The organism is Staphylococcus sp. GDH8C109P (assembly GCF_017893405.1).
GTDB lineage: Bacteria > Bacillota > Bacilli > Staphylococcales > Staphylococcaceae > Staphylococcus > Staphylococcus cohnii.
Genome location: NZ_JAESMX010000013.1, coordinates 173,015 through 288,357, shown reverse-complemented (window position 1 = coordinate 288,357; position 115,343 = coordinate 173,015). Strand labels below are relative to the sequence as shown.

Sequence of the window (115,343 nt, the reverse complement as noted above, 5' to 3'; positions counted from 1 at the left end):
AAACATCGCAATCAGAGGTTTTAAAAATAGCTAATGATTTGTCAAAACTTATAAAAATGGATACTGATAAAATTACAGATCGAGATAAACAAGACTTTTGGATTTTAAAACATCCTAATAAAGCTGATGAATTAATGAAAAAAGAGCAATCATTATTAGATGATGGAAGTATTACTCAAGAACAATATGATGAAACATTACATAAAAAAATTGGAAAGAAGCAATTTGATTCATTTTCTGATAAAGATTTACAAGTTTTAGCAATATTTAGAGAAATGATGTCTGGTTCTGCATTAGATCCTCAAATGATTAAAAACGAAGATGTTACAGATGAAGAATATGCTGCAGTGTCACAAAAACTTTCTGATTTACCAGGTGTGAATACTACGATGGATTGGGATCGAAAGTATCCATATGATGATACATTACGCGGTATTTTTGGTGACGTCTCTACAACACAAGAAGGTATTCCAAAAGAATTAACAGAACAATATTTATCAAAAGGATATTCAAGAAATGATCGTGTAGGAAAATCTTATTTAGAATATCAATACGATAATATTCTCAAGGGCAAAAAGAAAGAAATGAAATACACAACAGATAAATCAGGAGAAGTCATTGATTCACAAGTAATTCATGAAGGATCACGTGGAGACGATCTTGTGTTAAGTATTGATATTGATTTACAAAAGAAAACAGAAGCGTATTTGGAAAAACAAATAAGTAAATTACGTAGTGAAGGTGCTAAAGATATGGACAATGCTTTAGTAGTTGTCCAAAATCCTAATAATGGTGATGTTTTAGCAATGGCAGGTAAACAAATTGATAAAAATGGTGATTTAACCGATTATGATATCGGAACGTTCACGTCACAATACGCAGTTGGGTCGTCTGTTAAAGGCGGAACATTATTAGCAGGTTACCAAAATGGTGCCATTAATGTTGGTGAGAAAATGGTTGATGAACCATTAAAATTTGCAGGTGGACTCTCTAAACGTTCATACTTCAACCAAGATGGTAAAGTAACGATTGATGATAAAGAAGCTTTAATGCATTCATCAAACGTATACATGTTTAAAACAGCATTAAAAATTGCTGGTTCACCATACACACCAAATATGACATTGCCTACTGATATTTCAGAAGCAGGTCAAAAATTACGAAAAGGGCTAAATCAAGTTGGTTTAGGTGTTAAAACAGGTATCGATTTACCAAATGAAACTGGCGGTCAAATAGAACCATTAACAGATAATCCAGGAAATTATTTAGATTTAGCAATTGGACAATATGATACTTATTCACCATTGCAGTTATCACAATATGCTTCTACAATCGCAAATGATGGTTATAGAATTCAACCACATATTGGTTTAGAAATTAGAAAAGCAACAAATAAAGATTCATTAGGTCCAGTTAAACAGAAAGTAAAAGGCGATGTATTAAATAAAGTTAACAATACATCAGACCAAGTTAAGCAAGTACAAGAAGGTTTTAAAATGGCATTTAATGAAAAAGAAGGTACAGGCTATCAAAGTTTCAATGATACTGTTGTCCCTTCAGCTGGTAAAACTGGTACAGCAGAAGTATTCCAGGATGGTGAGCCAAAAGTAAATTCAACATATGTAGGTTATGCTCCAATAGAAAATCCAAAATTAGCATTTTCAATTGTATATACTAATCAACCTGTTCCAGAACCTTGGCTTAATGGTGGTGACTTAGGTCGCGATATAATTAATTATTCTTTTAAGGAAAAGGATAAAAAGTAAACCATAAACAACCTATTTTTATGTTTAAAACCTATGGGTATGGTCTATCTTGAAAAATAATACTTTTCAATTTTATAACTAAATGGTATGATAAATAAGTCGTATTTTGAAAAGGTAAGGAGGAATTAGCATGCGCGTAAACGTAACACTAGCTTGCACAGAATGTGGAGAAAGAAACTATATTACAACAAAAAATAAACGTACTAATCCTGAACGTATCGAAATGAAAAAACACTGTGCTCGTGATAACAAACATACTTTGCACCGTGAAACAAAATAATAAAAATTTTAACCAGATTCTAAAATTTGAATCTGGTTATTTTTTTTCAAAAATATATTGAAATAGCAGTATGATGACATAACATATTTTTATCGTTATAATAAAAGAGGATATAAAATGGGAAGGTGTCATATATGAGTAAACGTTCATTAAGAAAAGATATAATAAAAATAATGAAACAATTTTCCGAACAAGATCAAAAATTATCTGCTGACCAATACTTAACACAACAATTATTGAATTCATCTGAATATAAGTCGGCAAAACGTATTGGTATTGTGCTGTCAATGGCACATGAAGTCGATACTTATCCAATCATTTCAAAAATGCTAAATGATGATAAAAGTGTATATGTACCAGAAACTGATTATAAAACTAAAGCAATGTCATTTAAAGGTTTAGATGATCTATCGAATCTTGCACTTGACGATAAAGGTATTAATTATGTTACAAGTAATACTGAAATAACGAATGATTTAGACCTGTTAATAGTACCTGGTGTAGTATTCAATAACAAAGGTTATAGAATCGGTTATGGTGGGGGCTATTTTGATAAATTTTTATCACAGCATCAACAGCCAACGATAAGCTTAATTTATGACTTCCAAATAAATGATTTTGAAATAGAAGCACATGATCAACCCGTGCAAAAATTAATTATAGCGACTACGCATTAATGGAGGAAAAAATGATAACTGAAAAGCACTTTTGGAAGTCAATTTATACTTGGGTAAAATATTTAAACTATCAAGTTGTACATCGTAATCAAGATGATTCTGAAATTTGGCTTGCAAATAAAAGAAAGCAATCTGTTGCAATATTTAAATTTGGTGCTAATTCTACACAAGAAGTTAGATTTGATAAAAGTAGAATTCAAGACCATGAAGAAGATATTATTACATTTTTAGGTTTCAAACCGAAAAATTATAATTTATATATTTACACTGATAAAACATTTACAAATGAAAATTTAGACGAGCTAAAAACAGTAAAATTCAAAGTGAAAATTATTCGACAAGTTGAACATATGGATAAAATAATGCCCAATTTTTTAGTGAAATTTATGTTTAACCGCAGTACGAAGCATACAAAAGGATTTTATAAGCAAAGAGCATTAAATAATAATCCTATTGAAAAACATATGCTTAAATTTGCACCAGTTACATATTCATTAATTGTAATTAATATTATTATCTGGCTTTTGATGGTGCTATTTTTAAATCATTTTTCTGATTTGAAACTTTTAGATATTGGAGGTCTTGTACATTTTAACGTCGTTCATGGAGAATGGTACAGACTCATATCATCTATATTTTTACATTATAATTTTGAACATATATTAATGAATATGTTAAGTCTATTTATTTTTGGAAAAATAGTGGAAGCTATTGTTGGGCATTGGCGATTTTTAATTATTTATTTTGTTTCTGGCTTATTTGGTAATTTTGCTTCGTTATCTTTTAATACGGATACTGTTTCCGTTGGTGCAAGCGGTGCTATTTTTGGTTTAATTGGAGCCATTTTTGCTTTTATGTATATAGGTAAACAATTTAAGCAAAAGTTAATTGGACAATTATTGATTGTCCTAGTCATCTTAATTGGTGCTTCATTATTAATGCAAAATGTAAATATAGTAGCACATGTGGGTGGTTTTATTGGTGGTTTACTAATAACGCTCATAGGATATTATTTTAAAATTAACCAAAATAAATTCTGGATTTTTCTAATTTTAATGATTGTTTTATTTATTGCAGCTCAAATTCGCATCTTTACGATTCAAGAAGATAATATTTATAATACAATCATTGAAAAGGAAATGAAGCAAGGTAATTATAAAAGTGCTAAAGATATGGTACAACACACGGTAAATAAAAGTTATGCCGACGATGAAACATACTATCTAAAAGGATTAATTAATGCGACAACGGATTCAAAATCAGAGGGAATGGCAACATGGGAAAGAGGTTTAAGAAATTTTCCGGATTCTGCATTATTAAATTACCACCTAGCGGTAGCAAATAGATCTATTGATAACAAAGATAAAGCAAAAAAACATATTAAAGCCGCTTTAAAAATAGACCCAACTAATCATGATTATATTAATTTAAACAAAGAATTGAGCGATGACAGTGATTCATGAGATTAATACATTCTATGATGTGCAACAGCTTTTAAAAAAATTTGGCTTTATCATTTACTTTAAGGATAAGGAAGATACTTATAATATGATGGAACAAGAGCTACATTCATTGTATGATTACAATTTAATTACCAAAGACGATTATATTAAATCCAAATTAGTGATTAATCAACGGAAAAATGAACGCTAATTTAAAGAATCATATTAAAGTAAGTGGTTTTTATAATATGAATACATACCATATTGGCAGTTTAAACAGTAACAATCAACAGCAACATTTTTTGTTATTGATTATATAATATATCTTTATATTCGTTATCATTGCATTTGTGAAATGAAACATATTAATATAGATATATATGTTTTATACAGAAAAAATATATTTTAAGGAAAAAGACAACTATTTTAACATGTAAAACGTTAAAATCGACCGTTGATGAAATCAAGATTTAAATTAGCATTCCTTAAAAAATAAGAGAAGGATGAATAAAATACATGAAAAAAATTATCTTAGCAGCAGATATTGGTGGTACAACTTGTAAGCTAGGTATATTCGACCAACAATTAGAACAAATTGAAAAATGGTCTATAAAAACTGATACGTCAGATGTTACAGGTTATGCACTTTTGAAAAATGTTTATGAATCTTTCGTTGAACATGTCGATAATTCTGAATTTGTTTTTTCAGATGTGTTAGGTGTTGGTATTGGTGTACCAGGACCAGTGAATTTTGAAACAGGTGAAGTTAATGGTGCAGTTAATTTATATTGGAAAGAAACTGTTAATGTCAGAGAAATTTTCAAACAATTTGTAGAATGTCCTGTTTATGTTGATAATGATGCTAATGTTGCAGCATTAGGTGAAAAACACAAAGGTGCAGGACATGGTGCAGACGATGTAGTTGCGATCACATTAGGTACTGGTCTAGGCGGCGGTATTATTTCTAACGGAGAAATAGTGCACGGTCATAATGGTTCTGGTGCTGAAATTGGTCATTTTAGAGTTGATCATGATCAACGCTTTAAATGTAATTGTGGTAAATCAGGTTGTATTGAAACCGTTGCTTCCGCGACAGGTGTTGTTAATTTAGTGAATTTTTATTACCCTAAATTAACGTTTAAATCCTCGATACTTCAATTAATTAAAGATAATCAAGTTACCGCAAAAGCAGTATTTGATGCGGCAAAAGCTGGAGATCAATTCTGTATCTTTATTACCGAGCGTGTAGCTAATTATATTGCATATTTGTGCAGTATTATCAGCGTAACAAGTAACCCTAAATATATTGTTTTAGGCGGAGGAATGTCTACAGCTGGTTTAATTTTAATTGAAAATATAAAAACAGAGTATCATAATCTAACTTTTACACCAGCACAACAAGGAACAGAAATTGTTCAAGCTAAATTAGGTAATGATGCGGGCATCACTGGTGCAGCTGGCTTAATTTATACTTATATAATTGAAAAGGAAGGTGTGAAATAATGGCTATAGTAGATGTAGTAGTTATACCTGTGGGTACAGAAGGGCCAAGTGTTAGTAAATATATTGCTGAGATACAAACGAAATTAAAAGAATTCAAAGCACAAGGTAAAATTGACTATCAATTAACACCAATGAATACCTTAATTGAAGGAGATTTAAAAGATTTATTTGAAGTCGTCCAAGCCATTCATGAATTACCTTTTGATAAAGGTATTGATAGAGTTTGTACGAATATTAGAATTGACGATAGAAGAGATAAATCTCGAAAAATGAATGATAAACTAAAATCAGTTCAAAATCATTTAGATAATGGAGGTCGCTAACAATGCAAATTTCTAGTTTAGCATTGGGCTTAGTAAAGACGAATACTTATTTTATTGAAAATGATAAGCATGTCATTATAGTTGATCCAGCGGCTGATTATGAATTAATTATTAAAAAATTAAACCAAATTAATAAACCTGTCATTGCAGTATTGTTAACACACGCTCATTTCGACCATATTGGCGCTTTAGATCAAATAATTGATAAATATAATGTGCCTGTTTATATGCATTACAGTGAGTTTGATTTTTTAACTAATACCGAAAAAAATGGTTCACAGAAATTTAAGGAATATGGATTAGCACCTGTCACAAGTCACGTATCACCACAAAAGATTGATGAAGGTTCTATGGAAATTGAAGGCTTTAAATTCAAAGTACTTCATACGCCTGGTCATTCGCCTGGTAGTTTATCTTTTATATTTGACGATTTTGCAGTAGTTGGTGATACTTTATTTAAACAAGGCATAGGAAGAACTGATTTATATAAAGGTGATTATGAAACATTAGTTGACTCGATATTAGATAAATTATTCAAGCTAGATGATGACTTACCTTTATTCCCAGGGCATGGGCCATATACAACGATAGAAGATGAACAACTTAATCCATACTTGCATGGTTAATTTAATTTCAGAAAGTAATATTAACACCTCCTACGTGTATTATTGTAGGAGGTGTTTTTTTGAAGTTACTCTTTAAAAATATTATTGATAAAGCCATTAATGAAAATGTATCAGATGTACATTTTATCCCTGACCAAAATAAAGTACACATTAAATTTAGAAAAAAAGAATATTTAAATACTATTGAAACAATAGAAGTTCATATTTATAGAAAATTGCTCACATATATGAAATATCAAGCTGGCTTAGATGTCTCAACACATAGCACTGCGCAAAGTGGAAGATATGCTTACAAACTCAAACAATTATACTATTTAAGAGTTTCAACTTTACCTTTATCTCTTGGATTTGAAAGTTGTGTAGTGAGAATTATACCTCAATACTTTCAAAATTCTGCAAAAGCACTTAGTATTAATCAATTATTTAAACTAGTTCATAAAAAACAAGGGTTAATACTATTTAGTGGTCCGACGGGATCAGGAAAAAGTACATTAATGTATCAGCTCATAGTACACGCAAAGGAGCATTTAAATGTTAATATCATTACCGTAGAAGATCCTGTAGAACGTTTAGTTGAGGGAATTACACAAGTATCTATCAACGAAAAAGCAGGTATTAATTACGCTAATTCTTTTAAGGCTATTTTGAGGTGTGATCCTGATATAATACTCATTGGTGAAATTAGGGATGCAATGATTGCTAAACAAGTAATTCATGCAAGTTTAAGTGGGCATTTAGTACTTTCAACGATACATTCAAATAATTGTAAAGGTGCATTGAGTAGATTATTGGAAATGGGCATTACTATTCAAGAACTGCGACAGACGGTATTAAGTATTATTAATCAGAGATTAGTAATCACTTCAAAGGACGAACGTTCGCTTATTTATGAACAATTAAACCGAGAAGATATAGCCTTTTATTTTGAAAATCAACTTACACTCCCGAACACATTCAAAAATTTATCTTACAAGTTACAAGAAATGGCAAAAGAAGGAGAAATTTGTGAAGAAACACTCAATAGATATCTTTAACACAGCTCGGTTTATGCTTATCAGCGAAAAAAATCAAATTGACTTACTTCAAAGATTACATGATTTACTCCAACATGGTTTCACATTATCGGAATCATTTAAATTTTTATTACAACATATAAAAATAAAATCACCCAAATTAATTTCTCTGATTAATACACGGCTAGATCAAGGTGCACAATGTTATGAAATATTATTACTTCTAAAATATCCTAAAATTATTGTCATGCTAATATATTTTTCAGAGTTATTTAGTGAACTCACATTATCATTGCCACATGCACAAGACTATTTGATTCGAAATTACAAAGCAAAGCAACAACTACTTAGAACACTGCAATACCCTTTACTATTAATTACAATTTTTATCGGAATGTTAATAATTTTAAATCATACTATTATACCTGAATTTCAAGCACTTTATAATAGCTTTGATGTTGAAATATCAAAAACACAATTAATCTTATCCTCTATATTAATATATCTACCTAAAGCACTACTTATTACTACATTAAACTCCTTAATTTTTTCTTATTTATTTTATAAAATCACAAAAAAATTGTCGATTAACTTGAAGTACAGAATTATATTAAAAATCCCCATTTTACGTACTTTTTTTAAATTTTATAAAACTTACAGACTTTCTACAGAATTTGCATTGTTTTACAAAAACGGCGTGACCTTACAATCAATCGTTGATATATATTCTAAGCAAAAAAACGACACATATTTAATCTATCTTGCTAGAAAATTAGCAACAGGTACACAAAGCGGACATAAATTAAGTGAGATTTTAAAAAAGATTTCTTGTTTTGAAGAAGGGTTGATTAATTTTATTGAGGAGGGCGAAAAGACAGGAAAACTAGACATAGAATTAAAATTATATAGCGAAATCATATTTACAAAAATTGAACGGTATTTACAATTAATTATTAAATTTATACAACCAACTATATTTATCATGCTAGGGATACTGATCATTTCCTTATATTTAGTCATAATGTTACCTATGTTCGATCTAATGCAAACGATTAAATAATAACATTCGGAGGTTTTTAATGAACAAAATAAAACGGACTTTTAATAAACGTGCATTTACTTTAATTGAAATGCTCCTTGTATTATTAATTATAAGCTTATTATTGATTTTGATTATACCCAATATTGCAAAACAATCTTCACATATTCAAAGTACTGGTTGTGAAGCACAAATGAAAATGATTGAAAGCCAAGTTGAAGCATTTACTCTAAAACATAATAAGAAACCACAATCTATAGATGAACTAATTGCGGATGGCTATATCAAAGAAAATCAAAAAAAATGTAAATCAGGATCAACTATTACAATTAACAACGGTGAAGTAATTGCAAACTAGTAAAGCATTTACATATATTGAAATGCTATTTGTTATGGGTATCATTAGTATCTTACTATTTATTCAAGTAAACCATATATCTATAAATGATAAGAATATTAATAAAAACAATAACTTTATGAACACTTTAATCATTCAACTAAATTATTTGAAATCTAAAGCGATAAAGGATGATAAATCCATAACACTCATATTTAACGACTATTCGAATAAAATCAAAGTTAGAGAACAGTCAACTGAAAATAAAGATATAAACTTTCCACTAAATACTTATATACATCCTAAAAGTAATATAAATTATTTAACATTCAACAGTAAAGGTAATACAAATAAATTTGGCAGTATTTATATATCAGTAGATAACGAACTTTTTAAATTAATATTTCATATTGAAAAAGGAAGATTAAGATATGAGAAACAGAAGCATTAACGGTAGTATACTTATGGATGCATATATCGCTTTTATTTGTATGCTTTTAATATGCAGTGTTTTTTTGCCTATGGTTTTACAATTAAATCATACTTTCAGCGATAAAATAGACAATTTAAGCATGAAAAGAATCATATTATTAACGTTAAAACATAATGATCGTGAAAGTTTACTAAAAGGCATTGATATTGAAGGATACAAAATTAAATTAACCAATTCAAATTTATGTATAAGAAAAAAGGATCAAGTTAATGAAAAATGTTTTTACAAATAAATATTCAAGTTTTACTTACATTGAAGTATTATTTGCACTATTTATTACTTTATTGATATTTACAATGTTACCCTTATTATACAAATCAATCGCTCCTATAAAACATCAGTCTAATTTTGAATCATCCATTGATATAGAATTTTTTTCTAGAGACTTAACTGAAGCACTATTGCAAAGAAAATCAAAGGCACTAGAAATTGATAAAAACGGACAAATATTAAAATTCGACACAAGAGAAAGTATTATAAGATATGAGTTCAAAAACAATAAGATTATCAAAACAATAAATAATACGGGAAACATCACATTATTAAACAATGTAACAAATGCACAATTCATATTATTAAAAAATAAACACATAAAATTAAAATTGAAAATGCATTATGCAGGAGGTACTTTTGAAAAAGCAATTCAATTCTAACATAAAGGGGTATATATACCCTTTTGTGATGGTTATTTATATGCTATATTTATCATTAATAGCAATATATTCTTCTCAATTTAATATTCGGCTAAAAACGCTTGATAATATTGAGTCTTATTATGATAAACAAATTAAATTACAATTACAAAAGGAAGATATTTTTGAAAAATAAAATTAAAACACCGCTTATTTTAATAGGTTTTATGGGTACAGGTAAAACAACATTGGGAAAATATATTGCACAACACAATCAATTAACTTTTGTAGATTTAGATGAATTTATAGTACAACAAGAAAAGAAAACAATACCAGAAATTTTTGAACAATTAGGTGAAAAAGGTTTTCGTAACTTGGAGTTTAAGCACTTAAAAAAATGTGTGAACCAATTTGATGTTATTGCTACAGGAGGAGGCATTATCGAGGGTAATGACGCTTTTAACTTATTAGTAGAGCAAAAACATGTTGTATGGTTAGATTGTGATATAGAAATTCTATACGATAGAATTAAAAATGATAGCAACAGACCTAATGCAAATAATAAACCACTTTTCAAACTAAAAAGCTTGTATTCAACTAGAGTTTCAAGATATAATGAAATCGCATTCATCAAAGTGAATAGTAATAAGTCGCTTCCAGTTACATATAAAAAAATATTGGAGACGATGAAAGCGAATGACCAGTATTAGAGAGAATGGTTAATAATTGATTTTAACCATCGCCGAAGGTGCAAGTTTAACGAAACTCTCAGGCAAAAGGATAATACTGAGACGCATTCCTGGATTTTTTTGACAGGGTAGGCTTAGTCTACTCTGTCTTTTTTAATACAATAATAGGGGGTTTAGCAATGGTAAATGAATTAAAACACACGCCACTTTATCAAAACTTCGTGGATCTTGGTGCAAAAATTGTTGAATTTGGTGGTTGGGCTATGCCAGTTCAATTTTCAAGTATTAAAGATGAGCACAATGCTGTAAGAACAAATATGGGCTTATTTGACGTAAATCATATGGGAGAAATTTTAATAAAAGGTTCTGAAGCAGATCAATTAGTGCAATACTTACTTTCAAATGATACTGAAAATTTAGACACAAAGAAGGCACAATATACAGCATTGTGTAATGAACAAGGCGGTATTATCGATGATTTAATCACCTATAAACTTAGTGAAAAAGAATATTTACTAGTTGTAAATGCTGGAAATACTGATAAAGACTTTGATTGGATGAAAAAACAAGCAGAAAATTTCGATGCTGAAGTTTTAAATGCTTCAACAGAATACGGTCAATTAGCAATACAAGGTCCAAAAGCACGTAATTTTGTTCAAGAACATGTGAATCAAGATGTATCAGAAATGGCTCCATTTGAATTCCTACAGGATGTTGAATTCTTTGGTAAAAATGTAATATTATCACAATCTGGTTATACAGGTGAAGATGGCTTTGAAATTTATTGTAAATCAGATGATACACCATATCTATGGGAATCAATATTAGAATATGATGTAGAACCATGTGGTCTTGGTGCTAGAGACACATTGAGATTAGAGGCTGGTTTACCACTTCATGGACAAGATTTAAGTGAATCAATCACACCATATGAAGGTGGAATTGCATTTGCTGCTAAACCATTAATCGACGCTGATTTTATAGGTAAAAACGTGTTAAAAGATCAAAAAGAAAATGGTTCTAAGAGAAGAACAGTTGGAATTGAAATGATTGATAAAGGAATTCCAAGAACTGGTTACACTGTTTATGATATCGATGGAAATGAAATTGGTGAAGTTACTTCAGGTACACAATCTCCATTAAGTGGTAAATCTATTGGTTTAGCCATAATTGATAGAGATGCTTTTGAAATGGGCAAGGAAGTTATAGTACAAATAAGAAAAAGACAAGCAAAAGCTAAAATTGTTAAGAAAAATCAAATTAATAAATAATTTAAAGGGGTGTTACTGTGAGTCATCGTTATATTCCATTAACAGATCAAGATAAAAATGAAATGCTTGAGACAATTGGTGCTGAATCGATCAGTGAATTATTTGGAGATGTTCCCAAAGACATTTTATTAAACAGAGAATTAGCTATTCCCGATGCTGAATCTGAAACTACATTAACTAAAAGACTTAATAAAATTGCTAGTAAAAATATCACTAAAGAAACACATACTACATTTTTAGGTGCAGGTGTTTATGATCACTATGCTCCAGCGGTTGTAGATGCAATGATCTCACGTTCTGAATTTTATACTGCTTATACACCTTATCAACCAGAAATTTCACAAGGTGAGTTACAAGCTATCTTTGAATTTCAAACATTAATCTGTGAATTAACAGATATGGATATTGCCAACTCATCCATGTATGATGGTATGACAAGTTTTGCAGAAGCTTGTATTCTAGCATTTAATCAAACGCGTAAAAATAAAATTGTCGTTTCAAAAGGTATGCATTATCAAGCACTACAAGTGCTACACACATATGTAAAAACACGCGAAGAATTTGAAGTTGTTGAAGTTGATTTAGATGGTACAATTACAGATTTAGAAAAACTTGAAAATGCAATTGATGATGATACTGCTGCAGTTGCAGTTCAATACCCAAATTTTTATGGTTCAATAGAGGATTTAGAAAAAATCCAATCATTTATCGAAGATAAAAAAGCGTTATTCATTGTTTATACAAATCCAATCGCACTAGGCTTATTGACACCTCCAGGTAGTTTTGGTGCAGATATTGTAGTGGGAGATACCCAACCATTTGGTATTCCAACACAGTTTGGTGGCCCTCATTGTGGTTTCTTTGCTACTACTAAGAAACTCATGAGAAAAACGCCTGGTAGACTAGTCGGACAAACTGAAGACCAAGATGGAAACCGCGGTTTTGTGTTAACACTTCAAGCACGTGAACAACATATTAGACGTGATAAAGCAACATCAAATATATGTTCAAATCAAGCATTAAACGCATTGGCTTCATCAATTTGTATGTCTGCTTTAGGAAAACAAGGTATCTATGATATTGCGGTTCAAAATTTTGAAAATGCAAACTATGCTAAAGAACAATTTAAACAACAAGGCTTTGAAGTTAGTAATGGTACATCTTTTAATGAATTTGTTGTTAAATTTGATAAACCTGTTAAAGATGTAAACGATGCTTTAATTCAAGAAGACATCATAGGTGGATTTGATTTAAGCGAGATCGTAGAAAACTTTGACAATCACATGTTAATTGCAGTAACAGAATTACGAACGAAAGATGAAATTGATACATTTGTTAAGAAAGCAGGTGAAATAAATGGCAGTAAGTAAATCTAGTCCATTAATTTTCGAACGTTCTAAAGAAGGTCGCTATGCATATTCCTTACCAAAAAAAGAAATTGATAATGGTGCAGTTAATAAACTATTAGATGACAAATTTATTAGAAAAAATAAAGCTGAATTTCCTGAAGTAGCTGAACTAGATTTAGTGCGTCATTATACAGAGTTATCAAATAAAAACTTTGGTGTGGATTCAGGATTTTATCCGTTAGGGTCATGTACTATGAAATATAATCCAAAGGTAAATGAGAAAATAGCCAGAATTCCTGGATTTGCTGAATCACATCCACTACAAGATGAATCGCAAGTACAAGGGTCATTAGAGATTATTCATAGCTTACAAGAAGAACTTAAAGAAATAACTGGTATGGACGAAGTTACATTACAACCAGCTGCTGGTGCTCACGGAGAGTGGACAGCACTTATGATTTTCAAAGCTTTTCATGAAAAAAATGGCGAAGGACATCGTAACGAAGTCATCGTTCCTGACTCTGCTCATGGTACAAACCCAGCTTCAGCGGCATTCGCTGGATTTAAAGCTGTTACAGTGAAATCTAATGAACGAGGAGAAGTTGATATAGAAGATTTAAAACGACTCGTCAATGAAAACACTGCTGCAATTATGCTCACAAATCCAAATACATTAGGTATTTTCGAAAAAAACATCATGGACATTCGAAACATCGTACACGAAGCTGGTGGGTTATTGTACTATGATGGTGCTAATTTAAATGCAATTATGGACAAAGTTAGACCTGGAGATATGGGCTTTGATGCTGTTCATTTAAATTTACACAAAACATTTACTGGGCCACATGGTGGTGGTGGACCTGGTTCAGGGCCAGTTGGTGTTAAAAAAGAACTTGCAAGTTTCTTACCAAAACCAATGGTCGTTAAAGAAAATGATGTGTATAAATATGATAATGATATCGAACATTCAATCGGTCGTGTTAAACCATTTTATGGTAACTTCGGTATTTATTTACGCGCCTACACATACATTAGAACTATGGGTAATAAGGGGCTTGAAGAAGTTTCAGAAGCAGCAGTATTAAATGCAAACTATATTAAAGCAAGATTAAAGGAACATTTTGAAATCCCTTATGAACAATATTGTAAACATGAATTTGTTTTAAGTGGTTCAAAACAAAAAGAATATGGTGTAAGAACATTAGATATGGCTAAACGTTTACTTGACTTTGGCGTTCATCCACCTACTATTTATTTCCCATTAAATGTAGAAGAGGGTATGATGATTGAACCAACTGAAACAGAATCTAAAGAGACATTAGATTATTTCTGTGACACAATGATTGAAATAGCAAAAGAAGCTAAAGAAAACCCTGACAAAGTTTTAGAAGCACCTCATACAACGATTATTGATCGTTTAGATGAAACAAAAGCTGCTCGTCAACCAATATTAAAATTTGAGAATTTAAGATCAGAAAAATAATTTTAATAGAACAAGTCAAATAACTTTTGCCTTTAGTAAACGAAAAAGAGTATGAGACAATAAACTCAATCAAAAACAGAGGAGGCTGGGACATAAATCCCCATCCTCAAAATAAGAGGGCAAATCCTTAAAATTGGATTTGCCCTCTTTATATTTAAAATCTTCCGATTTTGACCGTGCATGCTTGTCTAGGGTATGTCACGAGCCTGTAGTCTCTTACTCATACTATCCCCCTGGGCGTCAGCACGTTACAAAATCAGCACAATATGTTTTATCATATGACGTGTTTCAAAATCCAAAAGATACTAGAACGTTAATTCCATTTTTAACTATGAAAAAAGTGCTTTCGGTAGTCTTCTAGTATAAATTGTGGCTTATGCAGGTTATGGTAGTGAACAGAACCATATGTCAGTCATAGATGATTTAAATAAAACACCACTCATCACATACGGTATGTTTCTTAAAGATAATACGAAAAAATATAAAAGTGACATCTTCAACACTCAGAATAGACCATACTATGAAATCAATGATAAATTCTTTTGTCCAAATCATAAGCTCTTAGAATTCAGAAGGTATGCGTATTACATTGATCGTTATGGTTTTAAACGCGACTTCAAATTATACGAATGTGATGATTGTTTAAAATGTCTACTTAAAAATTGATGTAGAACCAGTTTTTGGATTCATGAAGGCTATTTTGGGTTTCAATCGAATGTCAGTTCAGGGATAGACAAAGTCAAAAAAGAATTAGGATTTGTCCTAATGGCATTGAATGTAAGAAAAATATTAGCTCAACGAGCTACACTATTTGATAAAAATAAAGAAAACGACAATTTCTACATTATTTCAATAGAAATTATCGTTTTCTGTTTAGTCGGAGACATTTATGTCCCGAACTCAATCTTTAAATGTTTATTTAACCATTTACTTTTTTGATTTGATTTTACCAGTCCATTTTTTATATCCACCCTTAAGCATGAATATATCTTTATATCCATTCTTTTTTAATATTCTAGCGGCACGATAACTGGCAATACCATTCGCATCACAAAGATAGATTGGTTGATCCGTTCTCAATCCCTGATATCTTTGTTTAAACATTGTGATTGGAATGTTACGAGCACCATTAATATGTCCATAATCATAGTCTACTTTTTCTCTAACATCAATCACTTGAGCTTTTCGCAAACCATTATGGAATTCATTTTGGTTTAATTCTGTTACCGCTTTTTTGTTCAAATATCTATTGAACAACATATAAGCGACGATTATTATTAAAATTGCTAAAGCTATAAACCAAAAATTACTCATCTTGCATCCTCCCTAATTAACCGATATTATATATTATAAGACTGTTAGCACAAATTATCAAAATATTTTTATCATGGTAATTACATAATACTGACATTTTTGTACAATTATTGAAAACGATAACACACATTGGATGTTATCACAATTTAATTTTAATGAATGGAGTTTTGATTGTGACTGAAACATGGCATTTTATCAACACAGGTAGTAATGATCCATTTTACAATATGGCAATGGATGAAGCGTTATTAAATTTTGTTTCCAGAGGTGAGATTGACCCAGTAATAAGATTTTACACATGGGATCCAGCTACACTTTCAGTTGGTTACTTTCAAAGATTGACTAAAGAAATTGATATAGACAAGGTGACAGATAAAGGTTACGGCCTTGTTAGAAGACAAACAGGTGGCAGAGGCGTCTTACATGACAAAGAATTAACTTATAGTGTTATTGTACCAGAATCCCATCCAAATATGCCCAAAACGGTTACAGAAGCATATAGGGTCATTTCTGAGGGTTTACTTGAAGGATTCAAAACATTAGGTTTTAATGCTTCTTTTGCAATTCCACGAACTAAAGAAGAAAGGTCTAAATTAAAACAACCAAGAAGTGCAGTTTGTTTCGATGCTTCGAGTTGGTATGAATTAGTTGTAGAAGGACGGAAAATTGCAGGAAGTGCTCAAATGAGACAAAAAGGTGTTATCCTGCAACATGGTTCATTGTTACAAGATATAGATATCGATGACTTGTTTGATATGTTTATATTTAAGAATGACCGATTGAAAGAAAAAATGAAACAAGCTTTTGTTGATAAAGCTGTAGCAATCAATGATATTTCTGATCGCTACATCACTATAGATGAAATGGAAAAGGCATTCGAAAATGGATTCAAAAAAGGATTGAATATCAATTTAAAACCTTTAGAATTAACCCCTCAACAAAATGAAGAAGTTGAAGCGTTAATTGAAAAGTACCAATCATCAGAATGGACTTATCGAAAATAATTATATTCTTTATAAAAAAGCATTTACCCACACAATTAATTTCAAATATTGTAGGGTAAATGCTTTGATTTTTAGATAATGTTAAACTTTTAAAGTTTAACATTATCTTTTTTTATTTCTTTTTCTATACTTTCTTTGGGCACGCTTATATTTTCTTTGATCTTCTGTTAAAAAGAAAAAATAGTAAATTAAATAAATAATACCTGCAAAAATAGCTAAACTGATGGCCATTTTTACAAAACTAAATAAAAATGCATCTAAGTTAAGTATTAAACCAACTAATGCAATTGCGATTACGATATAGAATATTGCTTGTTTCAAAATAAACACTCCTATTTATATGTCCCATTACTCATTACTTATACTCACTTTTGATAAAGTAGTTTGACCTTTATTAAGTTTCTTCTTATCTTTTTCGTTATAACCATCCCTTATATCACTCATAGCTGAATCTAATGATTTGTTTAATTTAGTAATACTTTTATGTTTCTTTTTATCCTCATCATTCATTTTATCTTTATCAATTTTATTTTTATATGTAGAAAAAGCGGCATCAATTTTATTAGTAATATCTGTTAATTTGTTTTGAGTTTTTTCACTTTGTTTATTTTTTGAAACCTCGTCTTCAATATTATTATAATCATCAATTGCTTTTGCGACATCTTGATAATATTCAGAAGACGCTTTAATATGATTCAGCTTATTTTTATTACTTTTTGCATTCTTAATATTATTTTTATCCTTTTCTAATGCAGTAATATTTGTTTTTTCTTTTTTTATTTCTAGTTTTAAATCTTGAATATTACTTTTTAATTTATGATTTTCATCACGTAGTTTTGTTGTTTTCTCTTCTAATGGCCCTAAATTTTGGCTCCCACACCCAGCGAGTATACACGAAGCGCTTAAAATAGCGAATAATTTTTTCTTCATAACTCTCTCCTAATTCAAAAACTATAAATTTGTACATTAATTATGCTATCATTTTAATGTATATATTGGAAATGTACAAATTTATTGAATAGGGTGATTACTGTTGAATAGAATAGATAAATTAAAAACTGCTTTAAAAACAAAACATTTAGAAGCAATTATCGTTTTATCTGATTATAATAGACGTTACTTATCTGGATTCACTGGAACTAGTGGCGCACTAATTATTACAGAAGAAGAAAAATTATTACTTACTGATTTCAGATACATAGAACAAGCAACTACTCAGGCTGCTGATTTTAAGGTAATTAAGCAACAGGGGCAATTGATAGAATCTATTAAATCAACACTTGAAGAATTAAATGTGCAAAATGTTGGTTTTGAAGGTAATTTAGTGAGCTATGATACTTATTTACAGTTAAGTAAATCTTATATTAGTTTAATAAGTATTTCTGGATTAATTGAAAAAATTAGAGAAGTCAAAGATGATCAAGAAATAGCAAATATTCAAAAGGCTGCTCAAATTGTTGATGACGCTTATGAGTATATTTTAACAGTTGCTAAAGCAGGAATGACAGAACTTGAGCTGAAAGCAAAATTAGAAAGCAAAATGCTCGAATTAGGTTCAGAAGGACCATCTTTTAATACGATTGTTGCTTCTGGGGTCAGAGGGGCGCTCCCACATGGTGTAGCAAGTGATAAAGTAATTAATCAAGGAGAATTAATAACCTTAGATTATGGTGCTTATTACAACGGATATGCCTCAGATATTACTCGTACTTTTGCTATAGGTGAACCGGATGCTCAGTTAAAAGAAATATATCAAATTGTATTACAAGCAAATTTAAAAGGAATTGAAGCTGCTAAAAAAGGAATGACCGGAAAAGAACTTGATGCAATTGCAAGAGATTATATCACTGAAAATGGATATGGTGAGGCATTTGGTCATTCGCTTGGCCATGGCATTGGGTTAGACGTACACGAAGGTCCAAATTTATCTAAAAAATCTGAATCTCCATTAGAGTTAAATAATTGTGTTACAATTGAACCCGGTATATATTTAGATGGAATTGGTGGCGTGCGTATTGAAGATGATATATTAATTACAGAAAATGGTTGCGAACGCTTTACTAAATCGTCTAAAGACCTTATTATTTTATAGAAGACCTTATATTAAGGAGGAAACTGAATGATTTCGGTTAATGATTTTAAAACAGGTTTAACAATTTCTGTAGATAATGGAATTTGGAAAGTTTTAGATTTCCAACACGTAAAACCAGGAAAAGGTGCTGCGTTTGTACGTTCTAAATTACGTAACTTAAGAACAGGTGCTATCCAAGAGAAAACATTTAGAGGCGGAGAAAAAGTTGAAACTGCTATGATTGAAAATCGTCGTATGCAATATTTATACGCTGATGGTGATACGCATGTTTTCATGGATAATCAAACATTTGATCAAATTGAATTACCTGCTGATTATTTAGAACATGAATTAAATTTCTTAAAAGCAAATATGGAAGTTCAAATTCAAAGTTATGAAAATGAAACTTTAGGTGTTGAATTACCAAAAAATGTTGAACTTACAGTTACAGAAACAGAACCAGGTATTAAAGGTGATACTGCTACCGGTGCTACAAAGTCTGCGACGGTTGAAACAGGTTATACATTAAATGTGCCACTATTTGTTAATGAAGGAGATACTTTAGTAATTAACACTAGTGATGGTAGTTACGTATCAAGAGCTTAATTCATCAACTTCACACATAATATGATTACAGTATCTTGCAAATTACTTAAAAGCCTTTCCAATTATTTAAATGGAAGGGCTTTTGTTATTTAAGAATAAATGGAAAATAACCTTGACAAAATTTATAGTTAACCATTGATTAAATATAGTAATGAATGAGTTATAATAGAAAATATGTATATGCTTGAATTGAACATTTCACTAAAGTAAAATAAACTAGGTAATGAAAACAATCTGAAGGAGTCAGTATTTATGAATTTTAAAGAAATTAAAGAATTAATTGAAATTCTTGATCAATCCAGCTTGACTGAAATTAATATAGAAGATAAAGGAAATATAGTTAATTTAAAAAAAGAGAAAGAAACTGAGATTATCACACCTCAAGTTTCACAACAACCGATGCAACAAATTGCACCACAACAATCGGCTGTATCAAATCAACTTGATGCTCAAAATTCTGAAGAGACAAGTTCTTCTCAAGAAAATGATAACTTAAAAACGATAAATGCACCGATGGTTGGTACGTTTTATAAATCACCTTCACCAGAAGAAAACCCATATGTTCAAGTAGGAGATTCAGTTTCAAACGAATCTACTGTATGTATTTTGGAAGCCATGAAATTATTTAATGAAATACAAGCGGAAGTCACAGGGGAAATTACTGAAATATTAGTAGAAGACGGTCAAATGGTAGAGTATGGCCAACCGTTATTTAAGGTGAAATAATGAATAAAATTTTAATAGCAAATAGAGGGGAAATTGCTGTAAGAATTATACGTGCATGTCACGATTTAGGATTACAAACTGTAGCAATATATTCTGAGGGAGACAAGGATGCATTACATACTCAAATTGCTGATGAAGCATATTGTGTCGGTCCCACTCAATCTAAAGATTCTTACCTAAATATCCCTAATATTTTATCCATTGCGACTTCTACAGGATGTGATGGCGTTCACCCTGGATATGGTTTTTTAGCAGAAAATGGTGATTTTGCTGAACTTTGTGAAACTTGTCAACTTAAATTTATCGGTCCAAGTTATGAATCAATTCAAAAAATGGGTATTAAAGACGTAGCTAAAGAAGAAATGAAACGTGCTGAAGTACCTGTAGTTCCTGGAAGTGAAGGATTAGTTAAAGACATTAAAGAAGCTAAAAAAATTGCAAAAGATATAGGTTTTCCTGTTATTATCAAAGCTACTGCAGGTGGTGGTGGTAAAGGTATACGTGTCGCACGTGATGAAAAAGAACTAGAAACTGGCTTCAAAATGACGCAACAAGAAGCAGAAACTGCTTTTGGTAATAGTGGCTTGTATCTTGAAAAATTTATTGAAAACTTTAGACATATTGAAATACAAGTGATGGGAGATAGTTATGGTAACGTCATCCATTTAGGAGAAAGAGATTGTACAATACAAAGACGTATGCAAAAACTTGTGGAAGAAGCACCATCTCCAATCTTAACTGATGCTAAAAGACAAGAAATGGGTAATGCAGCAGTAAGAGCAGCAAAAGCTGTAAATTATGAAAATGCTGGTACTATTGAGTTCATTTATGATTTAAACACTAATGAATTTTATTTCATGGAAATGAATACGCGTATTCAGGTAGAGCATCCCGTTACAGAAATGGTAACTGGGATTGATTTAGTAAAACTGCAACTTAAAGTTGCAATGGGTGAAAAGTTACCATTTACACAAAAAGATATTGAAATCAAAGGACACGCAATCGAATTTAGAATTAACGCCGAAAATCCGTATAAAAGCTTTATGCCTTCACCAGGAAAGATCACACAATATCTAGCACCAGGTGGTTTTGGAGTAAGAATCGAATCCGCATGTTATACTAATTATACAATCCCTCCATATTATGATTCTATGGTTGCAAAATTAATTGTTCATGAACCATCAAGAGATGAGGCAATTATGACTGGATTGAGAGCGTTAGGTGAATATTTAGTATTAGGAATTGACACTACAATTCCGTTCCATATTCGACTTTTAAATAACGATATATTTAGAAATGGTAAATTTAATACTAACTTTTTAGAAACATATAATATAATGGATGAATAATCTAAATAGGAGGTTTGTGAAATGGTCAAAGTAGCAGAATCATCACATTCCAATTTAGGAAAAATAGAAATAGCACCTGAGGTTTTGACTGTTATAGCAAGTATAGCAACCTCAGAAATAAAAGGCTTAGAAGGACACTTTAAAGATATTAAAGACTTAAGTGTTGAAAAAGTTACAAAAAAGCAATTAGCACGAGGCATTAAAGTAGATACAAAAGATGATGGGATTCATATAGATGTTTATTGTTCATTTTCATACGGCATAAATATCTCAGAAACTGCAAGAAAAATACAAAATGCCATTTATAACTCATTATCTACGATGACAACCATCATACCAAGTCAAATTAATGTTCACATTACACATATCGTATCTACAAATTAAATATAGCACTATGACTTTAATGTAGTCATAAAACAGGAGTTCCATAATCAAGTGATTAACAAAAATTCTATTTTATATTAGTCATAAAGCGTACAATGCTAAAAGGAGTTTATAATGAGTCGAAAAGAATCAAGAACACAAGCCTTTCAAACACTATTTCAATTAGAAATGAAAAATAGTGATTTAACGATTGATGAAGCAATTAGTTTTATTAAAGATGATAATCCAGATTTAGAATTTGATTTTATTAATTGGCTAGTTACTGGCGTAAAAGATCATGAATCTGTGTTAGATAACAAAATTGCGCCACATTTAAAAGATTGGACGATCGACAGGTTGTTAAAATCTGACCGTATCATATTAAGAATGTCAACGTTCGAGTTGTTAAATAGCGAAACGCCACAAAAAGTAATCATCAATGAAGCAGTTGAATTAGCAAAACAATTTAGTGACGATGATCATTATAAGTTTATCAATGGTGTATTAAGTAATATTGAATAAAAGAGTGATATAATATGTCAGATTATTTAAGTGTGTCAGCTTTAACTAAATATATTAAATATAAATTTGATCAGGATCCACACCTACAAAATGTATTGCTCAAAGGCGAGCTTTCTAACTTTAAAAAACATAGTAGTGGTCATCTTTATTTTAATGTTAAAGATAAAAATAGTGTAATCAGTGCAATGATGTTTAAAGGAAATGCTACAAAAATTGACTTCGAACCTAAAGAAGGTGACGAAGTGCTTTTAGAAGCACGTGTTTCTGTATATGAAAGACGTGGCAATTATCAAGTTTATGTTAATAAAATGCATATAGATGGCATTGGTAATTTATATCAAAAATTAGAACAATTAAAAAAGAAATTAACTAAAGATGGATATTTTGATCAAAACCACAAAAAAATGATTCCTAAGTTTCCTGAAAAAATTGCTGTATTGACAGCAGGTACTGGTGCAGCAATCAGGGACATCCATACAACTATCAATAGTCGATATCCTTTAGTTGAACAAATTCAAATTAACACTTTAGTACAAGGTGAGCAGGCTAAGCACGATATCATTGAAAAAATAAAACAAGCTGATAATTTAAATGTTGATACAATAATAATTGGTCGTGGTGGTGGTTCTATAGAAGATTTATGGAACTTCAATGAAGAAGATGTTGTAAAAGCGATTTATACATGTCAAACACCAATTATATCAGCAGTAGGTCACGAAACAGACTTTACACTTAGTGATTTCGTAGCAGATGCACGTGCAGCTACACCTACACAAGCAGCAGTGATGGCTACACCTGATCAATATGAATTAAGACAATATATTCAGCAACAAAAATTTTCTCTAACTAGGTTTATGAAACAACAAATTCAACATCGAAAACAGTATCTACAACATGTTGCTTCATACTATAAATTTAAAACGCCAACTTTGTTATATGATCAACAGATACAAAAACGTGATGATTTAGAGAAACAACTTAATTTAGCAATAAACTTTAAAGTCAATCAACAGGTACAAAAACTGCAATTAATAAAACAGAATTTCAACTTAAAACATTTCAAACAAAGCATTCAGAGAGAACAAACAACGATCAATCAACAACAAACGAATCTTGTAAAATTAATGAACCACCGCATTGTAAAACAAAGAAATAATTTAACTAATAAAATAGAGAATTTGAATAATCTTAGTCCAACCAATACAATGTTACGTGGTTATACGATTGTGAACAAAGAGGATAGGATAGTAACAAGCACGAGTGATTTAACTGAAAATGATAATATTGTATTAACAATGAAAGACGGTTCTGTTGATGCACAAGTTATGAAAGTAAGGTGTAAAGATGACGAATAAATCACAAAGTTTTGAAGAAATGATGAAAGAATTAGAAAATATAGTTCAAAAATTAGATAATGAAAATGTTTCTTTAGAAGAATCTTTAAACTTATATCAACGAGGTATGACATTATCAGCAAATTGTGATGAAACATTGAAAAATGCTGAAAAAAAAGTGAATGAACTGATGTCTGAAGAAAATGTTGAAGTCGATGAAGAAACTGAAAAGGACGAAAATCATGATGAATCATAAAGTTGACAATTTAACTGATGAAATAAATAAATTATTGCAAAATTCAATTCCGAATTCATTACTAAATACAGATTTAGAAAATAGCATGAGATATTCGTTAGAAGCAGGTGGTAAACGAATTAGGCCTGTTTTGCTTTTATTAACACTTGATATGCTAGCAAAGGATTACAAACTTGGCTATTCTTCAGCACTTGGATTAGAAATGGTACATACGTATTCTCTTATTCATGATGATTTACCTGCAATGGATAATGATGACTATCGAAGAGGCAAATTGACAAATCATAAAGTATATGGCGAATGGAGAGCAATACTTGCTGGTGATGCATTGCTCACTAAAGCTTTTGATATTATTATTAATGATGACAATCTGAAAGATGCTGTTAAAGTAAAACTTATCAAGCGCTTGTCATTTGCAAGTGGACATTTAGGTATGGTAGGCGGTCAAACGCTAGATATGCAAAGCGAAGGTGAAGGGTCTGCAGTAGACCTGAATACTTTAGAACATATACATCATGCTAAAACAGGGGCGTTATTAAAATTTGCTGTAATGGCTGCAGTAGATATTGCTGAACCCGAAACCAATGTCGCCAATTTATTAGAATCATATAGTGAACATTTAGGATTAATGTTCCAAATTAAAGATGATTTATTAGATATTTACGGTGATGAAGCAAAACTAGGAAAAGCTACAGGTAGTGATATCGAAAATGATAAAAGTACTTACGTTTCATTGTTAGGACAAAATGGTGCAGAAGAGAAGTTAAAGTCACATACTGAATCTGCATATGCTTGTTTAGCTCGTTTACCTGAGCGATATGACACAAGTAATCTAAAATTTATAATTGAATTATTTAATAATAGAGAATCTTAAAAAACTTACTAACTGCTTTTGATCCTTGTATATTATTTCAAACATTAAGTCATGCTACTGATTGTAGCATGACTTTTTATATATATGAATTTATAATTTTATAAATAAATATTCATTTGCTACTAAAATTGTAACTGTATTAGCCTTATAAAATAGAAGTATGTGCAATATTAAACAATCTACGAAAATAGGCAAGCAGTATATATAACAGTGAATAAAAGTATTTCAATCTAAATTAACTTTAGTAGTAGTATCATCATCCATGTGTTAAAATTATTGTATAAATATTCGTTTATAGAGGTGCTATACATGGCAAAAAAATCAGTAAGACATATTAAGATAAGAGAAATTATATCTAATGAAAAAATTGAAACACAAGATGAATTGGTAAAGCGGTTAAATGAATATGAGTTAAATGTAACTCAAGCAACTGTTTCTCGTGACATTAAAGAATTACAATTAATCAAGGTACCTACACCTTCTGGTCAATATGTTTATAGTTTACCTAATGACAGAAAGTATCATCCATTAGAAAAACTTGGTCGTTATTTAATGGATTCATTTGTAAATATTGATGGCACAGGTAATCTTTTAGTACTTAAAACATTACCTGGTAACGCTCAATCAATTGGAGCAATCCTAGACCAAATAGACTGGGATGAAGTGCTAGGCACAATTTGTGGTGATGATACTTGTTTAATTATATGTAGAGATGAATCTGCAAGCGAAAAAATTAAAACGCGTATCTTTAATTTACTATAAGTATAAGGAAGTGATTATGAATGCTACAAACCTTATCGATTAAACAATTCGCAATTATAGATGAATTAGAAGTGAATTTTGGTGATGGTTTAACTGTATTAAGTGGTGAAACTGGCGCTGGCAAATCAATCATTATAGACGCAATTGGGCAACTCATTGGCATGCGTGCATCATCAAACTATGTTAGACATGGTGAGAAAAAAGCAGTGATTGAAGGTATCTTTGATATTGATAATAGTAAAGAAGCCATTTCAATACTTCATGATCTATCAATCGATATAGATGAAGACTTTTTATTAGTAAAAAGAGAAATATTCAGCTCTGGTAAGAGTATTTGTAGAGTTAATAATCAAACAGTTACTTTACAAGATTTGAGAAAAATAATGCAAGAATTATTAGATATACATGGCCAACATGAAACACAAACATTATTAAAACAGAAATATCATTTACATTTATTAGATAGTTATGCAGAAAATACATATCAAACGTTACTTGAATCGTATGTTGATACTTTTGATAAATATAAAGCTAAGAAAAAAGAATTAACCGATTTAGAGTCAGCTGATCAAACATTATTACAACGGTTAGACTTGTTGAAATTTCAATATGATGAATTACAAGAAGCGAATCTTATTGACAACGAAGTTCCACAACTTGAAACTGACATCAAACGAATTCAAAATTCCGAAAGTCTTAGTTTAGCGTTAAACAATGCACATATTACATTAACGGATGAGCATGCCATTACAGACCGTTTATATGAATTGAGTCATCAATTACAATTAATCAGTGAAATTTTGCCAGAAAAATACGATGAACTAAAAGAAGATGTCGACCAGTTTTATTACACACTTGAGGACGCTAAACATCAATTATACGATGATTTAACGAATACAGAATTTGATGAACAATATTTAAATGAATTAGAATCTAGGATGAATTTATTAAATAGTTTAAAGCGTAAATATGGTAAAGATATCAATGAACTTATTATGTATCAAGATAAAATGGCTGACGAAATTAATAAGATTGAAAATTATGAAGAAAGTACAGCTCAATTACGTCAAGAAATAGATGATTTATATAAAAATGTTATGGAATTAGGGGAAAAGTTATCACAAGAAAGAAGAATTGTCGCTCAATCTTTGCGTAATCATATTGTAGATGAAATCCAAAATCTTCAGATGAACGATGCTAATTTAGAAATTTCATTTAAACCATTAGACACACCTAACCGAGAAGGTATAGAATTTGTAGAATTTTTAATCAGTCCAAATAAAGGGGAACCTTTAAAAAGCTTAAATAAAATAGCATCTGGAGGAGAATTGTCCAGAATTATGTTAGCGCTAAAAACCATCTTTGTAAAAACTAGAGGTCAAACAGCCATTTTATTTGATGAAGTAGATTCTGGTGTATCTGGTAAGGCTGCTCAAAAGATGGCAGAAAAAATGAAAGGACTGGCGGAACACATCCAAGTGATATGCATATCACATCTACCACAAGTTGCATCAATGAGTGATCATCATTTATTTATTAGTAAAAATACAGATGATGAAAGAACAACCACACAAGTTAAGGAATTATCAGGAGAAGAACGTATCGATGAAGTAGCGAGAATGATTTCAGGTGCTACTGTGACAAAATTAACCAGACAAAATGCTAAGGAAATGATAGAACAGAATCACAATTTATAATAAAAATTTAAATTCATTATTGTTATTTTTAGTGCTAGCTGAATTTGATAAATAATCAGTGAAGGAAGTTGATTTTATGCGATTCCAACAATTAGTTGAACCATGTGAAACAATGACTGGAAATGTAGCGGTTTTATATGCAAATGATGAGAAAATGATAGCAGTATTAGTTAAAGCATTAAAATTAACTAACATAGATATTTATATTTATGATACCCAAGACACTACGGAAATCATACGTTCTTTTGATTTAGAACCCCAAATCTTAAATAGGATTCATGTGCTAACATTTTCAAGTGATTACCAATTACTAAAACAATGTTCAGAAGATTTATCACAAGGAAAAATTACTGTTTTAATGAAAGGAAAAATGAAAGCCACATCAATGATTTCTTTTGTTTTAAGCAATAAAAATTTTATTGATCAATATGGCTTTTTAAATCATGTTGCGTGCTTTAGTATTCCTAATTATCACAAAACCTTAATGATTAGTGATGTTGCATATAATGTAGCTCCGACAATTGAAGAAAAAAAACAAATCATTAAAAATTTAACTACCTTCAGCAAAGCGCTAGGCTATAATGAGTTTAATATAGGTTTATTATCTTCAGTAGAACAAGCATCTATAAAGATATTGTCATCTATAGATGCTGAAAAATTAAAAAATATTTTCAATCGAACATCTGATACAGATGCGAAAATAGATGGACCCATTCTTTTTGATCATGCAATCAGTAAAAAAAGAGCAATTGAAAAAAATAATACATCCAGTATTGCTGGTAATGTTGATGCACTTCTAGTTTCCAATATAGATATTGGGAGTGCATTGTTAAAATCTTTAACTTATTTTGGAAATGCTTCAGTTTCTAGTTTGCTACTCGGAGCAAAATTTCCTATTGTCTTCACATCGAGGACGGAAAGTAAACAAAATAAATTAAATTCTTTATTACTTGCTTTGAAATCACAAAATAAATTTAACTTCTAATTATATTTGAATTTTTACACTATTATTTGGGTTATTAATTTTATAATATTGAATTTTGATGTAAGATAGTAAAGGATATAAATTAATAGAAAATTATTTCTTTTGCGCTTGTATTTCAGTAAAGTATGAAGAATACGATTTTTCTATAAAAGACTTATTGTAATCATAGTAATCATCAATATTTCATTATCTAGACAATTCATTTAAAGTATAGAATTAAATCATTTGAAAAATAAAGGATTTTAGAAATTTTAAAAACACGCATTGAAATCACTTTTAAAACTCAAAGGTGATTTTATTCGCATGTTTAAAATAATTAATATCAAACAATTTAGTTTAATAAAAAATAAAATTTGTTATGAATTTGATTTTTATATTGAATATTGATTTTCAATTACTTTGACGAACTTTTTGTTTAAATATGATTATTGACATAATACTAAGATTACAGTTAGGAGTAAAAATATGGCAGACGAAAAATATGATTTAGTAATTTTAGGTGGAGGTACTGCTGGGTATGTGTCAGCAATTAGGGCATCTCAATTAGGAAAAAAAGTTGCACTTGTAGAAAAGTCGCTTTTAGGTGGCACATGTTTACATAAAGGATGCATACCAACAAAATCACTTTTGAAATCAGCTGATGTATTAAGAACAGTAGCAAATTCGAGTGGATTTGGAGTAGATGTAGACGCATTTAAATTAAATTTTTCACGTATTCAAGCACGTAAAAACGAAGTTGTTCAACAAATGTTCAAAGGAGTTGAACAACTTATGAATCATAATAAAATTGACGTATTTAATGGGGTTGGACGAATATTAGGTCCATCTATTTTCTCACCTCAAAGCGGTACTATTTCAGTAGAATACGAAAATGGTGAATCAGAATTAATTCCAAATAATAATGTATTAATCTGTACCGGTTCAACTCCAATGCCTTTACCCTTTTTACCATTTGATGGGAACACCGTGCTATCCAGTGACGATATATTAAAACTAGATAAATTACCCCAATCACTAGCTATCATTGGTGGAGGTGTCATAGGTTTAGAATTCGCATCTTTAATGACAGATTTTGGGGTTGAAGTAGCTGTCATAGAAGCAGGTAAACGTATCTTACCGACTGAAAGTAATTCCATCGCAAATACATTAAAAAATGATTTAACACAACGTGGTGTGAAATTTTATGAAAATACACAACTATCAAAAGAACAAGTTTCAATTGAAGACTCTGGTATCAATATTTTATTGAATGATGAAACGACTCATTTTGAAAAATGCTTAGTCGCAATTGGTAGAAAGCCCAATACAGATGATATTGGCTTAAATAATACAAAAATACAATTATCAGATGCCAACCATATAATCATAAATGAATATCAACAAACAGAAGATAAACACATTTATGCTGCAGGAGATTGTATCGGTAAATTACAACTCGCACATGTAGGATCCAAAGAAGGCATAACAGCAATTGAACATATGTATGATGCTTCACCAATATCAGTTGACTATGATAAAATACCAAAATGTGTTTATACGCAACCTGAAGTTGCAAGTATTGGCCAAAATTTAGAACAAGCAAAATCTAAAAAGCTTAATGCAAAAGCCTTTAAAGTTCCGTTTAAAGCGATCGGCAAAGCTGTTATAGAAAATGTTACAAATCAAAATGGCTTTTGCGAAATCATAATCGATCAGGATCATGATACTGTACTTGGACTTAATATGATTGGTCCACATGTAACAGAATTAATTAATGAAGTATCATTAATGCAATTTATGAATGGCTCCACTCTAGAACTTGGATTAACTACACATGCTCATCCATCGCTATCTGAAGTGTTAATGGAGTTAGGCCTAAAAGTTGAAAACAGAGCGATTCATGTTTAAATAAGGAGGAAATAAGATGTTTGATTATAAATCAGTTGGACTCGAAGCGTCTGACTTACAAACCATGTATAAATGGATGGACTTAGGTCGTAAAATAGATGAGCGTATGTGGCTTTTAAACCGTGCTGGGAAAATCCCATTTGTCATAAGCTGCCAGGGGCAAGAGGCGACACAAATAGGTATGGCATATGCAATGCATGAGGGAGACATATCTTCACCTTATTATAGAGATTTAGCGTTTGTAACTTATATGGGCATGACTGCTTTAGACTCGATGCTAGCTGCATTCGGTAAACGTGATGATATAAATTCCGGCGGGAAACAAATGCCTTCTCATTTTGGAAAAAGAGAAAAAGGTATATTATCGCAAAGTTCGCCTGTTGGAACACAAATATTACACGCTGTAGGTGCTGCATTAGCATTAAAGATGGATAATAAGCCTAATATTGCTATGGCGACTGTGGGAGAAGGTAGTTCAAACCAAGGTGATTTTCATGAAGGTCTCAATTTTGCTGGCGTTCACAATCTTCCATTTATTTGCGTGATTGAAAACAACAAATATGCAATTTCAGTACCCGACACGCTACAATATGGTGCAGAAAAATTATCTGATCGCGCCATTGGTTATGGTATACATGGCGAGCATGTCGATGGTAATGACCCAATAGCAATGTATAAAGTAATGAAAGAAGCACGAGAACGCGCATTAAATGGTGAGGGATCGACATTAATCGAAGCAATGTGTACAAGAATGACTGCACACTCATCAGATGATGATGACAAGTATCGTACACAAGAAGAACGTGATGAGTTAAAATCATTAGATTGCAATCTAAAATTCAAATCTTTTCTATTAGAAGAAGGGATCATTGATGAACAATGGTTGGATGAAATAGAAAAAGAACATAAAGAGATTGTAAATCAAGCAACAAAAGAAGCTGAAAAAGCACCTTATCCATCACCAGAAGAGACTTACACATATGTCTACGAAGAAGGGAGCTTAAATAATGGCTAAATTATCTTATTTAGAAGCAATTCATCAAGGCTTAGACCAAGCAATGGAAAAAGACAATGACGTTTTTGTATTGGGTGAAGATGTTGGTAAAAAAGGTGGCGTGTTTGGTGTCACGTTAGGTTTACAGCAAAAATATGGAGAAGCAAGAGTATTAGATACACCACTTGCAGAATCGAATATTGTAGGTACTAGTATTGGTGCTGCTATGTTAGGTAAACGACCAGTTGCAGAAATTCAATTTGCTGAATATATTTTACCTGCCACGAATCAAATTATGAGTGAAGCAGCAAAAATGAGATACCGCTCTAATAATGATTGGCATTGTCCTATTACTATTCGTTCTCCATTTGGTGGAGGCATACATGGCGCACTTTATCATTCACAAAGTGTTGAATCCATTTTTGCTTCTACGCCGGGGCTTACAATAGTTATTCCTTCCACACCATATGATGCTAAAGGGCTATTACTTTCATCAATAGAATCCAATGATCCTGTATTGTACTTTGAACATAAAAAAGCATATCGCTTACTTAAAGACGAAGTCCCTGAATCGTATTACACTGTACCAATTGGTAAGGCAGATGTTAAGCGTGAAGGTGATGATATAACTGTATTTACTTATGGTCTTTGTGTCAATTACTGTATTCAAGCGGCTGATATGCTTGCTGAAGATGGTATAAATGTTGAAGTAGTTGATTTACGCACAGTCTATCCTCTAGATAAAGAAACAATTATTGAGAGAGCTAAATTAACAGGTAAGGTTTTATTGGTCACTGAAGATAACCTAGAAGGTAGTATCATATCTGAAGTAGCTGCAATTATTGCTGAAAATTGTCTGTTTGATTTAGATGCACCGATAATGAGACTTGCTGGACCAGATGTTCCTTCAATGCCATTTGCACCAACACTCGAAGATGAGTTTATGATTAATCCAGATAAGATAAAAATTAAAATGCGTGAACTCGCAGAATTTTAAGGAGGCACAATGATGGAAATAAAAATGCCTAAACTTGGTGAAAGTGTGCATGAGGGCACAATAGAACAATGGCTCGTTTCAGTAGGCGATAAAGTAGAAGAGTATGATCCACTTTGTGAGGTTATTACGGATAAAGTAACAGCAGAAGTGCCTTCATCATACGCTGGTACAATCCGCGAAATTATTGTGGAGGAAGGTACAACAGTAGCAGTAGGCGAAGTGATTTGTTATTTAGATACTGCGGAAGAACTATCTAATGAAAATACCAATAATACTACAAATAAACAAGATGAATTTACATCAGAAGCAACACAAACCATGGTTGATTCCTCTGATGAAAAAGATAGCACGATTGAGGCGTCAGATAATCTTCCGAAAAATAACGGACGCTTTTCACCTGTAGTCTTTAAACTTGCGTCTGAACATCAAATCGACCTTTCACATGTCAAAGGGACTGGCTTTGAAGGTAGAGTAACCAAAAAAGATATAGAGAAAGTAATTAAAGAAGGTACTAATAAACTAGGCTCAGAAATCATCGCTCCTAAAGACTCTCCTAAAGTCAATAAGCAAGTTCAATATAACGAACCATCTCCTGGCTCTGCGATACCAGTAAATGGTGTCCGCAAGCAAATTGCTGAAAATATGGTGAACAGTGTTAATGAAATCCCACATGCTTGGATGATGGTAGAGGCAGATGCTACAAACTTAGTTAAAACAAGAAATTATCATAAAAATAGTTTCAAAGAAAATGAAGGTTATAACCTTACTTATTTTGCGTTCTTTGTAAAGGCGGTTGCAGAAGGATTAAAAGCATATCCTTTACTTAATAGTAGTTGGCAAAATTCCGAAATAGTTATGCATAAAGATGTTAATATTTCAATTGCAGTAGCTGATGAAGAAAAATTATATGTTCCTGTAATCAAAAATGCAGATGAAAAATCTTTAAAAGGCATTGCTAGGGAAATAAATGATTTGGCACAAAAAGCACGTAATAAAAAATTAAGATCTGAAGATATGCAAGGTGGTACATTTACAGTCAACAATACTGGTACATTCGGCTCAGTATCATCTATGGGTATTATCAATCACCCAGAAGCCGCTATATTGCAAATTGAATCCATCATCAAAAAGCCCGTTGTTATTGATGATATGATAGCTATTAGACACATGGTTAATCTATGTATTTCTATTGATCATCGCATATTAGATGGTTTGCAAGCAGGTAGATTTATGAATTTCGTTAAGACAAGAATTGAGCAATACTCTATAGAAAACACAAGTATTTACTAGTTTTTATTGTATAAACGAGCGCTAATTTATATGAAAATGGTAAGTTAGAAATCAAAATTGATTTCTAACTTATTTTTTTAATGATCATTGTTCAAACATTAGACGATTAGCAAACTTGCTTTCTCATTAAACACACTTGTTGAACTATTGTCTATATATTAGTAAAATGAAATTAATAAATTGATAACGAAAGGTGATTTGAGTATGGATTTAAATTTTGATTTATATATGAATGACGTAGTAAGCCAAGCAAGAAATGAAATCGAGGAAGCGGGTTATGAACAATTAACAACAGCCGATGAAGTTGATAAAGTGTTAAGTCAAGAAGGTACATCACTTGTTATGGTTAATTCAGTTTGTGGTTGTGCTGGTGGGATTGCTAGACCAGCAGCTACGCATGCCTTACATTATGATAAATTACCAGACAGACTAGTGACAGTATTTGCTGGACAAGACAAAGAAGCTACACAACAAGCAAGAGATTATTTTAAAGGATACGCACCATCAAGTCCATCATTTGCATTAATAAAAAATGGTGAAATCACACAAATGATAGAACGTCATCAAATCGAAGGCCATGATGTAATGGACGTTATTAATCAATTACAAAATTTATTTGATACTTATTGTGATGAAAGATAGAGGTTGACACCGATGATGCGATTAAATCCATATCGAATCGGATTTAGAACAATTAAAACTGCTGTAGGTATGGCACTAGGAATTATCATTGCTAAATTAATGGGATTAGATAATTTTGCTTCTAGTGCCATTTTAGTAGTGCTTTGTATTAAACATACCAAAGTGCATTCACTTCAAGCGATAATATCTAGATTTGTATCTTGTATATTAATCCTTATAATAGGGTCAATAGCTTTCAGTTACTTCGGTCAAAATGCTATTATTTTAGGTCTAATCGTCTTATTTTTTATACCGCTCACTGTTGTATTTAAAGTACAGGAAGGCGTAGTTACAAGTTGTGTCATTTTGTTGCATGTATTTAATGCTGAAGTGATTAACATGCATTTGTTTATCAATGAAATTTTATTATTAATTGTGGGCCTTGGTATTGCATTTATAATGAATTTAATCATGCCTAGCCTAGACTTTAAACTTAAACAATATAAAGAAGAAATAGAAAATCAATTTACAACAATTTTTGAAACGTTTAGTAATACTTGTAAAGAACCTAATGCTTCATTAAGTATTTCATTCAACCAATTACAACTTACGATTCAAAAGGCAAAATCAATTGCATTTAGGGATGTTAAAAATCATTTTGTACGTAATGAAAATTCTTACTATCATTATTTTGATATGCGAGAAGAGCAGTTAGAACTACTTGAAAGAATGTCTAAAATGATACAAAACATTGAAACGAAAGATACGCTGTTAACTAAAATCAGCAGTTTATTTTTGGAAGTGGCTCATAACGTAAATAGTAATGACTATACAGTGTTACGATTGCATTCTCTCTATGAAATTAAAATAGAGTTAGAACAATTAGAGTTACCAAATACACATGCTTCATTTAGAACTAGAGCAAGTATTAAACAATTACTCAATGAATTAGAAGAATATTTAGAAGTTAAATCACAATTTGGATCCTTAAAATTACATAAAGATACAAAATCAACAATTTTTTCATAGAAAGCATAAATAATGATCACCTTGGCCTAGGTAAGAGAATGACATCTATTTTCTTTATACCTAGGCCATAATTTTTGTTGATTGTAAATTTCTTTTGTTCTTGATTCCGAAACCTTTTGATTGACTAGGGTTTTGAAATATTTCCAGTTATAATTTCTCATTATTTTTCATAGTATTTTAATGTGAAAATACTTATAAATGCGACGTATTTTTCCGAGACGCTTGAGGTGATAAGGGCAAGCTGAAGATTAAAGGCTAATGTCGTCGCCTAAGAAAGCGAGCCAACATACGAAGCATTGAATAAAAAAGAAGCACTCAGATGAATTGAATTAAATCACCTAAGTGCCATTTTTAACGGATTTATATCCTAATCCGATAAACAAAAATTTTTAAAAGTTAAGTTTTTGATTTTAATTCGTTAAAGGAACTATACTTGTTAAGATTAATGCAAGTACTACTGCTACCAACATAACTACAATTATAAATCTAAGCACTTTATTGTTATTCAATCTTTATTCCTCCATAATATATCCAATGCATTTTATTAATCATTATTGTATTTTGAAGCATCCACAATAATGTTAAATACCTTTATTTTAACAATGTATATTATAACATAACAAATCTAACACGTATAAACATATTTGTTTTACTAAACTTTAAACTTATGTAAACTAAAATAGATTGTGATTATAGAAAAGGGGATAAATATGATAAATGAAAAACGTCTATTAGAGACATTTTTAACACTCGTTCAAATTGATTCAGAAAGTGGAAATGAACAAACTATACAAAACCATTTGAAAAAATTAATGGAGCAACAAAATATAGATATCAGCGAAGACAAAGCGCGTATTCAAAATGAAACATTAGGTGCTAATAATTTAATATGCACATTAAAGGCTACTCCAAATTATGAGCATCTTGAAAAAATATATTTTACAAGTCACATGGATACAGTTGTACCAGGTCAAAAAATTGTACCAACTGTAAAAGAAGATGGATACATATACTCAGATGGAACTACAATTTTAGGCGCAGATGATAAAGCAGGTTTAGCAGCTATTATAGAATTTATCCGTGTTATTAACGAACAAAATTTGCCTCATGGTCAAATACAATTTATTTTAACAGTGGGAGAAGAAATAGGTTTAGAGGGGGCGAAAGCTTTAGATAAAACTTTAATAGATGCAAATTATGGCTTTGCGATTGATGCAAGTGTTCCAGTCGGTACAACAGTAGTAGGTGCGCCAACTCAAATGAAACTGAATGCCACAATATTTGGAAAAACAGCACACGCCAGTACGCCTAATCATGGAATTAGTGCAATAAATGTAGCTGCAAAAGCAATAAGTGAGATGAACTTAGGTCGAATAGATGAATATACTACAGCTAATATTGGTCGCTTTGAAGGTGGATCAGCTACCAATATTGTGGCTGAAAAAGTAACGTTAAATGCAGAAGCACGTTCGCATTCAGATGAAAGTATTATCAAACAAGTGAATCATATGAAATCTGTATTTGAAACAACTGCCAAAAAGTATCATTGTCATGCAGAAGTAGAAATCATCAAAAGTTATCCAGGTTTTAAAATTTCTGATGATGCAACGGTTACTTCTATAGCTAAATCTAGCGCTTTATCTTTAGGTTTAGAGGCAAATACCGTCATTTCTGGTGGCGGATCTGATGGCAATATAATCAATCAACTTGGTATACCTACAGTCATTTTAGGTGTCGGTTATGAAAACATTCACACTACTGAGGAAAGAATTTCAATTAAATCTTTAAATCAGTTAGCGAATCAACTTTTAAGTATCAACGATGTGCTTATTAAACAATCTATAAACTGATTAAGTGAATCTAAAGTTACCTTTGTGATACAATGTACTAGAAAACTTTAATAAGAGAGGTTAGTTAAATGACACAACAAATAGGTGTAGTAGGTTTAGCCGTAATGGGTAAAAACCTTGCTTGGAATATTGAATCACGCGGATACAGCGTATCAGTTTTTAACCGTTCTTCAGAAAAAACAGATGAAATGGTAAAAGAATCTGAAGGAAAAAACATACATCCAACATATTCAATGGAAGAATTTGTAAATTCCTTAGAAAAACCCCGTAAAATTTTATTAATGGTAAAGGCTGGTACAGCAACAGACGCAACAATTGATACGCTATTACCATTATTAGATGATGATGATATTTTAATTGATGGTGGTAATACAAATTATCAAGATACAATCAGACGAAACAAAGCTTTAGCTGAAAGTGGTGTTAACTTTATTGGTATGGGTGTATCTGGTGGTGAAGTTGGTGCATTGACTGGACCTTCACTTATGCCTGGTGGACAAGAAGCAGCTTTTAATAAAGTGAGTCATATATTAGAAGCTATATCAGCAAAAGCAAAAGACGGTGCACCATGTGTAGCTTATATTGGTCCAAACGGTGCCGGTCATTACGTTAAAATGGTTCATAATGGTATAGAATATGCTGACATGCAATTAATTGCAGAAAGTTATGCAATGATGAAAGACTTACTAGGTATGTCACATAAAGATATTGCTCAAACATTTAAAGATTGGAATGCTGGTGAATTATCAAGTTATTTAATAGAAATTACTGGTGATATTTTCAATAAATTAGATGATGAAACAAATGGTCCATTAGTTGAACAAATATTAGACACAGCTGGCCAAAAAGGTACTGGTAAATGGACATCTATAAATGCTTTAGAACTAGGAATACCTTTAACAATTATCACTGAGTCTGTATTTGCTCGTTTTATTTCTTCAATCAAAGAAGAACGTGTAAATGCTTCAAAACAATTAAATGGTCCTAATGCCAAATTTGAAGGTGATAAGGAAGCATTCCTTGAAAAAATCCGTAAAGCACTTTACATGAGTAAAATTTGTTCTTATGCACAAGGTTTTGCTCAAATGAGAAAAGCTAGTGATGACAACGCTTGGAACCTTCAACTTGGTGAACTTGCTATGATATGGCGTGAAGGTTGCATTATCCGTGCTCAATTTTTACAAAAAATTAAAGAAGCATATGATAATGATAGCGAACTACAAAACTTACTGTTAGACCCTTATTTCAAAGATATCGTTACGAATTATCAAGAAGCTTTACGTGATGTTGTTGCAACAGGCGTACAAAATGGCGTTCCGACACCAGGTTTTTCTGCAAGTATTAACTACTATGATAGTTATCGTTCAGAAAATTTACCAGCTAACTTAATCCAAGCACAACGTGATTACTTTGGTGCACATACTTATGAACGTAAAGATCGTTCAGGTATTTTCCATACACAATGGATTGAAGAATAATTTAGATATTTTATAATAATCAGTTTTTGAATAACTATCTCAAAAGACAAAAAATGCCAGAGACATACACAATTCAAGCTTTTAAAATATATATTTTTATAAACGTAAATAAATAATAACTTCAATTAATAGAGTGAAATTAAAACACTTTCGTTGAATTCATAATAAAAAATGAATTTATACGGAAGTGTTTTTTTCGTTTTAAAAATAATAAATATATTCATTTGTAAGCGATTGCGCTAAAATTTTGACTTTTATACGTACATTAATTAATCTATTAATATATATGATTAAGTCTATTATATTTAATATTGTATTAAGCTATGACAGTTTAAACATTGGTACTATTTTTCATACTATATTTATATGGCACGCTAGTTCATAGTTAAAATTTCAGATATAAATATTGATAGGATTTAACAAATTTAATACCATTATAGGGGGATTTATATGAAAAGGGAATGGTGGAAAGAAGCAATCGCTTATCAAGTTTATCCAAGAAGCTTTAATGATACTAATAGCGATGGTATCGGAGATTTAAAAGGTGTGATAGAAAAGTTAGATTACTTAGAGGATTTAGGCATTGATGTTATTTGGCTTAGTCCAATGTATAAGTCGCCAAATGATGATAATGGCTATGATATAAGTGACTATAAAGATATCATGGATGAGTTTGGAACCATGGACGATTTTGATCAATTATTAGATGAAGTACATCAAAGAGATATGAAGTTAATATTAGATTTAGTCGTTAATCATACATCAGACGAACATCAATGGTTTATAGAATCAAAATCAAGTAAAAATAATCCTAAACGTGACTGGTATATATGGAGAGATCCGAAACCAGATGGATCGGAGCCAAATAATTGGGAAAGTATATTTAATGGATCTACATGGGAATTTGATGAACAAACAGGTCAATATTATTTTCATTTATTCAGTAAAAAGCAACCAGATTTAAACTGGGAAAACCAAGAAGTCAGAAATGCTATTTTTGAAATGATGAATTGGTGGTTTAATAAAGGTATAGATGGTTTTAGAGTAGATGCTATAACACATATTAAAAAAACATTTGAAGCTGGTGACTTAAAACTACCAGAAGGAAAAGATTATGCACCGGCTTTTGAAGTAGATATGAATCAGCCTGGTATACAAACTTGGTTACAAGAGATGAAAGATAAATCTTTAAGTCATTATGATATTATGACCGTAGGAGAAGCAAATGGTGTTAGTCCAGAAAACGCTGAACCTTGGGTAGGTGAGACAACTGGCAAATTTAATATGATTTTTCAGTTTGAACATTTAAGCTTGTGGAATTCAGGCGATGTTAAATTTGACGTCAACGCATATAAAAATGTACTCAATGAATGGCAAAAAAAACTTGAAAATGTTGGATGGAATGCATTGTTTATTGAAAATCATGATCAGCCAAGACGTGTATCAACTTGGGGTGATGATACGTATTATTGGTTTGAATCTGCTACAAGTCATGCAGTCGTTTATTTTTTACAGCAAGGCACACCATTTATCTATCAAGGTCAAGAAATCGGTATGACCAATTATCCGTTTGATGATATTGAAACCTTTAATGATGTTGCAGTGGTCAATGAATATAAAATTGTCAAACAACAAGGTGGCGATGTCTCAAAACTATTAGATAAACATAAAAAAGAAAATAGAGATAATTCTAGAACGCCTATGCAGTGGAATAATTCTAACTTTGCAGGATTTTCAGATGTAACACCTTGGTTTCCAGTAAATCCAAACTACAAAGACATTAATGTTGCACATCAACAAAAAGATCCAGATTCAATATTAAATTTCTATAAAGCTTTAATAAAGTTAAAAAAATCTCATGATGTTTTTACATATGGTGAATTTAATTTGGTTGATTCAAAAAATAACCAGATATTTGCATATACACGAGAATTAAATGATCAATACGTACTAATTGTTGGTAATTTAACAAATAAAACAGCTGAATTATCCTTTAATGCAACATTCTTGGAAGAAAACATATTACTACATAACTACAAAGATAGTCAGATTGATTTTGAAAATATTCAACCATACGAAGCATTTGTAATTAAACTTTAGAAACAATTATCCAGCAATTAAGATAATGATTAACAAACAAAAATATAGCGAGTAAGCAACATATATAAAATATGTTTGCTTGCTCGCTATGTATTGTTTAAGCGTATTTTCATGTTTTTATTCTAATATGTCATATTGTTCTTGATCAACAGGCATCCATAATTGAACTTTAGTGAATGGATCATCGAATGAAATGTCAAATGGATAAACTTCAACGTACAAACTATTATGCTCATAAGGTAAAGTCATTTGAAGGCTGGTCTCTATATAATACCAAGCTTCATTGACTACATAATCCATCTCACCTTGTAAATTAAATTTAGCATATTGTCTTTCAGGTAAGAAACGACTTTCAAGGTGCGCAGGATATCTTTCACTCGGTACGCCAACAAAAATTTCCATTCCATTATCAAGCGGACAATTAACCACAAAGAGTTCATGAGGACTCGTATCATTATATCGCTGTAATTCTTTAATTTTATCATCAATTAATAAATCTTCTAAAAAATCAGGCACTTTATAAGGGTTATCAATTTCCTCTGAATTTAAGAACTTGGCATAACCTACTAAAGACAAACCTTGCGTATCTTCCAAACGATACGCATAAGGGGCACGTTCTGTAGTAGTAAGTTTAATATAAAGCCTTGCTTGCAATTTTAATTCGTCTCGTTTTGTATTGACTTGAATAGGAGAAACACCATGAAAATCACTAAAATCATTAGCAAAATCATTAGCGTCTTTATAGCTATACTTTTTTGCAACATCTACCAAGCGAGCTGAACCACTTAATATGTCTTGTGCTGCTAAAGTCAATCTTCTTGACCTTGCATATTCTGTTGGTGATTGACCTACAATCATTTTAAATGATTGGTCAATATGAAATGGTGAAAGACCAACGTAATCACTAAGTGCTTGCAAATGTAGAGGCTCTAGCAAATGATCTTCAATATATACAATTGCCTGTTGGATTTGCTTGATAACGTCCAAAACTTTCACTCCTAAATGATAACGAAATACATATGATCATGTACCTCGTTACTTTTCTATACACAATGTTATGAAACATTGTTGTTTAATTCTATTTTACATCATTTTCATGTGACTTACATCTCAAAAATATTAAATAGGGTAAAATGTAAACATCTTAAAATTGTATATGCATGATTTAATCAATAGTCTAAATCATAACACAAATAAGGTATAATAAAAAAGCAACAACACAAGCTCACATTGAAACTTGTATCATTGCCTTATTTTTAAAAAGTTGATTAATGGATATCGTCCCACCAGTGGAAGCCATCTCTACTTAATAGTAAATCACTCGCTAATGGGCCATTTGTTCCAGCTGTATAATTAGGAAATTCCGGTTCATTTTGGTTCCATTCTTCTTGTATTGCATCAACAAATTTCCAAGTTGATTTTAATTCTTCCCAATGCGTAAAGTTAGTTGCATCTCCATTTAAACAGTCAAATAATAAATTTTCATAAGCATCCACTGTGTTCATTTTATCTTGTGCACTCATTGCGTATGATAGTTGAACTGGCTCAGTTTCAATGCCTTGTACATTCTTTTTAGCATTTAAATGTAAAGAAACACCTTCATTTGGTTGAATATTAATAACTAATAGATTGGAATCTAGTTTTTTATCTGTTTTATAATATAGATTCATTGGTACTTCTTTGAATTCGACGACTACTTGTATCGTTTTGCTCTTCATTCGTTTACCAGTTCTTATGTAGAACGGTACGCCAGCCCATCTAAAATTATCAATCGTTAGTTTACCAGAAACAAAAGTTGGCGTTGTAGAATCTTCTGCAACACGATCCTCATCTCTATATCTTTTAACTTGCTGTCCTTCTATGATACCTTCATCATATTGACCACGAACAAAATTTTGACGAACTTCTTCAGGTTCTAGTTTACGTAATGATTTTAAAGCCTTAACTTTTTCTGCTCTGATATCTTCACTATTTAAACTTATAGGCGCTTCCATTGCTAGTAAAGCAACCATTTGCAACATATGATTTTGCACCATATCTTTTAATGCACCACTAGATTCGTAGTAACCACCTCTGTCTTCAACTCCAAGCACTTCCGACGAAGTAACTTGAATGTTTGAAATATATTTGTTATTCCATAATGGTTCAAACATTGCATTAGCAAAACGAAGCACTTCAATATTTTGCACCATATCTTTACCAAGATAATGGTCAATACGGTAAATTTCTTCTTCCTTAAATGAACGACGTAGTTGTTCATTTAATTTTTCAGCAGATTCTAAATCTGAACCAAATGGTTTTTCAATAACTAAACGTTTGAAACCAGTTGTATCTGTTAATCCAGAAGATTTTAAATAATCAGATATAACACCAAAGAAGTTTGGAGCCATAGCTAAATAAAAGAGTCTATTACCTTGTAATTGGAAATCGTGATCTAATTTATTACTGAATTCTAATAGTGATTGATAACTTGCTTCGTCACTTACATCGTGTTTGTGATAAAATACGTGTTCCATAAACTTATCTAGGTGTTTAGTATCTTTAACGTGTTCTTGAATTGACGACTTCACTTGACTACGGAAATCATCGTTTGTTAAGTCTCTTCTACCAATTCCAACGATTGCAATGTGCTCATTCAAATTTTCTTGTTGGTATAAATGGAATAATGATGGAAATAATTTTCTGTGACTAAGATCACCAGTTGCTCCAAAAATTGTAATTAAGCATGGGATATCTTTATTTCTAGTATTCAAGATCAAAACCTCAATTCTTTATTAAATCTGTATTTATTATAGACCAATACACCAATATCTTCCCACAATTTTGCTTGTAATATCATATTTTATTATATTTTCAATACTTTTATATGATAAAATATGAACAAGAAGAGGAGGCATATGCATGGAAATTACGTTTTTTGGGACAAGTGCTGGTCTACCAACTAAAGAAAGAAATACCCAAGCGATTGCATTAAATTTGGAACCATACTCCAATAGCATTTGGCTTTTTGATGTTGGTGAAGGCACACAGCATCAAATATTACACCATTCAATCAAATTAGGAAAAGTAGATCACATTTTTATTACGCATATGCATGGTGATCATATATTTGGTTTACCTGGGTTACTCACAAGCCGATCTTTTCAAGGGGGCGAAGATAAGCCTCTTACTATTATTGGTCCAAAAGGTATTAAATCATATATAGAAACTACTTTAACTTTATCAGAATCAAAATTAAATTATCCAATCACTTATATTGAAATAGAGGAACAACTTTCTTATCATCATAATGGATTTAATGTTGAAGCACATATGTTAAATCATGGTATTCCTTCTTTTGGATATAGGGTAGAAGCGCCATATAAATCTGGTAAAATCAATGTTGAAGCGCTCAGAAACATTGGGTTAGAACCAGGACCTAAATATCAAGATGTAAAAAACAATGAAACGTTCGAATACAAAGGTGAGATTTATAACTCTAAAGATTTTAAAGATGATGCAATTAAAGGTCCAGTCGTAGCAATTTTTGGAGATACTATGCCTTGTAAAAATGAAATGATAATTGCACGTTATGCAAATATCATGGTACATGAAAGTACATATATAGAAGGAGATAAATCATTAGCTAATAACTATCACCATAGCCATATTGATGACGTTTTTGAATTGATGAGAGAAGCAAATGTTGACTATAGTTTAATAACACATATCAGCAATCGTTATACTAAAGAAGAAGTGTGCGATATTAGTAAATCGCTTAAGGCTTTGAGTAATACGCCACCGTTTAGTTTTGTTAGTGATTTTGATTCTTGGCAATTTTAATAAATGAAAAGTGGGGCAGTTTCTTAAAATTGTAGTATTTTACAATTTAGATGACTGTCCCACTATTTTATAACAATTTAAGTTCTTTTAAATTTTAATCATTGTCTTGGTTAGCTAATTCAATACTTCTATTTACTGCAGAACGTAAACAATCTTCGAAAATAGCTTCTATGTCATGCTCTGCAAGTGCATTAAGGCCTGCCTGTGTTGTTCCACCTTTAGAAGTAATGTTTTTTCTTAACTGTTCCATACTCAATTCTGAACGTTCTATCATTTTGCTCGTCCCTATGATTAAATTCCGAATGGATTCTTCTACCTGTGATTTTTCCAAACCTAAACGTGTGCCCGCTGTGACATATTGCTCAAAGACATGGTATAAAAAAGCTGGTCCGCTTCCAGTAATTGCTGTAACTTGATGCAAATTATCTTCTGAAACTTCTATCGCAGATCCAAATGCGTTTATTAAATTATCAACTTCATCTTTTGACTTAGCGTCAAAATTATTGGAAAAGCTAATACCAGTAACTGAATGTCCAACATGCGCATTTGTGTTTGGCATGATACGTGCAATTGGATTGTTAGAAGCTAATTTTTCACGGATATATTTTATCGGTAAACCAGCCATAATAGAAATAAATTTATTTTTTTCTGCAATATACGGCTTTATACGATCTGCTAAATCATCGAAATCATATGGTTTCGTTCCTAAGAATACATAATCTGCATCTTTTAACAATGCTGCATCATCATAGCTATAGTTAACACCTAACTCGTCAGCATATTCTTTTAATGCAACTTCATTTGAACGATTCGTTAAATAAATATCATTAGAATCAATCACTTTAGAACTAACAATACCTGTAAAAATTGCATGCGCCATATTTCCGGCACCATAAAATACTAATTTCATGTGAAGACTTCACTTCCTCTTTGTTTTTTATGTTTCCATACTAACATAGATTTAAATTATGGCTAAGAATTTTTAAAGGCCTGTGGCAAAATATCGTATACCCTCATATACTTAAACTATGAAATTAAAACAAGGAGAATTTACTATGATAGGTAAACATTTTGTGTTAACTGGTGGTACAAGTGGGTTAGGTAAAGCTATATTAAAAGCATTATTATCTAAAAGAGCATATGTCACAGTACTTGCCCGAAATCCAGATAAACTAAAACAATTCGCAACACCATATGATACAGAACATCTAAATATCATAAAATGCGATTTACAATCACAACAAGAAATCATTAATTTAAAAGAATACTTTCAACACCATACTATTGATGGACTTATATACAGTTCTGGCCTTGGGTATTTTAAATCTATTGAAGATCATACATTTGTTGAAATGCTTGAAACATATAAACTAAACGTGATCCATTTCAATATATTAATGAAAGTTTTGCAACCGGCATTCTCAAAAAATCCAATAATAGTAGGTATAGGTAGTCAAGCTGCCTTTATAAGTCAAGGTTATGCTGCACATTATGGTGCAAGTAAAGCAGCATTTAACCAATTATTAAATGCACTGCGTATTGAAAAACCAAATTATCATATTATGACTGTTAATACTGGGCCAATAGCGACACCATTTCATGAAAAAGCAGATCCATCTATGAAATTTGCAAAAAAATACAGGGACATGATGCTAGCCCCTGATAAATTAGCAAACCAAATTATCAATGGTATAATTGAGAAAAAATTAGAAATTAATCAACCTAGATGGATGCATCATTTATTAAAAATTTATCAATTGATGCCACGATTTATAGAAAAAAACTTCACTTTCTTATTTAAGAACAAAGGTTAGCACTTACTCAAAGTTTGGAAATATTCATTTTGACTATATCATTAAAAAAAGAAGATAAAAATGTGGCTATGAAGCTTTTTAAACATAAAAACGTCAATTTCTATAAAATCACAAGAGAAATTGACGTTTTTACTTTGATTGAAGTTATTTAAATTTTCATCTTTGCTCAGACATACATGTTTTAGGACAATGAAAAGAGATTTATTTTAAATGTTGAGTATATTCTAAATTTTTCACTCGATCTTGTGCTGCTTTTAATGCTTCTAAATTTATGTCTTTTGAACGTTGATAATTTTTTACATTTTCATCCAATTGATCTGTACTACTTGCACCAACAATGATAGAACCCAATGCATCATGAGAAGTTAAATAATTAAAAGTAAGTGCAGATAAATTACTTTCAATTTCTTTAATTGATGCAATTGTTTCTCCAAGTTCTTGATAACTATAATCAAAAATACCATCACTAAATTTTGAATCTAACACATTATTACTTTTAGCAGTTAACAATCCTTTAAATACTGGACCACGTGCTAGTACTTTAACTTTTTTAGCATGCACATCATCTAAAAGTTGTTCTGGTCTGTTATCAATTAAGTTAAATTGAGACATTAGCGTTTCGATATCGCTATGTTTTAAATAGTAATCAATCACGTTAGGTCTGATTGACGAAATACCATAAGCACGGATAATACCTTCTTTCTTTAATTCATCGAAAGCACTAATCGTTTCATCTATAGGATCATCAATCGTACCACCATGTAACTGATATAAATCTAAATGATCTAAACCAAGTCTTTTCAATGAGCCTTTCACTGCTTCTTTAATATAAGATTTAGAAGGATCCCATGTTGTAGAACCATCTTCCGTTAAACGATTTCCTACTTTTGTACCAATGATAATATCATCTCTATTTTGGTATTTCTTTAATGCCTCACCAACGATTGTCTCGTTTACACCTTTGTCATACATATCAGCTGTATCAAAATAAGTGATACCATGTTCAATTGCACGTTCTATGATAGGCTCTGCTTGCTTTTTATTTGTCCCAAGACTCATACAACCTAAACCTAACTCTGAAATTTCTATACCGCTTTTCAAAACATTTTTTTGCATGTTTTATCTCCTTTCGATACACTTGAATAATAGGGCGTAGACGTAATAAAGTTAGATGGATTTTCCATATTAACTATCTATACATAGCAAAAATGAAACATGTATATGTCCATCCGCTATTCCCATAATAACTAATGAGTATATCTTAACAATATCTTAAACCAATTAAAAGGACTGTGATTATATATGAACCTATTTGAAAAGACCTTACATAGTACTTCTATTTATAAAGGGACAATCATTGATTTAGAAGTCCACGATGTTGAACTACCCGATGGACAAACTTCTAAACGAGAATTGATATACCACAATGGTGCTGTCGCTGTTTGTCCAATAACACCTGATAATAAAGTGATATTAGTGAAACAATTTCGTAAAGCTTGCGAAAAACCACTTTTAGAAATACCCGCAGGCAAATTGGAACAAGGCGAAGAACGAATTTCAGCTGCCAAACGTGAACTTGAAGAAGAAACAGGTTTTATTGCTGATGAATTAGAACATATTACTGAAATGTATGGTTCTCCAGGTTTCTCAAATGAAAAAATATCAATTTATATAGCTGAAAATTTAACAAAAGGTAAAATGCAATTAGATGAAGATGAATTTTTAGAATTAGCATATTATGATGTGAATGAAATTAAAGCATTGTTAGACAATAAAGAATTAGAAGACGCAAAAACTATAATCGCTTTACAACATTTATTACTTAATTATAATCATTATAAATAAGATGCGAGAATACTTGCGAATTTTATCAATTATTGGTATTTTATATATATCATAACTAAATTAAAATGATTATAATTATTAGTAGGGGAGTGAGGCTTCCGTGGAAGAACGATTAAATCGCGTGAAGCAACAATTACAGCAATCATCTTATAAATTGACGCCACAACGTGAGGCAACTTTAAGAGTTTTAATTGAAAATGAAAAAGACCATTTAAGTGCTGAAGATGTTTATTTGAAAGTTAAAGACAAAGCACCTGAAATTGGACTTGCAACTGTCTATCGTACTTTAGAATTGCTGGCAGAATTAAAAGTGGTCGATAAAATAAATTTCGGCGATGGTGTCGCTCGATTTGATTTGAGAAAAGAAGGAGCAAAACATTTTCATCACCATCTTGTTTGTATGGAATGTGGTAAAGTAGAAGAAATCGAAGAAGACTTATTACCTCGTGTAGAGGAAAGAGTTGAAAATGAGTTCGAATTTAAAATATTAGACCATCGTTTAACATTCCATGGTATTTGTGCGTCATGCCAAGCAAAAGGGAAATAAATTTAAAAATACTATTTCAGAAATAGAGGTAGTACAGTGAAAAATATTATAGATGAATATTTGAAATTTATACAATTAGAAAAAGGGTTAAGTGTCAATACAATAGGTGCATATCGAAGAGATTTAAAAAAATATGATGAATTTTTAACATTACACAAAATTAGTCATATTGATTTTGTGGATAGACAAGTCATTCAGGAGTGCTTGGGTCACTTACATGATGAAGGTGCATCTTCAAAATCATTAGCTCGCTTCATTTCTACTATTCGCAGTTTTCATCAGTTTGCATTAAGAGAAAAATATGCAGCAAAAGACCCAACAGTATTAATAGAAACACCTAAATATGATCGTAAGTTACCAGATGTTTTAGAAATAGATGAAGTACTTAGACTATTAGAGACACCTGATTTATCCAAAAACAACGGTTACAGAGATCGCACAATGTTAGAATTACTTTATGCTACCGGAATGCGTGTATCAGAACTGATTCAAATTGAACTAGAAGACGTTAATTTAATTATGGGCTTTATACGTGTTTTTGGAAAGGGAAATAAAGAGAGAATTGTGCCATTAGGCGATACAGTGATTGAATACTTAAACACTTATTTAGAAACGGTAAGACCACAATTATTGAAAAATACGGTCACAGATACACTATTTTTAAACATGCACGGCAAACCTTTATCGAGACAAGCGATATGGAAAATGATTAAACAAAATGGTATCAAAGCAAATATAATAAAAACTTTAACACCACATACATTAAGACATTCATTTGCTACCCATTTACTTGAAAACGGAGCAGATTTACGTGCAGTACAAGAAATGCTTGGTCATTCTGATATATCTACAACACAATTGTATACACACGTTTCGAAATCACAAATTCGTAAGATGTATAACGAATTTCATCCAAGAGCATAAACACAGACTGGTTTATTCGATTGAATAACTGGACTGTGTTTTTTTATTGATACCATAGAATATAAAAATCATCTACATAAGCAAAGTGTTTATACTGATCTATTTCGTGCTTGTAAAGCACGTTTTCTTGCCGCTTCAACTTCAGTTCTATCCCTTTTCAAATGATGATCTATGATATAATCATCTTCAATTTTATAATATGTCATCACATAATTCGGGTACTGTTTTAATATAATTTGTTCCATTGTATCTGTTAAAGGTAGATGAATTGGCTCAAAAGATTGCTCTTTTTTTGCAGCTTTAATTAATCCGATTAGCAGTCTTTTATACGCTTGTATATCAAGTCCAATATTAGTCGCTGAATCATAGTTTTCAATTACTTTTAATGCCTTATTAAAAGATTTGTGGGCGCCTACATAATTATGTCTACGGTAATGATAAGATCCAGTTGCAATCAATATAAGGCTCACAACAGCATCATTCTTATTGTAATTTGGGTTGTTTTTCCAAGCTTCTTCTAAAATATCATGACAAAGAAAATAATGTTGCTTTGTATGAAATTGAAAATAAAAATCTTTTAGTGCATTTTCTAACATGAATATCGCTCCGATTTTAAATGTTTATAATAAACATGCTATAATAATTTAGTGAATTACGCACTTAACTTGCTAATATGAGGTAGATAAAATGTATGAAGTAAAACTCGATGCCTTTAATGGTCCTTTAGATTTATTATTGCATCTTATTCAAAAATTTGAAATTGATATTTATGATATACCAATGAAATCTTTAACAGAACAGTATATGCAATATATACATGCGATGAGTCAATTAGAAATTAATGTGGCAAGTGAATATTTAGTTATGGCTTCAGAATTACTTATGATAAAAAGCAAAATGCTATTGCCTCATTCAGAAGAAATTGACGATTTAGATGATGATCCGCGTGAAAATTTGGTTGAGAGATTAATTGAATATCAAAACTATAAAGAATACACAGTGCTCTTAAACGAAAAAAGGGCGGAAAGAGAAAAGTATTATTCCAAGCATCCAACAGATTTAACGCACTTAGAATCAAATGAAACTTGGGACCCTAATAATACGATTGATTTAACAGAGTTAATCATAGCTTATCAAAAAGTAAAAAATCGTGTTGAATATCAAACACCTAAATCCGTTGATATTCGAAAAGAAACGTTTACAATTCAACAAGCTACTTCACAAGTAACTCAACGTTTACAAAAGCATGAATCATTCAACTTTTTTAGTTTATTTAATTTTACTGAACCATTGGAAATGGTTGTTACTCATTTCCTTGCAATACTAGAAATGTCTAAATCTGGAATCGTAAATATTGAACAACAAAAAAGCTTTGACGATATTAATATTTTAAGAGGAGTTAATTATGGCATTGAACGATAAAGGAATCCTGGAAGCATTACTTTATACTGCAGGTGATGAAGGACTTGAAGAAAAACAAATTCTAGAAATTTTAGACATTAACCAAGATTATTTTCATACATTAATAAAAGAATATGACGCTTGTGGCTTAGAAATTCAACATTATGGGGAACATTATGTTTTAACAACTAAAAAAGACGCATCAGAATACATTGAGAAGTTAATAGAACAAAAATCTAAAATGAAATTATCGCAAGCAGCAATGGAAGCATTATCGATCATAGCATATAATCAGCCATTATCTCGAAGTGATATCGAAATGATTAGAGGTATTAATTCTGATGGAGCAGTCAAAACTCTGATAGCACGTGGATTAATTGAAGCAAAAGATGAGGAAGATTCCAGAAGTCAACAATTATATACAACAGCATTATTTTTAAATGTATTTGGTATTGAACAATTAGATGATTTACCAACTACTGATGAAGAAGACGAAGAAATAGAAGCTTTCTTTAGTAATTTAGTAAATCAAAAAGGAGATAATAATGAATAAAGAAACAGAAAGATTACAAAAACGCATCGCAAATAGTGGTTATACATCAAGACGTAAAGCTGAAACATTAATTACAGAAGGTAAAGTAAAAGTAAATGGTGAAATTGAAACAGAATTAGGTACTAAAGTTAAACCGACAGATATGGTAGAAGTTGAAGGAATTAAATTAGAACAAGAAGATAAACTATACATTCTTTTCTATAAACCTTCGCAAGTTATCACTAGCGTATCAGATGACAAAGGTAGAAAGGTCGTTACGGATTATTTTAAACAAATTAAGACAAGAATTTATCCAGTCGGACGTTTAGATTATGATACATCAGGGTTACTTTTACTTACCAACGATGGTGAGTTCACTAACTTAATGACACACCCTCGTTATAAAATCAAAAAGAAATATGTAGTTAAATTAAAAGGTTATCTAATGCGTGAAGAAGTTAAAGCATTAGAACAAGGTATTAACTTAGAAGATGGAAAAACACAACCTGCAACAGTTAAAATCAAAAATCAAGATAAAGATAAAAATACTACACTTGTTGAAATTACAATAACTGAAGGTCGCAATAGACAAGTTAGACGCATGTTTGAACACTTTGGTCATCAAGTATCAAAATTACAACGCATAGAATTTGGCCCTTTAAATCTAAAAGGACTCAATGCGGGTGAAGGTCGCGTACTTACACCTCATGAAGTAAAAATGTTACGTCAAATTGCAGAACACGGACATTAAATATGACTTTATTTTAACAAAACTTGATATTGATAATTTTTTCACAAACTTTTCATTCATAAACACTTTTATAGCTCAACCTATGATATAATATGGTTAAAATTGAAAGTTAGCAGTGTGGGAGGGTACGAACCTATGTCAAATGAAATACTTATCGTCGATGATGAAGATAGAATCAGACGATTATTGAAATTGTACTTAGAAAGAGAATCTTTTGAAACTCATGAAGCTAGAGACGGACAAGAAGCATACAAAATGGCAATGGAACATGATTATGCATGTATCTTATTAGATTTAATGTTGCCAGAAATGGATGGTATTACTGTGGCATCTAGATTAAGAGAGCAAAAGGAAACACCAATTATTATGTTAACTGCTAAAGGAGAAGAAACAAACCGCGTAGAAGGTTTTGAATCCGGCGCAGATGATTATATTGTAAAACCATTTTCACCACGTGAAGTGGTTTTGCGTGTAAAAGCTTTATTAAGAAGAACTCAAGTTGCGCATACAGAACAAAGCGAACCACATGCACGAGATTTAATAGAATTTGAGCACCTTGTAATTGATAATGACGCACACCGTGTGCTAGCAGATGGCAACCAAGTAAACTTAACGCCAAAAGAATATGAACTTTTAATCTTTTTAGCAAAAACGCCAAATAAAGTCTTTGATCGTGAACAACTTTTAAAAGAAGTATGGCACTATGAATTTTACGGAGATTTGCGTACTGTTGATACACATGTAAAACGTTTAAGAGAAAAATTAAATCGTGTTTCTGATGAAGCTGCCCAAATGATTCAGACTGTTTGGGGCGTTGGCTATAAATTCGAGGTTAAATCTGAAAATGAACCGACTCAATAACGTAGTAGTAAAACTGTGGTTAACTATAATCTTTATAGTAACGACAGTTTTAATTTTATTAAGTGCAGCACTTATAACGTTTATACAATCATACTTTACGCAAGAAACAGAAGATTCATTACTTGAAGATGCTAAAAGAATCAGTCATTTAGTTGAGAATTCAGATGATAAAACAACTGCCATAAAACATAGTAAATCACTTATTGAGGGGCCGGTAGGGCTCATCATCATGAACCATAAACATATGGATAGTATTAATAACGATGAGACAAAAGAAAAAATGTTCAAAGAAATTAAAGGTAATAAAAACTATGAAAAAGTGTTCGATCGAGGAGAACAGATATCAGAGCACGTGACAATTGATATGAATAAACAGCAAAAAACCTATGTTTTAATAGGCTATCCATCTAAAAATTTAGAGTCTAGTCCTCATAATAGTATATATAGTGGGGTTTTTATCTATCAAGATTTGAAAACGATAGAAGATACCAATAATGTGATTACAGTCATTATATTAATTATTGCAATAATCTTTTTATCTATTACAACTGTGTTTGCCTTTTTCTTATCATCACGAATTACAAAACCGCTTAGAAATTTAAGAACACAAGCATTAAAAGTTTCTAAAGGGGACTATGCTCAAGTAGTTCCTGTTAATTCTCGAGATGAAATTGGAGAATTATCACGTGCTTTTAACACGATGAGTTCCGAAATACAGCAGCATATAGACGCACTATCCTCATCTAAAAATATCAGAGATAGTTTAATAAATTCTATGGTTGAAGGTGTACTTGGCTTTAATGACAAACAAGAAATAATCATATCAAACAAGATGGCACAAAATATTTTGAAAATATTAGATGCTCATGATTTAGACAAGCTTGATCGTCAAAACGAATTAACATTTAAAACCCAACAAACACAATTCGAAGAATATGAAATTAGTACACGTTATTTTGTCATTATTACAAGTTATATTGAACAAATTCAACCTGATGGTAGAAGTGGTATTGTGGCTATTATTCGTGATATGACAAATGAGCATAATATTGATCAAATGAAAAAAGATTTTATTGCTAATGTATCACATGAATTGCGTACACCTATTTCATTATTACAAGGATATACAGAGTCGATTGTTGATGGCATTGTAACAGAGCCAGACGAAATACATGAATCATTGTCAATTGTACTTGATGAAACAAAACGTTTAAATCGATTAGTAAATGAATTGCTCAATGTTGCACGAATGGATGCTGAAGGACTAACTGTAGAAAAAGTAAAACAACCCATTGATCCGCTGCTAAATAGAATGCAACAAAAATACCAAAAACAAGCAAGTGATTTAAAATTAACGATGAATTTAAATCCAAATACGCAAAATCAATTATGGTATTTCGACACTGATAGAATTGAACAAGTGTTGACCAATCTTATTGATAATGCTACAAGATATACAGAACCCGGTGATTTAATATCAATTAGTTATGGAGAAACAGAAAGTGAAAATATCTTATACATTTCAGACACAGGTTCTGGCATTGCTCCAGAACACTTACAACAAGTATTTGATCGTTTCTATAAAGTTGATACCGCTCGTAAACGGGGTAAACAAGGGACTGGCTTAGGATTGTTTATCTGTCGTATGATTATTGATGAACACGGTGGAACGATTGACGTTAAAAGTGAACTTGGCAAAGGTACTACTTTTATAATAAATCTACCAAAACCAACAGAGGAATAGGATAACACTTGAGTATCAATTAATTAGTATAAAGTAAAATATAATTTAGTTTATAGATGTGAATATTTATAAAGCATGCATGTTCTGATCAAGACGAGATTGGAAATCACTATTTTAATATTGATTTCTAATTTCGTCTTTTTTAAAAATAATATCATTTACTTAGAATAGAGCACGACTATTGTTTTTATCTGAGTAATAGGCTATGATATATTTATAAAATTTAAGAAATTCATCTTCGGGGTAGGGTGTAATTCCCAACCGGCAGTAATTTAAGCCTGCGACCCATTTATCTATTAATGAGATAAATGGCTGATCTAGTGTAAATCTAGAGCCGACAGTATAGTCTGGATGGGAGAAGATGGAGGGTTTTTGTTGTGCAATTAAATCCTCCTTTTCTGTGTAAGATGAATGGAAGGAGATAATTGAATATGCAACAACAAACCAAACGACTTATTACAATAAGCATGTTAAGTGCGGTGTCATTTATTTTGATGTTTATAAAATTTCCAATTCCTTTTTTACCGCCGTATTTAACACTAGATTTTAGTGATATTCCAGCTTTGTTAGCAACTTTTAGTTTAGGACCAGTAGCCGGTATTATTATATTATTCATAAAAAATTTACTTAATTTCTTATTTAATATAGGTGATCCAGTTGGTCCCATTGCTAATTTCTTAGCTGGTGCGAGCTTTATTTTGAGTGCTTTCTATATTATAAAAAATAGACATACTGTCAAAACACAAATTATTGGATTTGCTATAGCGACAATTGTCATGACTATTGTTTTAAGTATTTTAAACTATTTTGTTTTATTACCACTATATGGCATGATTATGAATTTAACTAATGTAGTTGAAAATATTAAAATTGTTATAGTTTCAGGTGTTATACCTTTTAACATAATAAAAGGTATAATTATTTCTTTAATATTTATGTTATTATTCAAACGTTTGGAAAAAATTTTACTTAACTAATAATTAAGTACACGTTTTTATCTACAGTTATGAAACAAATAAAAATGCAAGACACGAGATTGGCTGAGATAAATTTATTATCTCAGCTTCTTTTGTTATTAAAAGGTTTTGATAAATTTTAAACTTGAAGTTATTACCATTTATAATTTCTCTTTATTCGTTGTGCTTATGCGCCTCATTTATAACAATTTTGTAATGTGCTGACGCCTAGGGGAATGGTATGCGCGAGAGACTACAGGCTCGAGCCATATCCCAGGCAAGCATGCACTACAAAATCGTAAAATATTAAATATAAAATTATCACATAACGTTTATATTAATTCATATCAGTTATTGAAATATAAAATTATCAACATAACCTTAACGTTTATATTAATTCATATCAGTTATTGAAATGAAAAATTATTAACGAAGATTAACTAACGTATCACTTATAGCGATTTTGTAATGTGCTGACGCCTAGGGGAATGATATGCGCGAGAGACTACAGGCTCGAGCCATACCCCAGGCAAGCATGCACTACAAAATCGTAAAATGTTAAATATAAAATTATCACATAACGTTTATATTAATTCATATCAGTTATTGAAATGAAAAATTATTAACGAAGATTAACTAACGTATCACTTATAGCGATTTTGTAATGTGCTGACGCCCAGGGGAATGATGTGCGCGAGAGACTACAGGCTCGAGCCATATCCCAGGCAAGCACGCACTACAAAATCGTAAAATATTAAAAAATAAGAATTATGTACAACGCTTTGCTCGTTCATTTCCAAATGATAATCTGCATAATGTTTGTTTTTTCCTAATATAAAAGCTCAGCATTTTCATTAATACAATGAATACACTGAGCTTATATAAATTAAATTCATTCAAAAATGAATATCTATTTGATTAATTTTATTATTCAAATTTTAAAGGGTCCCCGTCAAAAGATTCCTCTTCAATTTTAATAGAATCTGTAGGACAACCTTCTAATGCATCTTCCATGTCTTCATATAATTCCTCTGGTACTTCCGCAGTACCTTGGTTATCATCTAGTATAACGTATGCGATACCTTCATCGTCGTAATCATATATATCAGGGGCAGCAGCACCGCAAGCACCACATGCAATGCATGTATCCATATCAACAATTGTATATTTAGCCAAACTCTTCGCCTCCTTTAACAAACATGCTACACTAATAACACAATTAGTATTGTAGTTACTGTTTTAAATTTTTTCAAATGTTTTTGTTTTATAAAATGAGGGAGCACACATGTATAATTTAATTCACTTTACACGAACGCAAGCACATAATTACAAAACAGAAAAAAGCATATATAATATTATCACAGGCAAAAAGTCCCATCAAACCTTTTTTGACGCCTGTAGTCAACAACTATTATCATTGTATCATAGCTTACCAAACTTAAAATATTCATCATTTGTTGGATATGCTCAAAATAAAACACAAGATGTTGATGATACGCTATTAATTCGTACGCATCCAAGGTATACATACGATAGTTTATTAAATACTTTTAAAGCAATTCAATTATTAACTCAAACAATTTCGAATGTAGCACATGATTCATTTCAATTTGTACCTGTAACACACAACAGTACAATTCAATATAGAGTAAAAAAAGTATATAACAACTTTAAAGATAAGGACATATCATACAAATTAAATAATGAATTAAATATTTTATTTTCTTCAATTATAGAAAAGAATAATAAAACCTACTTACATTACTATTTACAAGGATATAAAGAAAGCATGTATACAAGACAACAAGTTAGTTTAATAGAAGACATTTCTCAACAATATTTGTTTGTACTAGAAATGAATGATTTAGTAATAATGATGTTTGAATTAGAAAATGTAACTAAATATCCTATTTTAAGTCAATTGATTATTTTACCTACTTTACTTTTTAAAACAGAAGAAACTTACAAAGCCATAAAAAGAGGGCACAGTTTTAAACAATTAGCTAAGATGCAAAATGTAAAACCAAATACAATCGAAGATCATATACTAGAATTATTTATCAAAGGATATTTATCAGACTACGATACATTTATTAACGAGAAGACGTATACACATTTTTTAAGTTATTATGTAGAAAACCGTAGCGAAAGACTAAGAAACTACAAAGAAAAATTTCCAAAATTAAATTACTTTGAAATAAAACTATTAATCATCGGTTTTGAAAGAGGTGATTTAAATGTTGCATCATGAATTAAAAAAATGGTTTGGTTTTGATACATTTAAACCTGGGCAACAAGAAATTATAGAACATATATTAAATGATAAAAATACTTTGGGTATATTGCCTACTGGTAGCGGAAAAAGTCTATGTTATCAATTACCAACTTATATTAAGCAAAAACCAACGCTCATCATCTCACCATTAATATCTTTAATGGATGATCAGGTCATGCAATTAAAACTTCAAGGTGAGCATTACGTTTCATGTATCCATTCAGGATTAGATGAAAATGAAAAAAAACAAAACATACAATCTTTGCGACATAGTCGCTTTATATTTTTAAGTCCTGAATTTTTGTTGCAACCACATAATTTTAAACTTATAGAAAGTTTGGATTTAGGGTTAATTGTTTTAGATGAAGCACACTGCTTATCTGAATGGGGGTATGATTTCAGACCACACTATGCGCTTGTTGGGAAAATCATCAATTATTTTCCTAAAGCAAACATACTTGCTTTGACTGCTACAGCACCACCATATTTAACATACGACTTAAATCACATGTTAAATAAAACATTTACTGTTGTGAAAACAACGACGAATAGAGAAAATATTACATTATCTCACAAAAATTTCGAAGATGATCATGAAAAGTTAAAGTGGTTACTTCCAATGTTAGAACAATCAGGACCAACAATCATATATGTTTCATCTAAAAAAATGTGCCTGACTTTAGCCAAAGCAATTTACCAATATGGCTTTTTAACAGGAATCTACCATGGTGATTTAACCTATCAGGAACGACATACAGTTCAACATCAATTTATAAATAATGAAATACCCATTATTGTAGCAACGAGTGCTTTTGGTATGGGGATTAATAAAAAAGATATTCGAACAATCATACATTTTCATCTAGCTACGAGCCCATCTAGTTATATGCAAGAAATTGGGCGTGCAGGACGTGATGGTAAATCTAGCCAAGCAATCAGTCTTTATCAACCAGATGACAGCTATTTATTAGAAACGTTACTCTTTGCCGATATCATTACAGAAGAAGATGTGAGTGCATTTGAATTAGGTATGTTTTTACCACCTGAAAAAAATGAAATATTAGACGTTCTTAGTAGTTATTATAATGTTGAACAATTGCGTGCTATTTTCAAAGCAGCTTTTGAACGAAAACAACGAGGTTATTATCGAATGTTAGGCTATAAAAACTTAGATCAATGTCGCAGAGCATATATGATAGAATTTTTCGGTGAAAATCTAACATCTAAACCAACACAGTGTTGCGATAATGACTCAGAATTAAAGCCAATTCATATAATTAATAGCAAAAAAGTGAAAAGAAAAATGGATTATAAGGAAAAATTACAAAATATATTCAAATAAAAGATAAATGCTTTACTTCACTTTTTCAATCAAGCTATAATACTAAATATACACTAAAGTTTTATTTATTTTTCATATAAAATTTATACATATATACTACCTTTTAGGGTAAAACAGTATATACTAAAATTAAATGACGGAAGGATGATGAATTTGTCTAATAATAATTTCAAAGATGATTTTGAGAAAAATCGTCAATCTATTGATCCAAAAGAACATCAAGATGATGTAAAGGATTCTGTTAACGATTCCGTTGACAACGTAAAAGAGGAAGTTTCTGATAAAAAAGACGAACAATTCCCTCCTAGAAATGCTCAAAGAAGACAACGTAGAAGAGATACGGCAACACATCAAAATGAAAGAAACCAAACACCTGTTGACGAGAATAATGATACATCAAATCAAATAGATGATGAGCAAAAACAAGACACACATTCATCATCTAATACAGATGAAATCAGTAAGAATCAAGACCCTTCAGAAAGCAATAATATTAATCAAAACCGAGATGAAAAAGATAGAGATAACGAAACACATAATGACAACCATTCTGAAGATAAAAACGATAACAAAAAAGGTGCTGCCGTAGCTGGCGGAACGGCAGCAGCGGGTGCTGGCGCCTATGCTGCTAAAAAACATCATGACAAAAAAGACGAATCTGTTGATTCAAAAGATGATAACACATCAACAAAAAATAAGGAAAAAAGTGATGCTAGCACAGGCGTAGGTGCTATTAATAATAAAGATCAACATACTGAAGAAAATAATAATAAATCTGAAAAAGATAAAGAGCAAAAAGACAACAAGAAAAAAGGTGCTGCCGTGGCTGGCGGAGCAGCCGCAGCTGGTGCAGGAGCTGCAGGCACAAAAGCTGCACATTCAAATGGCAATGGCTCCGGTGAAAATAATGGCAACGGTAACAATAACAACGATAATAATGATGATGATAACAATAAAAACAAGAAAAAAGGTGCTGCTGTAGCCGGCGGAGCAGCCGCGGCTGGTGCAGGAGCTGCAGGAGCAAAAGCTGCACATTCAAATGGCAACGGCTCTGGTGGAAATAATGGCAACGGTAACAATAACAGCGATGATAATGATGATGATAACAATAAGAACAAGAAAAAAGGCGGCTTGTTTGGAAAAATATTACCTATTATAGCAGCTATTTTAATATTAGCAGCAATCGGAATTTTTGGTGGTATGGCACTAACTGGCAATAATGATGATAGTGGCAACAACGACGACAAAAAAGTAGCTGATAATAAAGATAAAAATGCTGACTCAGACAAAGACAATAAGAAAGATTCAGACAAAGACAAAAATGCTGATAGTGATAAAGCAAATAAAAACAGTGACAATAGCGCTGAATCAGATAATAATGATAGTTCAAACCAAACTGATTCTAATGCTGATGATGCTGCTACTAGCGATCAAAATCAAGCTACTGAATCAGACCAAAGTAATCAAAGTGATCAAAATGCACAAAGTGGTCAAAACGATCAATCTCAACAAGATAACCAAGCTACAAATCAAGGTAATGATTCAGCAAATCAAAACCAAGCAACCAACAGCCAAAACAATCAACAAAACAATCAATCTTCAAACAATAATTCAGGACAACAAACGCATACTGTAAATGGTCAAAACCTATACAGAATAGCTATCCAATATTATGGAAGTGGTTCTCCTGAAAATGTAGAAAAAATCAGAAAAGCCAATGGTTTACAAGGTAATGATATTCATAATGGACAACAATTAGTTATCCCTCAATAATGATGATCATTCTCACCGTACAAATATAATGAGCTTGAATATCAAGCCTATTTCCATAAAAGGACTAATTCTTATTAAATGGATTAGTTCCTGAACGTAGACAAACCCTTCGCATTAATTTGCGAAGGGTTTATTTATTTTCTACTTATATAGTTTTTTAATGACTTTTTTCTTAGTGCTCGTATTTGTTCATTTTTTTCATTGTCCAATTCTTCCTACAAGTGAAGTTTATCTTTTTTCATAATTCTTTTGATGTATTTATTCTTATTTGCATTTATTTTAATATGCGTAGAATCAATAAATAAAGATGGGTGATCTATCAATTTATTTTTGATAGCTATTTCTATTATTTTCTCAAATGTTTGTTCAAATAAATCTGTATCATGAAAACGACCTGTATAATATTTACTAAAATAACTGGGTCTATTGATAGTTTACCATTATCAAGACAATATTTGCCTTCGACAAGTTCATATACAAAATTTAAATCTAATATCGCATAGACTTTACGTAATCAATGATTATTAAAGACTAATTCAGAGATAGAAATCATTTCATATTGATCACTTTTATCAATTGATTTATTCAACATCATAAACACCACCACTATTTAATTTACATATATTATAATATTGGCAGTGATTTATACCGACTCTTGCGGGAATAGCGCTAGCCGAAGACTACAGGCTAAGGCAGTGCCCGCGGAAAGCGTTCATAAAAAAACTGCCAACAAAGGCGGAGACTTTGGCGACAGCCTGGGACTAATCCTTATAAAATGGATTAGTCCTTTTGTATTGTGCTAATTTTAATGAATTAATTTTTATTGTAAACAAATTTTCAAATTCTATCACTTGGTTTTTTAAAATCTACTGGTATAATAAATGGGTGGTAAAAGGAGGACAAATACTATGCAAACAGTAGAAAGTATAATCATTGGCGGTGGGCCATGTGGTTTAAGTGCCGCTATCGAACAAAAGAAAAAAGGGATCGATACATTAGTAATTGAAAAAGGAAATGTTGTGGATGCTATTTATAACTATCCAACACATCAAACATTCTTTTCTTCAAGTGATAAATTAAGTATCGGCGACATTCCGTTTATTGTAGAAGAAAGCAAACCACGTCGAAATCAAGCATTAGTGTATTATAGAGAAGTTGTTAAACATCATCAACTTCGTATCAATGCTTTCGAAGAAGTCCTTACTGTTAAAAAAATTAATAATCGTTTTACACTTACTACTACGAAAGACGTTTATCAGTGTCGATTTCTAACTGTAGCTACTGGTTATTATGGTCAACATAATACATTAGAAGTACAAGGTGCAGAACTACCAAAAGTAAAACATTACTTTAAAGAAGCACACCCTTATTTCGATCAAAACGTTGTTATCATCGGTGGCAAAAACTCAGCAGTAGATGCAGCATTAGAATTAGAAAAAGCTGGTGCACATGTCACAGTTATCTATCGTGGTTCTAACTATCCAAAAGCAATCAAACCATGGATTTTACCTAACTTTGAATCATTAGTGAAACATGAAAAAATAAACATGGCATTTAACGCTGACGTCACAAAAATAACTGAAGACAGTGTTATTTATGAGCAAGATGGGGAAGTAATTGAGATTCCTAACGATTATATTTTTGCAATGATTGGTTATCACCCTGACTATAATTTCTTAGAATCAATTGGAATTGAAATCAATGAAAATGAATATGGTACAGCACCGGTTCATAACAAAGAAACTTACGAAACAAATGTTGAAAATTGTTATATTGCTGGTGTAATTGCAGCAGGGAATGATGCTAATACGATTTTCATTGAAAATGGTAAGTATCATGGTGGCATCATCACTCAAAATATTTTATCTAAAAAACAAACACCTTTAGAATCATAATATATAAAAAGAGCTGGATAAGTTATTATAATTTTAGAATTTCTTCAATATTCTAAAAATCCAATATTGCTTATCTCAACTCTTTTTTTATTTTATAATTGAGCTTCAAAATACTTTTTCAATTGTTCAAACGTTAAATGATTACTTAAACCGATTAATAATTTCAGTCTCGCTTTTTGTCCATTTAACCCATTAGAGAAAATAACGCCTTTTTCTTCTAAAGTTGCGCCGCCACCTTCATAGGCATAAATGGGACCAACAATGCCATTAAATGATCTAGATACAAGTATGACTGGTATGTCATTACTTAAACATTGATTCAATCCTTCTAAACATGTCGGAGGTAAATTACCTTGTCCGAGTGCTTCTATTATAATGCCATCCACTTGTTTTTCACTGTAAAAAGCTAATACATCACTATTCATCCCCATATATGCTTTAACAAGTGGGATATTTAAAGTTTGATTTATTTCAGTCAGTACTAAATGATCAAATGGTCTGTGATGAAATTGTACACTTTGTTTTGTAATCACGCCTAAGGGACCATGGTTCGGACTTTGAAAAGTATTCGTATTAGAAGTATGTGTTTTCGTAACATTTCTAGCTGTATGAATCTCATCATTAAATACCACCATAACACCCATATTTAATGATTCATCACTGATTGCAACTCTAATTGCAGATAAAAAGTTATATAATCCATCTGCACCAATTTCATTAGAGGAACGCATCGCGCCTGTGATTACAATTGGTTTCGAGATATCCACTGTTAAATCTAATAAATACGCCGTTTCTTCTAGCGTGTCAGTGCCATGTGTAATCACATAACCATCATAGTCATCTTGCTTTTCAGATTGGTTAATAATTTGCTTTAATGTTTCTACATACTCAATATTCATATGTGGAGATGGTACATTAAAAGGTGTTATTTCAGTTACATCAGCATATTTATTAATAATATTTTGATGATTAGAAATTGGATTATCCGTATTTGTAACAACTTTGTTTGATTCATCCTGTGACATGCTAATCGTACCACCAGTATGTATGACAAGAAGTTTTTTCATGTGTGCATTCCTCCTATTTATAAAATACATATTTATGATAAAATAATATTTATAAAACAACAAGGAAGGGTTACTAAAATGAAACCAATAAATATCGCACTTGATGGACCTGCAGCCGCAGGTAAGAGTACAATAGCAAAACTTGTGGCAGCCAAATTGTCAATGGTTTATGTAGATACTGGTGCAATGTATCGTGCTATTACTTATAAATATTTACAATTAAATAAAACTGAAAATTTTTCTAAACTTGTTCAGTCAACGGAGCTATCATTAACTTATGATGAAGAAAAAGGTCAAAGAATTATTTTAGACGACCAAGATGTTACAGATTATTTAAGAGAAAATGATGTAACGAATCATGTTTCCTATGTATCTTCAAAAGAATCAGTGCGTTCATTTGCAGTTGAAAAACAACAAGAATTGGCAGAGCAAAAAGGTATTGTTATGGACGGAAGAGATATCGGTACTGTAGTCTTACCAGATGCTGATTTGAAAATATATATGATTGCTTCTGTGGAAGAACGTGCTGTACGTCGTCAAAAAGACAATGAACTTAGAGGTATTCAATCAACGGTAGAACAATTAAAAAAAGAAATTTCTGAACGTGATCACTATGATATGAATAGAGAAATATCTCCATTGAAAAAAGCTGATGATGCAATAACAATTGACACTACTGGTATGAGTATCGAAGAAGTTACTGATAAAATTTTGACATTAGTAGAAAAAATTTAAATATTTAAGCTTACATGGTCTATTTGTTATTCTTTTTATCTTTTTGTTAAAATAATGTAAAAAAGTTATAAAATATCAAAATCAGGGTATATTATTATAGTAGATTTTTAAAATTTGTACTACATATAAGTCAATGTAAATTGCTATTGATATTAAAACTATTATCTACATGATAAGTATCAATTAATATTTTTAAATGTATAGAATTAGAGTGTTCACTATAAAGTGGAATTTCTTGACAATTCTGTCAAATTATAAGATGTTATAAATATGTAGTGTAATAAGGAGGCAGACAAGATGACTGAAGAATTCAATGAATCAATGATTAACGAAATTAAAGAAGGGGATAGAGTTACTGGTGAAATTCAAGAAATTGAAGAAAAACAAGTAATTGTACATGTTAACGGTGCTAAATTTAACGGTATTATCCCTATAAGTCAACTTTCAACACATCATATTGATAATCCGAGTGATGCTGTTAAAGTTGGTGACGAAATCGGTGCATATGTTACAAAAGTGGAATATGACGAAGAAAATGAAACAGGTACTTATATCTTATCTAAACGTCAATTAGAAACTGAAAAGTCATATGAATTTTTACAAGAAAAATTAGATAATGATGAAATTATCGAAGCTAAAGTCACTGAAGTTGTAAAAGGTGGTTTAGTAGTAGATGTTGGTCAAAGAGGGTTTGTACCAGCTTCATTAATTTCAACCGATTTCATCGAAGATTTCTCTCATTTTGAAGGTCAAGTTCTAAAATTAAAAGTTGAAGAGCTAGATCCAGCAAATAATCGCGTCATTCTTAGTCGTAAAGCTGTAGAAGCATTAGAAAATGCGGAGAAAAAAGATGACTTACTAAATAATCTTAATGAAGGCGATGTAATAGAAGGTAAAGTTGCACGCTTAACAAATTTTGGAGCGTTTATCGATATTGGTGGCGTAGATGGACTTGTACATGTTTCTGAATTATCACATGAACATGTTAAATCACCAGAAGATGTTGTCTCAATAGGTGATCAAGTTAAAGTGAAGGTAAAATCTGTTGATAAAGATTCTGAACGTATTTCATTATCAATTAAAGATACGTTACCAAGCCCATTCGAATCATTAAGAGGAGAAGTCAATGAAGGCGATGTAATAGAAGGTAAAGTTGTCAGACTTACAAATTTTGGTGCTTTTGTTGAAATCAAACCTGGAGTTCAAGGTTTAGTTCATATTTCAGAAATCAGTCATTCACACATTGGTACACCTGGTGAAGTGTTAGAACCAGGACAAGTTGTCAGTGTTAAAATACTAAGTGTCGATATTGATAATGAACGTATCTCACTTTCTATTAAAGCAACATTACCTGACGAAAACGTTGCTGAAAGTGATAATGAAACAACGCAATCATATTTAGATAATAATGAAGATGAAGACAATCCAACACTTGGAGATGTATTCGGAGATAAACTTAAAGATATTAAGTTTTAATAATTATCATAAGACCAAATCTAAATCTTGTCCTATATTATGTTAGGGCAAGATTTATTTTTTTAGTGTCCATATCCATCAATTAAGTAATTGCATTTAATGAAAACCATTTAAATGGTTTCTTTAATAATTTCTTTTGAAATACTTACCCCGTATGATAGAATTATAGAGATTAAAAAAGAGAGGAAGTTAGTTATGACTAAACCTATAGTTGCTATTGTAGGAAGACCAAATGTTGGTAAGTCTACAATTTTTAACAGAGTCGTAGGTGAACGTGTCTCTATTGTTGAAGATACACCAGGTGTGACTCGTGACAGAATTTATTCATCAGGCGAATGGTTAACTCATGATTTCAATATCATTGATACTGGAGGTATTGAAATAGGTGAGGCGCCATTCCAAACGCAGATAAGAGCACAAGCAGAAATTGCCATAGATGAAGCTGATGTCATTATTTTTATGGTAAATGTTAGAGAAGGTTTAACACAAAGTGATGAAATGGTAGCTCAAATGCTATACAAATCCAAAAAACCCGTTGTATTAGCTGTGAATAAAGTAGATAATCCTGAAATGCGTAATGAAATTTATGATTTTTATTCACTAGGTTTCGGAGATCCTTATCCTATTTCAGGTTCACATGGTTTGGGATTAGGTGATTTATTAGATGAAGTAGTTAAAAATTTCAAAGAAGAAGAACCAGACCCATATGACGAAGATACAATTCGTTTATCAATCATTGGTCGCCCTAATGTTGGTAAGTCTAGCTTAGTTAATGCCATATTAGGTGAAAATCGTGTCATCGTATCAAATGTTGCTGGGACAACTAGAGATGCTATTGATACTGAATATAGCTATGATGATCAAGATTACGTCCTTATTGATACTGCTGGTATGCGAAAAAAAGGTAAAGTATATGAAAATACAGAAAAGTACTCGGTTTTACGAGCACTTAAAGCGATAGAACGATCAAACGTTGTTTTAGTAGTAATTGATGCAGAACAAGGCATTATAGAACAAGATAAGCGTGTCGCTGGGTATGCGCATGAAGAAGGAAAAGCGATTGTTATAGTTGTCAATAAATGGGATGCTGTAGATAAAGAAACAAACACAATGAAGAAATTTAAAGACGAAGTGCGTAAAGAATTTCAATTTTTAGATTACGCACAAATCGCATTTGTTTCAGCTAAAGAACAGAAAAGATTATCTACGCTGTTCCCATACATTCTAGAAGCGAGTGAAAACCATAAAAAGCGTGTTCAAAGTTCAACATTAAATGAAGTTATCACTGATGCGATTTCTATGAATCCTACACCAACAGATAAGGGGCGCCGATTAAACGTATTTTATGCTACACAAGTTGCAATAGAGCCTCCTACGTTTGTTGTATTTGTAAATGACGTAGAATTAATGCATTTTTCTTATAAACGCTATCTTGAAAATCAAATAAGAGCTGCTTTTGGATTTGAAGGTACGCCTGTACACATCATTTCTAGAAGAAGAAATTAATAAATGGAGGGGTTACATGTCTAATATAACTGTCTTTGGTACGGGGAGTTTTGGTACGGCATTAGCAAATGTCTTAGCTGAAAATGGACATCAAGTATTAATGTGGGGAAAAAACGAAACGACTGTTAAAGAAATAAATGAATTACATTCAAATACAAAATACCTTAAAAATGCACAACTTGAGTTAACAATTAACGCAACTACTGATATAAATAAAGCAATAACACATTCGGATGTATATCTTATGGCTTTACCTACTAAAGCGATGAGAGAAGTTGCAAGTGAAATAGATTCTCATTTATCATCGAAAAAAACCTTTATCCATGTTGCTAAAGGAATAGAAAACGACACTTATAAGCGTGTTTCTGAAATGTTAGAAGACTCAATCAGCCCTGAACATAATGCAGGTATTGGTGTATTATCAGGACCAAGTCATGCTGAAGAAGTTGTCATCAAACAACCAACTACAGTGGCTGCTTCTTCTAAATCAGCAGAGGTGAGCAAGCTAGCTCAAGATTTATTTATGAACGATTATTTAAGAGTTTATACTAATGACGATCTAGTTGGCGTAGAATTGGGTGGCGCTTTGAAAAATATTATAGCTGTTGCAAGTGGTGTGATTTCAGGAATGGGTTTCGGAGACAATGCTAAAGCAGCATTAATGACTAGAGGTTTAGCTGAAATAAGTCGCCTTGGTGAAAAATTAGGTGCAGATCCACTCACATTTTTAGGATTGGGTGGTATTGGCGATTTAATTGTAACTTGTACCTCTACACATTCAAGAAATTACACACTTGGTTATAAATTAGGTGAGGGTAAATCCTTAGACAAAGCATTGGAAGAAATGAACATGGTTGTTGAAGGTGTATACACGACAAAATCAGTTTATAATTTAGCAAAAGAACACAATATTGATATGCCAATTACAACTGCATTATACAAAGTTTTATTTGAAAACCAACCTGTTGATGAAAGCGTAAAAGATTTAATGGAACGTGGCAAAAAAGCTGAATAAGATAGAAGTATTACACTTTTTAGCAAATATATAACAATTTGATATTAAAATCCTATTAATTCAACGTTTTTTACACATAAATCATTGCAGTTGCAGTATTCGTTGTGTTAAAGTCATACCATAATGATATTAAGTTATCATTATAAACCCTAGGGGAGGTGAATTCATAATGAACAAAACAGATTTAATCAATGCTGTTGCTGAACAAGCTGACTTAACTAAAAAAGAAGCTGGTTTAGCTGTAGATGCAGTATTCGAATCAATTCAAACATCACTTTCTAAAGGTGAAAAAGTACAATTAATTGGATTCGGTAATTTCGAAGTACGTGAACGTGCTGCTCGTAAAGGACGTAATCCACAAACTGGTAAAGAAATTGATATCCCTGCAAGCAAAGTACCGGCATTCAAAGCTGGTAAAGCTTTAAAAGATGCAGTTAAATAATTCTTTACTTACAAGTGAAGCCCTTGTTACAGGGGCTTTTTTCTTTTGATAAAAACTTTTAAACGCAAATAAAAATAGATTGTAAACTATGTCTCTTAATATGGTATCATTCGATATGATGATATGATATTAAGAGCTTTTTAAAATAATTAAACATCAATTTAATATTTACAGTGATAATTAACAAAACATAATTCATTTCTTTGAATAATTTTTATTATTCACAAAATACATAAAACGTATATATTTATCAGTTTGAAAACCGTTGATTTTAATTTTCCTTATATAATGTTAATATGTATATTGATAATAACGTGAGGTGTGAACATGGAAACGACATTAAGTATTTTTGAAAAACAAATTACCCAACGCTTGAAAGGTATACATCATTATGACGCTATTTATATAAATGAAGTATTAGCAAAAATCCTTGATTCTTATGATATACCTGAAGATGCTAAATTAGCTTGCCTCACTATAGATACTGCGATGCGTCATTTAGATGAGGTTTCCAAGAATTTATCCTCTAAGAAAGCCATATTAATTGGTGATTTACTAAGCGCTCACTTTTATACATTATTAGCGAAGTTACATGATCCAATTTTTCAAAAGCAAATTAGTTCAGCGATTGTTGAAATTAACGAAATGAAATCCTCCATCCATAATGGAGTGATACCAAGAGAAAAAATTGGACATTATATTTTAATGATAGAAAATAAATTTCCACTTATAACAATCAATCGATACGTACCAAATATGGAAACAGTAAATATAAATCAAAAATTATTAGCAAACTTACTAGAAAATCATCCTTCGTATTTAAAGAAATATTCAAAAGATGAATTAAGTACATTTTTAGATGAAATTAAATCAGAAATTTATTAAAAAAGAGGTAATCAATGATGACAGATAATAAAGCAAAAAAAGAACAAGTCCATAACGTTTTTCAAAATATTTCTGGAAAGTATGATCGCTTAAATAACATCATTAGTTTTGAACAACATAAAACATGGAGAAAGCGTGTAATGAAAGAAATGAATGTCAAAGACGGTAGCAAAGCATTAGATGTTTGTTGTGGCACGGCTGATTGGACCATTTCTTTAAGCAAAGCAGTTGGACCTTCTGGTGAAGTGATAGGTGTAGATTTTAGTGAAAACATGCTTGAAGTAGGGAAAAAGAAAACAACGGATATGCAAAACATCCAACTTATTCATGGTGATGCAATGAATTTACCGTTTGAAGATAATGAATTTGATTATGTCACAATTGGCTTTGGTTTGCGTAATGTACCTGATTATCTAGCAACACTTAAGGAACTTAATAGAGTATTAAAGCCTGGTGGTATGGTTGTTTGTTTAGAAACAAGCCAACCAACTGCACCAATATTCAAACAGTGTTATAAATTATATTTTAAATTTATTATGCCTATATTCGGTAAAATATTTGCGAAATCAAAAGATGAATATGAATGGTTACAACAATCCACTTTTGATTTTCCAGATAAAGAAAAATTGAAACGTTTATTTTCACAAGCAGGATTTAGTAATATAAAGGTACGTAGCTTCACTGGTGGCGTTGCAGCGATGCACCTAGGCTATAAATAAAATGAAACAACCAAAGGTGATGACTGTGTCAAAGTTAAATATGAATAATGAAATTAAAATAATTGAAAAACGATTAGAAGAAGCATTAATAAGTAAAGATCAAATCTTAGAAGATGCTTCTTATCATTTATTTTCATCAGGAGGTAAACGTGTAAGACCTGCCTTTGTAATATTAAGTAGTCAATTTGGTGAAGAAATGAATGAAGATGTATATCGTGTAGCTGTTGCACTTGAATTAATACATATGGCCACTTTAGTACATGATGATGTCATTGATAAAAGTGATAAACGTCGAGGTAGCTTAACTATTGCTAAAAAATGGGATCAAGATACTGCGATTCTTACAGGTAATTTTCTATTAGCAGTCGGTTTAGAATATATTTCAAATATAGAAGATAATCGAGTACATAAAGTGATATCAAGTGCTATTGTTGAAGTATGTATGGGTGAATTGTACCAATTTCAAGATCAATTTAATGCAAACCAAACAATTACAAATTATTTAAGAAGAATCAATCGCAAAACAGCCTTGCTCATACAATTATCAACAGAAGTTGGCGCAATTGCTTCACATGCTGATACTAAAACGGTTCGTAATTTAAAAATGATTGGACATTATATTGGGATGAGTTTTCAAATCGTAGATGATATTCTAGATTTTACTAGTTCTGAAAAAAAATTAGGAAAACCTGTAGGCAGTGATTTAATGAATGGTCACTTAACATTACCAGTATTGTTAGAAATGCGTAAAAATCCTGAGTTCAAATCAAAAATCGAACAACTAGGCCCTAACAGTGATCAATCATTATTTGATGAATGTATTCAAACAATTAAACATTCTGATGTCATAAACCAATCGCAAGCAATCAGTGATAGATATTTAGATAAAGCCCTACATCTTATTGATCAGCTAGAAAGAGATGAAGCAAAACCTATATTTAAAAAAATTATTAAAAAAGTAGGAAAAAGAAACGGATAATTGTGTGAAAAGCATTGAAAGCGCTTAAATTAACTGTTAATATTATAATGTGCTTTAAGACATTATAATATTTTGTTTTATATTTTTATAAAACTTACATCATTAACAGGGGGATAAACACACAATGGAAAGAACATTTTTAATGATTAAACCGGACGCGGTTCAACGTAACTTGATAGGTGAAATTGTTTCACGTATTGAACGTAAAGGACTAAAACTTGTAGGTGCTAAACTAATGACGGTACCAAAATCACTTGCAGAAGAACATTACGCTGAACATACTGATAAACCATTCTATGGTAATTTAATCGATTTTATTACATCTGCACCGGTATTTGCAATGGTTGTAGAAGGTGAAGATGCTGTACATATTGCACGTCACATTATTGGAGCAACAAACCCATCAGAAGCTACTCCTGGTACAATTAGAGGAGACTTTGGCTTGACTGTAGGCAGAAACATTATTCACGGTTCAGATTCAGTAGAATCTGCTAATAAAGAAATCACGCTTTGGTTTAATGCTGAAGAATTAAGTGATTTCACAGAATCACGTGAAGCTTGGTTATATGAATAATTATCTTTGAATCAACAAACCAACGCGAATTAGATGGCTTTCGTTATTAACTTTTAATACTTTCAACAAAATAGAAAAAAAGCTGATAATTAAAAACACGATTCTTAGTCGTGTGATTAAAATCAAAACACTTTCGTTGAATTCATAATAATATGAATTGATACGAAAGTGTTTTTTCTATGGCTAAAAGTTGCAATTGCATTCTAAAGTGAAGTCGTTTAATATCTTAAGTTATTACTAAAATTTAGTCAGATGTTATAGTTGAATGTAGGTAAATCTTATAAAGTTTAGTTATTTGAAATTTTTCTGTTAATTTGAACAAATGAATATGATAAGATAAGGAACATATAATCATTTAAAGTACTAAAGAACGGAGTGGGTAAATAATGAGATATTTAACTTCAGGAGAATCACATGGTCCACAGCTAACAGTAATAATTGAAGGTGTGCCAGCAAATTTAGAAATTAATGTTGCCGATATAAATGAAGAAATGTTTAAGCGTCAAGGTGGATATGGTAGAGGTAGACGCATGCAAATTGAAAAAGATAGTGTTGAAATTGTATCCGGTGTGCGAAATGGGTATACACTTGGTAGTCCAATAACGCTTATTGTCACAAATGATGATTTTAAACATTGGAGAAAAATTATGGGTGCTGATCCTATTAGCGATGAAGATCAAGAAAACATGAAACGTGTGATTACAAAACCACGTCCTGGACATGCAGATTTAATCGGTGGTATGAAATATAATCATAGAGACTTAAGAAATGTATTAGAACGTTCTTCTGCTAGAGAAACTGCTGCACGAGTAGCTGTTGGCGCTGTATCTAAAATTTTACTTAAGCAACTCGATATTCATTTTTATAGTCGAGTAATGGAAATTGGCGGTATTAAAGATGATTTAGAGTACGATCTTGAAACGATTAAATCTAATATTGATAAAAATGATGTCCGTGTTATTAATGATGATATCGCTCAACAAATGAGAGATAAAATTGATGATGCTAAAAAAGCAGGAGATACTATTGGTGGCGTTGTGCAAACTGTTATTGAAGGTGTGCCAATTGGTATCGGCAGTTATGTTCATTATGACCGTAAGTTAGATGGGAGAATTGCTCAAGGTGTCGTAAGTATCAATGCCTTTAAAGGTGTGAGTTTTGGAGAAGGATTTAAAGCAGCTGAAAAGCCTGGTAGTGAAATACAGGATGAAATACTATATGATACAACCAATGGTTATTACAGAGGATCAAATCATTTAGGTGGATTTGAAGGTGGTATGTCTAACGGTATGCCTATTGTCGTCAATGGCGTCATGAAACCTATTCCAACACTTTATAAACCTCTAAACTCAGTAGATATTAACACAAAAGAATCATTTAAAGCTTCTGTTGAACGTTCTGATAGTTGTGCTGTACCGGCTGCAAGTGTTGTGGTAGAAAATGTTGTTGCATTTGAACTTGCAAAAGCACTATTAGAAGAATTCCAATGTAACCATATTGATCAATTAAAATCACAAATTGAAGAACGTCGCTTGTTGAATATAGAATACTAAGTTTTATTAAAATTTTATGATTAGCCAGGTGATATCTATGAAATTACAAACTACGTATGAGACAAATAATTATCCCATCATCATAGAACATAACGCATTAAAGGATCTACGTCATTATATTGAAAATTATAAAGATATTGTACTTGTCGTTGATACCGAAATCGCAAACAAATGGGATGACACCTTAGAATTTATTACATCTGAATACGATGCACACAAGCTGATGATTCCATCAGGTGAAACCACCAAATCTCTAGCTTATTATGCCGAAACTATTGAAACATTATTGAGTAAAAATTTAACTAGAAATACGTGTATCATTGCAGTAGGAGGGGGAGCTACAGGTGATTTCGCTGGATTTATAGCTTCTACTTTATTGAGAGGCGTTGATTTTATTCAGGTACCTACGACAATATTAGCGCATGATTCTAGTGTTGGTGGTAAAGTAGGCATCAATTCGAAACACGGTAAGAATTTGATTGGCGCCTTTTATAGACCAAATGCTGTTATCTATGATTTAAATTTTCTTTCAACACTCCCTTATACAGAAGTATTGAGTGGTTACGCTGAAGTATATAAACACGCATTATTAAATAGTGAGCGTGCAGTTCGTGATATTGAAGCACAATTTTATGATAAAGCTACGTTAGCTTCCTTAGATGAAATGGAATATTACCTTTTTAAAGGCATAGAGACTAAGTTAAATATTATTGTAAAAGATGAAAAAGAATCAAACGTTCGTAAATTTTTAAACTTAGGACATACTTTTGGTCACGCCGTTGAATATACATTTAAAATACCACATGGTCATGCGGTAATGATTGGCATCCTATTCCAATTCATTGTGTCAAATCATATTTTAAATCAAAATTTCAATATTTCACATTACATCAATTATTTAAATTCTCTAGAATATCCATTAAATATTATCAATACCTTCGATTTTGATCCACTTTATGAATTGATGTTAAGAGATAAGAAGAATGATCAGCAAGGGGTGCAGATGGTTTTATTAGAAGGATTAGGTAACCCTGTAGTTAAACATGTTGATAAATCCATATTATTAGAGAGTTTTAATGCATTACAAACATATATTAAAAAGTAGGTGGCATATTTGGATATTAGTAAAACAATTGATATAAAAGGTCCTCTGATTGGAGATATAGAAGTTCCTGGAGATAAATCAATGACGCATAGAGCTATTATTCTGAGCTCATTAGCATCTGGTAAATCAACGATATATAAACCATTACTTGGTGAAGATTGTATTCGTACAGTTGAAATTTTCCGTCTGCTTGGTGTTGAAATAGATATATTAGAAGATAAAATAGAAATTAATTCACCTGGATATAAATTTTTCCAAACACCACATCAAGTACTCTATACTGGTAATTCTGGAACAACTACACGCTTAGTTGCTGGATTATTGTGTGGTCTTGGTATTGAAACAGTACTTTCTGGTGATGCTTCAATTGGAAAAAGGCCTATGGATCGAATAATGAAACCCTTAACCTTAATGAACGCAGATATTTCAGGTGTGAATAATAATTATACACCTTTAATAATCAAACCTGCTCAAATTAAAGGCATAACATACCAAATGGAAGTCGCAAGTGCTCAAGTTAAAAGCGCAATATTATTTGCAAGCTTATTTGCAAACGAAAAAACGACTATTTCTGAAATCGGTATTACGCGTGATCATACTGAAACGATGTTTGAACATTATCAAATTCCAATCTCTACCAATGATAAAACAATTGAATTACCTGAAAATAGTATCAAACATATTACTGCCACTGATTTTCATGTACCTGGCGATATTTCCTCAGCTGCATATTTCATTGTTGCTGGCTTGATAACACCAGGCAGTGATATTACAATTCACAATGTTGGCATAAATCCAACACGTTCAGGTATTATTGATATCGTGACACAAATGGGTGGAAATATAACTTTATTTAATCAAACTAACGGTTCAGAACCTACCGCTTCAATACGTGTACAGTATACGCCAAGCTTGAAACCTATTCATATAGAAGGGGAATTAGTACCAAGAGCAATTGATGAATTACCAGTTATTGCCTTACTTTGTACTCAAGCAAATGGCACAAGTATTATAAAAGAAGCGGAAGAATTAAAGGTCAAAGAAACAAATCGTATTGATACTACAGCAAACATGTTGAATTTATTAGGCTTTACATTGCAACCAACAAGTGACGGTATGATAATACATCCATCAAGATTAGAACAAACTGCCACAGTGGATAGTTTTACTGATCACCGTATTGGAATGATGCTTGCTGTAACTTCTTTATTAACTGATGATACATTAACGATTGATCAATTTGATGCAGTCAATGTTTCCTTCCCAGGTTTCTTAGCTAAATTTAAACAATTAGAAAAAGAGGGATAAAGTATGGAAGATATCTATAAACTTATAGATGATATCAACTTACAAAAACTAGACAACTTAGATACACGTGTAAATGACGCGTTAAGTTCTCCAAAAGATGATGCACTCTTTATACTTGGTGAAACACTTTATAATTATGGATTAATGCCACAAGGTCTTGAAGTGTTTCGTACACTTTATCATAAATATCCAGATGAAAGTGAACTGTTAATTTATTTTATTGAAGGGCTGATCGCGGAAGATCAAACGGATGAAGCATTAGAATATTTAAGTACTGTTGAACTTTCGACGGAACGTTTGATGTTAGAGGCAGATTTGTACCAGCAATTAAATATGCTAGAAGTAGCTATCGATAAATTAGTAGAAGCTATTGATATTGAACCCAACGATCCAATCATCCATTTCGCACTGGCAGAATTACTTTATTTTGATGGACAATATTTACGCGCTTCTTCGGAATATGAAACAGTACTAGAAACGGGAGAATATCAGATCAATAATGTCAATTTATTCTCACGTTTAGCTGATTGTAGCTTGCAAAGTGGAAATTACAGCGATGCTATCACGATGTTCGATGAAATCAGTGACGATGAAATGGATTCAGAAAGTTACTTCAAAAAAGCGATTGCTTATGAAAAAAATGATTTAACACAAGAAGCTATCAAATTGGTACAAACATTATTATCAAAAGATCCAGATTTCCTACAAGGCTACTTTTATCTACAACAATTGTATGAAAACGAGCATAATCACGCGGATGCCATTGAAATTGGTAAAGAAGGATTGCGATTGAGTCAATTTTATAAAGAATTAATGGTATCAACAGGCAGTATTCAAATCGAACACGGAGATGCTAATGAAGGTGTTCAATTACTACTACAAGCCTTAGATGTAGACAATGCTTATCAGGAACCACTTTTAATCTTAAGTGATTTCTATAGACAAGAAGAAGATTACGATTCAATTATTGGCTTACTACAATATGCAGATGAAGAAGATTTAGATCCAGTATTTATGTGGCATTTAGCACATGCACTAGGCCAAGAAGAGCGAGATAAAGAAGCACAACTTTTCTTTGAATTAGCTTATCCAACTATGAGAACGCAATCAGCATTTTTAAGTGATTATTATTTCTATTTAGTTGAAATTGGTTATATAGAACAAGCTCAACAAATCTTAAAACAATTACTGGAAATAGATCCATCTAATGAAACATGGCATGATGAAGCTGAGAGATTGCAATCATTCTAAAAAGTAAGGAAGGTGAGTACATTGACTGATACCTTACAACAAGTAAAAGCAAGTTTTATAGAATACGTATTATTCCAATATCGATTTAAATCTCGAATTAGTGTATGGGTATTAAATTTGATAAAATCCTCACCTGAATTATTACAAAAGATCTACTTTGTAGATGAGCAAATTCCTAGTCATAATACTTTAGAAATTGCTGCGGTGAATACAGACAATATCGCCATAAAACTTAAAGTGCAGAATCAACAATATATTAACAATGAAAAAATATTTGACTATATCGCAAATCATAACGCCTTTTTTGATATTAAATTATATTTAAATAATGGAGATTCAAGAGATACAAGATTAGATGAATTATTATTAACACAATTACTTCACTCTCCTTATTATGCTATATATATTCAAGATATTTATGGCTTGCCATTATCAAAACAAAGTGAATCATCTATTATCAAATATTTACAGGACAATATTGACTTAAGTTTACAATTACAAGATAAAGCGTTATTTTATCAATTATCTCAAATCCTTAATACATTTAAGTTGAGGAATCTTAATACATTATCGAAGGATTGACTATATGAACATTTATTCGTTTTGGCAACTTATCATTTTTAATAAAGGGATGCTATATTTCTTATTAATATGCAATTTATTAGGAACGATTTATGGGTATATTTGGTATGGTTCGCAAATGAGTATTACACCATGGTATTTTATGCCTTTTGTACCTGATAGTCCGACTGCATCATTATTTTTATGTATTGCTATTCTAGGGTTAATTGTTAACCAGAACATACCAATCATTGAAGCACTTGCTTTTGTCACATTAATCAAATATGGTGTATGGGCTGTAATTATGAACATTATTCTATTTATCCAATACGACATGATTACAATTACAGGTTGTATGCTGATACTTTCCCACGGCATTATGGCAATTGAAGCTTTTATATTTTATCCAAGATTTAAAGTGACTATGCTTTCGTTTTTCATAGCGATGATATGGGTGTTCCATAATGACATTATCGATTATGTATTCATGCAATATCCTTTTTATGATTTTATTGAAAGTCACATTGGGTCAGTTGCATACTTAGCATTTTGGTTAAGTGTCATACCTTTAATTTTATATTTAAGTTTAACTCTATTTAAAAAAGATAAAATATTTGACCATTATTAACGTCCACAGTAAAATGTTTATAAAGGAGTGAGGATTTTTGTCTTTTATTTATATGATTATATACTTTGTTATCTTAATGGTTCTGCCTCTATGGGCACAACACAAGGTTAAATCTAACTATGAAAAGTATTCTCAAGTAAGATCAACTAGTGGAAAAACAGGGCGTGAAGTCGCGCTTGAAATACTCCATTCAAATGGAATTTATGATGTAGACGTTGTCGAAGGTAAAGGATTTCTAACAGATCACTACGATCCTAGTAAAAAAGTACTTGTCTTATCTCCAGCGAACTTCAATAGACCTTCAGTAGCTGGAACAGCAATAGCTGCCCATGAAGTAGGTCATGCTATTCAGCATGCTCAGGGTTACTTCTTCTTAAGGTTTAGAACATCATTAGTACCTTTAGCGAATATTGGTAGTTCTTTAGGTTACATGGCAGTGTTTGCTGGTATTGTTTTAACTAGTTTACAGAGTACACTGGGTTCAACTGCACTTTGGATTGGCGTTGCATTAATGTCATTTGCAGTACTTTTCTCAATTGTTACCTTACCAGTCGAATTTGATGCCAGTAGTAGAGCAATGAAACAAATCAAAAGTTTAGATATTGTTAACGAAAAAGAATATCGACATGCGAAAAAAGTATTATCTGCTGCTGCAATGACTTATGTTGCATCAACTGCTGTAGCATTAGCAGAACTTGCACGTTTCATTTTAATCGCTAGATCAAGTGAATAATTTGGCCATGCGCATGAGACAGAAATCTAATTGATTTCTTCTCTTACTGTGGTAAGAATGACAATATTAGCAAAAGAGGTTGAGACAATAAATTTGTCCAGCCTCTTTTTTTATGCTTGCAATAATTATCTTTTAATATAAATATTTTTTATGTTCATTTTTCGTGAAATTTATTATTGTGTGCTTTAGGTGTATCATATTATCATTATATTCATTGCCCACTGAACATTGAATTGCGTATAAAGGTTGCAGGAATAATGCATGAATCATAGAATTAGTCTATACTATAAAAGAAACTGTAAGAATGAGAGGCGTTTATCATGAAATCAATGAAAGATATGCAAATCGAAGTAGATGACTATATAAATCAATTTAAAACAGGCTACTTTTCACCTCTAGCAAATCTCGCAAGGTTATCAGAAGAAGTGGGAGAATTATCAAGGGAAATTAACCATTATTATGGTGAAAAAAAGAAAAAAGATAGTGAAGCAGCAAACACAGTAAAAGCCGAACTTGGTGATAATTTATTTGTGTTACTATGTATTGCTAATTCTTTAGATATAGACATGACGGAAAGCTTTAACGAAACGATGGAAAAATTTAATACACGTGATAAAAATCGTTTTGAAAGAAAATAGATTGACATTGTTTAAGAAAGGATGTGCCACCTATGAAAATAGGAATTACATGTTACCCGTCTATGGGTGGTTCTGGTATTATCGCTACTGAATTGGGTATCAAGTTAGCAGAAAGAGGACATGATATCCATTTTATAACATCAAATATACCTTTTAGAATTAGAAAAGCATTACCAAATATTACATTTCATCAAGTTGAAGTGAATCAATATGCAGTATTCCAATATGCACCTTATGATATTACCTTAAGTACAAAGATTGCTGAAGTAATCAATGAGTATGACTTAGATTTATTACATATGCATTATGCGGTACCACATGCTGTTTGTGGCATCTTAGCAAAACACATGTCAGGTAAAGATATTAAAATAATGACCACTTTACATGGCACTGATATAACTGTATTGGGGTACGACCATTCATTAAAAAATGCGATTAAATTTGGTATAGAAGGTAGTGATGTAGTAACAAGTGTTAGTAAATCACTAGCCGATCAAACAACTGATATTATTGAAACTGATAAAGCTATTATTCCAATTTATAATTTCGTTAGAGAAAATGAATTTCCTACAAAACATTCATTGCCGACTGAATCTGATATCAAATTAAAGGCTTGTTATGGGATAAAACCCGAAGAAAAAGTGGTTATTCACGTTTCTAATTTTAGAGCCGTCAAACGCATTGATACAGTCATTGAAACGTTCGCAAAGATACACCAACAATTGCCATCAAAACTTATTTTATTAGGTGATGGTCCTCAATTAATGGATATGAAAACAAAAGCACGTGAATTAAATATTGAAGATGCCGTGCTATTTTTAGGTAAACAAAATTGGGTAAGTGAATTTTATCAAATATCAGATATAGTTTTATTATTAAGTGAAAAGGAAAGCTTTGGCCTAACATTACTAGAAGCAATGAAATCAGGTGTACTTCCAGTAGGCTCAACTGCTGGAGGTATCAAGGAAGTAATTAAACATAATGAAACAGGTTTTCTTGTAGATGTTGGAGATAGTGAGAAAGCTAGTACGTACGCATTACAATTGTTGACAGATGATCAGCTTTATAAAAAAATGCAGCAGCAAATGTTGAATGATGTTGCTGAACGTTTTTCTTCAGATTTAATTGCTGATCAATATGAATATTATTATAAAAAAATGTTAGAGGGTAATCATGACTAAAACATTATTCGAACAAGCAAAACCAATATTAAAAACTTTACAATCTAACCAGCATCAAGCGTATTTTGTTGGGGGATCTGTCAGAGATTATCTAATGCATAAAACAATACACGATATTGATATTACTACGAGTGCAACACCTGATGAGGTAGAAGCTATTTTTGAAAAGACAATTCCTATAGGTAGGGAACATGGTACAATCAATGTCGTTTATAATGGACAACATTATGAAGTAACGACTTTTCGTGCAGAAGGTGATTATGATGATCATCGTAGACCTAACGAAGTATTTTTTGTACGTGAATTATATGAGGATGTTAAAAGACGTGATTTTACAATGAATGCAATAGCCATGGACGCCGATTTTCATATTCATGACTATTTTAATGGGCAACAAGATATAAAAAATCACATAATCAGAACTGTAGGAAATGCACAAGAACGTTTTAATGAGGATGCATTAAGAATCATTCGAGGGTTACGTTTTCAATCACAATTAGGATTCTCACTAGAAAATGAAACTTTTTATGGTATGCAATCACACATCAATGATATTGAACATTTATCCATTGAACGTATCGTGGTTGAGTTAAAGAAACTCACTTCTGGTAAGTATGTAGCCAATAGTTTTGAAAACTTGCAACGTTTGAATGCATTTAATTACATTCCTTTTTTTAAACATTATAATCTAAATAATTTTATTTTGGATGAAGCCATTCCGCTCACTTTATTAATAGCATTATTGAAAGCACAACAACCTTCAATAAATGGCAATCTTAATGATTTGAAAATCAGTAATAATGACAAAAAATATATAAGCAAGTTAGAAAAGCTACTCAATCAATTACCCTATATTAAATCAAAATCAGACTTTAAAATACTTATTTATGATTATGGTGAGCAAGATATACAATCCATATTAAATTATATGGATTTACACAAAAAAAACCATTTACCATCTTTTTCACCACTCATTATAAATACACAGTCTGTAAAAGAAGTATCCAAACAATTACCAATTCAATCGAGAAAAGACATTGATATTAATGGTAAAGATATCCTTGAAGTCGTGAATAAACAAAGCGGTCCTTGGCTAAAAACAGTATTGAGAGATATTGAGATTGCGATTATCGATGGAGATGTTCAAAATATTAAATCAGAACTCATTAGGTGGGTGAATTCACATGTCGAAATACAGTAAAGATGTTATTCAAATCTTATATACAAATCAAGATGAATATATTTCTGGTCAATTTATCGCTGAACATCTTGCAATTTCTCGAACAGCAGTCAAAAAAGTAATCGATCAACTTAAGCAAGAAGGATGCGAAATTGAATCAATCAACCATAAAGGACATCGCTTAATTGAACTACCTGATAAATGGTATAGTGGGATTGTAGAACCTTTAATCGATGAACAAAAAATGTTTGATCATGTTGAGGTAATAGCGCAAATAGACTCCACACAGTTACTCGCTAAGCAGAAATTAGTTGGTAATACAGATACTTTTTTAATTTTAAGTGATGAACAAACGAAAGGAAAAGGCCGTTTTAACAGGCCGTGGAATTCATCACGTGGTAAAGGGTTATGGATGTCTATTGTGTTGCGACCAAAAGTTCCATTTGAAATGATAACGAAATTTAATTTGTTTATGGCATTGGGTATCAGAGATACAATGCAACAATTTAGTAATGATAGCGTAACTATAAAATGGCCGAACGATATTTATATTGATGGAAAAAAAGCTTGTGGCTTTTTGACAGAAATGGTGGCTAATAGTGATGGTATAGAAGCGGTTATATGTGGGATTGGCATAAATATGAATCACTTAACCGAAGACTTTCAAGGTGAGTTACAGTTAAAAGCTACGAGCCTGAGAATACATGCTAATCAAAAAATACATCGTTATCATTTTTTAGAGCAATTAATAAATCAAATTGAAAGACGTTATCACCAATTTTTAAAACAGCCATTTTCTACTATACGAAACGAATATATTGAAGCTTCAAATATTTGGAATAGAACCCTAAAATTCACTGAAAATGCGCAACAATTTCAAGGTAAAGCTATAGATATTGATGAGGATGGCTATTTAATCGTCATTGATGACGAACAGATACAACACAAACTCATGAGTGCAGATATAGAACTTTAAATTATAAGAAAAGGAGGAATGAATATGACACAACCTTGTTACGCTGTTGTTGATTTAGAAACGACGGGTAATCAATTAGATTATGATGAAATTATTCAAATTGGTATTACTTTCGTTCGTGATAATAAAATAATTGGCACCTATCACTCTATGGTGAAAACAGATTTAGAAATTCCTCCTTTTATTCAAGCATTAACCTCAATTGAAGAAGAAATGCTAAATCAATCACCATATTTTCATGAAATTGCTGACGATATCTATAAGCAACTAGAAGGTTGCATCTTTGTAGCACATAACGTGACCTTTGACTTAAACTTTATCAAAAAATCGTTTAAAAATTGCAATATCAAATATAAGCCTAAAAAGGTATTAGATACATTAGAGTTGTTTAAAGTAGCTTTCCCAACAGATAAAAGTTATCAATTAAGTGAATTAGCAGATTCGCATGGAATTACATTAAATAATGCTCACCGTGCTGATGAAGATGCTGCAACGACGGCACAACTCATGATACTTGCTTTTAATAAATTTGAAGCGCTTCATTTAGACACTTTAAAGCAACTTTATTACTTAAGTAAAAATTTAAAGTATGATTTACATGATATTCTTTTTGAAATGGCTCGAAACCATAATCATGAACCTCTAAATGAAAATTTCGATCAATTTGAACAGATTATTTATAAAAAACAAAAAGATTTTAAGGCACCTACAGCAAATTTTGATGGAACCTTAAAAGATCTATATACAAGTATTACTGAAAAATTAAATTTAACATATAGACCACAACAATTATATTTAGCTGAAATTATATTAGAACAATTAATGCATAGTGAAAAAGCCATGATTGAAGCACCGCTAGGAAGTGGCAAATCTTTTTCCTATTTATTAGCATCATTAATGTATAATATTCAAACAGGTAAGCATGTAATGATTTCTACAAATACAAAATTATTACAAAACCAATTGTTGGAAAAAGATATACCTGCACTAAAATCAGCTTTAAACTTTAAAATAAATGCTTCTTTAATCAAAAGTAAAAGAGACTATATTTCTTTAGGATTAATCAGTCAAATTTTAAAAGATGAATCTAATAATTACGAAGTAAGCATTTTAAAAATGCAATTATTGATTTGGATTACAGAAACGCATACTGGAGATATTCAAGAGTTAGATTTAAAAGGCGGACAGAAAATGTATTACGAGCAAAAGTTAGAAACTTATGTTCCAGTACGTAATGACATTAATTATTTTAACTTTATTAAACGCAACGCAAAAAATATTCAAATCGGTATTACTAATCATGCACATTTAATTCATGCTTCACATGATAATACAATCTATCAATTATTTGATGATTGTATTATTGACGAAGCACATAGATTACCTGACTACGCTTTAAATCAAGTTACGAATGAGTTAAGCTATTCTGATGTTAAGTATCAATTAGGACTGATCGGTAAAACTGAAAATGAAAAATTGCTTGCAGCTATCGACTATTTAGAACAACAACGTATACTTGAAAAGTTAGATATACCGCCAATCGATGTTTTTGGCCTTAAAACAAATATCAATGAAATACATGATTTAAATGAACAACTGTTTAGCACTATGTTTAATAGTATCCAACAAGCAGAAATACATGATGATGAAGTGCATAAAGTTCATTTTGTATATCATTTCGATGTAACGCCGATTTTGAATGATTTGCATGCTATTATTCATAAATTAAACATGACTTTAGAATTCTTTAATGGCATGGGCCATAAAACAATTAAAACAGTAAGAAAACAATTGCTTTATATCAACGATAAATTTAGAGCAATTGAAACTAGTTTAAAAAATAATCATATTAGTTATTTGTCTATTAAAAATATTAATCAAAAATCCACAATAAAATTAAATGTCAAAGATTATGATGTGAAGGAAATACTAACAAAACAAGTGTTAGATAAATTTAATGCGTTAACATTCATTTCAGGTACTTTAACCTTTAATCATTCATTTGAAAATTTCAAGCAGTGGTTTAATAAAGACATTGTTTTTAATACTTATGAACTTGATACTACTACAGTATCTTCAAATCAGACAACAGTATTTATACCAAATGATATCGCTTCTTATAATTATAAAAATATTGAGGATTATGTGAGCTCTATTGTCAATTATGTTATAGAATATACAACAGTCGTTGAATCAAAATGTTTAATTCTTTTCACTAGTTATAAGATGATGCATATGGTTCAAGAACTCTTGAATGAATTACCTGAGTTTGAAGATTATGTAATACTCACGCAACAACAAAACCAAAACTATAAAATCGTTCAACAATTCAACAGTTTTTCTAAAGCCATATTATTAGGGACTGGAACATTTTTTGAAGGATTTGATTTTCAATCAAATGGTATCAAATGCGTGATGATTACAAAACTACCGTTCATGAATCATAATAATACTAAATATTGGCTAATGGAATCTGAATTCACTTCCACATTCAAAGATTTTGTATTACCAGATGCTGTTACGCGTTTCAGACAAGGGCTAGGTAGACTTATTCGAAATGAACAAGATAAAGGTATAATCGTATCCTTTGATGATCGTTTAATTAAAAGTAATTACAAACAATTCTTTGAACAGTCATTAGAAAGTTATCGCCAAAAAAAAGGTGATATAAAACAATTTTCAAGTTTACTTAAAAAAATTAAAAAAGAGACAATACATCATTAAAAGTTAACACGCGCAACTAGAACTTGTATCTTGATTTTGTTAAAATGTATAAGGATTAATAAAAGAAGACTACAAAAATATTAGGAGTTTGGTTATGAAAACAACGATAAAAGAAGCAAAACATTACATTAACCAAGAAGTAACGATAGGTGCTTGGTTAACGAATAAACGTTCAAGTGGTAAAATTGCATTCTTGCAGTTAAGAGATGGTACTGGCTTTATGCAAGGTGTCGTAGTAAAAGCTGATGTAGATGAAGATACTTTTCAATTAGCTAAAGATATTACACAAGAAACTTCATTATATATTACTGGCGTTATCTCAGAAGATAATCGTTCTGACTTAGGTTATGAAATGCAAGTAAAATCTATTGAAATCATTGCAGAAGCACATGATTATCCAATCACACCGAAAAACCATGGTACAGAATTCTTAATGGATCACCGTCACCTTTGGCTACGTTCAAAAAAACAACATGCAGTTATGAAAATAAGAAACGAAATTATTCGTGCAACTTATGAATTTTTTAATAATACTGGTTTTACCAAAATAGATCCACCTATTTTAACAGCTAGTGCACCAGAAGGCACAAGTGAACTATTCCATACTAAATATTTTGATCAAGATGCCTTTTTATCTCAAAGTGGTCAACTCTATTTAGAAGCAGCTGCAATGGCTCATGGTAAAGTATTTTCATTTGGACCGACATTCCGTGCAGAAAAATCTAAAACACGTCGTCATTTAATTGAATTTTGGATGATAGAAGCTGAAAAAGCATTTTGCGATCATAACGAAAGCTTAGAAATTCAAGAACAATATGTAGCTCATGTTGTTAAATCAGTACTAGAAAATTGCAAATTAGAATTAAATATTTTAGAACGTGACACTGAAAAGCTAGAAAAAGTTGCAACTCCTTTCCCACGTATCACATATGATGATGCAGTTGAATTCTTGAAAGAACAAGGTTTTGATGACATTGAATGGGGCGAAGACTTCGGTGCACCTCATGAAACTGCAATTGCAAATCATTACGATTTACCTGTATTTATTACAAATTATCCAACAAAAATCAAACCATTCTATATGCAACCAAATCCTGATAATGAGGATACTGTGTTGTGTGCAGATTTAATCGCACCCGAAGGATATGGTGAAATAATTGGTGGTTCTGAACGTATTAATGACCTTGAATTACTAGAACAACGTATCAATGAATTTGAATTAGATGCTGAAAGTTATAGTTACTATTTAGATTTACGTCGTTATGGCAGTGTACCTCATAGCGGGTTCGGATTAGGACTTGAAAGAACAGTTGCATGGTTATCAGGTGTAGAACATGTTCGTGAAACTGCACCATTCCCTCGTTTATTAAATCGTCTATATCCATAATATTATCAATACAAGTAACTACCGAAGCTACGTCCAGTCTATTTTATGGCTGGACTTTTTTATAATATTTATACAAGATAAGGAGGGGATGTATTTGAATATAGATATGCTAAAGACTAGACCTGTTGTAATTCACAAAGAATTACTAGAGCACTATAATGAATTAGGTATCAATGAACGTGAATTAGTTATTTTGATAAAATTGATTCATGCATCGGAAATGACCAATAAACAACCATCCATTGAATCTTTACAAAAAGGAACTTCACTAGATTCCAGGGAAATTACTGCCATTATACAAAATCTTATTCAACGTGATTTATTAGAATTAAACGTTAACAAAGATGAAGAAGGCAAATTCACTGAATATATGAATCTCGATCAGTTTTATTATAAACTAAATGATATTATGCAACACGTTAATGATAATAACGATCAAAAACAAACTGAACTTGAATTCAACAAGCTTTTTCAACAAATTGAACAAGCTTTTGGTAGACCGTTATCACCATATGAAATTGAGACATTAAATCAATGGTTAGATGTAGATAAACACGACTTAAATGTGATTCAAGCAGCTTTAGACGAGGCAGAAAGTCAAAACAAAATGAGTTTTAAATATATTGATAGAATTCTATTAAATTGGAAAAAAAATAATGTGAAAACCATTGAAGATTCCAAAAAAATAAGCCGACAGTTTAACCAACCTAAAATGAAACACACAGTAAAAAAAGTGCCTAAATTTGATTGGCTAAATGAGGAGAATCAAGATGATAAGTAATAAAAAATCTTTAGAAATGATTGACGTCATTGCTAATATGTTCCCAAATGCTGAATGCGAACTAGTACATGATAACCCCTTTGAACTAACAATTGCAGTGTTATTATCAGCACAAACTACAGATATTTCCGTCAATAAACTCACTAAAAATCTTTTTAAAAAATATAAAACACCTGAAGATTATCTGAATGTAGATATTTCAGAATTAGAAAATGATCTTCGTACTATTGGCTTATATAGAAATAAAGCTAAAAATATCCAAAAATTATGTGCATCATTACTAAATAAATTTAATGGCGTAATTCCTCAAACACATGCAGAACTTGAAAGTCTAGCTGGAGTGGGGCGTAAAACAGCAAATGTAGTGATGAGTGTTGCTTTTAATGAACCTTCGCTTGCAGTAGATACACATGTAGAACGTGTAGCTAAACGTTTAGGTATTTGTAGGTGGAAAGATAATGTTAGACAAGTTGAAGATAAATTATGCAAAGTAGTACCTAGAGAACGATGGAATAAAACGCATCATCAACTTATTTTCTTCGGACGCTATCACTGTTTAGCACGCAGCCCTAAATGTGATATATGTCCCTTATTTAATGAATGTAGAGAAGGGCAAAAAAGATATAAAGCCAGTTTGAAAGAAGTGTGACATAGTTGATTTCAAAAGAAGATTTTATAAAATTAGAAGCACAAATAGATTTATTCTCGAAACAAAAAAAATTAAATTCTGAAGAAGCTAAGATATTAATTGATGAATATTTTGATATGATTGAAACGTTTTTTAAACAAATCAATCACATTCACACAATTGATTTTGAGCGATTAACCGATTATCCAGTTGTACCAATGAATTTTAAAGAACGTTATCATTATATGATTGCGCGTAAATATCATTTTATGGGTTATAGTCAAATGAAGACACTTAAATCAGAATTAATTAAAATGAATGCATCATACCAAATACGTAGCAAAAATAAAGGCCATTAACACAAAAATTTAGCGTTGAAATGGAGTTACAAAACAATTTTGTGATGCCATCACAATCATATAGCAATAATTCAAACACAATAGGTCATGAAAACATCATTCATTCGTCCAGACTTATTCATCTGGTCAATTAATAGTAGAACTGAAATTAAAAAGTCCCACTTCTCAATTTATTGAGTAAGTGGGACTTTTGCATATGCTACAGTTCAGATAATACTCTTATACTTTTTTCAATTTTGGCCATCCTTACCGAAATGGACGACGAAACCGTTTTAGTAAAATTTGATTTCTATCTCACTCTTTTTACTTAATTTCCAAAATTTTGGTACGCTATGTTTTTTAAACTTTTACTTGATACTTAGTTTCTTATTCATACAATTCCATAAAATGTCAATAAGTAACAAAATCTCTATAAAATAAAGAAAACGCCAATTTCTATATAATTTCAATAGAAATTGACGTTTATAAGCAATGATGATAATTAAGCGTTTTTTGAGCATTGAAATAAATACTCAAAACTTAATTTAATAGTTATTGCGCTCTGGATAAGCCATTAGAATTACTTGTATTACTACTGTTTGAGCTAGCTGATGAAGAATTATTGCTATTGCTATTATTATTACTGTCACCGCTATTACTACTACTGCTGCCACCTTGTCCTCGAGGCTTACTACTTGTTGTGTTGTCATCAGGATGTCCTGCAACAGATAGACTATCTTTACTATCACCATTTACTGAATCAGGTTTACTAAAGTCTTTGCCATCTCTTGGTGAGATATTGCTCATTACATCCTCGAATAGGTATTGAGGATACTCTTGTTCATCATGTCCAACAAATGAATTTACGCCGCCTTGTTTAACTTCTTTGAAGCCCATCCATACAGACATGCTGTATTTTGGCGTGAAGCCATTCATCCATACATCTTTTGCAGCATCATCAGGCAAGCCATATTGTTGGTAAGTTTGATCACCATAAGTACCTGTACCAGTTTTTGCTGCAACGTTCACACCAGAGATACCGTGGCCATATGCAGAACCATATGCTTCAAATGTACCTTTAAGTACTTCTGCCAACATATAAGAAGTGGAATCTTTCATTGCTTTCTTACTTGTATGATCGTAATTAATTGTTTCTCCATCTTCTTTTTCTACTTTTTTAATAGAATGTGCATTATTATATTCGCCACCATTTGCTATAGATGCAAATGCAGATGCTAATTGTGTAGGGGAGAATTCTGATGATGAACCACCTAATACTTCAGAAGGTCCTATATCTCCCTCATATTCTAAACCAACTTTATTAGCGAAATCTTTTGGTGCGTCATTTCCAGCATTCTCTTTTGAAGATTGCCAAGCTTTTAATGCTGGTATATTGAAACTTTGACGTAAAGCGTCATACAATTTAACTTCGCCATGACCTTTAGTATCATAGTTTCTAAATGTGACACCGTCAACTTGATAAGCTTCTTCATCCTGAATTGCGTGATTCGTAGCCCAATTCATATTTTCAATGGCAGGGCCATACGCTAAGAATGGTTTTAATGATGAACCAGTAGGGTGTGCATCTGTAGCTAAGTTTCTATCAACAATATCTTTATAATTTCTACCGCCAGATATTGCAACTAAACCACCAGATTCACTGTCTACAATAGAAGCACCAACTTGTTGGTCTTCATTTTTATAGTAACCACCATTATCTACACGGTCTTGCAGTGTTTGTTGGACATCTTTGTCCATATTTGTGTAGATTTTGACACCACTATTAAGAACTTCACCTAAATCTTTGCCTTTAAATGCTTTATTATTCATTAATTCAGATTTTACGAAGTTAACGTAAGAATCATATTCAGGATTTGAACTTTTATCGCTCACTTGGCGATCTTCTGAATCACGTTTTACTAAGTTATCTTCTAATGAAGTATTTTGTGCTTCTTCTTTTTGTTTCTTAGTAATACGATTATGATATTCCATTAAGTATAAAACAGTATCTTTACGTGATTCTGCTTCTTTTGGATGATCATAAATATTATAAGTATTAGGAACTTGTGGTAAACCAGCTAGATATGCCGATTCAGCTAAATTTAAATCTTTCAAGTCCTTATCAAAGTAATATTTAGCTGCAGCTTTCACACCATAAACACTGTCAGAATAGTAAATTTTATTTAAATACATCTCAAAAATTTCATCTTTACTATACTCTTGTTCGAGTCTATATGATAAATAAGCTTCTTGTGCTTTACGTGCTATTGATTTTTGATCCGTTAAGAACGAACGCTTAACTACTTGTTGCGTTAATGTTGATGCACCTTGCGAACCAAATCCACCCGTAAAGTTTTTAGCCACTGCACCAAACAAACGTTTATAGTCAAGTGCACCATGGTCATAGAAACGATTATCTTCTGTTGCCAAGACAGCTGATTTCATGCTTTTAGGTACTTCATCTAAATCAACATGTTCACGTCTTTGCCCATTATCAATCGTTTTAATCAAATCGCCATCTTTATCATATATTTTAGCAGGAATTGGATCTTGTAATTTTGATTCTGTAAATGCAGGTGCTTTCCAAGCGTAATACGCAAATAACAAAATACCAATTAATGCTAGAACAATGAAGGCTATGATGAGAAACCCGATTATCTTAATAATCGTTCTTTTTATATTCCTATTCTTTTTTTCTCCGGACTTATCATTCTTATTTGAATCGGAAGTCCTTTTTTTCTCCGTCATACGCGGTCCTCACTTTCATCTAATATCAACTTATCAACTGCTTTGAGGTAATTCAATCTTGGTTGATACTGATAAGGAATATAGTAACCATTTTTTCTAATTTCTTCAACCGTAATCGACTTTTTAATTTCTTTTTTGTACCGATGCCAATAATATTTAAATTTGCTATAAGGTAACAAATAAACTTCATCTAATGATTTAAAGCGAATTAATAAAAAAACAATTCCTCCTTGGTCATAGCAAGCATCCATATGCACCACTTGGTGTTCATGCATGTTATTCAACGGAAAAGAAGTTTTATTTTTAGTTTCTTTCGCTTCAAAATCTAAATAGTGTGCTTTGTAAATACCATTGTAATCAGTAGTCGAAGGCGTTCGGAAATAAGCCTCATTAATTACCGCCTTACTTCTCATAGGATAATGAACATTAACTATTTGAACGGGGGTGGGCTTTTTATGTATAACAGCTTGCCCAAGTTTCAAATAGTGCGTATTAGATAATTCAATATCACTCTCAAGTGACATGCCTCTGCCACCATAGTTTATTTTACTCTTTTCATCCTTATAAGTTCGTCCGACTTGAGACTTATTTCCGTAAAATGGTTTCCCATTTGGATAATTCATTGTTTTTCACCACTTTAATTTGGTTTCAAAAACTTTTTCCATTATACATGAAAATAGTCTTTTTTTCCAAACTATGAAATATGAAGCGATGTATCTGTACATACATCATTATTTATTTTAACGTGCTTTTCTCAATTAAACAATATTTCCCTATAAATATGCCTAGAATATGACATAAATGTTAGATGATTGTTTCACAAATGACTATCAAATTTATTTGTGGTAAATTTAATGTGTAGGAGGAAACTTCATGCAACAATTAATTACCCAACTATTAAATGATGTGCAAATGATGCAAGATAGATATGAATCAGTCAAATCGAAAGATATAGACTATGATTTTTATAAAGATGTTGTTCCATTTACGAGTGACATAGATAAGCTGTTAGAATCACTTAGCACATTCGAGCCTAAAATATTACAACTATCCTATATGAAAAAGAAAAAATTTGATTTACTTATTTCAAATATTGAATCATTGTCAGTAGAATGTCATTTTAAAAGAACTAGCCGTAAATTATTCACAGAAAAAGTTAAGGCAGTACAATGCGATTTAAGTTATATACAAAGAAGTGATGTTACATTATGATAAAGACAGTTTATGTGACTGGCTACAAGTCATTTGAACTTAATATCTTTAAAGATGATACACCTGAAGTTTCTTATTTAAAAAAATTTATAGCACATAAATTAAAATCATTGATTGAAGAAGGGCTTGAATGGGTATTAATACAAGGACAGATGGGTATAGAATTATGGACTGCTGAAGTAGTAATTGATTTAAAGGAAACCTATCCTGATCTTAAACTAGCTGTGGTCACACCATTTTATGGTCACACTGATAGATGGAATGAACAAAATCAAGCAAAATATAATCACATTGTACAACATGCTGATTTTGTAGATAGTGTATTTCATACATCATATGTAGGGCCACATCAATTTAAACAGACAGATCAATTTATGCTCGATCATACTGATCAATCATTACTGATATATGATGAAGAACAAGAAGCTAGTCCAAAATACTTTAAACAAATGTTAGTTGATTTTATGGAAAAAACAAATTATACTTGTGACATTGTTTCGTTCGATGAATTAACGGAATTTATCAACGATTTGCAGTGGTCTCAAGAACAAAGTTTCGAATGAGGTGGAAAAATATGTCAGATGTTTCATTAAAACTATCAGCTAAAGATATTTATGAAAAAGATTTTGAAAAAACTATGACACGTGGTTATAGAAGGGAAGAAGTAGATGCTTTCTTAGACGACATCATAGCAGATTATCAAAAGATGGCAGATTTAGATAATGAAGTTGTTAAACTTTCCGAAGAAAATAACAAATTAAAAAAAGAACTAGAAGAATTGAGATTGCGTGTGGCTACTTCAAGACCGCAAGAGAATAAAAACTTTTCAACAAACAGTAATGCTACAAGCAATACTACTAATAATAACAACGTCGATATTCTAAAAAGAATTTCAAACCTAGAAAAAGCTGTTTTCGGTAAATAATATAACTAACTATCACATCAAATGACTATTTCTACGTAGTTATTATTGCGTACATAAAGATAAGTTTTGGGAAAACCAAAACTTATCTTATTTTTATTTGTTCTAGCCTTTGAAAAGTGATATACTCTTAAAGATGGTGTTTTGGGTAATCGCTATAGCGATATAGAGGAAAGTCCATGCTCACACAATCTGAGATGATTGTAGTGTTCGTGCTTGATGAAACAATAAGTCAAGGCATTAAATTGACGGCAACGAAATAACCTAAGTCTTTAGATAAGGTTAAAATAGTTTGAAAGTGCCACAGTGACGTAGCTTTTATAGAAATATAAAAGGTGGAACGCGGTAAACCCCTCGAGTGAGCAATCCAAATTAGGTAGGAGCACTTATTTAACGGAATTCAACGTATAAATAAGGTATACTTTTAAAGTATATAGACAGATGGTTACCACCAGCGTACGAGTGTAACTAGTACACGTTGGCAGTACAAAGGTACAAAACATGGCTTATAGAAACATCATTACTAGACCCCAAGCTCTCCCACTTAGGAGAGCTTTTTTAATGTTTAAAATTCACATCAAACTTTAATATGAACCTAACCAGAAGTTAAGTCATATCTATTTAAAATAACTTTTGATAAAATTAAATTAAATCAATTTAAAAAAGGAGCAAAACAATGTATCAATTATTAGCTGTATGCCCAATGGGGTTAGAAGCAGTTGTTTCTAAAGAAATCCAAGATCTTGGTTATGCAACAACAGTAGAAAACGGTAAAATCTTTTTCGAAGGCGATGAAACAGCAATAGTTAAATGCAATTTATGGCTAAGAACTGCCGATAGAATAAAGATTGTTGTTGGTCAATTTAATGCAAAAACATTTGATGAATTATTTGAAAAAACAAAAGAACTCCCATGGGAATCGATTATTGAAAAAGAAGGAAACTTTCCTGTACAAGGTCGAAGTGTAAAATCCACTTTATTTAGTGTGCCAGATTGCCAAGCAATCGTTAAAAAAGCAATTGTTGAACGTTTAAAAACTGCTTATCAAGAAAAAGGGTGGCTAGATGAATCAGGTGCTAAGTATCCAGTTGAAGTAGCTCTATTAAAGGATAAAGCACTATTGACAATAGATACTTCTGGGTCAGGGCTAAACAAACGTGGTTATAGACTTGCCCAAGGTGAAGCACCAATAAAAGAAACGCTTGCTGCTAGTTTGATTAAATTAGCAAATTGGACAGGTGATACACCATTGATAGATCCATTTTGTGGTTCTGGCACGATTGCGATTGAAGCATGTTTAATAGCTCAAAATATTGCACCTGGTTTTAATCGAGATTTCGTTTCAGAAACATGGGATATTATGCCAGATGGACTATATGATGAATTGCGAGATGAAGCTGATCAACAAGCTCATTACGATAGACCTTTAGAGATTTACGCCTCAGATATTGACCCAGAAATGATAGAAATAGCGCGTAGAAATGCTGAGGAAGTCGGCTTATCAGACATTATTAACTTTAAAGTTCAAGATGTAAACACCTTATCAATAGAGTCAGAAGCGCCAATTGCATTAATTGGTAATCCACCATATGGTGAACGTATTGGTGATAGAGCAGAGGTTGAAGAAATGTATCGTTATATTGGTCAATTAATGCAAGGACATCCTTATTTATCAACTTATATTTTAACAAGTAATAATGAATTTGAATTTTTAGTTAATAAAAAAGCTACAAAAAGAAGAAAGCTATTTAATGGTTATATCGAGTGTACCTATTATCAGTATTGGGGGAATAAAAAACCTAAAAAATAGACTGCATGAATCAATCAGAAAGAGGTGCAACAAATGAATAACGAGTTTAAAAAAGGCATATTTTTTGCTTTTGGTGCATACATTTTATGGGGGATTTTACCAATATATTGGGATTTAATAGAAGATATTGGTGCATTTGAAATATTAGCCTTTAGAATTATACTATCAATGATATTTATGCTGATAGTAGTAATAATCACCAATAATACAGCACCATTTAAACGCGATTTACAACAGCTTATTGCAAATCCTATACAACTCATTGCTATCATAGCTGCTGGCTATGTAATAACAATTAATTGGGGTACTTTTATATGGGCAGTTACGAATGGTCATGTATTACAATCAAGTTTAGGCTATTATATTAATCCACTCGTAAGTATTCTATTAGCGTTAATTTTCCTCAAAGAGCGATTTAATAAATTAGAATGGATTGCTATTGGATTTGCAATCATCGGCGTTTTGTATATGACTATAAGAGTTGGTGTATTCCCAAGTATTTCATTACTATTAGCATGTTCATTTGGTATTTATGGTTTAATTAAAAAAATCGTGCCAATTGATGCAATTAGTAGTATTACAATAGAATGTATTGTTACTGCACCAGCAGGCATTATATATCTATGGTACATATGGCAACAAGGTAGTTTAACTTTTGGTTATAATACCTCATCTTTTTGGTTGATTTTCTCAGGAGCTGTAACAGCAATTCCATTGATACTTTTCTCAGCTGGTGCACGTAGAATTCCATTGTCGCTCACTGGCTTCATACAATACATAGGCCCTACAATTATGTTTGTATTAGGTATTTTCTTATTTAAAGAACCCTTTAGTGTCGACCAATTTATCACGTTCATCTTTATTTGGGTTGGCATAGTAATATATAGTATTTCACAGTATGTAAAAATCAAAAAAAATAATAATCCTGCTATCCGTTAAATGGTATTGATATTTCCCTAAGATAACTTCATAAGAGTTGTTTTTAGGGATTTTATTTTATCTTGAAATTAATCAACACATGTTTACATATCATACAGCTCATTTTATTATATTCTTTTATCGTAAATATATCATTAGTATAAATCATGCATTTGTAGTATTGTGAAATTAGATATAAAGAAAAGCATTCGAAAAATTATTATATATACTACTATTTTTAACCATATATTATAATGGAGTGATTATATGACGAGAGTATTAATACTAGGGGCAAACGGAGCAATTTCTAAAGCAGCTATTAATTCTTTTTTAGAAAATACCTCATATACGCTGAGATTGTTTTTAAGAGACGCGAATAGATTACCTGATTATGCATCAGATCGCATTCGTGTTCGTGAAGGAGACGCTACAAATTTTGAAGATGTTAATAGTGCGATGGAAGATGTAGACATTGTATTTGCTAGTCTTTCAGGTGAATTAGATAAAGAAGCAAGTACTATTGTAAAAGCTATGGAACAGAATCAAGTCGATCGATTAATATTTGTAGCAGCGCTTGGCATTTATAATGAGGTGCCAGGTGAATTTGGCGAATGGGTAAATGAGCAAATCCATAATTACTTACCAATTTATAAAAAAGCAGCCGACACCATTGAAAGCTCAAAGCTCAATTATACGATTTTAAGACCTGCTTGGTTATCAGATATTAACGAAATTGATTATGAAGTTACTCATAAAGATGAACCATTTAAAGGAACAGAAGTTTCCAGAAAAAGTGTTGCTGCTGTTGCATTACAAATTGCCAAAAACCCTGAACTTTATTTAAAAGATAATATTGGTATTAGCAAACCTAATACTAATTTTAGTAAACCAAGATGGAAATAATATTTTAAAAACAACAACATTTTATAATGATTGCAAATGCCACCAATTAAGGTGGTATTTTTAATTTTTATATTAAGTCGCTATCAATAACTTAGTAGTAACTCTTTGATTTTCATTAATAAATAAGTACTAAATACAATATAATTTTGCTAACTTACTTTAGACCCACAATAATTTGTTATACAATAGAACTTAATTACATTTAAGTAATAAAGGGGATACATAACATGTCTAAAACGAAGCAACTCGATATTCTATATAAACTAAAAAAAGAAGTTGAAAAATCAGAAAATCATAGGCTTGTTCATATTATAAATCAAGTTATTAAAAAAATATTTTTAGAACAATATACTGCTACATTTGTTGGTCATTTTTCAGCAGGAAAATCAACGCTCATCAATTTGCTGCTGGAAGAAAATATATTACCAAGTTCTCCAGTACCTACAACTAGTAACACAGCAATCGTTTCGGTATCAGATGAACCAGGTATTATAGCAAATTTGAGTAATCAAAAATATACTTTATTAACAAATTATGATGAAGTGAAACAAATGAATCGCGAAAATATTGATGTTGAATCTGTAGAAATTAAATTCCCTTCTGATAAATTTAATAAAGGGTTCACACTCCAAGATACACCAGGTGTTGATTCTAATGTATCGACACACCAATCTAGTACTGAAGAGTTTATGTATACAAGTAATGTTCTATTTTACACTGTAGACTATAACCATGTTCAATCTGCAATGAATTTTCAATTTATGAAACAGCTTAATCATGCTGGTGTACCAGTAGTTTTTGTTATCAATCAAATAGATAAACATCATGAATCAGAGATTCCATTCGCTACATTTAAACAACGCGTTGAAAAATCGATTGATGAATGGGAAATCAAATTAGATCAAATATTTTATGTTTCCAAATTTGAACATGAACACAATCAAATTCAAGCATTATCAGACTATCTCATTGATAAAGATCAACATAGAGAATCAATGTCGGATTATGTGGAACGTACTATCAATTTTATTACAGACGAACAACTATCATTTATTCAACATGAAATTCAAGCAATTTTAACAGAACTGGATATCTTTGAAGCAGACTTTGACCAAGCATATTTAAACTTCCAACAACATCAGCAAGTGAGTGAGGAAGCAAAATTACTAAATAACCCTGATCAATTGTATGATTTCTTAAAACAAAAACGTAAAGCGATTCTTGACAATGCATATGTAATGACACACGATACTAGGGAAAAAATAAGAACTTATTTAGAAAGCCGAACTAAAGATTTTAAAGTGGGGGGCTTATTCAATAAGAAGAAAAAAACATTAGAAACACAACAAATTAGACTTCAAGAACTACTTGAACAATTACAAGAAAAGGTAAATCAAGAAATACGTCAACCTTTGAGAGAAGATATGTCATTTTTAACTCGGTTTATTAATTCTTCCGAAGTAAATGAAGCTATTTTAAACCAACATTATCAAATCCCTGCAAAACTCGTGAATGATTTGTATCAAATGCAAATATCTATTAGTAATCAATATGTCTTAACATTTTCAGATGATTTAATGAAATCCATCAAACAACATATTGTTAAAGAAACTGAACCATTATTTGAAAAAGCAATAAACCATTCTCAAGCAAACGATATTGGCACAGAAGAAGTAGATGATTATAATGATTACGTTAAATTTATGGAGCTTCGTAATTTAAGAGAATCGCTTGAAACACAAAATTATAGACACTACTATATTCATATTGATGATTCATTAGATAAATTAATAGATAGAGAAGAAATTACTTATCAAGCTAAACCGGAACATTCAGTGACTAAAAAACAAAATCAACCTAATATCACTAACGCAAAATCAACAAATACTTCAATTCAAGATATTAAACGTTCATTAGATTTAATAAAAAATATTCCATTATTTGAACAAACTAAGCAAGATATCAATGATGCATTAAATCGCCTTGATAATAAAATTATTAAAATAGGGGTTTTCGGAACATTCAGTGCCGGAAAAAGTAGTTTAATCAATGCACTACTTGGTGATGCGTATCTTGTAAGCTCTCCAAACCCTACAACAGCTGCAATGACAGAATTGACATATGGTGAGGAAAGTCAAATTGCACTTAAATCGTCAGAACAAATATTAGAAGAATTAAACCAATTATTTGAAGTGGAAAATAAATCTTTTGATTCAATTGAAGCATTTTTAAATCAAAACACACATAAGTTAACAGCATCTTTAGAAAAAAACAAATTAGCATTTATCAATGCAATTGACAAACATTACACGATGTATCAAGAAATGTTAGAACAAGGCTTAACCCATTCCATTGAACAGGGCGAAATTAGAAAATGGAGTGCAGAAGATGAATATGCAACCTTTGTAAATACAGTTCATTTAAGATTACCCATTGATTGGTTAAAAAATAAAGTTATCGTAGATTCACTTGGTTTACATTCCAATAATCAACGCCATACAAATGAAACAGAAAAGATTTTAACTTCTTCAGATTTAATACTTTATGTAAGTTATTTTAATCATTCTTTCACTGATAATGATAAACGCTTTATTGAGCATATGAAAGAAATGAACCAATTAAGTGAAAACCAAGCATTTAAAATGATTATCAATGCTACTGATTTAGCTGAAACTGAAGAAGATCTGAATGCAGTCATAAACTATGTAAGTGATGCACTTAATCACGTAAATATGAATTCTGATATTTTTGCAGTTTCAAGTCGAAAAGCATTGAATACAGGTGACTCAGGGATTGATAAATTAAAAAATAGTATAAACTACTTTACTCAAGTTGAGTCACAAAATATATTGCAACAACAAATGACCAAACAATTAGTAAATATTTCAGAAGCATTTGATCAAATAATAGAAGACGCACAGCATAATCAATCAAAAATTAACCAACGTAAAAAGAAACTAGAACAGTACCAACAACAAATAATACTGAATAATAATATATTACAAATTGCAGTACAACGTGCTTCAAATGAAGTTGAAGATCAAATTTATCACTTAAATGAACGTTTAAAAATTCAATTGCTAGATGAAGTTAAATCAATTTATAACGGTCAAATGACACAAAGCAATAACTTCAATGAAGAAAAACGTCTTTCCACAAAGCAATACTTAGATCAAATTCATCAAAGATTATATTTAGAACAATCCTTACTTGTAGAACGAATTAAAAAGTATTTCATTCAGCAAATACATGAAGAAATCGCACCTTTAAAACAAAAATTGGAACAATTACACATTTTCATAGAACCAGAATTTAATAAAAATAATATGGAACTAGACGATCCATATTTAAAAATTGAATTAAGCCAAATGATCTCTGCTTTGCCTAAATCACTAACTAAAAAGAACATTTTGCAACCAAAAATGCAAAATGAAATTCAAACTTCAATAACTCAAAACACACTTGTGCAACTTAAACCTTGTATTGCTGATTTAAGGAAGGCATTAATTGAAATTGTAAATAAACTGAATAATGATGCAGAAATGAAATTCAATCAGTATGAAAAAGAGATACACGCACAAATTAAACAACTTTTAGCTTTTAATATAGATAATTCATTAGTAAAACAACTTCAAGAAACAAATAGCGAACTAAAAGCGCAGTTGTTAACTTAGAAAGAGGTACGCACAATGTCCAAAAAAATATTATTAATAGATGGTATGGCTTTATTATTTCGTCATTTTTACGCAACGAGTTTACACAAACAATTCATGAGAAATTCATCAGGAACTCCTACGAACGGCGTTCAGGGATTTGTACGTCATGTATTTACCGCAATAAATGAAATACAACCCTCACATGTGGCTGTGTGCTGGGATATGGGAAAATCTACGTTTCGAAATGAAATGTTTGACGGTTACAAGCAAAATCGTCCGGCACCACCAGAAGAATTGATACCACAATTTGATTATGTCAAAGAAATATCAAATCAATTTGGTTTTGTAAATATTGGTGTTCAAAATTATGAAGCTGATGATGTTATAGGGACTTTAGCACATGAGTATTCACAACAAAATCAAATTTATGTAATCACTGGTGATAAAGATATTTTGCAATGTATTAATCCAAATGTTGAAATTTGGCTAACTAAAAAAGGATTCAACATTTACAATCGTTATACCTTAACCAGATTTCGAAATGAATATGGACTAGATCCACTACAACTCATAGATGTTAAAGCATTTATGGGAGATAGCGCTGATGGTTATCCTGGCGTTAAAGGAATTGGAGAAAAAACAGCTATAAAACTCATTCAAAATCATGGTTCAGTTGAAGCAGTGATTGATGCTTTAAACGAATTAACACCTGGTCAACGTAATAAAATAGTAGATAACTTATATAATTTAAAACTTTCTAAATCATTAGCTAAAATTCATACAGAAGTACCAATCAATACTTCCGATTTATTAAATGATATGAAATTTGGAACTGATTTAGCTGAAATACTAAATATTTGTAAAGAGCACGAACTCTACGTATCTGGAAAATATTTAGCCACACACTTTAGTTAAACAAAATAAACAACAATAAAATATACACTCAAAGTTAAGAATCCTAGAACATACAGTTCTTGGACAAGTAAAAAAAGGCAATTTCTATTAAAATAATATAGAAATTGCCTTTTTTATTAATATTTTGATTATAGGTAGCTCATTAAGTTACTACTTTTCTTATATTAAGTGCCATTAACACAAAACCAAATTCTCTTTTGACGTGTATGCATTCACCAAATACATTTTTCAGGGATTGTTTCAACGATTTCTTTAACATGTCGTGACAAATACATATGAATGCGACGTATTTTGGCGAGACGCTTGAGGGAAGAGGACAAGCTTAAAGCTACAGGCTGAAACTACTGCTTAAGAAAGCGCGCCAATCAACAATACGAGGTATGGAATAAAAAAGAAGCACTCAAATGAATTGAATTATCTCACTTGAGTGCTATTTTAAAGGGTTTATGTCCCAATATCCTTAATAATTAGTATCGAATGCTTTTGACCGTGCATACTTGCCTAAGATATAATTTACATAATAAGTGCTTGTGGTCAATCGCTCATACAATTGTTTCGGACGAATTTTCATTAAAAATGTGTTATAAATGCAAAAGAATAACTATTAGCACCAACAACTAAAATGTTTTGCACCAAAAAAGTTAGTGTCTTAATATTTTAAATAGAATTAAACTTTTTTATATCTTACTAGATATCTATCATCGAGACACTATTTTTTACAATAATTTATTGTTTTAACGCTTTTTTCCTGCCGTTTTAGTGATTTTATATAAGGCATTTTTAGCATGATGGTTTGCTTCTTTATTTTGATTTCTTGGAACCCATTTAACAAACAATAAATCAAAAGAGGATTCTAATATTTTTATTTTATGGTAGTAATTTATGAACTGTTTATTTTTCACTTGTCCTTTGTTCATACTATCTTCTATTAATTTCGAATCAGTGTATACGAGTGCTATAGTGATTCCTTGATGTTTTGCACATTCCAATGCAAATACAAAAGCTGCCCATTCTGCACTATGATTATCTAAAATTCCCAAATCAAATTCATAATGCAATCGTTCTTGCTCAGTAATAATAACTATAGAGCATGCACTTTGACCTGGATTACCTGCTGTAGCTGCATCAAAATATATTTTTGCCATAAATTCACCTTCAAATTTAATAAGTTAACTTTATATTAACAAAAGAGCATAAATAAGCATAATCATGCAGACATATTTTTCTTGGAAAATACATCAAAATAACGTAAGCTATTACAGTTAATGAAAATGCACAAAATTAATATATACAAAGGATGATCTTAATTGAAAAACATGTTTATTATACATGGCTATCAAGCCAGTACAAAAAGTCATTGGTTTCAATGGTTAGCCTCTCAGATGAAGCCATATGGTTATAATGTTGAAATTGTATATTTACCAAATTCCGATCATCCTGAACTCGATTCATGGTGTCAGGCTATTGATAACATCGTACAAAATAAATTGAATTCAGAAACAATTATCGTTGCGCATAGTTTAGGTGTCATTTCAATATTACATTATTTAACTTCTTTTAAAGCTAATTCAAAAATAAAAGGGCTGTTTCTAATTTCTGGTTTTAACGAAAAATTGTCTAACATACCTGAACTAAATCAATATATAGATAACACCTGTATTGACATCAATAAATTAAATGCGCGCTACATTATTACAATTGGTGCATTAAATGATCCAGTAGTGAATATAGATGCGACTGATAGATTATCAAATCAATTAAATGTCAAAACACATTACATAAATCATGATGGACATTTTTTAGAAACTGAGGGATATCACACCTTCAATTTCTTAAAAGATAAGATAATGGAAATTTTATAGTTACATTCTAATGTTTGAAATGTAGAAAGCCCGTAAATGAATTTTTAGAAATTCATTTACGGGCTTTTTTTATCAGTTATATTGAAACACTTAATTAAAATTAATAACCTTCATCTAATTTCTGGATCTTTCCTTTTCGGTACATTGATTTAGCCCAATAACCAAAAGGAACATTAAATATAGTAGAAATGATTTTTAATAAATATGTTGTAATAAAGATTTCAAGTACCGCTTCATTTGGCATTGCACCTAAAAAGGCAATAATAACAAATAATGCAGTATCCACGATATTACTTAAAATCGTACTACCATAGGCTCTTATAATAAATGTTTTATCAGAACTGAACACCTTTTTGATTAATGAGAAAAGCAAAACGTCTAAATGTTGTCCGATGATGTATGCTATAACAGAACCTAAAGCAATCCTTGGAACAATATTAAAAATAGATTCTAATGCTTTTTGTGTATTGTCTACTGGAGAAGGTGTGAAATGAAGTGAAAATTGCATCACTATAATCAATACCAACGTTGAACAAAATCCTAGCCAAACTGCACGTTTAGCTATTTTACGTCCGTAGATATCATTTAAAATATCAGTTGCTAAATAAATTGATGCAAACATAACATTTCCCAGTGTTGCTGAAATCGTAAAAATATCGATTGTTTTAATAACTTGAATATTAGCTATAATTGTGCCAATAGCGATCCACGCAATCAAACCATGTTTACCAAACAAACGATACATAGTAACCAATAATATGAAAGTTACTAAAAAAGTAATAACGCCAAATATTTCATTAAACAATTTAATTCCTCCTAAATTTTGATAATGCGGGTGTTTAGAAACCGCAAAATAAACAACTACATTATTTTACTAGAAAATTATAAAAAAGCAAGTTCAAATTGCAAATATTTATCAAATATTTGCACTAATGCTATATTTCAAATTAATGATTAAACAATCGTTGTTACAAATGATATAATGTCTTCAAGTCTCAAATCTTATAATAAATTAGTTAATTGGGTACTTATAATTCATTTTTAGAAATACAGGAGCGTGAAGCGTATTCTAACCTATTCTGAAAAAGAGGCAATTGACGCCATAGACCAATTGATGAACACATATTGTAAAGCGTGTTTATTAAAGCGTCATATTAAAAATACTAATGGCAAGACACAAGCACATCATTTTTGTATAAATGAATGCTCGGTCGGTAAACAAATTAAACAAATCGGTAATGAATTACAATAAAAAGGAGCATACGATTATGGAAATATTAAATGTAGCTACGACACCAAATCCAAATACGATGAAAATTGATTTAAAATTAGATAGTGGTGATAACAAACCCAATACGTATACAAAAGTTAAAGAAGACCAACCAGATTTCATCAACGCAGTATTAGAAGTTAATGGTGTCAAATCTATATTTCAAGCAATGAATTTTATATCAGTTGATAAAAATTCAGATGCAGATTGGGATACACTTTTACCAAATATAACAAAAGCTTTAGAAGAAATATAAAAATAAGGAGGGTGCCTTTATGGAAATTGTACGTGTTGAGCCTACACCTAGTCCCAATACAATGAAAATTGTATTGAGTGAAAAAAGAGAGGATAACCAATCTAATACTTATTCATCAATTGCAAAAGGGCAGCCTGATTTTATCAATGATGTTTTAGAAATTGATGGTGTTAAATCTATATTTCATGTGATGGACTTTTTAGCTGTAGATAAAAAACCAAAGTTTGATTGGGAAGATGTTTTACCTAAAGTAACAGCAACATTAAATGACGAACACGAAGTAACTTCCGAAGCGCTACCAGATGAACATTTCGGTGAAATAAAAGCAGAAGTTTTAACGTTCAAAGATATTCCTTATCAAATTAAACTAACGACAAGTACAGAAGAACAACGTAAACAATTACCTGAAATATATGTCGACAGTATGTTAGCTGCCCAGAAAGATGATGACAACGTTGTGTTTCAACGTAAATGGGAAGATTTAGGTATACGCTATGGTGAGCTCTCCGAGGTTATGGAAGATGTCGTTGAAGAGATAACAGCTATCTATCCCAAAGATCAATTACAAAAACGTGTGGAAGAAGCCTTAGCATCTGACATTACAGTCCCTGAAACCAAATACAAACATGTAACCTTGGAAACATATCAATCAACTGAAAGTTGGAAAGAACGTTTGAGAATGCTAAAATCGTTCCCAACACCTACAATTGAAGATTTACCGTTACTCGGTGAAGTCGTGAGTGATGAACAGAAAACACCATTAAGACGTGAAGCTATCATACTTCTTGGAATGATTGAAGACGAAATTGTACTTCCTTATCTCTATAAAGGGTTAAACGATAAAAGTCCTGCAGTAAGAAGAACTGCTGGTGATTGTTTAAGTGATTTAGGTTTCAAACAAGCATTACCAGAAATGGAAAAAGCATTAGATGATCCTCACAAAATAGTCAGATGGAGAGCTGCTATGTTTATTTTTGATGAAGGTGGACCAGAACAATTAAAATCACTACGCGAACATGCTGATGATTCAGCATATGAAGTGAAACTTCAAATAGAAATGGCTATAACAAGAATTGAAAATGGTGATGAAGCATTAGGTTCCGTTTGGAAGCAAATTGCTAATCGAAATAATGTCTAAAGAAACTATCATTTAATTAAAATAGGAGTGTTATATATGAATGCTTATGAAGCATATATGAATGAACTTGCTACACAAATGAGAAGCGAACTAACTAATCATGAATTTAATAGTTTAGAAACTGCAGATGATGTCGATGACTTTATGAATAATGTATCTGAAGATGATACAACATTTGTCGTGATTAATTCAACTTGTGGTTGTGCTGCAGGATTGGCTAGACCTGCTGCAGTTACTGTTGCAGAACAAAATGAAAAAAAACCAACTCATAAAGTTACTGTATTTGCTGGTCAAGATAAAGAAGCAACTGAAGCGATGCGCGCTTTCATTCAACAAGCACCATCTAGTCCATCGTATGCCTTGTTTAAAGGAAAAGAATTAAAGCATTTCATGCCAAGGGAGCATATAGAAGGTAGAGATATTCAAGATATTTGTATGGATATTAAAGACACATTTGATGATTATTGTGATTAATCAATTAGACCAAGGCTGAGATATAAATAAATGTCTCAGCCTTAAATTGCTTTAATGCCAAATACATAATTCTGACTTTATCATGCATTTCATTAATGAGCTTATTTTAGTTGTTTTGACTGATTATAGTTGGCCACCTCAAAAGTAAAACTAACTATTTAAAAAAATTAATTTTACTTTTGAGCGTTTATCTCAACATTTAGAATAACAGACTTATGTTACTAAGCCTTTCAAATCACAAGTCATTAATTGAATACATAAATATAATGCTCAAATTCCAATTATAATTTTATTTTACTAGTGGTTATCTCTTTAAATTATTAGTATTTTAAAATATGATTAAATAAAAATAACTTTACTGTTGAAAGGCGTGTGTTCGACATGTTAAATACATTTGATCAATCCTATCATGATCTTTGTAACGAAATATTAGAAATAGGAAAACAAAAAGAAGACCGTACAAATACAGGTACGATTTCAAAGTTTGGCCATCAATTAAGATTTGATTTGTCAAAAGGTTTTCCATTGCTAACAACTAAAAAAGTATCATTTAAATTGATCGCAACTGAATTACTATGGTTTATCAAAGGTGATACAAATATTAAGTATTTACTCCAATATAATAATAATATATGGAATGAATGGGCGTTTGAAAATTATATTAACTCAGTTGATTATAAAGGGCCAGACATGACAAATTTTGGTCATAGAGCACAAACGGACGAGGCATTTAAGGAAACATATAAAGAAGAAATGCGTAAATTTAAAGAGCAAATTTTAAACGATGAATCCTTTGCTAAAAAGTATGGTGATTTAGGTAATGTTTATGGCAAACAATGGCGTGATTGGGAGGATAAAAATGGCAAGCACTTTGATCAGTTAAAAACTGTTATCGAACAAATTAAAAATAACCCAAATTCAAGACGTCATATTGTTTCAGCATGGAATCCAACTGAAATTGATACTATGGCTTTACCACCTTGTCATACAATGTTTCAATTTTATGTCCAAGATGGTAAATTAAGCTGCCAATTATACCAAAGAAGTGCAGATATCTTTTTGGGTGTACCATTTAACATAGCTAGTTACAGTTTACTGACACATTTAATCGCTAAGGAATGTGATTTAGAAGTAGGAGAATTTATACACACATTTGGCGATGCTCATATTTATACGAATCATATAAACGCCATTGAAACACAGTTGTCTCGTAGTAGCTATGCGCCACCACAACTCAAAATAAATTCAAATGATTCTATCTTCGACATTAATTATGAAGATTTAGAAATTGTTAATTATGAATCACACCCAGCAATCAAGGCACCAATAGCTGTATAAATAATAAAACGTTTAATTTTAATGATTATTTAATATATACTTTAAAATGAGAACGTTTTACTTACTGAAATCATACTACTATTTACTATTAGGAGGAAAATTATGACACTTTCTATACTGGTTGCTCACGATCAGCAACGTGTTATTGGAGTTAATAATCAACTACCATGGCACTTACCAAATGATTTAAAGCATGTTAAAAAACTATCAACTGGCAATACGCTTGTTATGGGCCGTGCAACATTTGATTCTATAGGAAAACCTCTTCCTAATAGAAAAAATGTAGTACTAACGAGAAATACATCATTTGCTCATGATGGTGTAGAAGTTATCCATTCAATTGACGAAATATATAATTTATCCGGTCATGTTTTCATTTTTGGTGGTCAAACATTATTCGAAGCAATGATTGATAAAGTCGATGATATGTATATTACTGTTATAGAAGATAAATATAATGGTGATACATTCTTCCCACCTTATACATTTGAAGATTGGGAAGTGGAATCTTCTATTCCAGGAGAACTAGATGAAAAGAATAACATTCCCCATACATTTCTACATTTAGTGCGTAAAAAACAACATAGGAGGAAATAATATGAAAATGAAAATTGTAACTGATTCAACATCAGATTTATCTCACTCTTATTTACAAGATAATGATGTACATGTCATCCCACTTAATTTAACTATTGATGGCAAGTCATATGTAGATCAAGTGGACATTTCCTCTGAAGAATATATTAAAAAGTTGGAAGAAGATGCTGATGTAAAAACGAGTCAACCAGCTATTGGAAATTTTATCGAATTATATGATGAATTAGGCAAAGATGGTTCTGAAATCATTAGTATTCACATGACATCAGGACTTAGCGGTACCTATCAGACAGCTCTACAAGCAAGTCAAATGACAGATAGCAAAGTAACTGTTATAGACTCAAAATCTATTTCATTTGGATTAGGGTATCAAGTCCAACATGTAGTTGATTGGAATAACCAAGGGTTTTCATCAGAAGAAATTGTTTCAAAAATAATAGATTTACAAAGTAATATAAAATTATACGTCGTGATAGGTCAATTAAACCAGTTAATCAAAGGCGGTAGAATCAGTAAAACTAAAGGATTAATTGGTAATATGATGAAAATTAAGCCAATTGGAACACTTGACGATGGTAAAATTGAATTAATTCATAATTCTCGTACTCAAAATGCTAGTATTCAATTTCTAAAAAAAGAAATCAGCACTTTTTTAGGTGATAAAAAAATTAAATCAATAGGTATCGCGCATGCAAATATTTTAGAATTTGTGGATAAAATTAAAAAACATTTCACCGAAGAATTTAATGTCACTGAATATGATACAAATGTTACAACTCCTATAATCTCTACACACACTGGAGAAGGTGCAATAGGTCTAGTTGTTTTAAAATCATAAACTAATTTATAATAAATTAAGGTTCATTTTAATTATGCTTTCGTTTGTTAAATTTTCAAAACAATTTAATAGCTTATCTCTTAAATTAATGATAACTTAATGACAAGATAATAAAAAAGGAGGTATACCATGGCATATGCGACATTAGCTGGAGGTTGTTTCTGGTGTTTGGTAAAACCATTCACATCTTATCCAGGCATTGAAAATGTTGTTTCTGGCTATAGTGGTGGACATGTTGAAAATCCTTCTTATGAAGATGTTAGCCGTGGACAAACTGGTCATGTAGAAGCAGTACAAATCACATATAACTCTGAAATCACTACCTTCGAAAACATTTTGGATGTTTATTTTAAAACATTTGATCCTACGGACAACGGTGGTCAATTTTTTGATAGAGGCGAACATTATCAACCAGCTATTTTTTATCATAATGAAGCGCAAAAAAAAGCTGCAGAAGCAAAAATTCAAGAATTAAATGAGCAGGCAATATTCAACAATCCTGTAATTACACCCATCAAACCATACAAAAACTTTTATCCTGCTGAATCATATCACCAAGATTATTATAAAAAGAATCCACTACATTATGAGCAATATCAGCGTGGTTCTGGTCGTAAAAGTTTTATAGAAAAACATTGGGGGCATCAATATGATTAAAAAAAATAAAAATGATTTAACCGAAATAGAATATTTGGTAACACAAGAAAATGGAACTGAACCTCCTTTTCAAAATGAGTATTGGAATCATTTTGAAAAAGGGATTTATGTTGATAAAATTTCTGGTAAACCTTTATTTACCTCAGAAGAAAAATTTGAATCAGACTGTGGTTGGCCTAGTTTCTCAAAAGCTTTAGATGATGAAGAAATCATAGAGCTTGTTGACAAAACATTTGGTATGGTACGGACAGAAGTACGCTCTGAAGATGCAAACAGTCATTTAGGACATGTTTTCAACGATGGTCCAACTGAAAGCGGTGGTTTAAGATATTGTATTAACTCTGCTGCAGTTCAATTCATACCATATGACAAACTAGAAGAATTAGGCTATGAAGATTTAATACCACATTTTGAAAAATAAGGAGCGAACAAGACATGTTTAAAAAATTATTTGGTAAAGGTAAAGAAGTCGACAAAGAAACAAGTGTATATGCACCTATTACAGGCGAATATGTAAAAATAGAAGATATTCCAGATCCAGTGTTTGCACAAAAAATGATGGGAGAGGGATTCGGAGTGAATCCAACTGACGGTGAAGTTGTTTCTCCAATCAATGGTAAAGTAGATAATATCTTCCCAACAAAACACGCTATTGGTTTACAAGCTGATAATGAACTTGAACTACTTGTTCATATTGGTTTAGATACTGTACAACTTGATGGGGAAGGTTTCGAAGTATTAGTTGAAAGTGGCGATACTGTTAATGTTGGAGACCCATTATTACGTTTTGATTTAGATTATATTAAAGAAAATGCTAAATCAGTTATTTCTCCGATTATTGTTACAAACTCAGATAACACATCATCAATTGCAATTGCCGACGATGTAACTTCAGTAACTAAAGGTGAAACTAAAATTATAGATGTGACAATGAACTAATGAAAGATCATTCATTTTATCAATTTGCATTAACAGCACGTGGTCGAAAAGATGAAAAAGGCGAATTAGCAGAAGAAATTTTTGACGATTTGTCTTTTCCACGACAGGAAAAAGATTTTCATGCACTATCAGATTACATTGAAATGCAAGGAAGTTATTCCGTTTCAATGTCTGTTTTCGATAGTTTATATGAAGAATATACTGAATGGTTAAAATTTTAATCTTAGTTTATATTTGAGCGAATATAGTAAAGTATATTAAAATAATAAAGTATCATAGAGAGCTGGGATTAATCTTTAATGATTCAATCCCAGCTACTTTTATTTTCAAATCAATAAAATATTGATTTGAATTATACATATATTTAGGAAGTGATAAAATGTCGGAAAGATCAGACATGGAAAATGAACACAACAAAGAAACTAAAACTGACGATGCAAATAACAAACAGTCCACTAAAAAATTGAGCTTTAAACGTAAAAATTTTATTTTAACAATCATAAGTATTGTGCTCATAACAGCAGTATTAACAGTCTTTGCAACCATAGCAATCATGCATTGGACAAGTGGCCTGGATGGAAAACAAAAAACAGAAATGAAAAAAGTTGAAGATGTCTATCGTATTTTAAATAAAGAGTATTATAAAAATACTGATTCAGAAAAAATATCTGAATCTGCAATTAAAGGGATGGTTAAAGATTTAGATGATCCTTATTCAGAGTATATGACAAAAAAGGAATCTAAATCGTTTAATGAAGATGTCTCAGGCGATTTTGTAGGTATCGGGGCTGAAATGCAAAAAAAAGGGGATAAAATTCAAATTACAAGTCCGATGAAAAATTCCCCTGCAGAAAAAGCTGGCATTCAACCTAAAGATGTAGTGACTAAGGTAAATGGTAAGTCTATTAAAGGACAACCACTTGAAGCTATTGTCAAAAAAGTGCGTGGAAAACAAGGGACAAAAGTTACACTAACAATTGAAAGAGCGAATCAAGCACACGAAATCACTATTAAAAGAGATAAAATACACGTTAAAAGTGTAGAATATGAAAAACACGGAAATACTGGTGTGTTTACAATTAATAAATTCCAAAGTAGTACATCAGGAGAGTTAAAATCTTTAATTATTAAAGCGCATAAAGATGGGATTAGAAAAATTGTTCTCGATTTACGTAATAATCCTGGTGGGTTACTTGATGAAGCTGTAAAAATGGTAAATATTTTCATAGATAAAGGTAAAACTGCAGTTCAACTTGAAAAAGGCGATCAAAAAGAACAAATAAAAACATCAAACGACGCTACTAAAGAAGCTAAAGATATGGATGTTTCAATTTTGGTAAACAAAGGTTCAGCCAGTGCATCTGAAGTATTCACAGGTGCAATGATGGATTATAATAAAGCCAAAGTTTATGGTTCAAAAACTTTTGGTAAAGGCATTGTACAAACAACACATGAATTTGACGACGGTTCGTTATTAAAATTTACGAATATGAAATGGCTAACACCAAAATCCCATTATATTCATGGAAAAGGTATTACACCTGATACAAAAATTAAAGAACCTGAATATCAATCATTAAATGTCATACCTAATACACAAACTTACCAATTGGGTGATGAAGACAAACATATAAAAACAATAAAAATAGGTCTATCAGCATTAAACTATGAGATTAATAATAAGTCTAAAATTTTTGATAACGATTTAGAAGATGCTGTTAAATCTTTCCAAAAGGATAATAATTTAACAGTTAATGGAAAGTTCGACAAACAAACCAATGATAAATTCACTCAAGCTTTAGTTAATAAAGCTAATAAAGAAGATACTGTATTAAAAACTTTATTAAATAAATTAAATTAAAGAGGTGAACTCCATATGATAAGATTAGGTACTATAAAAGATTTGCCAACGATTTTAACGATTGTAGAAGAAGCAAAATCTATAATGAAACAAGAAAATAATACACAATGGGATGAACAATATCCATTAAAATCACATTTTAAAGAAGATATTAGTAAAGACTCACTATTTGTACTAGAAGAAAATGAGATAATTTATGCCTTTATAGTTGTCGACCAACAACAATCTGAATGGTATGATGAACTGGCATGGCCAATTGAAAGAAAAAATGCATACGTTATTCATAGATTAGCAGCCTCATCAGAATATAAAGGCGCTGCAACAAAATTATTTGATTTTGCTGTTAACCTTGCGTTAAAAGATAATGTACATGTAATGTTAACTGACACTTTTGCATTGAATAAACGTGCTCAAGGATTATTCCAAAAATTTGGCTTTATCAAATTAGGTGAAGTAAATATTGACTATCCTCCTTTCGACAAAGGAGAACCATTCTATGCCTATTATAAAAAATTAGAAGAATAGAGGTAATAATATGACAAAAATCGCATTTACGGGTGGCGGTACTGTTGGACATGTATCTGTAAATCTTAGTTTGATTCCAACAGCTTTAGAGGAAGGACATGAAGCTTTTTATATTGGGTCAAAAAATGGTATGGAACGAGAAATGATTGAATCTCAATTACCAGAGGTTCCATACCATAAAATCTCAAGTGGTAAATTAAGACGATACATCTCTTTTGAAAATATCAAAGATATTTTTAAAGTTTTAAAAGGTATATTTGATGCAAGACGAATATTAAAAAAAGAACGACCTGACCTATTATTTTCAAAAGGCGGTTTTGTATCTGTGCCAGTAGTTATTGCTGCTAAATCTTTAAAAATTCCAACAATCATACACGAGTCTGATTTAACACCAGGTTTAGCAAATAAAATTGCTTTAAAATTTGCTAAAAAGATTTATACGACTTTTGAAGATACATTGCAATATCTTCCTAGTGAAAAAGCAGATTTTGTAGGTGCTACAGTACGTGAAGATTTAAAAAGCGGTGATAAAAATAGAGGCTATCAATTAACAGAATTTAAAGATGATAAAAAAGTTTTATTAATCATGGGGGGTAGCCTTGGAAGTAAAAAGTTAAATG

At 31.2% G+C, this 115,343-nt stretch carries 116 protein-coding genes, 1 other RNA gene, 2 pseudogenes and 2 riboswitches (2 of these 121 running past the window's edge); of the genes and pseudogenes, 104 read left to right on the top strand and 15 right to left on the bottom strand.

Annotated elements, in window-relative coordinates; all coding sequences use genetic code 11:
- The 18 genes and pseudogenes from KA867_RS06220 to KA867_RS06135 all read left to right on the top strand — a co-directional run.
- Positions 1–1,766: the 3' portion of a peptidoglycan D,D-transpeptidase FtsI family protein gene (locus KA867_RS06220; RefSeq protein WP_210137396.1), read on the top strand. The gene continues 286 nt to the left of window position 1, outside the view; the window shows 1,766 of its 2,052 coding nt (coding positions 287–2,052); its start codon lies off the left edge, out of view; its stop codon occupies positions 1,764–1,766.
- A gap of 130 nt (positions 1,767–1,896) precedes the next feature.
- A complete protein-coding gene (rpmG, locus tag KA867_RS06215) occupies positions 1,897–2,046 on the top strand; it encodes a 50S ribosomal protein L33 (protein ID WP_019469354.1) in 150 nt (49 codons plus the stop codon).
- Between the two features lie 134 nt (positions 2,047–2,180).
- A complete protein-coding gene (locus KA867_RS06210; protein WP_210137395.1) occupies positions 2,181–2,723 on the top strand; it encodes a 5-formyltetrahydrofolate cyclo-ligase in 543 nt (180 codons plus the stop codon).
- 11 nt (positions 2,724–2,734) lie between these two features.
- Positions 2,735–4,186 carry a rhomboid family intramembrane serine protease gene (locus tag KA867_RS06205; protein WP_210137394.1) on the top strand — a complete coding sequence of 484 codons (1,452 nt, stop codon included), beginning with the start codon at positions 2,735–2,737 and terminating at the stop codon, positions 4,184–4,186.
- Complete coding sequence (locus tag KA867_RS06200; protein ID WP_245355920.1) at positions 4,170–4,376, top strand: YqgQ family protein; 207 nt, start codon at positions 4,170–4,172, stop codon at positions 4,374–4,376. Before KA867_RS06205 ends, KA867_RS06200 begins: the two co-directional genes overlap by 17 nt.
- Before the next feature lie 305 nt (positions 4,377–4,681).
- Entirely contained in the window at positions 4,682–5,668 is a 987-nt protein-coding gene (locus KA867_RS06195; RefSeq protein WP_210137393.1) for a glucokinase, read from the top strand.
- The gene (locus tag KA867_RS06190) at positions 5,668–5,991 is read left to right on the top strand and encodes an MTH1187 family thiamine-binding protein (protein ID WP_019469349.1); all 324 of its coding nucleotides are present in this window, start codon (positions 5,668–5,670) and stop codon (positions 5,989–5,991) included. Before KA867_RS06195 ends, KA867_RS06190 begins: the two co-directional genes overlap by 1 nt.
- A 2-nt stretch (positions 5,992–5,993) precedes the next feature.
- Positions 5,994–6,617: an MBL fold metallo-hydrolase gene (locus KA867_RS06185; RefSeq protein WP_210137392.1), complete on the top strand. Its 624-nt coding sequence runs from the start codon at positions 5,994–5,996 to the stop codon at positions 6,615–6,617.
- 59 nt (positions 6,618–6,676) lie between these two features.
- A complete protein-coding gene (gene comGA, locus KA867_RS06180) occupies positions 6,677–7,651 on the top strand; it encodes a competence type IV pilus ATPase ComGA (RefSeq protein ID WP_210137391.1) in 975 nt (324 codons plus the stop codon).
- Positions 7,623–8,690 carry a competence type IV pilus assembly protein ComGB gene (gene comGB / locus KA867_RS06175; RefSeq protein ID WP_348634800.1) on the top strand — a complete coding sequence of 356 codons (1,068 nt, stop codon included), beginning with the start codon at positions 7,623–7,625 and terminating at the stop codon, positions 8,688–8,690. The genes comGA and comGB overlap by 29 nt, the downstream gene beginning before the upstream one ends.
- Positions 8,691–8,709: 19 nt before the next feature.
- Entirely contained in the window at positions 8,710–9,027 is a 318-nt protein-coding gene (gene comGC, locus KA867_RS06170) for a competence type IV pilus major pilin ComGC (RefSeq protein ID WP_210137390.1), read from the top strand.
- Complete coding sequence (gene comGD, locus KA867_RS06165) at positions 9,017–9,457, top strand: competence type IV pilus minor pilin ComGD (protein ID WP_210137389.1); 441 nt, start codon at positions 9,017–9,019, stop codon at positions 9,455–9,457. The genes comGC and comGD overlap by 11 nt, the downstream gene beginning before the upstream one ends.
- A gap of 251 nt (positions 9,458–9,708) precedes the next feature.
- Entirely contained in the window at positions 9,709–10,152 is a 444-nt protein-coding gene (locus KA867_RS06160; protein ID WP_210137388.1) for a ComGF family competence protein, read from the top strand.
- 164 nt (positions 10,153–10,316) lie between these two features.
- Complete coding sequence (locus tag KA867_RS06155; protein WP_281060320.1) at positions 10,317–10,841, top strand: shikimate kinase; 525 nt, start codon at positions 10,317–10,319, stop codon at positions 10,839–10,841.
- A riboswitch (glycine riboswitch) is annotated at positions 10,828–10,925 on the top strand. It overlaps the preceding gene by 14 nt.
- Before the next feature lie 74 nt (positions 10,926–10,999).
- Positions 11,000–12,091 (top strand): glycine cleavage system aminomethyltransferase GcvT, encoded by a 1,092-nt coding sequence (gene gcvT / locus KA867_RS06150; protein ID WP_210137386.1) that lies wholly within the window; start codon positions 11,000–11,002, stop codon positions 12,089–12,091.
- 17 nt (positions 12,092–12,108) lie between these two features.
- A complete protein-coding gene (gene gcvPA / locus KA867_RS06145) occupies positions 12,109–13,461 on the top strand; it encodes an aminomethyl-transferring glycine dehydrogenase subunit GcvPA (RefSeq protein WP_183076950.1) in 1,353 nt (450 codons plus the stop codon).
- Positions 13,448–14,923, top strand: coding sequence for an aminomethyl-transferring glycine dehydrogenase subunit GcvPB (gene gcvPB / locus KA867_RS06140; protein ID WP_210137385.1), 1,476 nt, complete (start codon positions 13,448–13,450; stop codon positions 14,921–14,923). Before gcvPA ends, gcvPB begins: the two co-directional genes overlap by 14 nt.
- Positions 14,924–15,170: 247 nt before the next feature.
- Positions 15,171–15,836 (top strand): annotated as a pseudogene (locus tag KA867_RS06135) (transposase); the annotation flags it as partial.
- Positions 15,837–15,850: 14 nt separating this feature from the next.
- Here the strand turns inward: KA867_RS06135 and KA867_RS06130 are convergent.
- On the bottom strand, positions 15,851–16,237 hold the full coding sequence (locus KA867_RS06130) for a rhodanese-like domain-containing protein (protein WP_107385153.1): 387 nt from the start codon (positions 16,235–16,237) through the stop codon (positions 15,851–15,853).
- A 173-nt stretch (positions 16,238–16,410) separates the two neighbouring features.
- Between KA867_RS06130 and KA867_RS06125 the strand changes: the two genes are divergently transcribed.
- Complete coding sequence (locus tag KA867_RS06125; protein WP_210137384.1) at positions 16,411–17,241, top strand: lipoate--protein ligase family protein; 831 nt, start codon at positions 16,411–16,413, stop codon at positions 17,239–17,241.
- Positions 17,242–17,343: 102 nt separating this feature from the next.
- Here KA867_RS06125 and KA867_RS06120 read toward each other — a convergent pair whose 3' ends face one another.
- Both KA867_RS06120 and KA867_RS06115 read right to left on the bottom strand, forming a co-directional pair.
- Positions 17,344–17,562 (bottom strand): SA1362 family protein, encoded by a 219-nt coding sequence (locus KA867_RS06120; RefSeq protein WP_071560410.1) that lies wholly within the window; start codon positions 17,560–17,562, stop codon positions 17,344–17,346.
- A gap of 27 nt (positions 17,563–17,589) precedes the next feature.
- A complete protein-coding gene (locus KA867_RS06115; protein ID WP_107505163.1) occupies positions 17,590–18,171 on the bottom strand; it encodes a hypothetical protein in 582 nt (193 codons plus the stop codon).
- Between the two features lie 103 nt (positions 18,172–18,274).
- Here KA867_RS06115 and KA867_RS06110 point away from each other — a divergent pair, with 103 nt between their 5' ends.
- The 18 genes from KA867_RS06110 to KA867_RS06025 all read left to right on the top strand — a co-directional run bounded on the left by KA867_RS06110 (position 18,275) and on the right by KA867_RS06025 (position 35,604).
- Positions 18,275–19,333, top strand: coding sequence for a M24 family metallopeptidase (locus tag KA867_RS06110; RefSeq protein WP_210137383.1), 1,059 nt, complete (start codon positions 18,275–18,277; stop codon positions 19,331–19,333).
- 27 nt (positions 19,334–19,360) lie between these two features.
- Positions 19,361–19,918 carry an elongation factor P gene (gene efp, locus KA867_RS06105; protein ID WP_210137382.1) on the top strand — a complete coding sequence of 186 codons (558 nt, stop codon included), beginning with the start codon at positions 19,361–19,363 and terminating at the stop codon, positions 19,916–19,918.
- A 252-nt stretch (positions 19,919–20,170) separates the two neighbouring features.
- Positions 20,171–20,644, top strand: coding sequence for an acetyl-CoA carboxylase biotin carboxyl carrier protein (gene accB / locus KA867_RS06100; protein ID WP_210137381.1), 474 nt, complete (start codon positions 20,171–20,173; stop codon positions 20,642–20,644).
- Positions 20,644–21,993: an acetyl-CoA carboxylase biotin carboxylase subunit gene (accC, locus tag KA867_RS06095; RefSeq protein WP_210137380.1), complete on the top strand. Its 1,350-nt coding sequence runs from the start codon at positions 20,644–20,646 to the stop codon at positions 21,991–21,993. The genes accB and accC overlap by 1 nt, the downstream gene beginning before the upstream one ends.
- Positions 21,994–22,014: 21 nt before the next feature.
- Positions 22,015–22,377: an Asp23/Gls24 family envelope stress response protein gene (locus KA867_RS06090; RefSeq protein WP_210137379.1), complete on the top strand. Its 363-nt coding sequence runs from the start codon at positions 22,015–22,017 to the stop codon at positions 22,375–22,377.
- Between the two features lie 114 nt (positions 22,378–22,491).
- On the top strand, positions 22,492–22,878 hold the full coding sequence (gene nusB, locus KA867_RS06085) for a transcription antitermination factor NusB (protein WP_019468383.1): 387 nt from the start codon (positions 22,492–22,494) through the stop codon (positions 22,876–22,878).
- A gap of 14 nt (positions 22,879–22,892) precedes the next feature.
- Positions 22,893–24,233, top strand: coding sequence for an exodeoxyribonuclease VII large subunit (xseA, locus tag KA867_RS06080; RefSeq protein WP_210137378.1), 1,341 nt, complete (start codon positions 22,893–22,895; stop codon positions 24,231–24,233).
- A complete protein-coding gene (locus KA867_RS06075) occupies positions 24,223–24,468 on the top strand; it encodes an exodeoxyribonuclease VII small subunit (RefSeq protein ID WP_210137377.1) in 246 nt (81 codons plus the stop codon). Before xseA ends, KA867_RS06075 begins: the two co-directional genes overlap by 11 nt.
- Positions 24,455–25,342 carry a polyprenyl synthetase family protein gene (locus KA867_RS06070; RefSeq protein WP_210137376.1) on the top strand — a complete coding sequence of 296 codons (888 nt, stop codon included), beginning with the start codon at positions 24,455–24,457 and terminating at the stop codon, positions 25,340–25,342. The genes KA867_RS06075 and KA867_RS06070 overlap by 14 nt, the downstream gene beginning before the upstream one ends.
- Positions 25,343–25,651: 309 nt before the next feature.
- Entirely contained in the window at positions 25,652–26,104 is a 453-nt protein-coding gene (gene ahrC, locus KA867_RS06065; protein ID WP_019468379.1) for a transcriptional regulator AhrC/ArgR, read from the top strand.
- Positions 26,105–26,124: 20 nt separating this feature from the next.
- Positions 26,125–27,801, top strand: coding sequence for a DNA repair protein RecN (recN, locus tag KA867_RS06060; RefSeq protein ID WP_210137375.1), 1,677 nt, complete (start codon positions 26,125–26,127; stop codon positions 27,799–27,801).
- 76 nt (positions 27,802–27,877) lie between these two features.
- On the top strand, positions 27,878–28,786 hold the full coding sequence (locus KA867_RS06055) for a phosphate acyltransferase (protein WP_210137374.1): 909 nt from the start codon (positions 27,878–27,880) through the stop codon (positions 28,784–28,786).
- Between the two features lie 465 nt (positions 28,787–29,251).
- Positions 29,252–30,673, top strand: a complete 1,422-nt coding sequence (gene lpdA, locus KA867_RS06050) for a dihydrolipoyl dehydrogenase (RefSeq protein WP_210137373.1) — start codon at positions 29,252–29,254, stop codon at positions 30,671–30,673.
- Positions 30,674–30,689: 16 nt separating this feature from the next.
- Complete coding sequence (locus tag KA867_RS06045; protein ID WP_210137372.1) at positions 30,690–31,688, top strand: thiamine pyrophosphate-dependent dehydrogenase E1 component subunit alpha; 999 nt, start codon at positions 30,690–30,692, stop codon at positions 31,686–31,688.
- A complete protein-coding gene (locus KA867_RS06040) occupies positions 31,681–32,664 on the top strand; it encodes an alpha-ketoacid dehydrogenase subunit beta (protein ID WP_210137371.1) in 984 nt (327 codons plus the stop codon). The genes KA867_RS06045 and KA867_RS06040 overlap by 8 nt, the downstream gene beginning before the upstream one ends.
- Before the next feature lie 12 nt (positions 32,665–32,676).
- Positions 32,677–33,954 (top strand): dihydrolipoamide acetyltransferase family protein, encoded by a 1,278-nt coding sequence (locus KA867_RS06035; RefSeq protein ID WP_210137370.1) that lies wholly within the window; start codon positions 32,677–32,679, stop codon positions 33,952–33,954.
- A gap of 204 nt (positions 33,955–34,158) precedes the next feature.
- The gene (brxB, locus tag KA867_RS06030; protein WP_107385022.1) at positions 34,159–34,596 is read left to right on the top strand and encodes a bacilliredoxin BrxB; all 438 of its coding nucleotides are present in this window, start codon (positions 34,159–34,161) and stop codon (positions 34,594–34,596) included.
- Positions 34,597–34,608: 12 nt separating this feature from the next.
- Positions 34,609–35,604 carry an aromatic acid exporter family protein gene (locus KA867_RS06025; protein ID WP_210137369.1) on the top strand — a complete coding sequence of 332 codons (996 nt, stop codon included), beginning with the start codon at positions 34,609–34,611 and terminating at the stop codon, positions 35,602–35,604.
- A 410-nt stretch (positions 35,605–36,014) separates the two neighbouring features.
- On the opposite strand, the pseudogene KA867_RS06020 reads toward KA867_RS06025, so the two are convergent.
- A pseudogene (locus tag KA867_RS06020) lies at positions 36,015–36,104 on the bottom strand (hypothetical protein); the annotation flags it as partial.
- A 210-nt stretch (positions 36,105–36,314) separates the two neighbouring features.
- On the opposite strand from KA867_RS06020, the gene KA867_RS06015 reads away from it, so the two are divergent.
- The 3 genes from KA867_RS06015 to KA867_RS06005 all read left to right on the top strand — a co-directional run bounded on the left by KA867_RS06015 (position 36,315) and on the right by KA867_RS06005 (position 41,032).
- The gene (locus KA867_RS06015) at positions 36,315–37,454 is read left to right on the top strand and encodes a M20/M25/M40 family metallo-hydrolase (protein ID WP_210137368.1); all 1,140 of its coding nucleotides are present in this window, start codon (positions 36,315–36,317) and stop codon (positions 37,452–37,454) included.
- 68 nt (positions 37,455–37,522) lie between these two features.
- On the top strand, positions 37,523–38,932 hold the full coding sequence (gene gndA, locus KA867_RS06010) for an NADP-dependent phosphogluconate dehydrogenase (protein ID WP_210137367.1): 1,410 nt from the start codon (positions 37,523–37,525) through the stop codon (positions 38,930–38,932).
- A gap of 450 nt (positions 38,933–39,382) precedes the next feature.
- Positions 39,383–41,032 (top strand): glycoside hydrolase family 13 protein, encoded by a 1,650-nt coding sequence (locus KA867_RS06005; protein WP_210137366.1) that lies wholly within the window; start codon positions 39,383–39,385, stop codon positions 41,030–41,032.
- Between the two features lie 117 nt (positions 41,033–41,149).
- Here KA867_RS06005 and KA867_RS06000 read toward each other — a convergent pair whose 3' ends face one another.
- Together KA867_RS06000 and zwf are read right to left on the bottom strand one after the other, a co-directional pair.
- A complete protein-coding gene (locus tag KA867_RS06000; RefSeq protein ID WP_210137365.1) occupies positions 41,150–42,019 on the bottom strand; it encodes an AraC family transcriptional regulator in 870 nt (289 codons plus the stop codon).
- Positions 42,020–42,300: 281 nt separating this feature from the next.
- The gene (gene zwf, locus KA867_RS05995; protein ID WP_107504956.1) at positions 42,301–43,785 is read right to left on the bottom strand and encodes a glucose-6-phosphate dehydrogenase; all 1,485 of its coding nucleotides are present in this window, start codon (positions 43,783–43,785) and stop codon (positions 42,301–42,303) included.
- A 148-nt stretch (positions 43,786–43,933) separates the two neighbouring features.
- On the opposite strand from zwf, the gene rnz reads away from it, so the two are divergent.
- A complete protein-coding gene (rnz, locus tag KA867_RS05990; protein ID WP_210137364.1) occupies positions 43,934–44,854 on the top strand; it encodes a ribonuclease Z in 921 nt (306 codons plus the stop codon).
- A gap of 94 nt (positions 44,855–44,948) precedes the next feature.
- Here the strand turns inward: rnz and proC are convergent, their stop codons facing one another.
- The gene (proC, locus tag KA867_RS05985; protein WP_210137363.1) at positions 44,949–45,764 is read right to left on the bottom strand and encodes a pyrroline-5-carboxylate reductase; all 816 of its coding nucleotides are present in this window, start codon (positions 45,762–45,764) and stop codon (positions 44,949–44,951) included.
- Positions 45,765–45,909: 145 nt separating this feature from the next.
- On the opposite strand from proC, the gene KA867_RS05980 reads away from it, so the two are divergent.
- On the top strand, positions 45,910–46,668 hold the full coding sequence (locus KA867_RS05980; protein WP_210137362.1) for an SDR family NAD(P)-dependent oxidoreductase: 759 nt from the start codon (positions 45,910–45,912) through the stop codon (positions 46,666–46,668).
- Positions 46,669–46,869: 201 nt separating this feature from the next.
- On the opposite strand, the gene KA867_RS05975 is transcribed toward KA867_RS05980, so the two are convergent.
- Positions 46,870–47,784 carry an aldo/keto reductase gene (locus KA867_RS05975; RefSeq protein ID WP_210137361.1) on the bottom strand — a complete coding sequence of 305 codons (915 nt, stop codon included), beginning with the start codon at positions 47,782–47,784 and terminating at the stop codon, positions 46,870–46,872.
- A 186-nt stretch (positions 47,785–47,970) separates the two neighbouring features.
- On the opposite strand from KA867_RS05975, the gene KA867_RS05970 reads away from it, so the two are divergent.
- The 3 genes from KA867_RS05970 to xerD all read left to right on the top strand — a co-directional run bounded on the left by KA867_RS05970 (position 47,971) and on the right by xerD (position 49,984).
- A complete protein-coding gene (locus tag KA867_RS05970) occupies positions 47,971–48,513 on the top strand; it encodes an NUDIX hydrolase (RefSeq protein ID WP_210137360.1) in 543 nt (180 codons plus the stop codon).
- A 100-nt stretch (positions 48,514–48,613) separates the two neighbouring features.
- Positions 48,614–49,060: a ferric iron uptake transcriptional regulator gene (gene fur / locus KA867_RS05965; protein WP_019468360.1), complete on the top strand. Its 447-nt coding sequence runs from the start codon at positions 48,614–48,616 to the stop codon at positions 49,058–49,060.
- A gap of 36 nt (positions 49,061–49,096) precedes the next feature.
- Complete coding sequence (xerD, locus tag KA867_RS05960) at positions 49,097–49,984, top strand: site-specific tyrosine recombinase XerD (protein ID WP_210137359.1); 888 nt, start codon at positions 49,097–49,099, stop codon at positions 49,982–49,984.
- A gap of 89 nt (positions 49,985–50,073) precedes the next feature.
- On the opposite strand, the gene KA867_RS05955 is transcribed toward xerD, so the two are convergent.
- The gene (locus tag KA867_RS05955; RefSeq protein WP_210137358.1) at positions 50,074–50,580 is read right to left on the bottom strand and encodes a DUF309 domain-containing protein; all 507 of its coding nucleotides are present in this window, start codon (positions 50,578–50,580) and stop codon (positions 50,074–50,076) included.
- A gap of 91 nt (positions 50,581–50,671) precedes the next feature.
- Between KA867_RS05955 and KA867_RS05950 the strand changes: the two genes are divergently transcribed.
- From KA867_RS05950 to KA867_RS05925, 6 genes are all read left to right on the top strand, one after another.
- Positions 50,672–51,406 (top strand): segregation and condensation protein A, encoded by a 735-nt coding sequence (locus KA867_RS05950; protein WP_210137357.1) that lies wholly within the window; start codon positions 50,672–50,674, stop codon positions 51,404–51,406.
- On the top strand, positions 51,390–51,938 hold the full coding sequence (gene scpB, locus KA867_RS05945) for an SMC-Scp complex subunit ScpB (RefSeq protein ID WP_210137356.1): 549 nt from the start codon (positions 51,390–51,392) through the stop codon (positions 51,936–51,938). The genes KA867_RS05950 and scpB overlap by 17 nt, the downstream gene beginning before the upstream one ends.
- Complete coding sequence (locus KA867_RS05940) at positions 51,931–52,668, top strand: pseudouridine synthase (protein WP_210137355.1); 738 nt, start codon at positions 51,931–51,933, stop codon at positions 52,666–52,668. The genes scpB and KA867_RS05940 overlap by 8 nt, the downstream gene beginning before the upstream one ends.
- A gap of 135 nt (positions 52,669–52,803) precedes the next feature.
- On the top strand, positions 52,804–53,529 hold the full coding sequence (locus tag KA867_RS05935) for a response regulator transcription factor (protein WP_107385272.1): 726 nt from the start codon (positions 52,804–52,806) through the stop codon (positions 53,527–53,529).
- Entirely contained in the window at positions 53,513–55,273 is a 1,761-nt protein-coding gene (locus KA867_RS05930; RefSeq protein ID WP_210137354.1) for an ATP-binding protein, read from the top strand. Before KA867_RS05935 ends, KA867_RS05930 begins: the two co-directional genes overlap by 17 nt.
- A gap of 230 nt (positions 55,274–55,503) precedes the next feature.
- A riboswitch (FMN riboswitch) is annotated at positions 55,504–55,640 on the top strand.
- Between the two features lie 64 nt (positions 55,641–55,704).
- The gene (locus tag KA867_RS05925) at positions 55,705–56,250 is read left to right on the top strand and encodes an ECF transporter S component (protein ID WP_210137353.1); all 546 of its coding nucleotides are present in this window, start codon (positions 55,705–55,707) and stop codon (positions 56,248–56,250) included.
- 906 nt (positions 56,251–57,156) lie between these two features.
- On the opposite strand, the gene KA867_RS05920 is transcribed toward KA867_RS05925, so the two are convergent.
- Positions 57,157–57,405: a ferredoxin gene (locus tag KA867_RS05920; RefSeq protein WP_019468351.1), complete on the bottom strand. Its 249-nt coding sequence runs from the start codon at positions 57,403–57,405 to the stop codon at positions 57,157–57,159.
- Positions 57,406–57,514: 109 nt separating this feature from the next.
- Between KA867_RS05920 and KA867_RS05915 the strand changes: the two genes are divergently transcribed.
- The 4 genes from KA867_RS05915 (at position 57,515) to ypdA (ending at position 63,514) form a co-directional block, all read left to right on the top strand.
- On the top strand, positions 57,515–58,480 hold the full coding sequence (locus KA867_RS05915) for a helix-turn-helix domain-containing protein (RefSeq protein WP_210137352.1): 966 nt from the start codon (positions 57,515–57,517) through the stop codon (positions 58,478–58,480).
- A complete protein-coding gene (locus KA867_RS05910; protein ID WP_210137351.1) occupies positions 58,467–59,846 on the top strand; it encodes a RecQ family ATP-dependent DNA helicase in 1,380 nt (459 codons plus the stop codon). The genes KA867_RS05915 and KA867_RS05910 overlap by 14 nt, the downstream gene beginning before the upstream one ends.
- Positions 59,847–59,993: 147 nt before the next feature.
- Positions 59,994–61,619, top strand: coding sequence for an elastin-binding protein EbpS (gene ebpS, locus KA867_RS05905; RefSeq protein WP_210137350.1), 1,626 nt, complete (start codon positions 59,994–59,996; stop codon positions 61,617–61,619).
- Positions 61,620–62,527: 908 nt separating this feature from the next.
- Positions 62,528–63,514 carry a bacillithiol disulfide reductase YpdA gene (ypdA, locus tag KA867_RS05900; RefSeq protein ID WP_210137349.1) on the top strand — a complete coding sequence of 329 codons (987 nt, stop codon included), beginning with the start codon at positions 62,528–62,530 and terminating at the stop codon, positions 63,512–63,514.
- A gap of 92 nt (positions 63,515–63,606) precedes the next feature.
- On the opposite strand, the gene KA867_RS05895 is transcribed toward ypdA, so the two are convergent.
- The gene (locus tag KA867_RS05895) at positions 63,607–64,581 is read right to left on the bottom strand and encodes an asparaginase (protein WP_210137348.1); all 975 of its coding nucleotides are present in this window, start codon (positions 64,579–64,581) and stop codon (positions 63,607–63,609) included.
- A 78-nt stretch (positions 64,582–64,659) separates the two neighbouring features.
- Between KA867_RS05895 and cmk the strand changes: the two genes are divergently transcribed.
- From cmk to KA867_RS05770, 25 genes are all read left to right on the top strand, one after another.
- A complete protein-coding gene (cmk, locus tag KA867_RS05890) occupies positions 64,660–65,316 on the top strand; it encodes a (d)CMP kinase (RefSeq protein ID WP_210137347.1) in 657 nt (218 codons plus the stop codon).
- A 297-nt stretch (positions 65,317–65,613) separates the two neighbouring features.
- Positions 65,614–66,792: a 30S ribosomal protein S1 gene (gene rpsA / locus KA867_RS05885; RefSeq protein WP_210137346.1), complete on the top strand. Its 1,179-nt coding sequence runs from the start codon at positions 65,614–65,616 to the stop codon at positions 66,790–66,792.
- 195 nt (positions 66,793–66,987) lie between these two features.
- Entirely contained in the window at positions 66,988–68,298 is a 1,311-nt protein-coding gene (gene der, locus KA867_RS05880; RefSeq protein ID WP_019468912.1) for a ribosome biogenesis GTPase Der, read from the top strand.
- Positions 68,299–68,314: 16 nt separating this feature from the next.
- Positions 68,315–69,313 (top strand): NAD(P)H-dependent glycerol-3-phosphate dehydrogenase, encoded by a 999-nt coding sequence (locus tag KA867_RS05875; RefSeq protein WP_210137345.1) that lies wholly within the window; start codon positions 68,315–68,317, stop codon positions 69,311–69,313.
- Between the two features lie 169 nt (positions 69,314–69,482).
- Entirely contained in the window at positions 69,483–69,755 is a 273-nt protein-coding gene (locus tag KA867_RS05870) for an HU family DNA-binding protein (RefSeq protein WP_019468914.1), read from the top strand.
- 327 nt (positions 69,756–70,082) lie between these two features.
- Positions 70,083–70,640: a heptaprenyl pyrophosphate synthase subunit A gene (locus tag KA867_RS05865; RefSeq protein ID WP_210137344.1), complete on the top strand. Its 558-nt coding sequence runs from the start codon at positions 70,083–70,085 to the stop codon at positions 70,638–70,640.
- Between the two features lie 17 nt (positions 70,641–70,657).
- Positions 70,658–71,359 carry a demethylmenaquinone methyltransferase gene (locus tag KA867_RS05860; protein WP_210137467.1) on the top strand — a complete coding sequence of 234 codons (702 nt, stop codon included), beginning with the start codon at positions 70,658–70,660 and terminating at the stop codon, positions 71,357–71,359.
- Between the two features lie 25 nt (positions 71,360–71,384).
- Positions 71,385–72,338, top strand: coding sequence for a polyprenyl synthetase family protein (locus KA867_RS05855; protein WP_181187624.1), 954 nt, complete (start codon positions 71,385–71,387; stop codon positions 72,336–72,338).
- Between the two features lie 124 nt (positions 72,339–72,462).
- The gene (gene ndk, locus KA867_RS05850; protein ID WP_210137343.1) at positions 72,463–72,912 is read left to right on the top strand and encodes a nucleoside-diphosphate kinase; all 450 of its coding nucleotides are present in this window, start codon (positions 72,463–72,465) and stop codon (positions 72,910–72,912) included.
- A gap of 386 nt (positions 72,913–73,298) precedes the next feature.
- Positions 73,299–74,465, top strand: coding sequence for a chorismate synthase (aroC, locus tag KA867_RS05845; protein WP_019468919.1), 1,167 nt, complete (start codon positions 73,299–73,301; stop codon positions 74,463–74,465).
- A gap of 37 nt (positions 74,466–74,502) precedes the next feature.
- Complete coding sequence (aroB, locus tag KA867_RS05840) at positions 74,503–75,570, top strand: 3-dehydroquinate synthase (protein WP_210137342.1); 1,068 nt, start codon at positions 74,503–74,505, stop codon at positions 75,568–75,570.
- A gap of 9 nt (positions 75,571–75,579) precedes the next feature.
- Positions 75,580–76,878: a 3-phosphoshikimate 1-carboxyvinyltransferase gene (aroA, locus tag KA867_RS05835; RefSeq protein ID WP_210137341.1), complete on the top strand. Its 1,299-nt coding sequence runs from the start codon at positions 75,580–75,582 to the stop codon at positions 76,876–76,878.
- A gap of 3 nt (positions 76,879–76,881) precedes the next feature.
- A complete protein-coding gene (locus KA867_RS05830; RefSeq protein ID WP_210137340.1) occupies positions 76,882–78,129 on the top strand; it encodes a tetratricopeptide repeat protein in 1,248 nt (415 codons plus the stop codon).
- Positions 78,130–78,150: 21 nt separating this feature from the next.
- Positions 78,151–78,711 carry a YpiB family protein gene (locus tag KA867_RS05825; protein WP_210137339.1) on the top strand — a complete coding sequence of 187 codons (561 nt, stop codon included), beginning with the start codon at positions 78,151–78,153 and terminating at the stop codon, positions 78,709–78,711.
- 4 nt (positions 78,712–78,715) lie between these two features.
- Entirely contained in the window at positions 78,716–79,318 is a 603-nt protein-coding gene (locus KA867_RS05820; protein ID WP_210137338.1) for a DUF1405 domain-containing protein, read from the top strand.
- A gap of 37 nt (positions 79,319–79,355) precedes the next feature.
- The gene (locus tag KA867_RS05815) at positions 79,356–80,051 is read left to right on the top strand and encodes a zinc metallopeptidase (protein ID WP_019468925.1); all 696 of its coding nucleotides are present in this window, start codon (positions 79,356–79,358) and stop codon (positions 80,049–80,051) included.
- A gap of 320 nt (positions 80,052–80,371) precedes the next feature.
- The gene (locus KA867_RS05810; protein WP_210137337.1) at positions 80,372–80,689 is read left to right on the top strand and encodes a nucleotide pyrophosphohydrolase; all 318 of its coding nucleotides are present in this window, start codon (positions 80,372–80,374) and stop codon (positions 80,687–80,689) included.
- A gap of 32 nt (positions 80,690–80,721) precedes the next feature.
- Positions 80,722–81,870, top strand: a complete 1,149-nt coding sequence (bshA, locus tag KA867_RS05805) for an N-acetyl-alpha-D-glucosaminyl L-malate synthase BshA (protein ID WP_210137336.1) — start codon at positions 80,722–80,724, stop codon at positions 81,868–81,870.
- The gene (locus KA867_RS05800) at positions 81,863–83,071 is read left to right on the top strand and encodes a CCA tRNA nucleotidyltransferase (RefSeq protein ID WP_210137335.1); all 1,209 of its coding nucleotides are present in this window, start codon (positions 81,863–81,865) and stop codon (positions 83,069–83,071) included. Before bshA ends, KA867_RS05800 begins: the two co-directional genes overlap by 8 nt.
- Positions 83,055–84,026, top strand: coding sequence for a biotin--[acetyl-CoA-carboxylase] ligase (locus tag KA867_RS05795; protein ID WP_210137334.1), 972 nt, complete (start codon positions 83,055–83,057; stop codon positions 84,024–84,026). The genes KA867_RS05800 and KA867_RS05795 overlap by 17 nt, the downstream gene beginning before the upstream one ends.
- Positions 84,027–84,050: 24 nt before the next feature.
- Positions 84,051–86,750 (top strand): helicase C-terminal domain-containing protein, encoded by a 2,700-nt coding sequence (locus KA867_RS05790; protein WP_210137333.1) that lies wholly within the window; start codon positions 84,051–84,053, stop codon positions 86,748–86,750.
- Between the two features lie 94 nt (positions 86,751–86,844).
- Complete coding sequence (gene asnS, locus KA867_RS05785; protein WP_210137332.1) at positions 86,845–88,137, top strand: asparagine--tRNA ligase; 1,293 nt, start codon at positions 86,845–86,847, stop codon at positions 88,135–88,137.
- Positions 88,138–88,243: 106 nt separating this feature from the next.
- Entirely contained in the window at positions 88,244–88,918 is a 675-nt protein-coding gene (locus KA867_RS05780; RefSeq protein ID WP_481906155.1) for a DnaD domain-containing protein, read from the top strand.
- Positions 88,908–89,567: an endonuclease III gene (nth, locus tag KA867_RS05775; protein ID WP_210137330.1), complete on the top strand. Its 660-nt coding sequence runs from the start codon at positions 88,908–88,910 to the stop codon at positions 89,565–89,567. Before KA867_RS05780 ends, nth begins: the two co-directional genes overlap by 11 nt.
- A 5-nt stretch (positions 89,568–89,572) precedes the next feature.
- Entirely contained in the window at positions 89,573–89,905 is a 333-nt protein-coding gene (locus KA867_RS05770) for a YpoC family protein (RefSeq protein ID WP_210137329.1), read from the top strand.
- A gap of 531 nt (positions 89,906–90,436) precedes the next feature.
- Here KA867_RS05770 and KA867_RS05765 read toward each other — a convergent pair.
- Together KA867_RS05765 and recU are read right to left on the bottom strand one after the other, a co-directional pair.
- Positions 90,437–92,632: a transglycosylase domain-containing protein gene (locus tag KA867_RS05765; protein ID WP_210137328.1), complete on the bottom strand. Its 2,196-nt coding sequence runs from the start codon at positions 92,630–92,632 to the stop codon at positions 90,437–90,439.
- Positions 92,629–93,255 (bottom strand): Holliday junction resolvase RecU, encoded by a 627-nt coding sequence (recU, locus tag KA867_RS05760; protein ID WP_210137327.1) that lies wholly within the window; start codon positions 93,253–93,255, stop codon positions 92,629–92,631. Before recU ends, KA867_RS05765 begins: the two co-directional genes overlap by 4 nt.
- Before the next feature lie 250 nt (positions 93,256–93,505).
- On the opposite strand from recU, the gene KA867_RS05755 reads away from it, so the two are divergent.
- The 9 genes from KA867_RS05755 (at position 93,506) to KA867_RS05715 (ending at position 102,968) form a co-directional block, all read left to right on the top strand.
- The gene (locus KA867_RS05755) at positions 93,506–93,844 is read left to right on the top strand and encodes a DUF1798 family protein (RefSeq protein WP_210137326.1); all 339 of its coding nucleotides are present in this window, start codon (positions 93,506–93,508) and stop codon (positions 93,842–93,844) included.
- On the top strand, positions 93,841–94,407 hold the full coding sequence (locus KA867_RS05750) for an SLOG family protein (RefSeq protein ID WP_210137325.1): 567 nt from the start codon (positions 93,841–93,843) through the stop codon (positions 94,405–94,407). The genes KA867_RS05755 and KA867_RS05750 overlap by 4 nt, the downstream gene beginning before the upstream one ends.
- Positions 94,408–94,418: 11 nt before the next feature.
- Positions 94,419–94,769, top strand: a complete 351-nt coding sequence (gene gpsB, locus KA867_RS05745) for a cell division regulator GpsB (protein ID WP_210137324.1) — start codon at positions 94,419–94,421, stop codon at positions 94,767–94,769.
- A 137-nt stretch (positions 94,770–94,906) separates the two neighbouring features.
- An RNA gene (gene rnpB / locus KA867_RS05740) (RNase P RNA component class B) lies at positions 94,907–95,280 on the top strand.
- 162 nt (positions 95,281–95,442) lie between these two features.
- A complete protein-coding gene (locus tag KA867_RS05735; RefSeq protein WP_210137323.1) occupies positions 95,443–96,576 on the top strand; it encodes a THUMP domain-containing class I SAM-dependent RNA methyltransferase in 1,134 nt (377 codons plus the stop codon).
- A 33-nt stretch (positions 96,577–96,609) separates the two neighbouring features.
- Positions 96,610–97,515, top strand: coding sequence for an EamA family transporter RarD (gene rarD / locus KA867_RS05730; RefSeq protein WP_210137322.1), 906 nt, complete (start codon positions 96,610–96,612; stop codon positions 97,513–97,515).
- Positions 97,516–97,761: 246 nt separating this feature from the next.
- On the top strand, positions 97,762–98,397 hold the full coding sequence (locus tag KA867_RS05725; RefSeq protein ID WP_210137321.1) for an SDR family oxidoreductase: 636 nt from the start codon (positions 97,762–97,764) through the stop codon (positions 98,395–98,397).
- A gap of 227 nt (positions 98,398–98,624) precedes the next feature.
- The gene (locus KA867_RS05720; protein WP_210137320.1) at positions 98,625–102,071 is read left to right on the top strand and encodes a dynamin family protein; all 3,447 of its coding nucleotides are present in this window, start codon (positions 98,625–98,627) and stop codon (positions 102,069–102,071) included.
- A 15-nt stretch (positions 102,072–102,086) separates the two neighbouring features.
- The gene (locus KA867_RS05715; protein ID WP_210137319.1) at positions 102,087–102,968 is read left to right on the top strand and encodes a 5'-3' exonuclease; all 882 of its coding nucleotides are present in this window, start codon (positions 102,087–102,089) and stop codon (positions 102,966–102,968) included.
- 734 nt (positions 102,969–103,702) lie between these two features.
- Here KA867_RS05715 and KA867_RS05710 read toward each other — a convergent pair.
- Complete coding sequence (locus KA867_RS05710; protein ID WP_210137318.1) at positions 103,703–104,113, bottom strand: ribonuclease HI family protein; 411 nt, start codon at positions 104,111–104,113, stop codon at positions 103,703–103,705.
- 171 nt (positions 104,114–104,284) lie between these two features.
- Between KA867_RS05710 and KA867_RS05705 the strand changes: the two genes are divergently transcribed.
- Positions 104,285–104,830: an RBBP9/YdeN family alpha/beta hydrolase gene (locus KA867_RS05705; RefSeq protein WP_245355924.1), complete on the top strand. Its 546-nt coding sequence runs from the start codon at positions 104,285–104,287 to the stop codon at positions 104,828–104,830.
- A 100-nt stretch (positions 104,831–104,930) separates the two neighbouring features.
- On the opposite strand, the gene KA867_RS05700 is transcribed toward KA867_RS05705, so the two are convergent.
- Positions 104,931–105,635 (bottom strand): queuosine precursor transporter, encoded by a 705-nt coding sequence (locus KA867_RS05700; RefSeq protein ID WP_210137316.1) that lies wholly within the window; start codon positions 105,633–105,635, stop codon positions 104,931–104,933.
- Positions 105,636–105,887: 252 nt separating this feature from the next.
- On the opposite strand from KA867_RS05700, the gene KA867_RS05695 reads away from it, so the two are divergent.
- The 14 genes from KA867_RS05695 to KA867_RS05630 form a co-directional block, all read left to right on the top strand.
- Entirely contained in the window at positions 105,888–106,082 is a 195-nt protein-coding gene (locus KA867_RS05695) for a zinc-finger domain-containing protein (RefSeq protein ID WP_210137315.1), read from the top strand.
- 16 nt (positions 106,083–106,098) lie between these two features.
- Complete coding sequence (locus KA867_RS05690; protein WP_210137314.1) at positions 106,099–106,356, top strand: NifU N-terminal domain-containing protein; 258 nt, start codon at positions 106,099–106,101, stop codon at positions 106,354–106,356.
- Between the two features lie 19 nt (positions 106,357–106,375).
- Positions 106,376–107,494: a conserved virulence factor C family protein gene (locus KA867_RS05685; RefSeq protein ID WP_210137313.1), complete on the top strand. Its 1,119-nt coding sequence runs from the start codon at positions 106,376–106,378 to the stop codon at positions 107,492–107,494.
- A gap of 36 nt (positions 107,495–107,530) precedes the next feature.
- Positions 107,531–107,968 carry a bacilliredoxin BrxA gene (gene brxA, locus KA867_RS05680; protein ID WP_210137312.1) on the top strand — a complete coding sequence of 146 codons (438 nt, stop codon included), beginning with the start codon at positions 107,531–107,533 and terminating at the stop codon, positions 107,966–107,968.
- 381 nt (positions 107,969–108,349) lie between these two features.
- A complete protein-coding gene (locus tag KA867_RS05675) occupies positions 108,350–109,306 on the top strand; it encodes a thymidylate synthase (RefSeq protein ID WP_210137311.1) in 957 nt (318 codons plus the stop codon).
- 102 nt (positions 109,307–109,408) lie between these two features.
- Positions 109,409–109,903, top strand: a complete 495-nt coding sequence (locus tag KA867_RS05670) for a dihydrofolate reductase (protein WP_210137310.1) — start codon at positions 109,409–109,411, stop codon at positions 109,901–109,903.
- Position 109,904: 1 nt separating this feature from the next.
- Positions 109,905–110,741 carry a DegV family protein gene (locus KA867_RS05665; RefSeq protein WP_210137309.1) on the top strand — a complete coding sequence of 279 codons (837 nt, stop codon included), beginning with the start codon at positions 109,905–109,907 and terminating at the stop codon, positions 110,739–110,741.
- A gap of 129 nt (positions 110,742–110,870) precedes the next feature.
- A complete protein-coding gene (msrA, locus tag KA867_RS05660) occupies positions 110,871–111,398 on the top strand; it encodes a peptide-methionine (S)-S-oxide reductase MsrA (RefSeq protein WP_210137308.1) in 528 nt (175 codons plus the stop codon).
- A complete protein-coding gene (msrB, locus tag KA867_RS05655; protein ID WP_210137307.1) occupies positions 111,391–111,819 on the top strand; it encodes a peptide-methionine (R)-S-oxide reductase MsrB in 429 nt (142 codons plus the stop codon). Before msrA ends, msrB begins: the two co-directional genes overlap by 8 nt.
- A gap of 14 nt (positions 111,820–111,833) precedes the next feature.
- On the top strand, positions 111,834–112,337 hold the full coding sequence (locus tag KA867_RS05650; RefSeq protein WP_071560120.1) for a PTS sugar transporter subunit IIA: 504 nt from the start codon (positions 111,834–111,836) through the stop codon (positions 112,335–112,337).
- Positions 112,337–112,558: a YozE family protein gene (locus tag KA867_RS05645; protein ID WP_210137306.1), complete on the top strand. Its 222-nt coding sequence runs from the start codon at positions 112,337–112,339 to the stop codon at positions 112,556–112,558. Before KA867_RS05650 ends, KA867_RS05645 begins: the two co-directional genes overlap by 1 nt.
- Positions 112,559–112,716: 158 nt before the next feature.
- Positions 112,717–114,198 (top strand): S41 family peptidase, encoded by a 1,482-nt coding sequence (locus KA867_RS05640; protein WP_210137305.1) that lies wholly within the window; start codon positions 112,717–112,719, stop codon positions 114,196–114,198.
- Between the two features lie 15 nt (positions 114,199–114,213).
- On the top strand, positions 114,214–114,723 hold the full coding sequence (locus tag KA867_RS05635; protein ID WP_210137304.1) for a GNAT family N-acetyltransferase: 510 nt from the start codon (positions 114,214–114,216) through the stop codon (positions 114,721–114,723).
- Positions 114,724–114,733: 10 nt separating this feature from the next.
- Positions 114,734–115,343, top strand: partial view of an undecaprenyldiphospho-muramoylpentapeptide beta-N-acetylglucosaminyltransferase gene (locus tag KA867_RS05630; RefSeq protein WP_210137303.1) — the 5' portion only. It continues 464 nt past the right edge of the window; 610 of the gene's 1,074 nt are visible here — the first part of the coding sequence; it begins with the start codon at positions 114,734–114,736; the stop codon falls past the right edge of the window.

Bases quoted from the DNA above. Each gene is read 5' to 3' on its own strand.
- rpmG (WP_019469354.1), top strand. From the start codon at position 1,897: ATGCGCGTAAACGTAACACTAGCTTGCACAGAATGTGGAGAAAGAAAC.
- KA867_RS06210 (WP_210137395.1), top strand. From the start codon at position 2,181: ATGAGTAAACGTTCATTAAGAAAAGATATAATAAAAATAATGAAACAA.
- KA867_RS06205 (WP_210137394.1), top strand. From the start codon at position 2,735: ATGATAACTGAAAAGCACTTTTGGAAGTCAATTTATACTTGGGTAAAA.
- KA867_RS06200 (WP_245355920.1), top strand. From the start codon at position 4,170: ATGACAGTGATTCATGAGATTAATACATTCTATGATGTGCAACAGCTT.
- KA867_RS06195 (WP_210137393.1), top strand. From the start codon at position 4,682: ATGAAAAAAATTATCTTAGCAGCAGATATTGGTGGTACAACTTGTAAG.
- KA867_RS06190 (WP_019469349.1), top strand. From the start codon at position 5,668: ATGGCTATAGTAGATGTAGTAGTTATACCTGTGGGTACAGAAGGGCCA.
- KA867_RS06185 (WP_210137392.1), top strand. From the start codon at position 5,994: ATGCAAATTTCTAGTTTAGCATTGGGCTTAGTAAAGACGAATACTTAT.
- comGC (WP_210137390.1), top strand. From the start codon at position 8,710: ATGAACAAAATAAAACGGACTTTTAATAAACGTGCATTTACTTTAATT.
- KA867_RS06160 (WP_210137388.1), top strand. From the start codon at position 9,709: ATGAAAAATGTTTTTACAAATAAATATTCAAGTTTTACTTACATTGAA.
- gcvT (WP_210137386.1), top strand. From the start codon at position 11,000: ATGGTAAATGAATTAAAACACACGCCACTTTATCAAAACTTCGTGGAT.
- gcvPB (WP_210137385.1), top strand. From the start codon at position 13,448: ATGGCAGTAAGTAAATCTAGTCCATTAATTTTCGAACGTTCTAAAGAA.
- KA867_RS06130 (WP_107385153.1), bottom strand. From the start codon at position 16,237: ATGAGTAATTTTTGGTTTATAGCTTTAGCAATTTTAATAATAATCGTC.
- KA867_RS06115 (WP_107505163.1), bottom strand. From the start codon at position 18,171: ATGAAGAAAAAATTATTCGCTATTTTAAGCGCTTCGTGTATACTCGCT.
- efp (WP_210137382.1), top strand. From the start codon at position 19,361: ATGATTTCGGTTAATGATTTTAAAACAGGTTTAACAATTTCTGTAGAT.
- accB (WP_210137381.1), top strand. From the start codon at position 20,171: ATGAATTTTAAAGAAATTAAAGAATTAATTGAAATTCTTGATCAATCC.
- accC (WP_210137380.1), top strand. From the start codon at position 20,644: ATGAATAAAATTTTAATAGCAAATAGAGGGGAAATTGCTGTAAGAATT.
- KA867_RS06090 (WP_210137379.1), top strand. From the start codon at position 22,015: ATGGTCAAAGTAGCAGAATCATCACATTCCAATTTAGGAAAAATAGAA.
- nusB (WP_019468383.1), top strand. From the start codon at position 22,492: ATGAGTCGAAAAGAATCAAGAACACAAGCCTTTCAAACACTATTTCAA.
- xseA (WP_210137378.1), top strand. From the start codon at position 22,893: ATGTCAGATTATTTAAGTGTGTCAGCTTTAACTAAATATATTAAATAT.
- KA867_RS06075 (WP_210137377.1), top strand. From the start codon at position 24,223: ATGACGAATAAATCACAAAGTTTTGAAGAAATGATGAAAGAATTAGAA.
- KA867_RS06070 (WP_210137376.1), top strand. From the start codon at position 24,455: ATGATGAATCATAAAGTTGACAATTTAACTGATGAAATAAATAAATTA.
- ahrC (WP_019468379.1), top strand. From the start codon at position 25,652: ATGGCAAAAAAATCAGTAAGACATATTAAGATAAGAGAAATTATATCT.
- recN (WP_210137375.1), top strand. From the start codon at position 26,125: ATGCTACAAACCTTATCGATTAAACAATTCGCAATTATAGATGAATTA.
- KA867_RS06055 (WP_210137374.1), top strand. From the start codon at position 27,878: ATGCGATTCCAACAATTAGTTGAACCATGTGAAACAATGACTGGAAAT.
- lpdA (WP_210137373.1), top strand. From the start codon at position 29,252: ATGGCAGACGAAAAATATGATTTAGTAATTTTAGGTGGAGGTACTGCT.
- KA867_RS06045 (WP_210137372.1), top strand. From the start codon at position 30,690: ATGTTTGATTATAAATCAGTTGGACTCGAAGCGTCTGACTTACAAACC.
- KA867_RS06040 (WP_210137371.1), top strand. From the start codon at position 31,681: ATGGCTAAATTATCTTATTTAGAAGCAATTCATCAAGGCTTAGACCAA.
- KA867_RS06035 (WP_210137370.1), top strand. From the start codon at position 32,677: ATGGAAATAAAAATGCCTAAACTTGGTGAAAGTGTGCATGAGGGCACA.
- brxB (WP_107385022.1), top strand. From the start codon at position 34,159: ATGGATTTAAATTTTGATTTATATATGAATGACGTAGTAAGCCAAGCA.
- KA867_RS06025 (WP_210137369.1), top strand. From the start codon at position 34,609: ATGATGCGATTAAATCCATATCGAATCGGATTTAGAACAATTAAAACT.
- KA867_RS06015 (WP_210137368.1), top strand. From the start codon at position 36,315: ATGATAAATGAAAAACGTCTATTAGAGACATTTTTAACACTCGTTCAA.
- gndA (WP_210137367.1), top strand. From the start codon at position 37,523: ATGACACAACAAATAGGTGTAGTAGGTTTAGCCGTAATGGGTAAAAAC.
- KA867_RS06005 (WP_210137366.1), top strand. From the start codon at position 39,383: ATGAAAAGGGAATGGTGGAAAGAAGCAATCGCTTATCAAGTTTATCCA.
- rnz (WP_210137364.1), top strand. From the start codon at position 43,934: ATGGAAATTACGTTTTTTGGGACAAGTGCTGGTCTACCAACTAAAGAA.
- proC (WP_210137363.1), bottom strand. From the start codon at position 45,764: ATGAAATTAGTATTTTATGGTGCCGGAAATATGGCGCATGCAATTTTT.
- KA867_RS05980 (WP_210137362.1), top strand. From the start codon at position 45,910: ATGATAGGTAAACATTTTGTGTTAACTGGTGGTACAAGTGGGTTAGGT.
- KA867_RS05975 (WP_210137361.1), bottom strand. From the start codon at position 47,784: ATGCAAAAAAATGTTTTGAAAAGCGGTATAGAAATTTCAGAGTTAGGT.
- KA867_RS05970 (WP_210137360.1), top strand. From the start codon at position 47,971: ATGAACCTATTTGAAAAGACCTTACATAGTACTTCTATTTATAAAGGG.
- KA867_RS05955 (WP_210137358.1), bottom strand. From the start codon at position 50,580: ATGTTAGAAAATGCACTAAAAGATTTTTATTTTCAATTTCATACAAAG.
- KA867_RS05950 (WP_210137357.1), top strand. From the start codon at position 50,672: ATGTATGAAGTAAAACTCGATGCCTTTAATGGTCCTTTAGATTTATTA.
- scpB (WP_210137356.1), top strand. From the start codon at position 51,390: ATGGCATTGAACGATAAAGGAATCCTGGAAGCATTACTTTATACTGCA.
- KA867_RS05940 (WP_210137355.1), top strand. From the start codon at position 51,931: ATGAATAAAGAAACAGAAAGATTACAAAAACGCATCGCAAATAGTGGT.
- KA867_RS05935 (WP_107385272.1), top strand. From the start codon at position 52,804: ATGTCAAATGAAATACTTATCGTCGATGATGAAGATAGAATCAGACGA.
- KA867_RS05930 (WP_210137354.1), top strand. From the start codon at position 53,513: ATGAACCGACTCAATAACGTAGTAGTAAAACTGTGGTTAACTATAATC.
- KA867_RS05925 (WP_210137353.1), top strand. From the start codon at position 55,705: ATGCAACAACAAACCAAACGACTTATTACAATAAGCATGTTAAGTGCG.
- KA867_RS05915 (WP_210137352.1), top strand. From the start codon at position 57,515: ATGTATAATTTAATTCACTTTACACGAACGCAAGCACATAATTACAAA.
- KA867_RS05910 (WP_210137351.1), top strand. From the start codon at position 58,467: ATGTTGCATCATGAATTAAAAAAATGGTTTGGTTTTGATACATTTAAA.
- ebpS (WP_210137350.1), top strand. From the start codon at position 59,994: ATGAATTTGTCTAATAATAATTTCAAAGATGATTTTGAGAAAAATCGT.
- ypdA (WP_210137349.1), top strand. From the start codon at position 62,528: ATGCAAACAGTAGAAAGTATAATCATTGGCGGTGGGCCATGTGGTTTA.
- KA867_RS05895 (WP_210137348.1), bottom strand. From the start codon at position 64,581: ATGAAAAAACTTCTTGTCATACATACTGGTGGTACGATTAGCATGTCA.
- cmk (WP_210137347.1), top strand. From the start codon at position 64,660: ATGAAACCAATAAATATCGCACTTGATGGACCTGCAGCCGCAGGTAAG.
- rpsA (WP_210137346.1), top strand. From the start codon at position 65,614: ATGACTGAAGAATTCAATGAATCAATGATTAACGAAATTAAAGAAGGG.
- der (WP_019468912.1), top strand. From the start codon at position 66,988: ATGACTAAACCTATAGTTGCTATTGTAGGAAGACCAAATGTTGGTAAG.
- KA867_RS05875 (WP_210137345.1), top strand. From the start codon at position 68,315: ATGTCTAATATAACTGTCTTTGGTACGGGGAGTTTTGGTACGGCATTA.
- KA867_RS05870 (WP_019468914.1), top strand. From the start codon at position 69,483: ATGAACAAAACAGATTTAATCAATGCTGTTGCTGAACAAGCTGACTTA.
- KA867_RS05865 (WP_210137344.1), top strand. From the start codon at position 70,083: ATGGAAACGACATTAAGTATTTTTGAAAAACAAATTACCCAACGCTTG.
- KA867_RS05860 (WP_210137467.1), top strand. From the start codon at position 70,658: ATGACAGATAATAAAGCAAAAAAAGAACAAGTCCATAACGTTTTTCAA.
- ndk (WP_210137343.1), top strand. From the start codon at position 72,463: ATGGAAAGAACATTTTTAATGATTAAACCGGACGCGGTTCAACGTAAC.
- aroC (WP_019468919.1), top strand. From the start codon at position 73,299: ATGAGATATTTAACTTCAGGAGAATCACATGGTCCACAGCTAACAGTA.
- aroB (WP_210137342.1), top strand. From the start codon at position 74,503: ATGAAATTACAAACTACGTATGAGACAAATAATTATCCCATCATCATA.
- KA867_RS05830 (WP_210137340.1), top strand. From the start codon at position 76,882: ATGGAAGATATCTATAAACTTATAGATGATATCAACTTACAAAAACTA.
- KA867_RS05820 (WP_210137338.1), top strand. From the start codon at position 78,716: ATGAACATTTATTCGTTTTGGCAACTTATCATTTTTAATAAAGGGATG.
- KA867_RS05810 (WP_210137337.1), top strand. From the start codon at position 80,372: ATGAAATCAATGAAAGATATGCAAATCGAAGTAGATGACTATATAAAT.
- bshA (WP_210137336.1), top strand. From the start codon at position 80,722: ATGAAAATAGGAATTACATGTTACCCGTCTATGGGTGGTTCTGGTATT.
- KA867_RS05800 (WP_210137335.1), top strand. From the start codon at position 81,863: ATGACTAAAACATTATTCGAACAAGCAAAACCAATATTAAAAACTTTA.
- KA867_RS05795 (WP_210137334.1), top strand. From the start codon at position 83,055: ATGTCGAAATACAGTAAAGATGTTATTCAAATCTTATATACAAATCAA.
- KA867_RS05790 (WP_210137333.1), top strand. From the start codon at position 84,051: ATGACACAACCTTGTTACGCTGTTGTTGATTTAGAAACGACGGGTAAT.
- asnS (WP_210137332.1), top strand. From the start codon at position 86,845: ATGAAAACAACGATAAAAGAAGCAAAACATTACATTAACCAAGAAGTA.
- KA867_RS05780 (WP_481906155.1), top strand. From the start codon at position 88,244: ATGCTAAAGACTAGACCTGTTGTAATTCACAAAGAATTACTAGAGCAC.
- nth (WP_210137330.1), top strand. From the start codon at position 88,908: ATGATAAGTAATAAAAAATCTTTAGAAATGATTGACGTCATTGCTAAT.
- KA867_RS05765 (WP_210137328.1), bottom strand. From the start codon at position 92,632: ATGACGGAGAAAAAAAGGACTTCCGATTCAAATAAGAATGATAAGTCC.
- recU (WP_210137327.1), bottom strand. From the start codon at position 93,255: ATGAATTATCCAAATGGGAAACCATTTTACGGAAATAAGTCTCAAGTC.
- KA867_RS05755 (WP_210137326.1), top strand. From the start codon at position 93,506: ATGCAACAATTAATTACCCAACTATTAAATGATGTGCAAATGATGCAA.
- KA867_RS05750 (WP_210137325.1), top strand. From the start codon at position 93,841: ATGATAAAGACAGTTTATGTGACTGGCTACAAGTCATTTGAACTTAAT.
- gpsB (WP_210137324.1), top strand. From the start codon at position 94,419: ATGTCAGATGTTTCATTAAAACTATCAGCTAAAGATATTTATGAAAAA.
- KA867_RS05735 (WP_210137323.1), top strand. From the start codon at position 95,443: ATGTATCAATTATTAGCTGTATGCCCAATGGGGTTAGAAGCAGTTGTT.
- rarD (WP_210137322.1), top strand. From the start codon at position 96,610: ATGAATAACGAGTTTAAAAAAGGCATATTTTTTGCTTTTGGTGCATAC.
- KA867_RS05725 (WP_210137321.1), top strand. From the start codon at position 97,762: ATGACGAGAGTATTAATACTAGGGGCAAACGGAGCAATTTCTAAAGCA.
- KA867_RS05720 (WP_210137320.1), top strand. From the start codon at position 98,625: ATGTCTAAAACGAAGCAACTCGATATTCTATATAAACTAAAAAAAGAA.
- KA867_RS05715 (WP_210137319.1), top strand. From the start codon at position 102,087: ATGTCCAAAAAAATATTATTAATAGATGGTATGGCTTTATTATTTCGT.
- KA867_RS05710 (WP_210137318.1), bottom strand. From the start codon at position 104,113: ATGGCAAAAATATATTTTGATGCAGCTACAGCAGGTAATCCAGGTCAA.
- KA867_RS05705 (WP_245355924.1), top strand. From the start codon at position 104,285: ATGTTTATTATACATGGCTATCAAGCCAGTACAAAAAGTCATTGGTTT.
- KA867_RS05690 (WP_210137314.1), top strand. From the start codon at position 106,099: ATGGAAATATTAAATGTAGCTACGACACCAAATCCAAATACGATGAAA.
- KA867_RS05685 (WP_210137313.1), top strand. From the start codon at position 106,376: ATGGAAATTGTACGTGTTGAGCCTACACCTAGTCCCAATACAATGAAA.
- brxA (WP_210137312.1), top strand. From the start codon at position 107,531: ATGAATGCTTATGAAGCATATATGAATGAACTTGCTACACAAATGAGA.
- KA867_RS05675 (WP_210137311.1), top strand. From the start codon at position 108,350: ATGTTAAATACATTTGATCAATCCTATCATGATCTTTGTAACGAAATA.
- KA867_RS05670 (WP_210137310.1), top strand. From the start codon at position 109,409: ATGACACTTTCTATACTGGTTGCTCACGATCAGCAACGTGTTATTGGA.
- KA867_RS05665 (WP_210137309.1), top strand. From the start codon at position 109,905: ATGAAAATGAAAATTGTAACTGATTCAACATCAGATTTATCTCACTCT.
- msrA (WP_210137308.1), top strand. From the start codon at position 110,871: ATGGCATATGCGACATTAGCTGGAGGTTGTTTCTGGTGTTTGGTAAAA.
- msrB (WP_210137307.1), top strand. From the start codon at position 111,391: ATGATTAAAAAAAATAAAAATGATTTAACCGAAATAGAATATTTGGTA.
- KA867_RS05650 (WP_071560120.1), top strand. From the start codon at position 111,834: ATGTTTAAAAAATTATTTGGTAAAGGTAAAGAAGTCGACAAAGAAACA.
- KA867_RS05645 (WP_210137306.1), top strand. From the start codon at position 112,337: ATGAAAGATCATTCATTTTATCAATTTGCATTAACAGCACGTGGTCGA.
- KA867_RS05640 (WP_210137305.1), top strand. From the start codon at position 112,717: ATGTCGGAAAGATCAGACATGGAAAATGAACACAACAAAGAAACTAAA.
- KA867_RS05635 (WP_210137304.1), top strand. From the start codon at position 114,214: ATGATAAGATTAGGTACTATAAAAGATTTGCCAACGATTTTAACGATT.